Genomic DNA, 112,506 nt, shown 5'->3' on the forward strand with positions numbered 1-112,506 from the left:
CTGCACCAGGCGCAGCAGCACCAGCAGCGCCGGAGCCAGCAGGCCGATGTCGTGGTAGGTGGGCAGCAGGCCCACGGCCATGGTCGACAGACCCATCAGGAACATGCACAGCAGCAGTACGTTCTTGCGACCGCGGGTGTCACCCCAGTGGCCGAGCACGAAGGCGCCGACCGGGCGGGCCAGGTAGCCGACACCGTAGGTGGCCAGCGAGGCGATGATGGCCATTTTCGGGTCGGTATTGGGGAAGAAGATCTGCGGGAAAATCAACGCCGCAGCCTGGGCGTAGATGAAAAAGTCGTAGTACTCGAGTGCCGAGCCGATCCATCCGCTGGCGGTCGCCTTTTTGGCTTGAGAGCTGGAGTGGGCCATCGTTGTCTCCGTTGTTCTTGTTGGTTACCGCACGGCTGGCAGCGTTCGCGAGGCGACGATGAGGCCAGAGGGTGCGATCGATATCGGGAGTAGGGGGCGTTGCTAAATGGCGAGCAATCGCAAACGGGGCGTGCGAAGGGAGAACGAGCGAGCAGGTGCGGATCGCAAGGCGACTGGAGTGTGCATAGGTCGGTACCCGGTTTATTGAACTTATTATGTGGTGACGCTGGGCGCTTCGGCGCAGGTTCCGTCGAGTGACCTTCTGGGCAGAATCGGGTCGTCGGTGTGCCTGCGTCTGGGGTTCATAGTTGCCCACGGGTTGGCATTTGATCAATTCGCCAAAACCGGTTTTGTTCGGTAATCGAACGCAAAACTAACCATTTCGTACAAACTGATTGCTGACAGGACTTTACCTGCGAATAATTGATCGTGCCAGAAACCTGTTCGGGGTTTCGGCATCGTCGTCCTCCGCGCAGGCCCCGCGCCGCGCTCCAATAACAAGGTACTCCAGCATGCAGCGTTCGATAGCCACCGTGTCCTTGAGCGGCACCCTGCCGGAAAAGCTCGAAGCCATCGCCGCCGCCGGTTTTGACGGCGTTGAGATCTTCGAGAACGATCTGCTCTATTACGCCGGTAGCCCCCGCGAAGTTCGGCAGATGTGCGCCGATTTAGGAATAGCCATCACGCTGTTCCAGCCTTTCCGTGATTTCGAAGGCTGCCGCCGTGACCGACTGCAGAAGAACATCGACCGGGCCGAGCGCAAATTCGACCTGATGCAAGAGCTGGGCACCGACCTGGTGCTGGTGTGCAGCAACGTCCAGGCCGATGCCCTGGGTGAAGAGCAGCTGCTGGTGGATGACCTGCGCCTGCTGGCCGAGCATGCTGGCAAGCGCGGCCTGCGCATCGGCTACGAAGCCCTGGCGTGGGGCCGCCATGTGAACACCTACCAGCAGGTCTGGAACCTGGTGCGTCAGGCCGACCACCCGGCGCTGGGCGTGATCCTCGACAGCTTCCACACCCTGTCGCTCAAGGGCGACCCGGCGGCGATTCGCGATATTCCTGGCGACAAGATCTTCTTCGTGCAGATGGCCGATGCGCCGATCCTGGCCATGGATGTGCTGGAGTGGAGCCGCCATTTCCGCTGCTTCCCGGGGCAGGGCGAAATGGACCTGGCGGGCTTCCTTGCACCGATTCTGGCCACCGGCTATCGCGGCCCCTTGTCGCTGGAGATTTTCAACGACGGTTTCCGCGCAGCGCCACCCCGGCAGAATGCCGCCGATGGCCTGCGTTCGCTGCTGTACCTCGAAGAACAGACTCGCCTGCGCCTGGAGCAAGAGGCCACGCCCATCGAACCAGGCGTGCTGTTCGCGCCGCCAGCGGCCAGCGCCTACGACGGTGTGGAGTTCCTTGAGTTCGCGGTGGACGAGGCCGTCGGTGCGCGCCTGGGCGGCTGGCTCAAGCGCCTGGGCTTCGCCGAGGCTGGTCAGCACCGCAGCAAGGACGTGCGCCTGCTGCGCCAGGGCGATATCAACATCGTGCTGAACGCCGAGCCGTACTCGTTCGGCCACAACTTCTTCGAGGCCCATGGCCCATCGCTGTGCGCCACGGCACTGCGGGTCAAGGACCAGCAGGCGGCGCTGCAGCGAGCCACGGACTTCCGCGGCCAACCGTTCCGCGGCCTGGTCGGCCCTAACGAATGCGAAGTGCCGGCAGTGCGCGCGCCGGATGGCAGCCTGATCTACCTGGTGGAGCAGGGGCGTGAAGGTCGTTCGCTTTACGACACCGACTTCTCCCTGGACCCCAACGCCACCGCCAGCGGTGGCCTGCGCCGCATCGACCACATGGCCTTGGCCCTGCCGGCCGAGTCGCTGGACAGCTGGGTGCTGTTCTACAAGAGCCTGTTCGATTTCGCCGCCGATGACGAAGTGGTGTTGCCCGACCCCTATGGCCTGGTAAAGAGCCGCGCCCTGCGCAGCCAGTGCGGTAACTTGCGTCTGCCGCTGAACATTTCGGAAAACCGCAACACTGCCATCGCCCATGCGCTGTCCAGCTATCGTGGCTCGGGTGTGCACCACATCGCCTTCGATTGTGATGACATCTTCCGCGAAGTAGCCAGGGCCAAGGAGGCTGGCGTGCCACTGCTGGAGATTCCGCTGAACTACTACGACGACCTGGCGGCGCGCTTCGATTTCGATGACGAGTTCCTCAGCGAGCTGGCGTACTACAACGTGCTGTACGACCGCGATGCCCAGGGCGGCGAGCTGTTCCACGTCTATACCGAGGCATTCGAGGAGCGCTTCTTCTTCGAAATCATCCAGCGCAAGGGCGGCTATGCCGGTTATGGCGCGGCCAACGTCGCGGTGCGTCTGGCGGCGATGGCCAAGCGACGCAGCGGCGCGGCGCGCAAGCCGGTGTTGTAAGCGAGGCGGGAGCAGGCTTTAGGGTTTGTAGGGCTTGTGAGATCGAGCGCCGCCCGCGCGGCGCATCGCGAGCAAGGCTCGCTCCTACGTTTGTTTACGGCCAATAACACCTGTGAGAGGCGCGCGCGACCGCCTTGTGTGTACGACTCGATATCAAGCCATGCGCCAAGGCGTTCGCGCGCAAATTTCACAGGCATAACTGGCCCGAAACAAACGTAGGAGCGAGCCTTGCTCGCGATGCGCCGCGCGGGCGGCGCTCGATCTCACAGGCACCACAACCCCCGCGACGCTACCCGACCAACAGCGTGCTTCCCTGTATCGCCGAGGTCACGGATAATCCCCTCATTCCAATAAACAGCCTGTGAGTGGGTATGAGTGATTCCGTAGTCAGCCTCGGCCAGCCTGAGATCGAAGGGGTGCGCAAAACGCGCAAGAACAACCCCGAGAAAACGCGCGAGGACATCCTCCAGGCCGCGATCAACGAATTCGTCCAGCAAGGGCTGGCTGGCGCACGGGTCGATGCCATCGCCGAGCGTACGGCCACCTCCAAACGCATGATCTACTACTACTTCGGCAGCAAGGAGCAGCTGTACGTCGAGTGTCTGATCAAGCTCTACGGTGACATCCGCAAGACCGAACAAAGCCTGGACCTGGAATCGCTGCCGGTGGAGCAGGCGATCCAGCGCCTGGCCGAGTTCACTTTCGACCACCACGACCGCAACGTCGATTTCGTGCGCATGGTCTGCACCGAGAACATCCACTACGGCGAGTATGTCAAGAAGACCCCGGTCATCCGCGAGATGAGCAGCCTGGTGCTGCAGGCGCTTAGCCGGACCTTGCAGCGTGGCGTGGAAGAGGGCGTGTTCCGCCCCGGCATCGAAGTCATCGACCTGCACATGCTGATGAGCTCGTTCTGCTTCTACCGCGTGTCGAACCGCCATACCTTCGGCGACATCTTCCAGATCGACTTCTCCGACGACAGCGTCAAGCAGCGCCACAAGGCGATGATCTGCGACGTAGTGATGCGCTACATCCGCGCCTGATCGCCGGTCATTCCCCCAGCCGTTGCTCGCGCGACGGCGGGTAGCCGAAGTAGGCGGCATAGCACTTGCTGAAGTGCGACACCGAGACGAAACCGCAGGCCACCGCCACCTCCATCACCGACAGGTCGGAGTATTGCAGCAGGCGGCGGCTCTTGGTGATGCGCAGCTCCATGTAATAGCGCCGGGGCGAGGTGCCCAACTGTGCCTGGAACAGCCGGTCGATCTGCCGCCGCGAGCGCCCGCTGTAGGTGGCCAACTGATCGAGGCTGAGGGTTTCTTCCAGGTTGTTTTCCATCAGCTCGACGATAGTGCGCAGGTGCAGGCTCATGGACTTCTTCGCCCCCGGCCCGACCTGGCGGTAGCGGGCCCCCGAGAACGACAGAATTTCCTCGACGCCTTCGGCCAGGGCGTCCCCATACAGCCTGCGCACCAGGCCGAGCATCAGTTCCATTGCGCCATTGGGGCTGGCGGCGCTGAGACGGTCGCGGTCGAGGGTGAAGCTGGCGGGGGTGATGCGCGTTTGCGGGCTGCGCTCGGACAGGCTGGCGCGTTGCTCGGGGTGAATGCTGCAGCCATAGTCGTCGAGCACCCCGGCACGGCCGAGGAACCAGGCGCCGTTCCACAGGCCGCCCAAGGCCATGCCATGGGCGGCGCAGTCGTCCAGCATACGGTCGAGCTCGGGGTACTTCAGGGGGGTGCGCAGGCCGCCGCACACCAGCAGCAGATCCAGGCCCTTGAGCTCTTCGGCAGCCAGCTTGGTGGCCACCAGTTCCAGGCCCAGGTCGCTCAGTACGCGGTCGCCACTGAGCGACAGCGGGGTGAAACTGAAGCTGTCCGCGCGCAACAGGTTGGCCGTGACCAGGACATCCATGGCCACGGTGAAGCTGGCCATGGAGAAGTGCTCGAGCAGGACGAAGTCGACCCGGTAGGGCGCCTGTGCGCTCTCGCCGGCGGATTTGAGCCGCAGCATGTTGCTGGTGCTGGTCTTCTTGCTGAACTGACGTGGCGTGGGCACTCTGAACTCCGCTTCCTGGCTGGTTCGCAGAGTGTGGCGGCAGCCCGAGCGAAAGACAATCTCCGGGGTGCCGGTGTCGTATTCGAGGTCGCGTTGAGGCAACTGGGCTATGCTGGCGTACCTGATACGGAGACCCCCGATGAAATACGCTGTCGCATTGCTGCTGAGTCTGTTGCCGTTCATGGCCAACGCGTTGCAAACGGGCGAAACGCTGGCGCCCTGGACGTTGCTCGATCAGTACGACCAGGTCGGCAGTCTGGAGGCCAGTACCCGCATTCTGCTGGTTGCCCGTGACATGGACGGCGCCAAGCTGGTCAAAGCGGCGCTCGCCGACCAGCCCAAGGGCTACCTCGAAGCCCGCGGTGCATTGTTCGTTGCCGATATTCAGCGCATGCCGGCCATCATCAGCAAGCTGTTCGCCGTTCCCGCCATGCGTGACTACAGCTACCGGGTGATGCTGGACCGTGAAGGGCGGGTGGTCAGCCATTATCCGGCTGAAGATGGCAAGGTGTTGTGGTTGCAGCTGGAGCGGGGCGCGTTGGTGCGCCAGCAGCTGTTCGACGATGCGCAGGCGCTCAAGGCTGCACTGGAGCAGGCGCCACACCGCTGACCGGAGTCGCTGAGGGCATCAGCTGTCCTTGTGGCGCTGATGCCCTGTAGGGCGTTATGGAATGTAGAACTTGATGGCACCGTCCAGCTTGTTGACCATCAGGCTGCCTTCGAACTCGATGTGCTTGAGCACGTCGGCTTCCTCGAGTTTGCTTTTGATCTGATTGCGAATGTCGTGTTTTGCTTCACGGGCCTTGTCATCGATTGAGGTCGACGTCAGCTTCACTTCGCCAAGCAGCGTGGTCTCGATGTCTCCGGTCGTTTTCCAGCCCATGTCGTTTCGCAGGATGCGGCGGGCTTTATCCGCCGAAGCCACGTGCTGTTCCCTGGCCGTGTCGAGGGGGCGGACGGTGTAGGTGAGTTGAAATTTGTGACTCATGGTATTTCCTTTTCTGTGGATACTGGCCTCCATGCCGGGTTTTGCAATCTAACCGCCAGGTAGCAAAACTGAAACCAACGTGGTGTTCAGTCCATTTCGGTCGACGTAGGAATGCACCCACAGCACCCTTCGTTACGCGTTAAACTTTCTGCTTTTTAGAGCCTGCCCCATGCTGCCCATCGAACTGCTGGAAACCACGCCGGACCAGGCCGAACTGCTGCGCAATCTGTATCAGTTCTATGCCTATGAGTCTTCTGACTGGGAGCAGGAAGACGTCGAGGTGGACGGGCGCTTCTATATCCACGAAGAGCACCTGCAACGCTACTGGCACTCCCCCGGCTGGGGCGCAAGCCTGGTATTGGTGGACGGTTTCATCGCCGGTTTCGTGCTGGTCGAGCGCAGTGAAGTGCCCGGGATCGATGCCCTGGAACTGGCCGACCTGTTCATTCTGAAAAAATATCGCCGCCAGGGTGTTGCCCGGGCAGTCGCGCAGCAGTTCCTGTGCCGCCCTGGTGACTGGCTACTGCGCTGCCATGCTCAAGACCCCCAGGCCGTGGCGTTCTGCAGGGCGCTGGCAGACACCTTGCCGCGTCCGGTGCAACTGATTGACCTGGACGATGATCCGGATCTGCTCAACTTCTGGGTAACGTCTGCCCGGCACTGACTGCAGCGCCATGTAACGTGCAAGCACGTTGCAGCAAAATTTTGTGACCTACTTCACAAAAATCATGCAATTGGCATAATGCCATCACCCCTTCACAAGACGTGGCCGTTCTCGAAGCCGGCTGCCTATCGTGCCCCTCGCAGGTTCAGGTAAATCTCATGTCGCTAGTCGCAAGTTCCGACATTATGTACCGGCTGTTGATCCAGAGCGTGGTGGATTACGCCATCTACCTGCTTACCCCCGATGGGGTCGTCGCCAACTGGAACCCCGGAGCCCAGCGGGCCAAGGGCTATATTGCCGACGAGATTGTCGGCCAGCACTACTCGCTGTTCTACAAGGACAGCGAACGTAGTGCCGGTTTGCCCGAGCAGAACCTCGAACAGGCGCGGCGCACGGGGCGTTTCGAGGAAGTCGGTGTGCGCCTGCGCAAGGACGGCACGGCCTTTCACGCCCATGTGGTGATCGATGCGGTGTACGACGATAACGGCCAACTGGTGGGCTTTGCCAAGGTGACCCGCGACATCACCGAGCGTCGTCAGCAGGAGCTGGAACTGCTCAAGGCCAAAGAGCTGGCCGAACAGTACAGCCAGGAGATGACCAACCTGTCGCAGTTCCTCGACTCGGTCATTTCCAACATTCCCGCCAGCGTCATCGTCCAGGATCTGGAAAGCCAGCGTATCCTGCTGGCCAACCAGCAGGCCGAGCGCCTGTTTGGTGGTCGTGATGCGAGCATGATCGGTCAGTTGCCGGGTGAGTGCCTGACCCCAGTCGCCGCCGAGTACCTGGAACAGCAGCTCAGTCGCGGCGCCCGCAGTGCCAAGGGCTTTGCCGCCGAAACCCGGGTCGACACCGCTTGTGGCCCGCGCACCCTGCGCAGCCGTTCGCTGCTCTGCCAGAACCGCGAGGGCCAGGCCGACTATGTGCTGTTCGTGGCTGAAGACGCCACCGAGGAACTGGCCGCCCACGCGCAGATTCACCATATGGCCCACCATGACGCGCTCACCGGGTTGCCAAACCGCACCTTGTTCCACGAGCGCCTCAAGCAGGCGCTGGTGCGTGGCGACGACAACAGCAAGCTGACCGCCGCCCTGTGTCTGGACCTGGACAACTTCAAGAACATCAATGACTCGCTTGGCCATGCCTTCGGCGACAAATTGCTGCGGGCCTTGGGCAAGCGCCTGCGTCGTGAACTACGTGAGCACGACACCTTGGCCCGTCTGGGCGGCGATGAATTTGCCGTGGTCCTGACTGGCCTGGAAAGTCGCGACGGTGCCTGTCACACCGCCCAGCGCCTGATCGATGCGATCAGCCCGCCGTTCCAGATCGAAGGCCACCAGTTCTCAGTGGGGGTCAGCATCGGCGTGGCAATTGCCCCGGAAGACAGCGACCAAGCCGAACAGCTGCTCGGCTATTCCGACATGGCCTTGTACGAAGCCAAGCGCAACGGGCGCAATCGCTACGAGTGCTTCAGCGTTGAAATGGATGTAGCAGCACGCCAGCGCCGCCTGGTCGAGACCGACCTGCGCACGGCGTTGCACCTGGGGCAGTTGCACCTGCACTACCAGCCGGTGGTCGACCAGCAGACCAGCAATATCACCGGCTACGAAGCGCTGCTGCGCTGGGAGCACCCGACCCGGGGCATGGTCATGCCCATGGACTTCATCCCCATCGCCGAGGAAACCGGGTTGATTCACGAGCTCGGCACCCGTGCGCTGAACCTGGCGTGCCAGGAGGCAGCCAGCTGGGAAAGCGAGCAGACAGTGTCGGTCAACCTGTCGCCGGTGCAGTTCAAGAATGCCAACCTGGTCCAGACCGTGGCCCTGGCGCTGGCCGACTCGGGTTTATCGCCCCAGCGTCTGGAGCTGGAAATCACCGAGTCGGTGCTTTTGGGCAACAGTGACGAGAACGTGCGTACCCTGCGGGCGCTGAAGGACCTGGGGGTATCGATTTCCCTGGACGATTTCGGCACCGGTTATTCGTCGTTGGGCTATCTGCGTTCGTTCCCGTTCGACCGCATCAAGATCGACAAGTCCTTCGTCCATGACATGTGCGAAAGCCGCGAGGCGATGTCGATCATCCGGGCCATTACCGAGCTGTCCAACAGCCTGATGATCAAGACCACCGCCGAAGGTGTGGAGTCGGAAGAGCAGATGCGCCGCTTGGCGGCCGAGGGGTGTTCGCACTTCCAGGGTTACCTTTACGGCCGCCCCGCGCCGGCGAGCGAGCGCTTGAAGCAGGTGGGCTGAAGGTTGGCGCGCCGCTTACGTTGAGGGGGCAATTGTCTTGTATTGCCGCTACTGGCCTCATCGCCGGCAAGCCGGCTCCCACAGGTAGTGCGCTGGTCTCAAGGCCGGCGCGGTCCATGTGGGAGCAACTGTCTTGAGTTGCCTGTACCGGCCCTATCGCCGGCAAGCCGGCTCCCACAGGTAGTGCGGTGTTCTCAAGGCCGGTGCGGTCCATTTGGGAGCCGGCTTGCCGGCGATGAGGTTTCAGCTATTCCACAGCGGAGCGAAATCAGGGCTGACCACCCGCTGATCTTTCGGCAACGATGCGATCAAGGCACGGTCCTGATCATCCAGGCGCACGTCCAGTGCCGCCAGGTTGGCCAGCTGGTTCTCGCGGCTGCTGGCCTTGGGAATCACCGCCACGCCATCCTGGTCCAGCAGCCACTTCAGTGCGACCTGGCTCGGCAGCACGCCATGCTTGGCGGCGATATCGCGAATGGCCTGTTGTTCAGCTGCTCGCCCTCGGGCCAGCGGTGTGTAGGCAGTCAGCAGCAGGTCGTGCTGGCGCGCATAGTCGAGCAGCGGCTGCTGGCCGAGCAGCACGTGGTATTCCACCTGGATCGCCGACAGCGGCGCCCCCAGTTCCTCGATCACCTGGCGCAGCAGCCCTAGCGGGAAGTTGGCAACGCCGATGCTGCGTGCCTTGCCCTCATCGCGCAGGGCGACCAGGGTGTCGATGCTGCGGGCCAGGTCCATGCCCTTGGCGGGCCAGTGGATATGAAACAGGTCGACCTGCTCGGTGCCCAGAACACGCAGGCTGTCTTCCAGCGATTGGCGCATGGCCTTGGGTTCGAGCTTGTCCCACCACACCTTGGTAGTCAGGTGGATGGCCTCACGCGGCACGTCGCTCTCGCGCAGGGCCTGGCCGACGGCGGCTTCGTTGTCGTAAGCGGTGGCGGTGTCGATGTGGCGATAACCCAACTCCAGGGCCTGACGGACCGCCGTGGTGCATTCGGCGCCGGTCATCGGCCAGGTGCCCAGGCCGATGCAGGGCAGGTCCAGGCCGTTGCGGGTGGTGAGCCTATGCATGAGAACTCCTTGTAGGGGGAAAGGAACGGGCATTGATGGTGCGCGTCTCACACACCGCGGGCCATGTGCCCAAGGCAAAAAGTGGTCGATCAGCGAACGGAATCCACAACGCTTCGAAAGTGAAGGGCAATTGATCTTCCTTAAGTTGTCGTATCTCTTCTAGAATTCGTGCTGTCGCACCTGCCTTCACCCTGGCGCAACATTCAGCTGCGCCGCCATCGAGAACGCCATGAGTTCCAGCACACCGCTGTCCGGAGTCAACCAACCACTACGCGGCATCGCCCTGGTGGTGGTGGCGACGTTTCTGTTTGCCAGCCACGATGCCCTGTCCAAGTTTCTCGGTGGTATTTACCCGATCATCATGGTGGTCTGGGCACGTTATGTGGTGCACACCTTGCTGATGGCCGGGATCTTCCTGCCCAAGTCCGGCCTCAACGTGCTGCGCACCCGGCGTCCGGTGCTGCAGACGCTGCGCGCGCTGAGCCTGCTCAGCACCAGCCTGCTGTTCACCACTGGCCTGCAATACCTGCCGCTGGCCGAGGCGACTGCGGTCAACTTCCTCGCGCCGGTGCTGGTCACGGCGTTGTCGGCGCCGCTGCTCAAGGAGCGGGTAACGACAGGGCAGTGGGTGGCGGTGGTGCTGGGGTTCATCGGCGTACTGGTGGTGGTGCACCCGGGTGGCGCGATGTTCACCCCCGCGATTCTGTACCCCTTCGGCTCGGCGTTGGGCTTTTGCTTCTACCAGCTGCTGACGCGCATCCTCGCGGCCCATGACAGCCCGACCACCAGCAATTTCTACGCGGGGTTGTGCAACACCTTGGTGATGACGGCGCTGGTGCCATTCTTCTGGGAGCTGCCGCGTTGGGATCATGCATTGCTGATGCTGGCGCTGGGCGGCTTCGGCATGAGCGCGCATTTGCTGCTGACCCAGGCGTTCCGCCATGCGGCCCCGGCGCTGCTGGCACCGTTCAGCTACTGCCAGATCGTGTTCGCCGGGTTGTTGGGGTTGCTGATCTACCGGCAAGTGCCGGACAGTGCCAGCCTGCTCGGGATTGCCATCATCTGCCTGAGCGGTTTGGGGGCGGCGTGGATGCAGCGCAGGAAGTGAATGCCTGCAGGGCCCTATCGCCGGCTTGCCGGCGATGAGGGCTTCACGCACGGCCACCCAGCAAGGTGCTCAACGACGCGTCGAAATCGCGCAGGGCATCAGCCTGCACCGCCTGTTCATCCTCGGCAACCCGCGCCACATCGCCAAGCGCCTTGTGCGCCCGGCCTTCGGCCCGGCCGATATAGGTCAACTGGTCATCGAAGAAACGTGCCACAACCCGGCTTTCGATATCTGCGCTGGCTAGCCGGCTTTCGCTGTCCAGCAGCACGATGATGTCCGGATGATCGGCCAGCAATGTGTCCAGATCATCGTAGAACGTGACTTCGGCAAACTGCTGAGCCAGCGATTTGGCCAACCAGTCGTAGGCTTGGCTGCCGCTGTTCAGGGAGGCGACCGGAATACTGCGGTTCTGCGCGGGCGCGGCGTGCTCGTTGCGATGGCGTTGCAGGTAGTCGAGCGTCGAGCTGCTATCGCGCCCCAGCAACACCGCGACGTGTTGCCCTGGTGCCAGCGCCACGCTGGAAATGGCGGTGGCGGAATAGAAGTGCCCGTAAGGCAGGGCGTCCTGGTTGGCCGCCGGTGCCGCGCAGCCGCCGAGGGCTGCGAACAGGGCAAGCAGGGCTGCGATCATGCCGGTTTTCATTGGGGAGGCCTCGTCAATGAGTCAATGCCGCCATCTTCCGCCTGCTCCGCCAAAGGCGGAACTCGATGGTATTCATGGTGGCTATCGACGAGGTCGATGAATCAGCCTGGGTCGGCCATGAACTGCATAATCCGCTCGCGCAGCCAGCGCTCGGCCGGGTCGTTGTCCTGGGCGCCACTCCAGACCATCGACAGCTCCGCCTCGGTGACCTCGAATGGCGCGGGGTCGGCACGCAGGCTGCCATCGTCGGCCAGGGCACAGGCGGCGTAGTCCGGCACCGTGGCGATCAGTTCGGTATTGCGCAACAAGGCGCGCAGGCTGCCGAACTGCGGCACCGCCAATACCACCTTGCGGCAGCGGCCGATGCGGGCCAGGTCCAGGTCGATGTTGCCGCTCATGTCGCCCGAGAACGACACCATCACATGGGGGCGGGCGCAGTATTCGTCCAGGGTCAGCGGGCCGGGGCGGTCGTCGGCGCGCAGCACCCGCACGCCGATGTCGCGCAGCTTGCGGCGCTTGGCCGTGGCCGGCAGGTCGGTGGTGTAGCTCACACCCACGGAAATCTCGCCGCTGGCCAGCAACGCCGGCATCAGCAGGAAGTTGGCCCGGCGCACCACCACGCTGATCTCGGGGGCTTCTTCGCGCAGGGCCTGAAGCAGGAGGGGGAACAGGCCAAACTCGGCGTCGTCCGACAGGCCCAGGCGAAACACGTTGCAGCTGTTGGCCGGGTCGAATTCCCGCGCCCGGCTGATCGCGGCGGAAATCACGTCCATGGCCGGACCCAGTTCGGCAAAAATCTGCATCGCCCGCGGCGTCGGCTCCATGGCCCGGCCGTTGCGGATCAGCAGCGGGTCGTCGAACAGTTCGCGCAGGCGGGCGAGGGCGGCGCTGACGGTGGACTGGGTAATGAACAGCTTTTCGCCCACGCGAGTCAGGTTACGTTCGATCATCAGGGCTTCGAACAGCACTAGCAGGTTCATGTCGACGCGGCGTAGGTCGTTGCGGTTCATGGGCTTGGGCTCTTTGTGGGGGGATGTATTGAAGCACGGTAACGGCCCGTGTGCCTTGTATGAATGTGCCAGGGCTGTCAGCAGGAAAAGGCATACGCTGACGCTATCACCTCGCAATAGTCACTCTATTAGAAGTCTGCCCAAGCTCGACTAGTCTTGTCCCTGGCCCCGCGAATTGTGCGTGCGGGCGGCGTGTCAGCACCTGCGTGCAAGATCGCGCCGCAGCGCCGTGGCAGGTTCGCAAGCCCCGCGTCGGCACGAGACCGACCCGACCTGATGAGGGTAGGCATGAGCCCCTGTGCTCAGCTGAAAGAACACCTGGCATAGACCGGAAATCTGGATAACCGACCCAAAGGTAACAGCAGATGTCGAACGAATCGAAATGCCCGTTCCATCAAACCGCAGGTGGCGGCACCACCAACCGTGACTGGTGGCCTGACCAGCTCAACCTCAGGATTCTCCACCAACATTCTTCGAAGTCCGACCCGATGGACACCGGCTTCGACTACGCCAAGGCGTTCAAGAGCCTGGACTTCCAGGCGCTGAAGAAAGACCTGACCGCCTTGATGACTGACTCCCAGGACTGGTGGCCCGCCGACTTCGGCCACTACGGCCCGCTGTTCATCCGCATGGCCTGGCACAGCGCCGGCACCTACCGGATCGGTGACGGCCGTGGTGGTGCGGGCTCTGGCCAGCAGCGTTTCGCCCCGCTCAACAGCTGGCCGGACAACGTCAGCCTGGACAAGGCCCGGCGCCTGCTGTGGCCGATCAAGCAGAAGTACGGCAACAAGATTTCCTGGGCCGACCTGATCGTGCTTACCGGCAACGTCGCGCTTGAGTCCATGGGCTTCAAGACCTTCGGTTTCTCTGGCGGGCGTGCCGATGTCTGGGAGCCGGACGAGGATGTGTACTGGGGCTCGGAAAAGGTCTGGCTCGGTGGCGATACCCGCTATGGCAAGGCCCAGCCTCCCGGCAAAGGCGACCTGGTAGCCGAACCGGCCAAGCGCCCCGAGGAAGAAAGCCGCACCCTGGCCGGCGAGCGTAACCTGGAAAACCCGCTGGCCGCCGTGCAGATGGGCCTGATCTACGTGAACCCGGAAGGCCCGGAGGGCAACCCCGACCCAGTGGCTTCGGGCGTAGACATCCGTGAAACCTTTGGCCGTATGGCCATGAACGATGAAGAAACCGTGGCGCTGATCGCGGGCGGCCACGCCTTTGGCAAGACCCATGGCGCCGGCCCGGCCGACAACGTCGGCCCCGAGCCTGAAGCGGCGGGCCTGGAGCTGCAGGGTCTGGGCTGGGCCAACAAGTTCGGCACCGGCAAGGGGGGTGATGCCATCACCAGCGGCCTGGAGGTGATCTGGACCTCGACCCCAACCAAGTGGAGCAACGAGTACCTCAACAACCTGTTCAACTTCGAATGGGAACTGACCAAGAGCCCGGCCGGTGCCCACCAGTGGCGGCCGAAAGAAGGCAAGGGGGCGGGCACCGTGCCGGATGCCCATGACCCGGCCAAGCGCCATGCGCCGTCCATGCTCACCTCTGACCTGGCGCTGCGTTTCGACCCGATCTACGAGCCGATTGCCCGTCGCTTCAAGGACAACCCTGACCAACTGGCCGACGCCTTCGCCCGCGCCTGGTACAAGTTGATCCACCGCGACATGGGGCCGCTGGCCCGCTACCTGGGCCCGGAAATGCCCAACGAGGAGCTGCTGTGGCAAGACCCGCTACCCAAGGTCGACCACCCGCTGGTGGGCGAGCAGGACATCGCGGCGCTCAAGGCCAAGGTGCTGGCGTCTGGCCTCAGTGTCGCTGAACTGGTCGGCGCCGCCTGGGCTTCGGCCTCGACCTTCCGCGGTTCGGACAAGCGTGGTGGCGCCAACGGCGCTCGCCTGCGTCTGGCGCCACAAAAGGACTGGGCTGCCAACCAGGGTGTAGGCAAAGTGCTTGCGGCGCTGGAAAAGATCCAAAGCGAGTTCAACAGCGGCGGTAAAAAGGTCTCGCTGGCCGACCTGATCGTGCTGGCCGGCAACGCGGCCGTGGAAAAGGCCGCCAAGGACGCCGGGCACAACGTCAGCGTGCCGTTCCACCCGGGGCGCACCGATGCCAGCCAGGCGCAGACTGATGTCGACTCGTTCGCCGTGCTGGAGCCGTTGGCTGATGGTTTCCGCAACTTCACCAAGGCCCGCTACAGCGTCAAGGCCGAGAAGCTGCTGCTGGACAAGGCGCAGTTGCTGACCCTGACCGCGCCGGAGCTGACCGTGCTGATCGGTGGTCTGCGTGTACTGGGGGCCAACCACGGCGGGGCCAAACACGGGGTGTTCACCGACAAGCCCGGCACCCTGAGCAATGACTTCTTCCGCAACCTGCTGGACATGGGCGTGGAGTGGAAGTCCACCTCGGCCGACAACGAAGCCTTCGAGGGCCGCGATCGCAAGACCGGCCAAGTGAAGTGGACCGGCACCCGGGTCGACCTGGTGTTTGGCTCCCATGCCCAATTGCGCGCACTAAGCGAGGTGTATGGCAGCAGCGATGGCAACGGCAAGTTCGTCAACGATTTCGTGGCGGCTTGGGCCAAAGTGATGGAACTCGACCGCTTCGATCTGCGCAGCTGAGTTTGGAACATAGGACCATAACCCTTAAATCAGCACTATGAAGTGCCTTGGATCGCCCTCCGGTTCGCAACTTCGACCGGAGGGCATCCATTATCTGCCCCGCCTGGAAACAGCATGCTTTGCCCATGACCAAACTGCCCTGAAGTACCTCGTCGGAAACGCCGCTACCCCGCATCAGACGTATGCAGTATTTACATTGACGATGCGCTATCATGCGGCGCTTTTTGCGTGCGCATCTGACCGCTGAGTTCAGTTTGTTCTATTGACGTTTATTGGGGGCGTGGGCGGCTTTGTATGGTCGCGACGTCATGGAAGGCTTCAGGGAAGTTTGCTCTCTGCGTGTAACTAGGTGGTGTGTGTGGGGCCGATCAAGCTGTATTGGTGTCGCGGTAGCGGGCGCAAAGACCCGAACCGTCAGAATTTTGGGGATTACCTGTCTGCAGATATTGTGGAGTTTGTTTCCGGCAAGAAAGTCGAACACGCTCCGGTGAAGTCCGCCGAGCTAATTGCGATTGGCAGCGTGTTGGGGCGCGAGAAGAAGGCCAAAATCTGGGGCTTTCCGCGCAAGCTGCATATCTGGGGTGCAGGCACCGCAGATTCGCAAGACCTGTTCTCGAGCCGGCACTACTATCATGCGGTTCGCGGGAAGAAATGCGCATCCCGCATTCAAGGTTCCGACCGCCAGCCCGTCCTGGGCGACCCAGGCCTGCTTTCCTCTTCACTGGTCAACAGGCCATTACAGAAGAACGCGCGCATCGGCATCATTCCTCATATCAATCATCGTGCTTCTCCCACTATCAAGGCGCTATTGCAGCGTCTGCCGGGTTCGAAGGTCATTGATGTCTATTCGCCGGTAAAGCAAGTGCTGTCGGAGATCGCCGCCTGTGAGTTTGTACTGTCTACCAGCCTTCACGGGCTGATCGTTGCAGATTCCTATGGCGTGCCCAATCAATGGATGGTCATGGAACGAAATGCCAACTGGGAGTTCAAGTTCCAGGACTACTACTCGGCATTTGGCATCCATGACCCGGCACCGGTAACAGCCGATCAGATCCTGCAAAACCCCACCTGGTCTGTAGAAGCCTGTATTGGCGATTATCTGCGTCCTGGCCTTGGCGATATTCAGGAGAACCTGATCAAGGCATTCCCTGCGCTGTAACCCTTCATTCGACAAGCCGACGCGCTCGGGCGCCGGCTTGTCGAGGGGCAATGGGTGGCCATAACGCCAATTCCAGGTCGGATAGATACAAAAGCGTCCTCGTGCGTTCTGTTGCAATGCTTCTCAGGCGGCCGGCCTGAACAGCGTGCTCACAACGACAAGGAACACCGACCATGCAAATGCCCAAGACCCTGAAGATTCGTAATGGCGAAAAAGTCCAGCCGACTTTCTCTGCCCAGGAATATGCCGCTCGCCATGCCCGTCTGCGCGCCTACATGGCCGAGCACGACATCGAAGCCGCTATCTTCACCTCGTATCACAACGTCAACTACTACAGCGACTTCCTGTATTGCTCCTTTGGTCGTCCTTATGCGCTGGTGATCACCCAGGACAAGGTGGTGTCGATCAGCGCCAACATCGACGGTGGCCAACCCTGGCGCCGCACCGTGGGCACCGACAACATCGTCTACACCGACTGGCAGCGCGACAACTTCTTCGTCGCCATCCAGCAGGCCCTGCCGCTGGCGTCGCGCATCGGTGTGGAGTACGACCACCTCAACCTGCAGAACCACGCCAAGCTCGCCGCCTGCTACCCCAAGGCCGAATTGCTGGACATCGGTGCCCCGTGCATGCGCATGCGCATGATCAAGTCCGCCGAGGAGCAGGCCCTGATCCGTCATGGCGCGCGGGTGGCCGATATCGGTGGTGCAGCGGTTGTCGAGGCGTTGCGTGACCAGGTGCCGGAGTACGAAGTGGCATTGCACGCCACCCAGGCCATGGTTCGCGAGATCGCCAGAAGCTTCCCGGACGCTGAATTGATGGACACCTGGACCTGGTTCCAGTCCGGGCTCAACACCGACGGTGCCCATAACCCGGTCACCAGCCGCAAGGTCAACAAGGGCGATATCCTCAGCCTCAACTGCTTCCCGATGATCGCCGGCTACTACACGGCGCTGGAGCGCACACTGTTCCTCGACCACTGCCCGGACGATTACCTGCGCCTCTGGGAGGCCAACGTGGAAGTGCACGAGGCGGGGCTGAAGCTGGTACGCCCTGGCATGCGCTGCTGCGACATTGCCCGCGAGTTGAACGAGATTTTCCTGCGCCATGACCTGCTGCAGTACCGCACCTTCGGCTATGGCCACTCCTTCGGTACCCTCAGCCACTACTACGGCCGCGAAGCCGGGCTGGAGCTGCGCGAGGACATCGACACGGTGCTGGAGCCGGGGATGGTGGTGTCGATCGAGCCGATGATCATGTTGCCGGAAGGACGGCCGGGGGCGGGCGGGTATCGCGAGCACGACATTCTCATCGTCAATGACAGCGGTGCCGAGAACATCACCAAGTTCCCGTATGGGCCGGAGCACAACATCATTCGCAAGTAAGGATCGGTGCCGGCCTCATCGCCGGCAAGCCGGCTCCCACAAGGGCTCTACCGCCCATGAGATCAATGTGGGAGCCGGCTTGCCGGCGATGCGCCCGAGGCATACAACAAGAAAACAACTGAATGACCATTAGACCCTGCCTCCAATTAGAAGAATCAGAGGGTACCCGTCATGTCCAGCACCACCCTGAATGCATCCACCCTCGACTCCGCCAGCCAGAGCGCCGAGCGCCAGGCCTTGCGCAAGGCCGCCCGTGCCAGCTTCATGGGCAACTTCGTCGAGTGGTTCGACTATGCCGCCTACGGCTACCTGGCCACCATCATTGCCGCGACCTTCTTCCCGCAGACCGACAAGACCACCGGCCTGTTGGCGACCTTCGCGGTGTTTGCCCTGTCATTCCTGGTTCGCCCGTTGGGCGGCATGGTCTGGGGGCATTTTGGTGACCGCCACGGGCGGCGCAACGCGCTATCGTTGTCGATCCTGATCATGTCGGTGTCGACCTTCTGTATCGGCCTGCTGCCGAGCTATGGGCAAATCGGCCTGTGGGCGCCTTGCCTGCTGCTGCTCATCCGTCTGGTACAAGGTTTTTCCGCCTCGGGCGAGTATGCCGGGGCCTCGGCCTTCCTGGCCGAATACGCGCCACCTGGGCGACGCGGTTTGTACACCAGCATCGTGCCGGCCAGTACTGCGGCAGGGCTGTTGTTCGGTGCAACCTTCGTGGCGGTGCTACACGAAGTACTCAGCACCGAAGACCTGCACAGCTGGGGCTGGCGCCTGCCGTTTCTGCTGGCCGCGCCGTTCGGCCTGGTGGGCCGCTACATCCGCATGAGTCTGCAGGACACGCCCAAGTTCCTGGAAATGGAGCAACGCCTGGAAAGCAAAGCCTGCATGACTCCGGCGCCGATCCGCGAACTGCTGTCTCTACACCGCCGTAGCCTGGCAATCGGCATCGGCGTGACCTGCCTGAATGCGGTGGCGTTCTACCTGCTGCTCAGTTACATGCCCACCTACCTGTCTGCCGAAATGGGCATGAGCGAGCGTGATTCGTTCATCGCCTCGACCGTGTCGCTGGCCACCTACATTGGCCTGATTTTCCTGATGGGGCGTTTGTCCGACCATTTCGGCCGCAAGACCATGCTGGTAGTGGCCTCGCTGTTGTTCCTCGGCCTCACGGTGCCGCTGTTCAAGCTGCTCGATGGCCAGCCGCTGCTGGTGATCCTGGCGATTCAGATTCTGTTCGGGGCAATGCTGGCGATGAATGACGGAACGCTGCCGTGCCTGCTGGCGGAAATCTTCCCGACCCGGGTGCGCTTCAGCGGCTTTGCCCTGTGCTTCAACGTGGCTAATGCGCTGTTCGGCGGCACCGCACCGTTCATTGCCACCTGGTTGATTCAGCTGACGGGCAGCAAGTTGGCGCCGGCGGGGTACTTGCTGGCTGCGGCGCTGGTGGCCTTGCTGGCGATGCTGATGTGCCGTGAGACGGCGCATACAGCCTTGAAGGACTGAGTCGTCGATACGGGCCTCATCGCCGGCAAGCCGGCTCCTGCACGGGCAAAAGTGGCCCTGTGGGAGCCGGCTTGCCGGCGATGAGGCTGTCAGTGCAACGAAGCCTGCCGCCGCTCGCCCAGCGGCGACAAGCCAAAGAACCGGCTGTAGCTCTTGGAAAAATGCGCCGGCGAACTGAACCCGCAGGCCAAGGCCACCTCGCGCACCTGCACATCGCTGCGCAGCAACAACTCCCGCGCCCGCGACAAGCGCAGCTCCAGGTAGTACTGGCTGGGCGTGCGCTGCAGGTGTTTGTGGAACAGGCGCTCCAGCTGGCGCACGGTCACCTCGTTGAGGCTGGCCAGCTCTTCCAGGCCCAGTGGCTCTTCCAAGTTGGCCTCCATGATCGCCACCACCTGGCTGAGCTTGGGTTGGGCGCTACCCAGCAAGGTGCGCAGAGGCACCCGCTGACGTTCCCGTTCGCCGCGTACCCGGTCGCACAGCAGCAGTTCGGCGGCCTTGGCGGCGATGTCCTGGCCACCGGTTTCGCGGGCCACCAGCTGCAGCATCATGTCCATGGCCGCCACCCCGCCCGAGCAGGTATAACGGTCGCGGTCGAGCTCGAACAGCTGGCTGGAGATGACGATGCCGGGAAACTGCTCCTGCAGCGTCTGCAGGTCTTCCCAGTGAATGGTGCAGCGGTAGCCTTTGAGCAGGTCGGCTCGGGCCAGCAGATAGCTGCCGGTACAAATCCCTCCCAACGGCAGGCGTTGACGGGCCAATTGGCGCAGCCAGTCGATGAGCGGGCGATTGCTTTCACGTTCTCGGTCGATCGGGTTTGCACCCACCACGAACAAGGCATCCAGCGCCGGGCTGCTGGCGATGCTATGGTCAGGCAACACGCGCATGCCATTACTGGCCATCACCGGCGCATCGCTGGCAGCGATCAGCACGGTGCGGAACAAGGTACGGCGGGCCGCCAGGTTGGCCATGCGCAAGGTTTCCACCGCCGAGGCCAGGCCGATGGTGGTGAAGTTCGGCAGGACCAGAAAACCGAAGGTCTTGGCCGTGGGCTGCGTACTGAATGTTGAAGCGGGGTGGACCATTGCGATCTTCCTGTGCAAGCTGAGGCGTAGTTCGTCAGGGGCAGTGAAAAATCGAAGCCTCGCGTGTTTCTTGTAGTTATGGGTCGTTGCCCGGTTGATCTTACACCCGGGGTGCAGCGGCCAGGAATGGACCTGATTGCAGACAGAAGGTGAACGTTGGTGAACCCCGAATCCATGCTGGCGGCACTGCCAGGTTTCGTCATGCCCGCCGAGTCGATCCAGGTGCTGCCCGATGCCGCGGCCTATAGGGCCTGCTTGCTCGAGCACATCAAGGCGGCGACCCGGCGCATCGTCATCGTCGCCTTGTACTTGCAGGAGGACGAAGCCGGGCAGGAGGTGCTCGACGCGCTGTACCAGGCCAAGGCCGCGCGCCCTGGGCTGGAAATCGTCATCGTGGTCGACTGGTTCCGCGCCCGGCGCGGTCTGCTGGGGGCTGGGCGCCAGCCTGGTAACGCCGCGTGGTACCAGGCCCAGCGTCAGTTGCGTGGGCTGGACGTGGTGATCCACGGCGTTCCGGTGCAAACCCGCGAGCTGTTCGGCGTGTTGCACCTCAAAGGCAGCATCATCGACGATTGCGTGATCTACACAGGTGCCAGCCTGAACAACGTCTACCTGCACCGTTTCGACCGCTACCGGCTGGACCGTTACCACCTGTTCCACTCGCCGGCGCTGGCCGATGCCATGGTCGACCTGGTCCGGCGCCTGCTGCACCATACCGCCACGCCGCGCCTGGACCTGCCAGCCCCGCCTGCCAACCGTGGCTTGCGTGCCGACATTCGGCGCCTGCGCGCACGCTTGCGGCGTATGGCCTATGACGTAACGGCCGGCCAGCAGGGGGAGGGGGTGCGGGTGATACCGCTGCTCGGCGTCGGGCGCGGCAACCTGCTGAATCGGGCGCTGTGTGCGCTGATGGCAGCCGCCCGCTCGCAGATCATCATCAGCACACCGTACTTCAACCCGCCACGGGTACTGATGCGCGAGATCGACCATGCGCTGGACCGCGGCGTGCGTATCGAGCTGATCGTCGGCCACCGCACGGCCAACGACTTCTACATCGCCCCCGGTGAGCCGTTCAGCGCCAGCGGTGCCTTGCCGTACCTGTACGAAGACAACCTGCGCGCCTTTGCCCGGCGTCGCCATGCCGCGATTGCCAGTGGCCAGCTGGTGGTGCGGGTGTGGAACGACCCTGGGCATACCTTCCACGCCAAAGGGCTGTGGATCGACCAGCGCTACTCGCTGCTGACCGGCAACAACCTCAACCCGCGCGGGTTCAACCTGGACCTGGAAAACGGCTTGCTGATCGATGACCCCCAGGGCCAATGGCTCACACCTCGGGAAGCGGAGCTCGAAGGCATCCGCCGCCATGCACCCAGGATCGCCTCGGCGACCGAACTGGGCATCCAGGCCGAACATCCCAAAGAAGTGCGCAAATTTTTGCGCAGGCTGCGCTACAGTCGATTGGAGCCATTGATCAAGCGCGTGCTGTAAGGGCGGGCGAACGTCCGGGTTAACATCGATGGGGTGCATATCCAAATGAGTGTGCACCCCTCTGAAAAGTCATGACAAGCGCTTACAATCAGCGGTTTTCACGTTAACCAGACAGGCCAATCCGTATCATGGCGCTTGATCCACCTACGATGCTGACCATTTCCATCGCCCTGGCAGCGGCTGCTGCCTTGTACCTGGCGATCGAGTGGCGCAGCGTCCGTGAACCTTCGTTGCTTTTCTGGAGCGCGGGTTTCGCCACCATCACCATCGGCTCCACCTTGGCCTTGCTGCGCGGAATCGGCCTGTTGCTGATCGGGATCTGGTTCGCCAACGGCTTGCTGGTGGTCGCCCACTGGTTCTTCCTGGCGGGTGTGTTGCGCTTCACCCAGGCGAAGTTGTCCAGGGCGTGGTTGCTGATCGTACTGGTGTGGTTTGCCTTGTTGCTGTTGCCGGTGGGGCCGCAGTGGTCGAAGGTCATGTTGATGGTCAACTCGTTGCTGGTGGCGCTGCTGACGCTCCGGGCCAGCTTCCTGTTGCGACCGCATGGCAAGTCGTTGAGCGTTGGCGCGGTGCAGTTGCGTTATGTGCTGCTCATCCATGGGCTGTTCTATGTCGCCAAGGCCGTCATCGCGATAACCCCGGGTACGCTGATCGATCTGGCCACCTTTGGCGGTTTGATCATTCAGATTTCCCTGGTCGAGGGAGCGATGGCGATCATGCTGATCGCCTTGTCGATGACCGGCACCGTGCGTTACCGACGCGAGGAACGCATCGCCAGGCTGGCCGCACGCGACCCGCTTACAGCCCTGTACAACCGCCGGGCCCTGGAAGTGCGCGCACCTCACCTGTTCAAGGAGGTCAGCACGGCCCGACCAGGGGCCTTGCTGTTGATCGATATCGACAACTTCAAACTGGTCAACGACCTGCATGGCCATGGTGCTGGCGACCGCCTGCTGGTCAGCCTCAGCGAGATGATTCGCGCATTGCTGCCAGAGCGCTCGCTCGCCGCTCGGTTGGGGGGCGATGAGTTCGTGATCCTGCTCAGCGATGCAAGCCGTGAGCGGGTGGAGGCACTGGGTGGCCGGTTGCGTGAGCAGTTTCAGCAGGGGGCGGCGCAGACCCTACCGACACCGCAGGCGGTGACCTTGAGCATCGGCGCCAACCTGTTCGACCAGCCGCCGGCCAGTTTGGCCGCGCTGCTCGAACAGGGGGATATGGCGTTGTATCAGTCCAAGCGGGGTGGGCGTGACAGCATTCGGTTGGTCGACCGGACGGTGGAAAGCCCGGTCGGCTAGCGGAGCGCGGGTCACTTGAATTCGACGGGGCCGCTTCGCGGCCCATCGCAGCGGTTCGGCGCTCCGACTACGCCAGCTCCCACGGGGTCTGCCATGAAGGTCTGGACGGCCGCCAAGGGTTGGGTCGATGTGGGTAGTCCATTCCGTGGGAGCTGGCGTAGCCTGCGATGGGCTGCATAGCAGCCCCCGCTGTTTGTCAGGCCACGACCTGATAGCACGGCACATAGGCCGCGCCGCCGGGCAGTTTCATCCGGTGCTGGTCGACGAAGGCCTGCAACAGACGGCCCAAGGGGTCCATCACTGTGCGATCGCCACGAATCTGGTACGGCCCGTGCTCCTCAATCAGGCGGATGCCCTTGTCCTTGACGTTGCCGGCCACGATCCCGGAAAACGCCCGGCGCAGATTGGCGGCCAGCTCATGGGGCGGTAGATCCCGGCGCAGCTCCAGGTCTGCCATGTTCTGGTGGGTGGGGTCGAACGGGCGCTGGAAGCTTTCCTCGATCTTCAGCAACCAGTTGAAGTGGAAGGCGTCGTTGCGCTCGCGGCGGAACTGCTTCACCTCCTTGAGGCCTTCGACCATGTGCCGGGCCACCTCGGCCGGGTCGTCGATGATGATCTCGTACAGGCTGTGGGCGGCCTCGCCCAGGGTCGAACCGACGAACTGGTGTAGCTGCTGCAAGTAGGGCTCGGCACTGCGCGGGCCGGTGAGAATGACCGGGAAGGGCAGGTCCTTGTTGTCTGGGTGCATGAGGATACCCAGCAGATACAGGAACTCTTCGGCCGTGCCCGCGCCGCCTGGGAAGATGATGATGCCGTGGCCGACACGGACGAAGGCTTCCAGGCGCTTCTCGATGTCCGGCAGAATCACCAGTTCGTTGACGATCGGGTTGGGCGCCTCGGCGGCGATGATGCCTGGCTCGGTCAGCCCCAGGTAGCGGCTGCCGTGCATGCGTTGTTTGGCGTGGGCAATGGTGGCGCCCTTCATCGGGCCCTTCATCACGCCCGGCCCGCAGCCGGTGCAGACGTCCAGCTTGCGCAGGCCCAGCTCGTGGCCGACCTTCTTGGTGTACTGGTATTCCTCGCTGCTGATCGAGTGACCGCCCCAGCACACCACCATCTTCGGCTCCACGCCCGGGCGCAGGGTGCGCGCGTTGCGCAGCAGGTGGAAGACGTAGTCGGTGATACCCTGGGAGCTTTCCAGGTCGATGCGCTGGCTGGCCAGTTCGCTTTCGGTGTAGACGATATCGCGCAGGGCGCTGAACAGCATTTCACGGGTGCTGGCGATCATTTCGCCATCGACGAAGGCGTCGGCCGGGGCATTGAGCAGCTCCAGGCGTACGCCGCGATCTTGTTGATGAATGCGGACCTCGAAGTCCTGATAGGCCTCGAGGATGGTCTTGGCATTGTCGACATGGGCGCCGGTGTTGAGGATGGCCAGGGCGCACTGGCGGAACAGGGTGTAGAGGCTACCGGTACCGACTTCACTCAGTTGTTGGACTTCACGTTGCGACAGCGTTTCCAGGCTGCCTTTGGGGCTGACGGATGCATTGATGACATGGCGTTGGGGCATCTAAGTCTTTCCTGTGCAGGTAAAACATCCTTCTTTGACAACACCATACCGACAAATTTGCCTGGCAACGAGAGGGGTTAAAAAAATCTTGAATCGGCGTTGGCCCTTTCGCGGGTAAACCCGCTCCCACAGGTTGTGGGAGCGGGTTTACCCGCGAAGGGGCGAAGTTGCTCCGAATCATCACCCCAACAGCTTTTGCACCCCCAGGGTAATCGCCAGCCCACCCCCAACCAGCCACAGGTTGAGAATCGCCCCGGTGGCCAGCGCCCGTGGCCCGGCCTGGCGGATCTGGCTGAAGCGAGTCTCCATGCCCAAGGCGGTCATGGCCATGGTCAGGGCGAAGGTGTCGAGGCTGTTGACTGCCTGGGTCAGCCCGCTCGGCAGTACCTGCAGCGAATTCACCAGCACCAGCGCCAGGAAACCGAAGGCGAACCAAGGCATGGCGATGCGTCCATTGCCCTGAGCCTGGCCGGGTTGGCGCGAGCGGCTGATCCACACGCCCACCACCAGCAGCACCGGTACCAGCAGCATGACCCGGGTCATCTTGACGATGGTGGCGATGTGCGTGGCCTCTGGGCTGATGTTGCTGGCCGCGCCAACCACCTGGGCGACTTCATGAATGGTGCCGCCCAGGAACAGGCCCGCGCCGAGGGTATCCAACGGAATCCAGCCGGCGTTGATCGCCAGTGGGTAGAGGAACATCGACAGGGTGCCGAACAGCACAACGCTGCCGACGGCCATGGCGCTCTTGTGCGGGGCGCTGCGCAGTGCCGATTCGAACGCCAGCACGGCGGCGGCGCCGCAGATCGCACTGCCGGCGGCGGTGAGCAGCGCGGTGTCGCGGTCCAGCTTGAGCAGCTTCATGCCGCACCACAGGCCGATCAGCAGCGTGCTGACGACAATCAGCAGCGACACCGTCAGCCCCGACCAGCCCACTTCGGCGATTTCCTGCAGGCTGACCCGCAAGCCAAAGAACGCCACGGCGATACGCAGCAACTGGCGGGCGGAGAAATTGATACCTGCCGCCCAGCTGTCCGGCACGCCGTGGCGCAGCGCGTTGCCATAAAGGGCACCGGCAACGATACCGACGATCAGTGGGCTGATACCCAGGTTGGCAATGGCAGGCAGCGCCGCCAGTTGGGTGACGGCGAGCGCGAACAGCGCGACGAACAGGATGCCATTGAGCCGCCCTCGGGTAGAGAGGGTAGGGGCAAAGGCAGGGTGGGACGGAACCGTGGCCATGTGAGTCCTCCGGAGAAAGTGTTTCGACAAGGACTACGTTAATCTGGTTATAAGCTTATAAAAAATCGTAATTTAGGATGGAAAATATCCGAATAGCTGATATTTTTCAATCATGACCCCAGAACAACTGATAACGTTCGCCACCGTTGCCGAGCACGGCAACATCAGCCATGCGGCCCAGGCCCTGCACTTGTCTCAGCCGGCGGTGTCCGGTCAACTCAAGCTGCTGCAGGAAGCGTTCGGCGAGCCGCTGTACCAACGCGCCGGCCGTGGTGTGCGGCTGACGGCGGCGGGCGAGCAATTGCTGGCCCACGCCGAGCGCCTGCGCGAAACCTTCCGCCAGGCCCAGGCGCTACGCGAGGCCATGCGCGGCCTGGAGCGGGGCACTTTGCGCATCGGTGCCAGCACCACACCGGCCAGTTATCTGCTGCCGTACCTGCTTGCCGACTTTCATGCGCGTTTCCCCGAGGTGGTGGTCACCACCACCAATGGCAACACCGCGGAAATCGTCGCGGCCCTGGATGGCGTCGACATCGCCCTGATCGAAGGGCCTCCAGGCCAGGAGTTGCCTCTGGGCACCAGCGTGACCGCCTGGCGCGAAGACGAAATCGTTGCCATCGTGCCGAGCGGCCATCCGTTGGCTGATGCCGACGAGCAACAGCACCTGGCAGCGCTCGGGGCCTATCCGCTGGTGCTGCGCGAGAGCGGTTCGGGTGTGCGGCAGATGGTCGAGCGGGCGTTTGCCCGTGACGGCGTGGCGATGCGTGTGGCGCTGGAGATCGCCGGGGTGGAAGGGGTCAAGGAGGCGGTGCGGGCGGGGATGGGCATCGGTTTCGTGTCGGCGATGTCGATTCGGCATGAAGATGGGGCCTTGCGCAGGCTGCGAATTGCCCCGCAGCCCTTGGTCAGGCGCTTTTCGATCCTTTTGCCCCATGCCGCCACGCCGTCGCGGGCGGCGGCGCGGTTCATGGAGTTGTGCCTGGGGCAACCGCAGCAAGGTTGACCACGGAGCACAACCGGCCGCCTGTCGCTCATGAACTGCCGATAGACGACCCTTCATGCAAGGATGACCAATTCGGGATAGCCGCCCAAAAACGCCGCGCCTAGCATTGCGCCTGTAGTTTCGACCATAACAACAACGTGCTACCCGTCTTGCGCAGCAGGGTGGCCTTCCCGCAAATACTGCCTCATACAACAGGTATAAAAAATGAGCGTATCAACTTGCGGCAGTTCCTCATCGGAACTGCGCCGTGGAACCCTGGGCGTCGCCATGATCGTCTTTTTCGTGATTTCCGCAGCCAGCCCGCTGAGCGTGCTGGCGGGTGGCTTTCCGATCGGCATCATGCTGGGTAATGGTGCTGGCACGCCGGCCTTGCTGATCGGCGCCTTGCTGGTGCTGCTGTGCTTTGCCGTGGGCTATACCCGCATGGCGCGGCACGTGACCCATGCGGGTGGCTTCTATGCCTTGATTTCCAGCGGCCTAGGCGGCCTGGCCGGGGGCGCGGCCGGGATGCTGGCCATGGTCGCCTACAACGTGCTGCAAGCTGGCATCTACGGGCTGTTCGGCGTCGTGGTCGCGGGCAACCTTGAGGCGGCGGTGGGGGTGCAGATTCCGTGGTGGGTTGGTTCAGGGGCCGCCCTGGCGCTGATTGCGCTGCTGGGCTATCGCAACATCGACCTGTCGGCCAAGTTGCTGTCGGTGGTGGTGATCTGTGAGTACCTGGTGGTGCTGGTGCTGGACATCGCGATCATTTCCAGCGGCGGTGCCCACGGCGTCAGCGCCGAATCGTTCACCACCCAGCATGTCACCAGCGGCAACCCGTCGATCGGCCTGCTGTTCTGCTTCGCCGCCTTCATCGGCTTCGAGGCTTCGACCTTGTATGGCGAGGAAGCCAAGAACCCGAAACGCACGATTCCCCTGGCCACTTACATTTCGGTGCTGCTGATCGGTGGCTTCTATACCGTGTCGGTGTGGGCGATGGTGGTCGGTGCCGGTGCCGACGATATCGTCGGGCGCCTGGCGGCCATGGAAGACCCCACCACCTTCCTGTATGCCCTGAGCGACCAGTACGTCGGCAGCGGCCTGACCCTGGCGGTGCGGGCGTTGTTCGTGGTCAGCATGTTCGCAGGTCTGCTGGCGTTCCATAACGCTGCGGCACGCTACTTCTTCGCCATCGGCCGCGATGGCCTGCTGCCGGGCAAACTGGGCACCACCCATGCGCGGCACCAGAGCCCGCACCTGGGCTCGGGCCTGCAGTCGCTGATTGCCGTGAGCATCCTGGCGGTGTTCGCCATCAGTGGCGCAGACCCTGTGCTGCAACTGTTCTCCTGGTTCACCAACCTGGCCACGCTGTGCCTGATCCTGCTGATGGCGTTGACCTCGCTGGCAGTCATCGGCTTCTTCAAGGCCAACCCTGATCTGGCCACCAGCCGCTTGCAGTGCCTGATTATGCCGGCGCTGTCGGGCATTGCCCTGCTGGTGATCGGTTTGACCGCGATGGTCCACTTCGATGTGCTGACCGGCGCCAGCAGCGCCATCTCGATTGCCTTGTGGTCGGTCATCCCGGTGGCGGCGATCAGCGGCGTACTGCTTGCACTGCGCCTTCGCAGCGTGGCACCAGGCCGGTTCATGGCCCTGGGGCGCTCTGCCGTTTGAGGCCAGTTGGCGTGGGCCAGTGAAATTCAGTGAGTGAAGCCATGTGCCGGGGAAACCCGGCACAGTGCATTGTGGCGTTTGCCACTGCCATGGAGTTGGCGCAAAGCTTGCTGTGAAGTCGTGATGATTGTTTCCGAAGTGAGCGTGACCAAGATGTTTGCCCAGCAGTCGACTTTCGATGATGTAGATGTGCATGCCAGATCCATCGTGGGGTGGCAGCAAACCTATGATCAGTTGAGTACCGGGCATGCCCGCACCACCCTGCAACATTTGACGGCAGAGCGGTTCCAGATATTTCGCGAAACCCTCGACAAACGCGTGGTCCAGCGCGGCGCTGCGCCGCCTGGGCGGTTGTGCCTGGGGTTGCCGATCTGCAGCGCCGAGCCGGGCGTGTTTCAAGGGAAACGCGTCAATGGCGAAAGTGTCACCGTTCTTCACGGCGGCCAGGAGTTTTTCGTGCAGGCGGCAGAAGGCATGGACCTGCTGGCCATCGCGGTGGATGTCACTCGTCTGGAAGATTTCGCCAACCGGGAGTTTACCGATACCGAACTGCGCCAGTTGTCCAAGGTGACCCGGCTGAACGTTTCACCGCAGTTCGCGGCCAGCGTGCGCAAGCAAATGGAGAGTCTGCTGGGGGCTGTACTGGCGGGTGACCCGTTGGCAGAAGCGCCCTTGGAAGACCTGGTGTTCGAGTCCATGCTGGTGCTGCTGGACCGGGTGTTCGAGCGCAAGGTGGACAACAGCGTCAATTCCAACGTCAGCGCGTACCTGGTCAGGCAGAGCCAGGACCTGGCCATGGCTTGCCAGGACGAGCCGCTGACCGTGCTCGATATCTGCCGGCTGCTCAATGTCAGCCGCAGCACCTTGCAGCGCAGCTTCCAGAACATTACCGGGTTGCGTCCGGTCGAGTACCTGCGGGCGGTACGCCTGAATGCGGCACGGCGCCGGCTGCGTGAGACGGCAACCGCCGACCTTACCGTGGCACGGGTGGCCAGTGACCTGGGCTTTACCCACCTGGGGCACTTTTCGGGGGCTTACAAGACGTTGTTTGGAGAGCACCCGTCGCAAACGCCGCGGGTGGGGCGGTAGGGCCTGGCTTGAGGGTGATGGGAGGACGAAAATCGAGCGCCGCCCGCGCGGCGCATCGCGAGCAAGGCTCGCTCCTACGTTTGTTTACGGCCAATAACGTCTATGACAGGCGCGCGCGACCGCCTTGTTTGTTCGACCTGATATCCCGTCGTGCACCAAAGCGGTCGCGCGCATTTCCCACAGGCATAACTGGCCCGAAACAAACGTAGGAGCGAGCCTTGCTCGCGATGCGCCGCGCGGGCGGCGCTCGATCTCCGAGGCGCTCCAAGACTCAAGCCAACCTCATCATTAAGCAAATCGCTCGAAGCGGTAAGGCGCCGGGTCAATCAGCGGGGCATCCCCATTGACCAGGTCAGCCGCCAGCTGCCCAGCCGCTGGCGAAGTCCCGAAGCCATGCCCGGAGAACCCGGTGGCCAGTGTCAGCCCAGGCATCTGTGCAACACGGCCGATGACAGGGTTGGAGTCGGGCGTTACATCGATGGTCCCGGCCCAGGCCTGCTCGATCTCTGCCCCCTGGAACACCGGCCAGGCGGCACGCAGGTTGCGCAGGGCTTCTTCGTTGAGCGAGTGGTTCACTTCCGGGTCCAGGGTGCGAATACGCTCGAACGGTGTCTTGCCGTTGGTCTTCCAGCGTCGCGCCAAGGCCAGGTCCTTGAAGAAAGCCTTGCCGAACGAGACGCGCAAGTAGTCGCGCTGGGCCTTGATCGCCGGCAGATACTGCATGCCCAGCAGTGCATGATCGAGGGTCAGCCGGGCATCCAGTGCCCCGCGCTGGGTCACGATGAAGCCGCCGTCCTTTTGCTTGCGGAACGAAAAGTCCGGTGCGCCCACGGCGATATCGGTCGGCCCATCCATCGGCCGGGTGCGCAGCACCGAGCAGGTGAGCGGCAAGGTTGGCAAGGCAATACCGTGGTTGCCCAACAAGCGGCGCGACCACATCCCGCCCGCCAGCAGCACCTGTTCACAGCGCACTTCACCTTTTTCGGTGGCGACGCCGCTGACACGGCCTGCGGCAGTGAGCAGCGAACGCACCGCGCAGTTCTCCACGATGACCACGCCTTTGGCCATCGCCGCCTGGGCGATCGCGCTGGCCGCCAGTGTCGGTTCGGCGCGGGCATCCGACGGGGTGTAGATGCCACCCGCCCATTGCCCTTGGCCACCCGGCACCATGGCGGCGATTTCCTTGGCGCTGAGCAGTCGCGAGTCCAATGACAACGCCTGCACCGAGTTGAGCCAGCCTTCATGCATGCTCATCTGCGCGTCATTGCGGGCGACGAACATGATGCCTGCCTGACGATAGCCAACGTCCTTGCCAACCCGTTGCGGCATCTGCTGCCACAGGCGATCGGCTGCCAGGGCCATGGGAATGTCATGGGCATGGCGGCTGGTCTTGCGCACCCAGCCAAGGTTGCGCGACGACTGCTCACCGGCGATGCGGCCTTTTTCCAGTACCACGACCGGTACGTTGCGCTCCGCCAGGGTCAGGGCAGCGGTCAGGCCAATGATCCCTCCACCAATGATCACCACGGTGGTGGCGGAGGGGAACTCAAGGGAGGTCTGCACAGGCTCTATACGGGGCGACATGGCTAAAGGCTCGACGAAAAATGATGACAGTGACGGCAACGCGGTGCTGCAGCGTGGTTATTGCGCCAGGTTGATCCGGGTGACTTCGGCACGCGAGGCGCCACGGAAGGCGGTGACCTCCAGCTCGACCTTGTACACCGTGGAACCCAGCGGCGGGCAGGTCACGGTGCTGGCAGGGTCGATGCCTCGGAACTTCTCGCCGACCAGGGTCATGACCGTGGCCACGTCCGCCGGGTTCTGGATGAACACGCGCGAGCACACCACGTCGGCGAGGCAGGCATCGACGGCGGCCAGGGCCGCCTCGATGTTGGCGAACACCTGAAGCGTCTGCTCGCTGACGTCTTCGGAAATTTCCTTGGTCTGCGGGTTGCGTCCTGCGGTGTTGGACACGTGTATCCAGTCACCAACCGCCACCAGGCGCGAGTAGCTGCCCAGTTCTTCGTACTTGTTGCCGGTCTTGAGTTTCACGATCTGCGTCATTGCGGATTACCTGAAGGGTGAGGGGAGGGGGAATCAGCGAAGCTCAGGAGTTTCCCAGAGGTTCAGTTTCACGCCGATGCCAAGCTCCAGCGCCTTGCGGTAGACCACCGTGCCCCATGCCACGTCTTCGACGGGCATGCCGCCCACCGACATGATGATGATTTCCTCATCGTTGAGGCGGCCCGGGGCATCGCCGGCGATGATCTTGCCGATGTCTTCAATTTGCTCGGGCTGCAGGGTGCCTTCGGCGAGCATGTCCATGAAGCGCACGCCAACCAGCGGCACGTACTTGTGTGCAGGCTTGGGCAGTTCTTCGTACCAGGCGTGGTAGAGGCCGGTGTTGTCGAGCACTTTGCGCACTTCGGCGTGTTCCATGCCTTCATCGATGTTGCAGCCGGCGGGCATCGCCAGGAATGCGCCGGGCTTGACCCACTCGCGCTTCACCAGCGGGTAGCTCTGCGGGTCGCCGGTTTCGCCCGAGGTGCAGTAGGTGACCAGGTCCGAACCGCGCACCACGGCCTCGATGCTATCGGCCACTTCGATGGTGGTGATCTGCGGGTAGGTCGCCTTGACCCATTCGATGAAGTTCTCAAGGCTTTGCGGGCTGCGGCCCTTGAGCTTGAGGGTGTCGATTTGCGGGCAGGCGGCAATGAACGCGGCCAGGGTGGTCTTGCCCATCACCCCTGGGCCGAGCAGGCCGACCACCTTGGAGTCCTTGCGCGCCAGGTGCCGCGCACCCACACCCGGGATTGCGCCGGTGCGGTACGCCGACAGCAGGTTGGCCGACATGTGCGCCAGCGGGGCGCCGGTGTCCGCATCGCTGAGGGTGAGCATCAGGATCGAGCGCGGCAGGCCCTTTTCGCGGTTGGCGATGTTGGAGCCATACCACTTCACCCCGGCGGTGCAGAAGTTGCCGCCCAGGTAGGCCGGCATCGCCATCATGCGGCGGTCGGCGGTGGGCTTGGGCATGTTGGGAAACGGCGACGACTCGGGGAAGGTCACCATGGCCCCGTGGGAATCGTTGTTGGGGCCGGCCATGCGGTAGTCGCCCGAGTACAGCAGGCCGAACATTTCTTCCATGGTGTTCACGCAGGCCAGCATGTCGGTGACACCGGCGCGGATCATGTCTTGTTCGGAAAGGTAGATGAAGTCGATTCTTGTATTTGTTGTCATGGCTTTTCTCGATGTATCGATGGGGCGTTATCGATGGGCCGGGCCCCTGGAGCAGGCGGCACCATTGGGATGAGGCCGATGGTAGGCAGGCCGCTGGGTGGCGGCTATCCCATATTGGTCACTGTTGGTGGCGCGGCGATCGAGACGGACGAGACGCAGGATTCAGGCGTTTTCGTGGCGGTCGGCAGGGTTGATTTTTGCGATCAGCGCCAGGCAGTGCTGGATGATCGGGGTCAGGTCGCCCTGGCGGCGGCTGAGGATGATTGGGCTGACGGCGCTGGTGTCGAGCAGCCCGGCGTAGTGGATATCGGTGCGGTGCTGTTGCTGCACCGAGGCCGGGACCAGCGTCACACCCAAGCCTGCGGCCACTAGCCCGATGGCCGTCTGTAGCTCGTTGGCCCATTGGCTGACCTTGAGGCTCATGCCGTGGTGAGCGAACAGCGCCAGCACGTGGTCGGCATAGCTGGGGCGCGGGTTGGCGGGGTAGAGGATGAACGGCTCCTGGGCCAGTTCGGCGAGTGCCAGTTGCCGGCCAGCCAACGGGTGGCCCTGCGGTAGTACCGCCACCAACGGGTCTTCGCGCAGCACCTGCTGACAGATGGCGGGGTCGTCGATACGGATACGCCCGAAGGCAATGTCGATGCGGCCACTTTTCAGGGCGTCGACCTGCTGCAGCGTGGTCATTTCAGTCAGGCCCAGCTCCAGCGCGCTGTCGCTGCGCAGCTCGCGGATCAGCTCGGGCAGCACGGCGTACAGGGTCGATGGGGCAAAGCCGATGCGTAGCCACTGGCGTTTGTTCTGACCGATGCGCCGGGTGTTGTCGCTGATGCTCTCCAACTGTTCGAGCAAGGTGCAGGTCTGCTCATAGAAGAAGCGCCCCGCCTCGGTCAGGCGCAACGGCCGTTCGCGGTGTATCAGCAAGGTTCCGAGCTGTTCCTCGAGCTGGCCGATTTGCCGGCTCAGCGGTGGCTGGGCCATGTGCAGCAGTTCGGCGGCGCGGGTGAAGTTCAGCGTTTCGGCCAGCACCTTGAAGTAGCGAAGGTGGCGAAGCTCCATCAGACCTCCTGGGTATGGTGGGAGATTCAATTGATATTGGACGCTCGGAGCGTCTCGCGCAATGCTTGAAAAATCAAGTAAATGCTGTGTTTGATTTTGCCCCTAGCGGCCTGAAATGACGGGACTCCGAGACATGACCAACGCTGTGATTGAACGCCTGGATGCGCTGATCGTCGACCTGCCGACCATCCGCCCGCACAAGCTGGCCATGCACACCATGCAGCAACAAACCCTGGTGATCCTGCGCCTGCGTTGCAGCGACGGCGTGGAAGGCATCGGCGAGGCCACCACCATCGGCGGCCTGGCGTACGGCTATGAAAGCCCGGAAGGCATCAAGGCCAACATCGACGCGCACCTGGCGCCGGCGCTGATCGGCATGGCCGCTGACAACATCAACGCCGCCATGCTCAAGCTCGACAAGCTGGCCAAGGGCAACACCTTCGCCAAGTCCGGCATCGAAAGCGCCTTGCTCGATGCCCAGGGCAAACGCCTGGGCCTGCCAGTGAGCGAACTGCTGGGCGGGCGCGTACGCGACAGCCTGGAAGTGGCCTGGACCCTGGCCAGCGGCGACACCGCCCGTGATATCGCCGAAGCCGAGCACATGCTGGAGATTCGCCGCCACCGGGTGTTCAAGCTCAAAATCGGCGCCAACCCGCTGGAGCAGGACCTCAAGCATGTGGTGGCGATCAAGCGCGAGCTGGGCGAGCGCGCCAGCGTGCGGGTCGATGTGAACCAGTACTGGGACGAGTCCCAGGCCATTCGCGCCTGTCAGATTCTCGGCGACAACGGCATCGACCTGATCGAACAGCCGATTTCGCGCATCAACCGCGGAGGGCAAATCCGCCTGAACCAGCGCAGCCCGGCACCGATCATGGCCGACGAGTCCATTGAAAGCGTCGAAGACGCCTTCAGCCTGGCCGCCGACGGTGCCGCCACCATCTTCGCCCTGAAAATCGCCAAGAACGGCGGCCCCCGCGCCGTGCTGCGCACCGCGCAGATCGCCGAAGCCGCCGGCATCGCCCTGTACGGCGGGACCATGCTCGAAGGCTCGATCGGCACCCTGGCCTCGGCCCACGCCTTCCTCACCCTGCGCCAGCTGACCTGGGGCACCGAGCTGTTCGGGCCGCTGCTGCTGACCGAGGAAATCGTCAACGAACCGCCGCAATACCACGACTTCCAGCTGCACGTGCCACGCACCCCTGGCCTGGGCCTGAGCCTGGACGAACAACGCCTGGCGCGCTTCGCCCGCCGATGAGGCATTTGCAGGATGAACACACAACCTGTGGGAGCAACTGCCTTGCTCAAAAATGAAAGATTGCACGATTCCTGTGGGAGCGGGTTCACCCGCGAACACCGGCGCAGCCGGTGCCATACACCGCGTTGCCTGCTTCGCGGCTGAAGCCGCTCCCACAACGATTTCAACAGACTCGAGGAGCCCCCCATGCTGTTCCACGTAAAGATGACCGTAAAACTGCCGGTCGACATGGACCCGGCCAAGGCCGCGCAACTGAAGGCCGACGAAAAGGAACTGGCCCAGCGCCTGCAGCGCGAGGGCACCTGGCGCCACCTGTGGCGCATCGCCGGGCACTACGCCAACTACAGCGTGTTCGACGTGCCCAGCGTCGAGGCGCTGCACGACACCCTGATGCAACTGCCGCTGTTCCCCTACATGGACATCGAGGTCGACGGCCTGTGCCGCCACCCCTCGTCGATCCACGCCGACGACCGCTAAGCAACGTTGCGCCTGCGGCACTACCTGACAACAACAATTCGAGGTAAACCCGATGACCGTGAAAATCTCCCACACTGCTGATGTGCAAGCGTTCTTCGACACCGTTGCAGGCCTTGGCAACGAGCAGGGCAGCCCGCGTTTCAAGCAGATCATCCTGCGCATATTGCAAGACACCGCCCGCCTGATCGAAGACCTGGAAATCAGCGAGAACGAATTCTGGAAGGCCGTGGACTACCTCAACCGCCTGGGCGGGCGCAACGAGGCAGGGTTGTTGGTGGCGGGCCTGGGCATCGAGCACTTCATCGACCTGCTGCAAGACGCCAAGGATGAGCAGGCCGGCCTCGTCGGCGGCACGCCACGCACCATCGAAGGGCCGTTGTACGTGGCCGGTGCCCCGCTGGCACAGGGTGAGGCACGCATGGACGACGGTACCGACCCCGGCACCGTGATGTTCCTGACCGGGCGGGTCTTCGATGCCGAGGGCCAGCCGCTGGCCGGCGCCACTGTGGACCTCTGGCACGCCAACACCCAGGGCACCTATTCGTACTTCGACTCGACCCAGTCGGAATTCAACCTGCGTCGGCGCATCGTTACCGATGCCGAAGGCCGCTACCGCGCGCGCACCATCGTGCCGTCCGGCTATGGTTGCGACCCGCAGGGGCCGACCCAGGAATGCCTTAACCAGCTGGGCCGCCACGGCCAGCGCCCAGCGCACGTGCACTTCTTCATCTCGGCACCGGGCTATCGCCACCTGACCACGCAGATCAACTTCGCTGGCGACAAGTACCTGTGGGATGACTTTGCCTACGCCACCCGCGATGGCCTGGTGGGTGAGCTCAAGTTCGTCACCGATGCCGCTGCTGCGCGTGATCGTGGCGTGCAGGGCGATACCTTCGCCGACCTCGAATTCGACTTCCACTTGCAGGCGGCCAAGCAACCTGCGCTGGAAACCCGCAGCGACCGTCCACGCGCACTGCAGGACGCGTGATCTGACTTTACCGATGGCGCCTGCGGCATGTCGCTGGCGCCAATCCTGTTGTGCTTCACCTCCAGCACTCTGCAAGCCATTCCAATAACAAAAAAGGCTCAGCCCATGCGCACAACCCCGTTTTCTCCGGTGTCCATTCCTCCCTGTTTCTGACAGGCCACTGCCTTTTATCTGAACTCCCTGCTCGCCCCGGCATGGCGCTGTCTGCCCGGTCGGCAAACGGGCGGGTCAACTCCAGGCTGTCCCTGACAAGGAACACGGGCATATGACTACACTCGCCAAACCGCACGCCACCGAGCAACACAGCAAGCGCTACCTCTATGAGTGGTACGTGGTCTTGCTGTTCATGGTCGCGTATATCTTTTCGTTCGTGGACCGGCAGATCCTTGCGCTGATGATCGAGCCGATCAAAGCCGACCTGCAACTGAGCGACACCGAGTTCAGCCTTCTGCACGGGCTGGCGTTCTCGTTGTTCTATGCCTTCATGGGCATGCCGATCGCCTACCTGGCCGATCGTTTCTCGCGTCCCAGGATCATTGCCCTGGGCGTGGTCTTCTGGAGTTTCGCCACGGCGGCCTGTGGCTTCAGCAAGAACTTCCTGCACATGTTCCTGGCCCGCATCGGCGTGGGGGTGGGCGAGGCGGCGCTGTCGCCATCGGCCTATTCCATGTTCAGCGACCTGTTCCCCAAGGAAAAGCTCGGCAGGGCGGTTGGGGTGTACTCGATCGGCTCGTTCGTCGGCGGCGGTATCGCGTTTCTGGTCGGCGGCTATGTGATTGCCATGCTCAAGGGCTCGGCGACCATCGAGGTCGCATTGCTCGGTTCGATGAAAGCCTGGCAATTGGCGTTCCTGATCGTCGGGCTGCCGGGGGTGTTGGTGGGCCTGCTGATCTGGCTGACCGTGCGTAACCCCGAGCGCAAGGGCGCGCAGCTCGATGAGCACGGCAATGTGCGCAAGGTCGCGTTGACCGACGGCTTGCGTTTCATTGCCCGCCACCGGGCGACCTTCAGCTGCCACTACCTGGGCTTCTCGTTCTACGCCATGGCGCTGTTCTGCATGATGAGTTGGACGCCTGCCTTGTACATCCGCAAGTTCGGCATGAGCCCCGAGCAGGCTGGTTTCATGCTCGGCAGCATTCTGCTGCTGGCCAATACCACAGGCGTGCTGTTTGGCGGCTGGCTGACCGACCATCTGGCCAAGCGCGGCTACACCGATGCCGCAATGCGCACTGGCGTGATCGGCGCTGTGGGGATGCTGGTGCCGGCGGTGCTGTACTCGCAGGTCGACCAGCTGTGGCTATCAGTGACGCTGCTGATCCCGGCGATGTTCTTCGCCTCGTTCCCCATGCCGGCCTCCACGGCCGCCATGCAGATTCTCTCGCCTAACCAGGTACGCGCCCAGGTGTCGTCGGTGTTCCTGCTGATCAGCAACTTGCTGGGGCTGGGCTTGGGGACGACCTTGGTGGCGCTGTTGACCGACCGTTATTTCGGCTCGCCGCTGGCCGTGGGGCAATCGATGTCGATCATCAGTTGCGTCGCCTCGCTGCTGGCCATCGTGTTGTTACTCAAAGGCTGCAGCTGCTTCCGGCAGAGTATGCAGCGTGAATACCCGGCAGTGCCCTAGGTTTTGTACGAAAAGTGCCTGCGCAGCGATCATGCTGCGTTGAAAACAGGCTCGGAATGCTCATTGACAACCAGTCAACTGCGCTTCCTCGCCTGTTTTCGCCTTGCCTGATCGCCGCTCGGCTACTTTTCGTACAAACCCTGACAGGAAGATACAGATGAATGTGACGATTCTCGGTGGTGGTCATGGCTGCTACGCGGCTGCAATCGACATGGCCGAACGCGGCCATGCCACTCGACTTTGGCGGCGCGATGGCGCGGCACTGGTCACGCTGCAGGCGATTGGCAGCCTCACGATCAAGGACTACCGCGGCACCCGCAAGGTGGCGGTAAGTGGCGGCGAGGGTGGGCTGCAGTTGGTACCGAACTTGAAGCAGGCGCTGGAGGGTGCACGGCTGATCGTCATCCCCCTGCCGTCGACCAGCCATGAAGCATTGGCCAAGGAAGTCGCCCCGTTGCTGGTGGATGGCCAGGTGGTGTTCCTGCCGCCCGGCACCCTCGGCAGCCTGGTGTTTGCCAAGGCGATGCAGGCCTGTGGCAACACCGCCCAGGTGGCCTTCGCCGAAACCGGTACCTTGCCGTACCTGGTGCGCAAGCACGGTGCAAGCGATGTGGTCATCAGTGCCTACGCCACCCGGCTGCCGACCGGCGTGTTGCCGACCCGGCTGGCCGGCCATGCCTTCGCCGTGCTGCGCCAGGCCTACCCCAGCGTGGAGCCGATCGAGGATGCCTTGAGCGCGGCACTGATGAACGCAGGGCCGATCATTCATCCGCCGCTGATTCTGATGAACGCCGGCCCTCTAGAGCATTTCGACAGCTGGGACATCCACAACGAGGGCACCCAGCCCTCGATCCGCCGGGTGACCAATGCGCTGGATGGCGAGCGCATGGCCGTGCGCGAGGCGTTGGGCTACCAGGCGCCGCATTTCCCGCTGGCCGACCATTACAACGGCGAGGAGGGCGAGGAGTGGATGTACGGCCGTGGCGCCCACGGCAAGCTCACCGACAGTGGCGACTGGCGGGAAAAGATCGACCTGGGCACCCATCGCTACATGCTTGAGGACACCCGCCTCGGGTTGTCGCTGCTGGTCTCGATCGCCCGATGGGCCGCTGTGCCGACACCGGTTGCCGAAGGCCTGCTGGCGCTGGCCACGGCGGCTACTGGCCGTGACCTCTACGCCGAGGGGCGAACTCTTGAGCAGCTGGGCATTGCGGGCTTGAGCCGGGCGCAAATGCAACGCCTGCTGAGTGACGGGCTGCTAACGGCTTACTGCAATGGAGAGAATGCCGCTGGCAGGTAGACCACTGAGTTCATTTTTTGCAGCTGTGGCGCCTGGCGTGAGGTTTGTGGTGGTGCGCAAATCGAGCGCCGCCCGCGCGGCGCATCGCAGCGGTTCGGCGCCCCGACTTCGCCAGCTCCCACATCTGTTTCGGGCCAGTAACGCCTGTGACAGGCGCGCTCGACCCCTTGTTTGTTCGACGCGATATCGAGCCATGCGCTAAAGGGGGCGCGCGCGAAATTCACAGGAGTAATTGGCCCGAAACAGATGTGGGAGCTGGCGAAGTCGGGGCGCCGAACCGCTGCGATGCGCCGCGCGGGCGGCGCTCGATTTCATAGCCGCTGCACCTCTCGCGCCAAGCCCCCACCAGCCCCAACACACTTCCCAAGCGCAAAAAAGCCCGGACCTTCCCCGCACGGCAAGGCCCAGGCAAAAACCTGCACTAACGAAACTCGCTTACCAGAACTTCCAGGTGTAGGAGGTGATCACCCGCAGTTCGTCGTAGTCATTGCCGTACTTCTGCCAGGTGCGCATGTCCTTCACCTCGAAGCCCAGGCCATTGAGCGGGCCGCTCTGGATCACGTACGAAAGCATGATGTCGCGCTCGCTTTCCTGCTCCCTGGCCAGCCCCGCACCGCGGTCGATGTCGCTGCCCTTGATGTAGCGGGTGAACAGGCGCAGGCCCGGCACACCCAAGGCCGCGAAGTTGTAGCCGTAACGCACCGACCAGCTGCGCTCGTCCGGGCGAATGAACGGCAGGCTGGCCCAGTTGGGCAGGTACAGCTGTGGTACGTAGCCGTTGAGGGTCGGGAACACGGTGTCGCCGGTCATGCGCTGGTAGCTGGCGCCGACCATGTGCCCGGCTTTCTCCAGCGTGACCAGGCCGCTGTAGGCGCGGTTGTCGACGGCGCCGCTGCGCGCACTGCCGTCTTCGCGGTTGTTGAAATAGCCGATGTCGGTCTTCAGCGTATAGCCATCGCCAAAGGTGAAGCTGTGTTTGACGCCGCCATAGTCCTGTTTGTAGATGTCGTTGAGCACGCCATGGAAGTAGCTGGCTTGCAGCGCAGGGGTGACGGCGTAGGTGGCGCCGACGAAATCCAGGCCTTCGCTGTCCAGGCTGTCGGAGGTGCCGAAGCGGTACAGGCGCTCATGGTTGGAGGACTCACGGGTGACGATCGACCAGAAGCGTCCGCCGACCAGGGTCAGGCGGTCGATATCGCGGGATTCGATCACCGCCCCTTGGTACAGGGTATCGAGCAAGCGGCTAGGGTCGTTGGAGGCGACCGGGTAGTTGGGCCGCTGATCGCCGACTTTCACCAAGGTCTTGGCGTACTTGAGCTTCAGGGTCGCACCGGCTCGGCTGTAATCGTTGGCCGCTTGTTGCGCGTGCTGGCTGAAGGGGAGGGATCCGTCGTTGCCGCTGGCATCCAGGCGCAACCCATACTGCCCATTGACGTCCAGGCCAACCGCAACAGGGGTGTCGGTGAAGCCGGACTCGAACTGCAGGTCGAAACCCTGTGACCAGTTGCCGACCTTGGAAACCGGCGCGCCGGGGTTGGTGAAATCACGGTTGAGGTAAAGGTTTCGCAGGTTGACCGAGAGGTGGCTGTCATCCCACACCTCGGCAATGCAGTTCAGCGGAGAAAAAGCGGCGACAGACAGGCAGAGTGACGCAGCACGCGACGGCCATTTGGGTTCCATTGGGGCATCCTGGAAATGTGATCAGTACAAGGCACCGGCAGTCGAGAACGGGCAGGAGCAAGCCGCGGGTCTTGGCCCGCTTGTCTGTCACAGGTGTTTTTGTTGTTGTGGGGGACAGGCTAAAGGGGGTAGGAGAGGGGCTCAATGACAGGGGTGGTCAATGTTGTTGCGGTTTACGCAACGGGTGTTGATCGTGCGGCCCCTTCGCGGGTAAACCCGCTCCCACAAGGTCTGAGTCATGCCCAGGTTCGACGGCAAGCAGGGTCCTGTGGGAGCGGGTTTACCCGCGAAGGGGCCGCAACCGTCACAAAGCCTGGCGCATCGCCTTGGCCATCTCGGTGGCCAACTCCCTGCTCAGCTCATCCAGCACCCGCCCGCGCCGGGTGACGATCTGCACATCGGTAGCCTGCATGGCCTCACAATCGACAGCGATGGCCTTGAGCGTCCCGCCCTTGAGTTCCTCGATGACCGGCAGCTCCGCCAGCAAGGTGGCGCCAAGCCCGGAGCGGACGAAGTCGAGGATCACCGCCAGCGAGTTGGACGTCAGCGTCGGTGTGATGCTGTGCGGCTGGTCCTTGCACGCCGCATCGATCAGCTCACGCACCCTGAAGTTGGCACCAGGCAGCACCAGCGACTCGCGCAGCACTTCCTCAAGGGTGACCTTGCTCCTGCCAGCCAGCCGGTTGTCGCGGTGCACGATCAGGCGCAAGGGCTGGGCCAGGCTGAACAGCCGAGTCAGGCGGGCGTTAGGGCTTGGTGCGAATACCACGCCCAGGTGCGCCTCGTCCGCCATTACCATGCGCTCTACCTCGGCAGACGGTGCGCTGATGATCTCGGCCTTGTGCTCACCATGGGCACGCAACCAGGCCTGCAACGTGTGGATAGCACGAGCGCCGAGCAGGCCTTCGCCGATGGCGATCACCGTCGAGGCGGCTTGCCGGCTGCGCAACTCGTCGAGCCTTGCGACCAACGCCGCGTGCTGGCTGATCCGCTGCACGTAGTACTCGACGGCCGCCTCGCCTGCGGCGGTGAGGCTGATACGGTGGGTGCCTTGCCTGACCAACTCAATGTCGAGCTCTTCTTCCAGCCGGGCGATCTGCCGGCTGACCGATGAGGTGGCCACGCCCAGTGCCTCGGCGGCGGCGCGCATCGAGCCTTTCTCATTGCTCAAGTACAGATAGCGCAAGCGGTGGTCCTGCAGGTCTATCTGGCGCGGGTTCTTGCTGGGCATGGAAGCGGCCTCGTCACAACGCGGGGTGGGCAAGCTGGAGGCATCCTACACCAGGTTCTGGCCCTGAATGTGACTGGCCGAACGTGGTCGGTTTTTAGCATCCAACTCATTTTTTTTAGCTGTAATTTTACAGCTGCTTAGAAATTTTTGCGCTTTACGTCGGTTAGATAGCACTTCGAGAAAATCAATAAATTCTATTTAAATCAGTATTTTGCAATCAAAACGAGAATTTTTCCTGTTTTTTGTTACCGAGAAATCCAGATTTATAGCGTGAAATTTCAATTGACAATTCACGTAATAAATCGCAGATTTTCTCCATCGGCACCAAAACAAGAGAGACAGATCATGCCGCCCGATCCAGCCCGCCTCACCGGTAGTTGGTACTTGCCCATGGGCAGTCCAGCCGCGTCCCCACCGCTTCTCGGTGGCGTCGATTTTCCCTAGGGAATCGGCATTCCTTACTGCCCAGCAATTCCCCCAAAAAGTACACCCGTGCCTGAGACGGAGAATGTCTATGGATTCGCTTTGCCTGCAAACAGCCCCAGGGTCTTCACTTGCCCACGGCCCGGCCTTCGAGGCCCTGCTCGACGGTATTCGTGAGCGAGCCCGCCTTGGCGAGTTCGACCGCCAGCGCCACATTTCCCGCGATGTGATCGATGCCTTCAAGGCCCATGGCGTGTATCGCGCCCTGGTACCCAGCCGTTTCGGCGGGCTTGAGTGCTCGCCGGGCGAGTTCTGCGAAATGATCGAGCGCATTTCCCATGCCGATGGCTCGGCGGGCTGGGTCGCAAGCTTCGGCATGAGCCCGGTCTACCTGGCGGCGTTGCCGCTGGACACCGTCGCCAGCCTGTACCGCAACGACCCCAACACGGTGTTTGCCGGCGGCATCTTCCCGCCGCAACCGGCCGAAGTGGTGGCCGGCGGCTTCAAGGTCAATGGCCGCTGGAAGTACTCCAGCGGCTCGATGGGCGCCGACATCGTTGGCGTCGGTATCGCCCCGCGCAATGGCGACAAACTGGACCTGCCACGCCTGGCAGTGATGCCGCGCAGCCAGGCACGTGTCGAGGAAACCTGGGACACCGTGGGCCTGCTGGGCACCGGCAGCCACGACCTGGTGGTCGAGAACGTGGTGGTGGGCGAGGAGTGGACCTTCGTGCGCGGCGGCCAGCCGAACCTGGACGAACCCTTCTTCCGCTATCCGTCGCTGTCGTTCGCCACCCAGGTGCTGTCGGTGGTCGGCCTGGGTGTGGCCCGCGCCGCGCTGGACGAATTGTCGGGCATGGCCAGCGGCCGTATCTCGGTCACCGGCGCCCCGGCGTTGGCCGACCGCCCGCTGGCCCAGGTCGATGTGGCCAAGTCGGAGGCCGCGCTGCGTTCGGCCCGGGCTTTTTTCTACGAATCCATCGAGCAGGCCTGGGGCCATGTGCTGGCCGGCGACCCGGTGCCCGCCGAGGTGGTCAACTTGCTGCGCCTGTCTTCGACCCACGCATCGCGTATCGCCGCCGAGGTGGCGCGCAGTGCGCAGATGCTTTCGGGCATGACCGGCATCTACAACGAAAGCCCGCTGGCACGTTGCGTCAACGACGCCCAGGTGGTCACCCAGCACGCCTTCATGGGTGATGTGACCTACCAGAACGCCGGCGCCATGTTCTTTGGTAAGCAGCCCCTTCCGGGCTACCTGTAACTCTCGGGATAACTGTCATGAGCGATAAGAAAGCCTTGCGCGTGCTGTTCTGCATGGGCATCAACCAGAACTTTTTCGATGCCCCGCGTGAAGAGCAGCTCGATGTGTGGGCGGCATTCAGCGAAATGTGGAACGGCATCCATGACCTGCCAGGCGTGCACGTGCTGGGCAACATGGACGACGACAAAAGCATGGTCGGGCCGTCGGACGGCTTCCCCTGGACCACCTACCTGCTGGCCGACGTGCCCGACATCGAGACCGTGCACGCCGCCTGCAACCTGTTCCGCACCAGTGCCGTGGGCACCGGCCCGTACAAGCTGTGGCGCTACGCCAAGGTCGAGGCCCGCGTCGGCCGCGAGCTGATCATCCAGCGCGCCTGAACCCTACCCAACACCGAGAACTGCCAGCCATTGCAGCTGGCATGGAGAATCCCGTGAGCAACCTGATTCCCGCCGTAAACCTCGCGGTCGACCCTGCCGAACTGGTGCAGCCAGACCGCGTCCACACCTCGCTCTACACCGACCCGGCGCTGTTCGATGCCGAGCTTGAAAAGATCTTCCACAGCACCTGGGTGTGGGTCGCCCACGAGAGCGAAATCGCCGAGTCGGGCCACTACAAGACCACCTACATCGGCAAGCAGCCGGTGATCGTGGTGCGCGACCGCAAGAAAGACGTGCACGTACTGCTCAACCGCTGCCGCCATCGCGGCGCCACCGTCTGCGAGCACAAGAAGGGCAAGACCAACAGCTTCGTCTGCCCGTACCACGGCTGGGGCTATGCCCTGGACGGCTCGCTGCGCGGCATCCCGCACCCGGAAAGCTACGGCGACTGCCTCGACAAGGCCGAACTGCCGCTGGTGAGCCTGCGTACCGAAAGCTACGCCGGCATGATCTTCGCCACCTTCAAGGACGACATCGAGCCCTTGGTGGACTTCCTTGGCCCGGCCAGGAAATGGATGGACCTGTTCATGAAGCAGGGCGCCGGCTACGGCATCAAGGTACCGGGTGAGCACCGTTTCCGCTTCCCCGGCAACTGGAAGATCCAGCTGGAAAACACCACCGACGCCTACCACTTCCCGCTGGTGCACAAGAGCTTCCTGTCTTCGGTCGACGAACAGACCCTTGAGCTGTTCGATTTCGTCAAAGGCCCCGGCTACGTCGAAGACCTGGGCAACGGCCACAGCGTCATGGTGATGATCCCGGAGCTGGTCGACCTGGAAGCCGATCTCGACAAGCCGATCCCCGAGCGTTTCGAGGCGCTGGCCGCCGAGTTGCGTGACGAAGGTATCGACGAGCAGCAGGTGCGGCGCATCGTGCGTGCCGTCGGTGGTACCGGTTTCAACCTCAACCTGTTCCCCAACGTGGCCTGTTCGATGGCGTTCTTCCGCGTGCTGCAGCCGATCTCGGTGACCGAGACCGAAATCCACCATTCGGTGATCACCATGGACGGTGGCCCGGCTGCGGCCAACCGCTACCGCCTGCGCCTGCACGAGCACTTCCAGGGCCCGATGGGCTTCGGCACCCCGGACGATTCCGAGGCCTGGGAGCGCGTGCAGAAGGGCGCCAACGCCGGTGAGAACCTGTGGATCATGCTCAACCGCGGCCTGCCCGGCGAGCAAGCCAGTGAAGATGGCCTGGTCAGCGACGTGAGTGCCGAAACCGGCATGCGCGCGGCGTACCAGCAGTGGAAAAAGATGATGTCGGCCTGAGTGTGGAGAACCCTATGAACCTGCAACTGCTGCAAGAAGTGACCGCTTTCATCTGGCAGGAAGGCGACATGCTCGACCACGGCGAATACGACGCCTGGCTGAAACAGTGGACTCCGAAAGGGACCTACATCATCCCGATCAACCCCAGGGAAACCGACTACGAGAACACCCTGAACTACGCCTATGACGACCACCACATGCGCCAGCTGCGCGTGCAGCGGCTGATCGGCGGCGAGTCGATTTCCACCAGCCCGCAGCCGCGCACGGTGCGCGCCATCTCGCGCATCCGCGTGCTGGCCGACGATGGCGTCAACGTCACCGTGCGCGCCGCGCAGAACGTGCGTGAGTTTCGCAAGGAAAGCCTCAAGCACTACACCGCCGACCTGACCTACGAGCTGGTGCGCGCCGAAGGCGGCTTCAAGATCCAGCGCAAGGTCATCAGCCTGATCAACAGCGACGATGCCCTCGCCGGTATCGGCTACATCCTCTGAAGGAGCACGGCATGAACCAGGTTGCATTGGTTACCGGCGCGGGGCAGGGACTTGGCCAGCGCTTCTGCGCAAGGCTGCTGGCCGCAGGCTTCGATGTCGTGGTCACTGACCGTGACCTGGGCGCCGCGCAGGCTGCGGCGGCAGCGCTGCAAGGGAAGGGCGGCAAGGCCCTGGCGGTCAAGCTCGATGTCGCCAGCAAGCAGGACTTCGAGCAGGCACTGGCCCAGGTACTGGAGCACTTCGGCGCGTTGCACGTGGTGGTCAACAACGCCGCCATCACCAAGACCACGCCGCTGATGCAGATCAGCCCGGAGGAGTTCGACGCAGTGGTCGGGCTCAACCTGCGCAGCGTGTTCCTGGGTTGCCAGGTGCTGGGTGCGCACATGGCCGAGGCCGGCTACGGGCGGATCATCAACATGGCCTCGCTGGCCGGGCAGAACGGCGGTACCGCCACTGGCGCGCACTACGCGGCGAGCAAAGGGGCGATCGTCACCCTGACCAAGATCTTCGCCAAGGAATTCGCCAGCCGTGGCGTCACGGTCAACGCCATCGCGCCGGGGCCGATCGATTCACCGGCCGTGCATGCGGCGGTGCCTGCCGAGCGCATGAATGGCCTGCTGGCCAACATCCCGGTGCAGCGCCTGGGCGATGCGCACTTTCTGGGCGACCTGATCGTGCAACTGGCGCGGCCCGAGGCCTACTTCACCACCGGGGCGACCTGGGACGTGAACGGCGGCCTGTTCATGCGTTGATCAATTTCCGGGGGCAGCCGATGCCCCCGACGTTTTACGGGGCTTTCGCCATGAATGAAGAATTGCTGAATGTAGTCGTGCGCAAGCGCGAAATCCAAGGGGACGACGTGGTCGTTCTCGACCTCGAACGTGTCGACGGTGAGTGGTTGCCAGCCTTCGATGCCGGCGCCCATGTCGACATCCATATCGCCGACGGGCTGGTGCGCCAGTACTCGCTGTGCGGCGACCCGGCCGACAGCTCGGTATACCGCCTGGGCGTACTCAAGGACCCGGCGTCGCGCGGCGGCTCGGTGGGCGTTCACGAAACCTTGCTGGAAGGCCGCGAGCTGCAGATCAGTGCACCGCGCAACCTGTTCCCGCTCGCCGCACAGGCCCAGCGCACCATCCTGCTGGGTGGCGGCATCGGCATCACGCCGATGATCGCCATGGCCCATGCCTTGAAGCAGCAAGGGGCAGATTTCGAGCTGCACTACTGTGGCCGCTCGCGCAGCCGCAGTGCCTTCCTCGACGAGCTGGCCAACGCCCCGTTCGCCGCCCAGGTGTTCACCCACTTCGACGACGAAGGCCCACAGCAGCGGCTCGACCTGGCCGCGGTGCTTGGCCATGGCAAAACCGGCACGCACATGTACACCTGCGGCCCGGCGGGCTTCATGGACTGGGTGATTGGCGGCGCGCGCCAGCAGGGTTATGCCGAGGACCACATCCACAAGGAATACTTCCAGGTGGAGGTGGACGCCAGTGGCGACAGCTTCGAAGTGGTCGCCGCACGCAGCAACAAGACCGTTCAGGTAGCCGAGGGGCAGACCATCCTCGACGCCCTGGCCCAGGTCGGGATCAAGATCGAGATTTCCTGCGAGCAGGGTGTCTGCGGTACCTGCCTGTGCGATGTGCTCGAAGGCGAACCAGACCACCGTGACGTGTACCTGACTGACGAAGAAAAGGCCGCCAACGACCAGATCCTGGTGTGTTGCTCGCGGGCCAAATCCAACAAGCTCGTGCTGGACATCTGAGGAGAATGACCATGGTTGACGTAACCCGTTTTCGCGACGCAATGGCCATGCTCGGTGGCGCTGTTTCGGTCATCACCACCGACGGTGTCGCCGGCCGTTTCGGCTTCACGGCCTCGGCGGTGTGCAGCGTGACCGACTCGCCGCCCACGCTGCTGGTGTGCATGAACCGCGCCTCGCATTCCAATGCCCAGTTCAAGGCCAACGGCGCGCTGTGCGTGAACGTGCTGGCCGGCACCCATCGCGAGCTGTCGGGGGCCTTCGCCAACAAGCACCTGAACATGGACGAGCGCTTCGCCACCGCGCAATGGGGTGTGCTGGAAAGCGGTGCACCGGTGATGGACGAGGCGCTGGTCAACTTCGACTGTCGCATCGCCCAGGTGCACGAGGTGGGTTCGCACAGCATCTTCTACTGCGAGATCCAGGACATTCGCCTGGGTGGCGCCGACGACGGGCTGGTGTACTTCAACCGTGCCTACCACCGCGTCTGCGAAACCTCGAAGGCTTGCTGAACCGGCACCTGTGCCTGGTCTTTTGCCCAGTCGCTCCACTGGGCTTTTTTCCGGCGCCGGCTCAGAGCGTTTCGAGGTTATGGAAAACCACTTCGAGCATGCGGTTCAAGCGCTGCACCTGAGCTTCGGTCAGGCCCTTGAAACTGCGCTGGAACAGCTCGCGGGTGACTTCCTGCATGCGCTCGATGGCCTCCAGGCCCAGGGGCGTGATGCGGACTTGGGTCACACGGCCATCTTCGGGGCTGGGGGCGGTATCGACCAGGCCATCGTCCTTCATGCGATAGACGATCTTGGTGATGGTCGAGAGCTTGGCGATGGCATGGGTGGAGATTTCGGAAATGCTCGATTCACCGTTCTCGTTGAGGATCCACAGCACGCGCCAGCGCGGTACATCGAGGTCGATCTTCTTGAGCAGCCGTTCCATGTTCTGGGTATAGCGGCCGTGCACCCGGGCCAGCCAGTAAAAGGGGAAATCTTCCTTGCGAAATTCGTCGCTGGCCGGGTCGTGATGGCTGTGGCCAGTCTTCTTGAGGTTGCTCATCGATTCACTACTTGTGCAGAAATAGTCGCGCCATCATAGACGTTTCAGCCGATTTAGCCACCCGTTGATGAGCATGGCGCGCAAGAGCAACCCGTATTTTCCAGTGTTTCTATTTAGTGGAACGTTCAGTTGATATTTCACGTTAACAATTACAATTTCCGTGGCCGGCCAAGTGCCAGGCTGCAAGCGTAGAAGGGGCTGCAAGCATGACCATCATCATTCAAACCCTCGACCTGGGCGGCAACGGCCCTCGGGTGGCAATCAAGGACACCATCGACGTCGCTGGCACCCCAACCCGTGCGTCCAGCCGCGCCCTGCAGGATGCGCCACTGGCCGAGCGACATGCGCAGGTGGTCGGCAACCTGCTGGCGAGCGGAGCGCGCCTTACCGCCAAGGTCAGCCTGCATGAACTGGCCTTTGGCACCACCGGCATCAACCACTACACCGGCACGGCGGCCAACCCGCATTTCCCCGGGCGCATTCCGGGCGGTTCTTCCAGCGGTTCGGCCGCTGCGGTGGCTGCCGGGCTGGCGGATTTCAGCCTGGGTACCGATACCGGCGGTTCGGTGCGTATCCCGGCCTGCTGTTGTGGTGTGTTCGGCTTCAAGCCCACCTTCGGGCGGGTCAGCCGTGAAGGCGTCATGCCCGCACGCACCAGCCTGGACTGCGTCGGGCCATTCGCCGCGAGCTTGCCGATGCTGGTGCGGGCGATGGCGATGATCGACCCAAGCTTCGTGCCGGCGCAGGTACCTGCCAGCGCGCGGGTGGGGGTGCTGCGCGTGACCGCCGAGGCAGCCATCCAGAAAGTGGTGCACGCTAACCTGGTCGCCAGCGGGCTGACCTTGGGCAATGTCGAGTTCAAGCATTTCGGCGCGGCTTATGAAGCCGGCATGGTGGTGATCAACCGCGAAACCCACGACGGCTGCGGGCACCTGTTGGCCACCGACAACGTCGGTGCCGATATCGCTGGCCGACTGGCCGCTGCCGGGCAGACCAGTGACAGCGCCCTGGCCGAGGCCGAAGCGGTGCGCCAACGCTTCACCGCCGAGGTCGACCAGGCGCTTGGCCTTTACGACGTGCTGGCGTTGCCGACCATGCCGGACTTCCCGCTGCGCCTCGAAGACGCGGCAGACACCCGTGCGGTGCTGGGCATGACCTCGCTGGTGCGGCCGTTCAACTTGTCCGGGCACCCGGCGTTGACCATTCCGCTGGGCAGCGAGTGCGGGCTGCCGGTGGGCCTGCAACTGATCGGTGCCAAGGGCGCCGACGAGAAAGTGCTGGCGGTCGCCGAGCGTCTGCTGCTCAACATCCACTCGGCGCGGGTTGCCTGAGTGCGCCACTCCTACCGATCACGAGGTGCTGCATGACCGAACTATCAACCCTGCAGGCGCGCCTGCACGCGTTTGAAAGCCAGCAAGCGATCCGGGTTTGCATCAACCGCTACATGGAACTGTGTGACCAGCTGGATGCCGACACGCCGCTGGACGAGCTGGCCCGGCTGTTCACCGAAGAGGCGCTGTGGGAGGGCAAGGGTGCCAAGTATGCTGAGAGTTTTGGTGGCTACCGGGGCCGTGAAGCGATTCGGGCGATGTTCGCCACCTACATGAAAACGCCCGCGCACTTTGCGTTGAATGTGCACTTCCTGACCAGTGAGGTCATTGAAGTGGACGGTGACGAAGGGTTGGGGCGCTGGGTGATGCTGCAGACCAGCACCTTCGCCGATGGCGCTTCGCATTTGAATGCCGCGCGCCTGACCGTGCGCTTCGCGGTGGAGGAAGGCCAGTGGCGAATGGCGCATTTCCAGACCGAGAACCTGTTCAGCCGCCCGGTCAGTGCCTGGAATGACAGCGCGCCGTTGCCGGTGCCTGAGAAGGCTCGTTAGGGGTTCCTGAAGAAGGCCTGGCTTGAGTTTTTCAGGGGGCGTAAATCGAGCGCCGCCCGCGCGGCGCATCGCGAGCAAGGCTCGCTCCTACGTTTGTTTATGGCCAGTAACGCCTGTGGCAGGCGCGCGCGACCGCCTTGTGTTGACGACGCAATATCGCGCCATGCGCAAAGAGCGGTCGCGCGAAAATCTCACAGGAATAATTGGCCTGAAACAAACGTAGGAGCGAGCCTTGCTCGCGATGCGCCGCGCGGGCGGCGCTCGATCTCGAAAGCGCCGAAGATATCACGGCGAACCCATAAAGCCTCAGACCAGCTTGAACCCCCCAACCAATGCCTTCAATGAAACGCTTTCTGCCTGCAACGCCTGGCAGGCCTGCAGGGTGTCCTGCAGGTTCGCCATGGTGGCCTGGTTGAGCGCTTTCATTTCGTGAATTTCCCGGTTGAGCGCCTCGATGACCGTGGTCTGCTCCTCGGTCGCGGCGGCTACCGAGAGGTTCATGCTGTCCATGGCGCTGATACCGACCTGGATATGCTGCAGCTTGAGCTCAGCCTGGTCGGTGATGAGCACGCCTTTTTCGGTGGAGTCCAGGCTTTGTGCCATGGTCGTGACCGAGTTGCCGGCATGGGCCTGCAACTGTTCGATCAGGTCGTGGATCTGCGCGGTCGAACGCTGAGTGCTGTGCGCCAGGTTGCGCACCTCGTCGGCAACCACGGCAAAGCCGCGACCCGCTTCACCAGCTCGGGCCGCTTCGATGGCGGCGTTGAGCGCCAGCAGGTTGGTCTGCTCCGAAACGCTGCGGATCACATCGAGAATTTGCCCGATATCGCAGGTCTTGCCATTGAGCACTTGCAACGTGCTGCTGGACTGGTCGATGGCGAGGGAGAGCTCGCGCATCGCACGTTGCGCATTGGCCACTTCCTGGCTGCCTTGTTCTACCAAGGTGCGGGTCTGGCCGGCCTGGTCCGCTGCCGAGGCGGCGTTGCGGGCGATGTCCTGGGCTGCCGAACCCAACTGGCCGACGGCGGCGGCGACACCCTCGGTACGTTCCTGTTGCCGGTTGGCATCGTCCATCGTGTCCTGCGATACCGCCACCACACGACAAGCTGTGGCGTCCAGCGCCTGGGCACTGGCGGCAACCTGGGCAATCGAGCCCTGGATGCGCGCCACGAAGCGGTTGAACGCACCGGCCAGTTGGCCGATCTCGTCGTGGCTGTTCACCTCAAGGCGGCTGGTAAGGTCGCCTTCGCCAGCGGCGATGCCCTGCATCATGCGGGTCAGCGAGCGCAGGTGGCGCGTCGAGCGCCAGGCCGCCCAGCCCATCAGCAGCATGCCGGCTGCCGCGCAGCCTGCGCCAAGGGTAAGTGCGGTGGTGCGGTCCTGCAGGCCTTGGGCTTGCAGCTTGGCGTGCAGCGCGTCGGTCGGCGCGCGCAGCACTGCCCGGGGGACACTGATGGATATTCCCCAGGCATCGGCACCGGGGATGGGCGCGAAAGGTTTCACCAGGTGTTCGGTGTCGGCGCTCGATGGCGCTGCAGTCTTGCCTTCGCGCAAGGCGTCGAGCACCGGCTGGCGGGCGTCACCTTGCAGTGTCTTGCCCAGCATCGTGGTGGCTTGGCTGTTTGCCGCGAACACGCCGCCATGGCTGAAGATCGCGATGCTGCCCTGACCATCGAACAGCTGCCGGCTGCTGGCAGTGGCGTCCTGCTGCAGCTTGGCAAGGCCGATGTCCATGCCCAGCACGCCCAGCAGCCGATCGCCATCCATCAGCGGCAAGGTCACGCTGCTGACCAACTGGCCGCTGCCTTCGCTGTCCAGGTAGGGTTCCAGCACGCAGCTCTGCCGGCTTTGCCGTGAGCAGGTGAAGAACGCGTTGTAGGGTTGGCCGCTAGGCCCGGGGCGGGTATCGGCCAGCAACTGCTCGTTGCCGATCATGGGGGTCATGGTGTTGCCGTCGTGCACCATGGTCATGGAGAAGCGACCGCGCTCATTGCTGCCCAACGCGCTTTGGCCGGCGAAGTCGCGGTCTGCGCCAGGCAGTGCGTCAGGCTCGAAGATCACGAACATGCCCAGCAACCTGGGCTCGGCCGCCAGCGCCTGCTTGAGCAAGTCAAGGATGCGCTGGCGAAGTTCACGCGGGGAGATCTGGCCGGTCACCGCTTCCTCCCGCAGATAGGCCATCTGCCTGGCGACGCCCTGCCCATGCTGGTAGGTCTCGGTGAAGGTGGCGCGGGCGTGCTCGGCTTCCAGGCCTGCTTGCAGTTCAAGGCCGTGGGCGTAGGCCTGGGCCAGCGATGCCTCGCTCGATAGCCTGGCTTGCTGGCTGCTGCGCGAAGATTGGGTCAGGGACAGGCTTACCAGCAGGGCGGTGATGACCAGCATGCAGGCGCCTGCGAGCAATGTGAGCCTGGTGCGCAGGCTGACGGATGAAAGTTTCATGAAGGTCTCGCTAGGGGGCGGGGCGGTGTGCAGGCACGCGCCCACACACCGTGAGCGATTCAGAACATGGTGACGAAGGCGATCTGGCTGTACACGTTGGTGTCGTTGTTGCCCAGTTGCAGGCCACCGTCTTCGGCGCTGCGGTCCGGGCGATAGAAGCCCACCAGCGGCACCACGATCAGGTGTTCGTTGACTGTCCACTCGGCGTACAGGTCCAGCTCGCGACCGTCGGTGTTGCCCAGGTTGCGGTTGATGGTGTCGAAGTTGTAGTACAGCGCACCCAGGTTCAGGTTGTCGGTGGGGCTGACCACCAGGCCGACCTTCTGCACGCGCGAGTTGGTGTTGAACGGGCCGGCATAGTTGCCGGCAACCTCACCCTGGAACCAGGTGCCCAGGCCGCGGCTCATGCCGAAGAACAACGGGTCGAACTGCTCGGAGAAGCGGCTGTAGCGGTAGCTGATGTTGGGCTTCCAGGCGACGTCGGCGAAGGTCCAGCCCGCTTCGAGGTACCAGGCGTCTTCGGTGGCGCTGTGGGGTTTGTTCTGCTTGGCGTATTCACCGGACAAGAACAGGTTCTCTACCCCGGCGTTGCCCTGGGCGCGCAGGCTGTAGGTTTTCATCCCGTCACGTTCGAGCTGCTGCTCGGAGGCGTACTTTTCGTCGACGTGGGTGGTGTTGATGTAGGTAAGGCCAACGGTACCCGCATCGGCAACGTGCTCGAGGGTGCCGACGTGCATCTCGGTATTGGCCTGGGCGCGGTTGTCCGATTTCAGCCACATCAGGTCACCGCGCCAGCCGGTGCTGCCGCCCAGGCGCAGGATCGCGGTTTTCTCGAAGCTTTTGCGTGCCGCCAGGTAGTAGGCACCGCCACGGTTGAACTGGCCATCGGCGAGGCCGTGGCCGACGTTGAGCGAGTCGCCCTGAAGCAGGAAACCGTCACCCACGGCTGCGGTCTGGCGGCCGAACGACAGGTCGACGCCGTCCTCGCCCAGAACGGGGAACAGGTTGCCCGACTTCCAGCCCAGGTAGGCGTCTTCGATCTTGGTGGTGCGCTCACTGCCATCGCTGAAGCCTGCCGCGTCGCCATCGCCCCAGGTGCCGGAGCTGAGCAGGGCGAAGGCACCGTACGTCGAGCCGGCACCGCCCAGGCGCTGGTCGCCGCTCAGGCCATATTTGACATAGCCCTCGCGCCACGAAACCGAACCGGGTTCGGTTCGCCCGATGGCGTAGCTTTCCTGGCTGTGGAAGGCACCGAACATCGCCTCCAGGTTGGCGTTGAGGTGGCTGTCGTCGTCACCGTAAAGCTCAAGGGCCTTGGCGGGCAGAGCCGTGCCCGCCAGTATCGAGGCCAGGGTGAGGGTAAACAGGCGCGTGTGCATGCATGGCTTCCTTTGTTATTGGAGTGGCAGAAGGTGCAAAAACCTGCCGTGATGATGAAGGAAGCGCTGCCGGGGGTTCTTTTCCTGGCTGCCAGATCTGTTTGGGCCCGTGACAACCCGACAGCCAGGCAGCCGCCACTCAGTTCGCGTGGCGCTTGCGGTACTCGCCAGGGCTCATGCCGAAGCGCGCCTTGAACGCGGTGCTGAAGTAACTGGAGTCGGAAAAGCCCCACGCATAGCCCAACGACGACACCTTCTGGTCCAAGGCCGGGTTGCGCAGGCTTTCGGCGCAGAAATCCAGTCGGCGATTGCGGATGTACTGGGCGATGACCTGTTCGCGCTTGGCGAAGATCCGATACAGGCTGCGCATGGAAACGCCGACTTCCCTGGCGATGGCGTCAGGCGTGAGGTTTTCGCAGGTGATGTTCTGATCGATGATGTTCAGCGCCTTCTGGTACAGGCGTTCATGGCTGCCAGGCAGCGCATCCTGGGCGATTTCGGGGCGCAGCAGGGCGATCAGGGCATCGAGTACCGCGTGGCTTTCCGACACGGCCAACTGCTCGAACTGACTGGCTTCGCGCATCATCTGGCCGCCGATCATGGCCAGTGGCGAATGGGCGCGAATATGCCTGGCGCAGGCCACCGACATGCCCCGGGTGCCGCTGTGCACCTGGCTGCGCGGCAAGATCATCGACAGTTGGCGCGAGCGTTGGTGGAAGTGCATGTCGAGCGGCTTGCTCGCGTCGATCAGGGTGAGGTCACCGGCCTGCATTTCCAGGCGTGCGCCCTGATGGTCGATGCGCGAACTGCCGGCCATCTGCAGCACGGCGTAGTAGTTGTCCGCGCCGCTTGCGCGGATCTCCTGCGGGCCGCGGTACAGGTTGACCTGGTTCATTTCGACGATGCTCAAGGAGATCAGGCCGACCTGGCGTTTTTCCAGGTGGCCGTCGAATTTCAGGTCGAGCGTGCGCCCGTTGAAGTGGCCGCAGGCTTCATTGACCTGATGCAGCCATGACTGGAAACGTTCATCGCAGAGGTGGAGTTGATGGTTCATGAAGGCCTCGGTACACGGATGCAGGGTACAGGTCGCTAGGGCGACTCTTTTGCGTATAAATCACTTGAATATTCAAGCAAAAATCACGCCTGGCTCCAACGCAATACCTACTCATTACTCTCTAACATTCTAATAAATAAGGTTTTATTTTTATCTTCGCAAAGAGCCTCCCAGGCTTGGTCAATCGCAGAAAACGCCAAGAGTGCTCCAAACGGTAGCGCTGTCGAGCAGGGGTGTTTCCTGACGAGGCAACCCTGGGTTCGGGCGCATATGGGGAAGGTTGGTTTTGCCTGCATGACATTCTGTTGAGGCTCCCTGTCAAAACGCTGCACGGCTCTGGTGCGCGAAGCGGTGCCGGTCGAGTATCTGCGCGATACGTTCATCCACTGCCTTGCGCACACCGGTTCACCTCAGGAGCTCCCGCAATGACTGATATCCAGCTACTGCCCGCGGTCGTCGACTTTCTGGCCAGGCCCCATGGGCATTTCATCGATGGGCAATACCGCAGCGGGGATTCAGACAGGCTCATCGACGTCTACAACCCCTCCACCGGTCAGGTGGTCAGCCGCTTCCATGACGCCAGCGCGGCCGACGTCGACAGCGCGGTGCAGGGCGCCAGGCGCGCGTTCAAAGGTGCCTGGGCCGAGGTGTCGCCGTATGAGAAGGGCGTGATCCTCAACCGCCTGGCCGACCTGATCGAGGCCAACGGCGAGGAGCTGGCCCAGCTGGAGACCTTGTGCTCGGGCAAGTCGATCAATCTCTCCCGTGGCCTGGAAATCGCCCAGAGCGTGGTGTTCCTGCGCTACTTCGCCGGTTGGGCAACCAAGATCACCGGGCAGACCATGACGCCGTCGCTGCCGTCGTTCAATGGCGAGCGTTACACCGCGTTCACCCTGCGCGAGCCGGTGGGTGTGGTGGCGGGGATCGTGCCGTGGAATTTCTCGGTGATGATTGGTATCTGGAAGATCGCCTCGGCGCTGGTGACGGGCTGCACCATCGTGGTCAAGCCCAGCGAGTTCACGCCATTGACCCTGCTGCGCATCGCCGAGCTGGCAGTGCAGGCGGGGGTGCCAGCGGGCGCGTTCAACGTGGTGAACGGCACTGGCCGGGCAGGGCAGGCGTTGATCGATCACTGCGATGTGGCCAAGGTCGCCTTCACCGGTTCCGTGCCGACCGGCATCGCGGTGGGCAAGGCGGCCATGGCGGCCAACCTGACCCGCGCCACGCTGGAGCTTGGGGGCAAAAACCCGGCGGCACTGCTGGCCGATGTCGATGTGGACGCGGCGGTGGCGGGCATCCTGCAAACGGCGTATGTGCACCAGGGCCAGGTCTGCGCCTCGCCCGAGCGCTTGTACGTTCACCGCTCCAAGGTCGAGGCTTTCACCCAGAAGCTGGCCGCTGCGCTGCAGCAGTTGAAGATCGGCTCGGCGCTGGACCAGGACGCACAGTTCGGGCCGCTGGCCAACCAGGCGCACCTGCAGAAGATCCTCGGTTACTTCGAGCGTGCGCGCAGCAACAACACGGTGGTGTGTGGTGCCCGCCAGGTCGAGCGCCCAGGTTACTTCGTCGAGCCCACGGTGATCCTGGCCAATGGCGCCGATGACCCGTTGCTGCACGAGGAAACCTTCGGGCCGATCGTGTGCGTGCTGCCCTTCGACGATGAAGAGCAGCTGGTCACACTGATGAACGACAGCCCCTTCGGCCTTACCGCGAGTATCTGGACCAACGACCTGTCGAAGGCATTTCGGCTGATCCCGCAGATCGAGGCTGGTACGGTATGGGTAAACATGCATACCTTCCTCGACCCGGCGGTGCCGTTCGGCGGCAGCAAGGCCTCGGGCGTGGGGCGTGAGTTCGGCAGTGCGTTCATCGACGACTACACCGAACTCAAGTCGGTAATGATCCGCTTCTGAGGATACCGTTCACGCGCGCCAGTCAGTGCGCGCAGCGGCTGGTATCGCCCTTGTCGGCTGGCGCCTTGCGCCAGGCGGCAAGGATGGTCGCCAGCACGATCAGGCCGGCACCGGCGGCCATGCGCAGGGTCGGCTGTTCAGCGAACAGCCACCAGGCACCCAGAATCGCATACACCGGCTCCAGTGCGATGATCATCCCGGCGGTGCGGGCTTCCAGGCCTTCCAGGCTCTTGACGAACAAAAACTGCGAAAGCCCGGTGCAGAACACGCCCAGCAGCGCCAGGTTGACCCAGTCGCTGCCGCCCAGGCTGGTGCTGGCCAGGTGGGTGAAGGCGAACGGCGAGACCAGCGCGGCTACCACCACGTTCTGCCAGAAGGCCACCTGCATGGCGTTCATGCTCGATGCCCGGCGGCGGTTGGCGACGGTCAGCAGGGCGAAGGCCAGGCCGGAACCCAGGCCCCAAAGCAGGCCGATGGTGCCTTTGTCGAGCAGGTCGAAGGTGGGCACCACCAGCACCAGGCCGGTGGAGACCATCAGCAGCAACAGCCCTTGAACGGCGCCAATGCGCTGGCCGAACACACCACGCTCAATCAGCGCAATGAAGGCCGGGAAGCTGGCGAAGCCCAGGGTGGCCACAGCTACGCCACCGACTTTGACCGCCACGAAGAAGGTCACCCAGTGGGCAGCCAGCAAGCCGCCAGTCAGGCCGAGGATCGGCAGGTTGCGCAGGGTCAGGGCGTCGAGCAGGCGCGTGCCTTTGAGCCCGGCGACAAAGCCCAGGGCGATGAAGGCGAAGGTGGCGCGGCCAAAGGTGATGATGCTGGCGTCAGCCTCGATCAGGTGGCCGAGGATGCCGGTCAGGCCGAACAGCACCGCGGCGATGTGGGCAACGAGCAGGGCATTACGGTGGCCGGTGGCAGCACCGGCTACGGGGATTGATGTCGCGATCATGGCAGTCAAATTCTTCACAAATGCGCAGGCAAGCACTCCCGACTGGCGCGGCGCAGGTCTCTAATACTGGGAGTTTTATCGTTATGAGCCCGGACGAACTGCCCGGTGCAAAAGGGCGCCACAGCGTTGGAATTGTGAAGCGAGGCTGCTTACTCGCGAGTACCACACCCACCAGCCCACGGCGCGGGGCTGGCAGGTGTGTGTATTATTTTTGTAGACAGAGTTGCGAAGCCGATTGCGGGCGACGCGTACTTGTCAGATCGCGACATCGTTCGTTGCCAGACTGCGCCGCGTCACTCGTCACCGTAGTTCATGATCGACAGCAGGCGGATAGGGACTTGCACCAGTTGCTCCGGCCCGTGCGGCGTCTCGCCATCGAAGGTCAGGCTGTCACCGGCCTGCATGTGATAGAGCTGGTTGCCGTGGCGGTACACCAGTTCACCTTCCAGTAAATGCAGAAACTCCGTGCCCGGGTGGGCGAAGGTCGGAAACTCCTCGCTGGCGTCGTCCATGGTCACCATGTAAGCCTCGAAATTCTTCTTCGGCCCCCTGGCGTGATTGAGCAAGTGGTAGGTGTGGCCCTTCTCGGTGCCACGACGCACCACCTCCAGTCCTTCACCAGCCTTGACCAGCAGGGCGTTGCCATCGGGCTGGTCATATTGGCTGAACAGCTTGGCCATGGGCATGCCCAGCACGTCGCACAGGCGGCTGAGGGTATCCAGGCTGGTGGACACCTGGGCGTTTTCGATCTTGCTCAGCATGCCTTGGCTGATTCCGGCGATTCGCGCCACATCGGCAAGTTTCAGGGATTGAGCCTGGCGCTGACGCTTGATCTGCAGGCCCAGGTATTGCTCAAGGCGTAGGCGGGGTTCGGTTTCGGTCGACATCAGGTTTCCTTTAAAACGCTGCACGGTTTCAGTTCAGGAATAAAGATTTCGCACTGAGAAAGTGCAAAAGACGACTGCACTGGCCGGCTCTTTCCTCGTATGAAAACAAGTTTCCCATATATATAGAAGAAAAACTGCTCTGGGTGATGGGGTGGTTTGACCGGCCTCATCGCCGGCAGGCCGGCTCCCACAGGGCGTATGGCGCTCTTTGGGGAGGTGGCCTGCCGGCGATAGGGCGGCTGCGGGCAAAAAGTTGGCAAGGCTGTTGCATTCCTATGAGGAAAGTAAGTTTCCCGTGCGGAATTACATGCAGGTCCACCATGCCTTGCCCCTTACCCAGGAGTGTTCAACCCATGTTGCCAGCAGAAACCCAGCGCACCCTAGACCAACACGGCATCAAGTACGTGCTGGCGCAGTTCGTCGATATCCATGGTTCGGCGAAAACCAAATCGGTGCCGGTATCGGGCCTGAAGATGGTGGCCGAGGAGGGCGCCGGTTTCGCCGGTTTCGCCATCTGCGGCATGGGCATGGAGCCCCATGGCCCGGACTTCATGGCCCGTGGCGACCTGTCCACGCTGATCCCGGTGCCATGGCAGCCAGGCTACGGCCGCGTGGTGTGCATCGGTCACGTCAACGGCCAACCCTGGCCCTACGACAGCCGCTACGTGCTGCAACAGCAGGTGCAGCGCCTGGCCGACAAAGGCTGGACCCTGAACACCGGCCTTGAGCCTGAGTTCAGCCTGTTCCGCCGCGACGAAAGCGGCAAGCTGCAATTGGTGGACGCCTCGGACAACCTCGACAAGCCTTGCTACGACTACAAGGGCCTGTCCCGTTCGCGACTGTTCCTCGAGCGCCTGACCGAGGCCCTGCAACCGGTGGGCTTCGACATCTACCAGATCGACCACGAAGACGCCAACGGCCAGTTCGAGATCAACTACACCTACTCCGACGCCATGGAGTCGGCCGACCGCTTCACCTTCTTCCGCATGGCCGCCGGCGAGATCGCCAACGATCTGGGGATGATCTGCTCGTTCATGCCCAAGCCCGACCCCAAGCGCGCCGGCAATGGCATGCACTTCCACCTGTCGCTGGCCAGCAGCACCAACAAGAACCTGTTCCATGACCCGTCCGACAGCAGCGGCATGGGCTTGTCGAAACTGGCCTACCACTTCGCCGCCGGCCTGTTGGCCCACGGCCCGGCGCTGTGTGCCTTCGCCGCGCCCACGGTCAACTCCTACAAGCGCCTGGTAGTGGGGCGTTCGCTGTCCGGCGCCACCTGGGCCCCGGCCTTCGTCGCCTATGGCGCCAACAACCGCTCGGCGATGGTACGCATCCCCTACGGGCGCCTGGAATTCCGCCTGCCGGACGCAGGTTGCAACCCTTACCTGGTCACCGCCGCGATCATCGCTGCCGGCCTGGACGGCATCGACCGCCAGCTGGAACCGGGCGAGATGTGCAACGAGAACCTCTACAACTTGAGCCTCGAAGAAATCGCTGCCCGTGGCATCAAGACCTTGCCGCAGTCGCTCAAGGAAGCCGCCGACGCCCTGGAGGCCGACCCGTTGTTCCGCGAAGTGCTGGGCGCCGAGATCGTCGATGAGTTCATCAAGCTCAAGCGCATGGAGTGGGTGGAGTACTGCCGCCACGTCTCCGACTGGGAAATCCAGCGTTACACCGAGTTCTTCTGACCGCCCCCAATCCCCTGGGCGGCCAGCGCGAGAGCGGCTGCCCACTGCCTAGTAAGGAGCATCACCATGTGTGGAATCGTAGGTCTGTACCTGAAAAAGCCTGAGCTGGAGGCCCAGCTCGGCAAACTGTTCGAACCCATGCTCGAAGCCATGACCGACCGTGGCCCAGACAGCGCAGGCTTTGCCATCTACGGCGATGAAGTCGCCGATGGCTGGGTCAAACTGACCTTGCAGGCAACGGATATCAGCTACCCCTGGACAACCCTGATGGGCCAACTGGAAGGGCGCCTGGGCTGCTCGCTGGACTGGTTCCAGAATGCCAGTGCCGCCGTACTGAAAGTGCACACCAGCGAGGCCGCCGCCCGCCAAGCCCTGAGCGAATTGGCACCTGAGGTGCGCATCATGAGCGCCGGGCAGAGCATCGAAATCCTCAAGGGCATGGGCCTGCCAGCGGAAATTTCCAGCCGCTTCGGCCTGGCCGGCATGAAGGGCAGCCACATCATTGGCCATACCCGCATGGCCACCGAGAGCGCGGTAACCATGGAAGGCAGCCACCCGTTCTCCACCGGTGCCGACCTGTGCCTGGTGCACAACGGCTCGCTGTCGAACCACTTCCGCCTGCGCCAGGAACTCAAGCGCGAAGGCATCAGCTTTGAAACCGACAACGACACCGAAGTGGCCGCCGGCTACCTGACCTGGCGCCTGCAGCAGGGCGACACCCTGGCCCAGGCCCTGGATGGCGCGCTGGAGGATCTGGACGGTTTCTTCACCTTCGCCATCGGCACCCGCAACGGCTTTGCCGTGATCCGCGACCCGATCGCCTGCAAGCCAGCGGTGCTGGCCGAGACCGACGACTACGTGGCCATGGCCTCGGAGTACCAGGCCCTGGCCAGCCTGCCGGGCATCGAAAAGGCCAAGGTCTGGGAGCCGGCGCCGGCCACCCTGTACGTCTGGGAACGCGAAAGCGCCTGACCCACTCACCGAACACTGGAGCACTTCATGAAGACCATCGACCTTTCCAGCGCCTCGGTGCGCGAACTCAACCAGGCCTTGCACGGCGAAGTGCAGGACCGTGAATGGCGGGTCAGCCACCCGGACGGCAAGCACAACCTGGCCGTGGGCATCAACCAGGCCGTCTCCGTCGATATCGACGGCCACGCCGGCTACTACTGCGCCGGCATGAACCAGAAGGCCAGCGTCACCGTGCACGGCAACGTCGGCGTGGGCGTGGCCGAGAACATGATGTCCGGCTCGGTACGGGTCAAGGGCAGTGCTTCCCAGGCCGCCGGCGCCACCGCCCATGGCGGGCTGCTGGTGATCGAGGGCGACGCCGGTGCGCGTTGCGGCATTTCCATGAAGGGCGTGGACATCGTCGTCGGCGGCAGCATCGGCCACATGAGCTGCTTCATGGGCCAGGCCGGACGCCTGGTGGTGTGTGGCGATGCCGGCGATGCGCTGGGCGACTCGCTGTACGAGGTGCGTATCTACGTCAAAGGCTCGGTGCAGTCGCTGGGTTCGGACTGCATCGAAAAAGAGATGCGCGCCGAGCACCTGCAAGAGCTGCAAGAGTTGCTGAACAAAGCCGGGCTCGACCACAAGGCCGCCGATTTCAAGCGCTACGGCTCGGCCCGTCAGCTGTACAACTTCAAAGTCGACAACGCCAGCGCGTACTGATCCAGGAGCACACCCATGAGCGAGCAAAACACCCCGGTACTGCGTGAGTCGGCCACCTTCGATCGCCTGACCATCCAGGAAATCCAGCGCGCCGCCGAAACCGGCATCTACGACATTCGTGGCGGTGGCACCAAGCGCCGCGTGCCGCACTTCGACGACCTGCTGTTGCTGGGCGCCAGCGTGTCGCGTTACCCGCTGGAAGGCTACCGCGAAAAATGCGGCACCGACGTGGTGCTGGGCACCCGTTTCGCCAAGAAGCCGATCCACCTGAAAATCCCGGTGACCATTGCCGGCATGAGCTTTGGCGCGTTGTCGGCCAACGCCAAGGAAGCCCTGGGCCGTGGTGCCACCATCGCCGGCACCAGCACCACCACCGGCGACGGCGGCATGACCCCGGAAGAGCGCGGCCAGTCGCAGCACCTGGTGTACCAGTACCTGCCGTCGCGCTATGGCATGAACCCCGATGACCTGCGCAAGGCCGATGCCATCGAGATCGTCCTCGGGCAGGGCGCCAAGCCCGGCGGTGGCGGCATGCTGCTGGGCATGAAAGTGACCGAGCGAGTGGCCGGCATGCGCACCTTGCCGATTGGCGTTGACCAACGCAGCGCCTGCCGCCACCCGGACTGGACCGGCCCGGACGACCTGGCCATCAAGATTGCCGAACTGCGCGAGATCACCGATTGGGAAAAACCAATCTACGTGAAGATCGGTGCCAGCCGCCCGTACTACGACGTCAAGCTGGCAGTGAAGGCCGGCGCCGACGTGATCGTGCTCGACGGCATGCAAGGTGGTACCGCGGCGACCCAGGAAGTGTTCATCGAACACGTCGGCATTCCAATCCTGCCGGCCATTCCACAGGCGGTGCAGGCGCTGCAGGAAATGGGCATGCACCGCAAGGTCCAGCTGATCGTGTCCGGTGGCATTCGCAACGGTGCCGACGTGGCCAAGGCCATGGCCCTGGGCGCCGATGCCGTGGCCATCGGTACCGCCGCGCTGATCGCCCTGGGCGACAACCACCCGCGCCTGGATGCAGAGCTCAAGAAGATTGGCTCGGCCGCTGGCTTCTACGACGACTGGCAGAACGGCCGTGACCCGGCGGGCATTACCACCCAGGACCCGGAACTGGCCAAGCGCCTGAACCCGGAAGAAGCAGGCCGTCGTCTGGCCAACTACCTGCGGGTGCTGGTGCTGGAGGCGCAAACCATGGCCCGTGCCTGTGGCAAGTCGCACCTGCACAACCTCGACCCCGAGGACCTGGTGGCGCTGACCGTGGAAGCGGCGGCCATGGCACGGGTGCCGCTGGCGGGTACCGCGTGGGTGCCGGGGCAGGCGCAGTATTGATCACCCTGTAGTGGTTGTACTGGCCTCATCGCCGGCAAGCCGGCTCCTACAGGGAGCGTGCAAAACCTGTAGGAGCCGGCTTGCCGGCGATTGGGCCAATGCAAAACCTAAATTGGCAACATCCGGTCCTGAATCACCTCTTTCATCACCAACGTCGAACTCAACCGCTTCACATTGGGAATGCTGGTCAGCTGCTCGTCATACAGCTTCTGAAACGCCGGCAAATCCTTGGCCACCACATGCAGCAGGTAGTCCGGGTCGCCGAACAGCCGCTGCGCCTCGACAATCTGCGGAATCTCGCCCACAGCAGCTTCAAAGTCCGCCACCGGCTGGCGGGTGACTTCGCGCAAGGTGACGAACACCAGCGCCGCAAAATTGAGCCCCACCGCAGCCGGCGCCAAGCGGGCGTGATAGCCCAGGATGGCGCCGCTTTCTTCCAGCGCTTTCAGGCGGCGGTGGCAGGGCGACAGGCTCAAACCCACCCGGTCGGCCAACTCGGTTACCGACAAGCGCCCGTCCTTTTGCAGTTCGGCAAGAATTTTGCGGTCTGTTCTATCCACTGGGAAGAATCTTCCAATATTTGAGGGTTGACGGGGAATATACGAAAGAAAATCCCCGGCGGGAATCCGTACGCTTTCTTCACCCCAAACAGTGTGGAAAGGATGATTCAAGTGGCTATCAGTGTACTGACGGCGTTCTGGGCCGTGTCGTTGCTGTTCGTGATTACCCCGGGGGCCGACTGGGCCTACGCCATATCGGCGGGGATGCGTGGGCGTTGGGTGATGCCGGCGGTGGCGGGAATGTTGTCGGGGCACTTCATGGCCACGCTGGTGGTGGCCGCGGGTGTCGGCACCTTGCTGGCAGGGCATCCCTTGGCCTTGATGCTGCTGACTTTGGCAGGCTGCATCTACCTGCTGTGGTTGGGCGGCAACCTGCTGCTGAGCCCGCCGGTGCCGCAATCGGGGCAAACCGGCATCGCCGATTCCGGCTCGCGCTGGGCGTTGAAGGGCTTTTGCGTCAGTGGCCTGAATCCCAAGGTGTTCCTGTTGTTCCTGGCCTTGTTGCCACAGTTCACCGACCCGCAATCGAGCTGGCCGGTGCCACTGCAGATCCTGCTGCTGGGGCTGGTGCACCTGTGCAGTTCGCTGGTGGTGTATTTGCTCGTGGGCTATGGCGCCAAGGCGGTGTTGAGCAGCCGTCCGGGGGCGGCCAGGATGGTTGGGCGGGTGTCAGGTGCAGTGATGATTCTGGTGGCGGTCGGCCTGATCGCCGGGCAGTTGAGTTGATATACACTTCGAGCTCACATGACCAAGGATGCGTCCGATGCCCGAAACCTCACACTTGATTGCCTTCGCCCTGATCGCGCTGGGCATGGTCCTGACCCCAGGCCCGAACATGATCTACCTGATCTCCCGCTCGATCTGCCAGGGCCGGGTGGCCGGGCTGATCTCCCTGGGCGGTGTCGCACTGGGCTTCGTCTTCTACATGCTCTGCGCTGCACTGGGCATTACCGCCTTGCTCATGGCCGTGCCTTTTGCCTATGACGCGCTGCGCATCGGTGGCGCGCTGTACCTGTTGTACCTGGCCTGGCAGGCGGTCAAACCCGGTGGCCGTTCGCCGTTCCAGGTACGCGACCTGCCGGCCGACAGCCCGCGCCGTTTGTTCGCCATGGGTTTCGTGACCAATCTGCTCAACCCGAAGATTGCGGTCATGTACCTGTCACTGATGCCGCAGTTCATTCAGCCGGGACATGGCAGCGTGCTGATGCAGTCACTGGTGCTGGGTTCGACACAGATTGTCATCAGCGTTGTGGTCAACGCGCTGATCGCGATCATGGCCGGTTCGATTGCCGTGTTTCTGGCGGGGCGGCCGTTGTGGCAGCAGGTTCAGCGCTGGCTGATGGGGACGGTGCTGGCGGGGCTGGCCGTGCGCATGTTGGCCGAAGGGCGCCGGTAATCGGTCGATACCGGCTCAGCGTATGAAGTGCACCTTGCCGGTATCGTCATTACCCATGTAAATCCCATACACCCCCGCCTGCCGCTCCAGGATGTAGCGCTCCAGAATCTGCCGAATCGCCGGGTAATAGATTTCATCCCACGGGATCTCGTCCGGCTCGAAGAACTTGTACGCCAGTGTCTCCGCCCCGAACTGCCCGGTTTCCTCGGTGGCGATGGCGCGGAAGATGATGTACACCTCGCTGATCTTCGGCACGCTGAAAATCGAGTAGGGCGAGACGATTTCGCCGCGCACGCCGCTTTCTTCCCACACCTCACGAAGCGCCGCCTGCTCGGTGGTTTCGCCGGCTTCCATGAAACCTGCCGGCAAGGTCCAGGTGCCTGGACGGGGAGGGATGGCGCGCTGGCACAGCAGGTACTTGCCGTCGCGCTCGATGATGCAGCCGGCGATGATCTTCGGGTTGATGTAATGCACGTAGCCACAACCAGGGCAGTGCAGGCGCTCGTGGGTGTCGCCGGTGGGAACGCCCCGGGCCAGTTCTGTGGTGCAGTGCGGGCAGTAGCGCGGGGCGGTGGGCATGGTCAGCGGCCTATGCGAGGTTCCTTCAGGGCCAAAGGCTCGACGATGTCGCGCACCTTGGTGTTGTCATCCTGCTTCTGGCGCAGGTAGTCCAGGGCCACCTTGGCGGCGGCGCGGACGTGATCGACCGAGGCCTGGTGGGCCACCAGCGGGTCGCCGCTCTTGATCGCCTCGACGATTTTTTCCATTTCACGGTTGCTGGCGCCGCGACGGTTCTCTTGCGAGACCGAAGTGGCGCGCAGGTAGCTGATGCGGGCCTGCAACTGGCGCAGCTGTTGCGCTGCCACCTGGTTGCCGGAACCTTCCAGCAGCACGTCGTAGAAGCCTTGCACCGACTCCAGCACCTGCTGCAGTTCACCTTCTTCAAGAGCTTCGCGGTTGACCTCGAGGGCGCGTTCCAGGGCGCGGATGTCCTTGGCCTTGGCGTTGAGGGTGAACAGCTGGACGATCAGGCCTTCGAGCACGCAGCGCAGCTCGTAGATGTCACGGGCGTCTTCCAGGGTGATGATGGCCACGCGCGGGCCCTTGGCGTCGGCGAACTCCACCAGGCCTTCGGATTCCAGGTGGCGCAGGGCTTCGCGCACCGAAGTGCGGCTGACCCCGAGGCGGTCGCAGAGGTCACGTTCCACCAGGCGGTCGCCCGGCAGCAGGTGGAAGTTCATGATCGCGCCGCGCAGCTTGTCGAGCACGATTTCGCGCAGAGTAACGGGGTTGCGGTTGACCTTGAAGCTGTCGTCGAGTGGCTGGCGTTTCATCAGGTGCGCTCTTTATGAGGCTGTTGCGCCAACATCGCGGAGTGCCTTGAACCGTGGCACTCCTTGCAGTGGTTCGAACAGCCCGTTGTTAACGGGTTGACTCCGCATCGGCTTCGGCGAACGCTTCACGGGCCAGGCGGAAACTGTCCACCGCCGCAGGCACGCCGCAATAAATGCCAACTTGGAGCAGGATCTCGCGAATCTGTTCACGGCTCAGGCCGTTGCGCAATGCGCCGCGGATATGCAACTTGAGCTCGTGGGGCCGGTTGAGCGCGGAAATCATGGCCAAGTTTATCATGCTGCGCTCTTTGAGCGACAAGCCCTCGCGGCCCCAGACGTGGCCCCAGCAGTACTCGGTGACCAGCTCTTGCAAAGGCTTGGTGAACTCGTCGGCGTTCTGGATGGAACGGTTGACGTAGTCCTCGCCCAGCACCTGGGTGCGTATCTGCAGGCCTTTTTCGTACTTTTCGTTGCTCATGTGCCGGTGCTCCAGCATTGATGAATAAAAATGGGGGCCGCAACCGAAGGTGAGGGGGTAGCGCGGCCCCCTGAAATCGGGGACCGCTTTGCGGTCCATCGCAGGCTTCGCCAGCTCCTACAGGGGTGCATGAATGCCGTGGGAGCTGGCGGAGCCTGCGATGGGCCGCAAAGCGGCCCCAGTGCTATCAACCCAACGGCGGCAATGCCCCCAGCTTGCCCTTGTGATACACCATCGGCGTCACCGGCTGCTCGGGCAGCACCAGGTTCTTCACCGCGCCGACGATGATCGCGTGGTCGCCGCCGTCGTACTCGCGCCACAGTTCGCACTCGATGATCGCCGTGGCCTTGCTCAGCAACGGGTTACCCAGCTCGCTCAGGTGCCAGTCGATGCCCTTGGCCTTGTCCTTGCCCTTGCCGGCGAAGGCATAGGCCTCGGCGGTCTGGTCCGCCGACAGCAGGTGGATTGCGAACTGCTTGCTGTCACGCAGGATCGGGTAGGTGTCGGAGGCGTAGTTGGGGCAGAACAGCACCAGTGCCGGGTCGATCGACAGCGCGCTGAACGCGCTGGCGGTGATGCCGACGATGGCGCCGTCGGCGTCCAGGGTGGTGACCACCGTGACGCCGGACGGGAAGGAGCCCATCACGTCTTTGTAGATGCCAGGTTCGATCATCTCGTGTTACCTCTTAGCGCATCACGAATGGGTCGGGCATCGGCGCGGTGGACAGGTTGATCCACACGGTCTTCAGCTCGGTATAGGCCAGCACCGAATCGATGCCGCTCTCACGGCCGTAGCCGCTGTTCTTGAAGCCACCGATCGGCGCCATGGCCGACACGGCGCGGTAGGTGTTGACCCAGATGATGCCGGAACGCACGTCGCGGGCTAGGCGATGGGCGCGGCCCAGGTCGCGGGTCCAGATGCCGGCCGCCAGGCCGAACTGCGAGTCGTTGGCGATTGCCAGGGCCTCTTCCTCGGTCTTGAAGCGGATTACCGCGGCGACCGGGCCGAACACTTCTTCCTGCATGATGGTCATCGAGTTGCTGTCGCACTCGAACAGGGTCGGTTCGTAGAACCAGCCGTCACCTTCAACTTCGGCACGCTTGCCACCCATGTGCAACTTGGCGCCTTCGGCTTTGGCCGCAGCCACCAGGCCTTCGACCACGGCCAGTTGCTGGGCGGTGGCCATCGGGCCCATTTCGCTGGCGTCGTCTTGCGGGTTGCCGATGCGAATACGCTTGGCGCGGGCGATCAGGCGCTCGACGAATTCGTCGAAGATCTCGTCCTGCACCAGCAGGCGCGAGCCTGCCACGCAGCTTTGCCCGGAGGCGGCGTAGATGCCGGCCACGGCGCCGTTGATGGCGCTGTCCAGGTCGGCGTCGGCGAAGATGATGTTCGGCGACTTGCCACCCAGCTCCAGCGACAGCTTGGCGAAGTTCTCGGCGCTGCTGCGCACCACATGGCGTGCGGTGGCGGCGCCGCCGGTGAAGGCGATCTTGCGCACCAGCGGGTGGCGGGTAAGTGCCGCGCCGGTGCTTGGGCCAAAGCCTGTGACCACGTTGACCACACCCGCCGGGAAGCCGGCTTCAAGCGCCAGGCGAGCCAGCTCGAGAATGGTCGCCGAAGCGTGCTCGGACGGCTTGAGCACGATGGTGTTGCCGGCGGCCAGGGCCGGGGCCAGTTTGATGGCGGTCAGGTACAGCGGGCTGTTCCACGGGATGATCCCGGCCACCACGCCGATGGGCTCGTGCACGGTGTAGGCGAACAGGTCGGGCTTGTCCAGCGGCAGGGTGCCGCCTTCGAGCTTGTCAGCCAGGCCTGCGGTGTAGTGGAAGAACTCCGGCAGGTAGCCGACCTGGCCACGGGTTTCGCGGATCAGCTTGCCGTTGTCACGGCTCTCCAGCTGGGCGAGGTGTTCTTTGTTTTCGGCAATCAGGTCGCCGAGGCGGCGCAGCAATTTGCCCCGGGCGGTGGCGGTGAGGCCGCGCCAGGCTTTGCTGTCGAAGGCGCGCTGGGCGGCCTGCACGGCCAGTTCGACATCGGCTTCATCGGCGTCGGGCAGTTGCGCCCAGGCCTTGGCGGTGGCCGGGTCGAGGCTGTCGAAGGTCTTGCCGCTCTGGGCATCGAGCCATTGGCCGTCGATGCACATCTGGAAACGAACGAGGGTCATGCAACAATCCCCTTGGCGGATTCGGTAAGGGTGCGGGCTTGCGCGAGGAAGTCCAGCAGCATCTTGTTGACTTCACGGGGCGCTTCAACCGGCATCATATGCCGTTGTTCGGCGAGCACCACGCTTTGCGCGCCGGGAATGCGCGCGGCGAGCTGGCGGGTCATGGCCGGGGTGGAGCCCGCGTCGAGTTCACCGGTGGCGATCAGCGTCGGCACCTGGATACTGCCCAGGTCGTCTGCGCGATACATGTCCTGGGTGGCGAACAGCGCGTAAGTGGTGTGATAGCCCTGCGGGTCGTTGCTCGCCAGCACTTGGCGGATGGCGGCGACCTGCGCGGGGTTGGCGGCTTTGTATTCGCGGCTGAACCAGCGGTCGAGCGCGGCGTCGACGTTGGCGTCCGGGCCGAGCTCCGCAGCCTGGGCGGCACGGGCGATGACGCCGGCGCTCTGCTCGGGGGTGCGGTTGAACACGCTGTTGAGCACCACCAGCGCGGCTAGGCGCTGCGGGTGGTTGAGGGCGAAGGCGCGAGCCACCAGGCCGCCCATGGAGAAGCCGATCACGGTGGCTTGGGGAATCTGCAGATGGTCGAGCAGTTCGGCCAGTTGGGCGGCGTAGCCTTCCAGGCCGATGTCGGTGGCGGGCAGGGCGCTCTGGCCGTGGCCGAGCATGTCATAGGCGATGACACGGTAGTCGTTGGCCAGGCCCACGAATTGCCCGCCCCACATTTCTTTGTTCAGGCCCACGCCGTGGATCAGCACCACGGGTTGGCCCTGGCCTTGAACCAGGTAGCTGGTCCCGGCCGGTGTACGTTCAGCGACAGGCTGAATCATGGAGGGCGCTCCTTGAAGGTCGGGCGTGGCGCTTGCACGCAACGCCCCGGCCCGTCTGGTTGTTGTTATTGAGCGTTGGCTTTTTCGGCAGCCAGTTCTTCCAGGTCGATGTAGCGGTTGCCAATGCGTGGGTGCAGGCGGCCGCCATCGGAAGCACCCAGGACCACGACGATTTCATCGGCGCGCGGGGCGTCTTCGATCTGCATTTCCAGGGTGATGTAGTGCGAACGCAGGCCTTCGTCGTCCTTTTGCATCATCGGGATCTGGATCGAGGTGCCTGGGCCGCCGCGCTTGTTGGTGAAGCTCAGGTAGCTCTTGGCCTGCACGGCTTCGCGGTAGTGGTTGCCGAAGCGCAGGGTGTGGATCACGGCGGAGGCGTGCTCGATTTCGCCGTCGGCGCCGACCACGGCAGCCTTGCCGTAGGCTTCGATCTTGTCCGCACCGCCGATGGCGGCGGTCAGGCGCTCGACCATCAGTGCGCCCAGGTCGGAACAGTTGGCACGGATTTCCGGCTTCAGATCTTCAACGAAACCGCGACCGGCCCATGGGTTCTTGATCACGACGGCCAGGCCGACCATGGTCACCGGCTTGTCGGTGGCTTTGCCGCCTTCGATGCGGGTCTCTTCGGAGTAGGTGACGATCTTGCGGATTTCGAAACTCATGGGGGGCTCCTGGTGAGGGTTATCAGCTCTTGTTGTCTGATGGTATACCATAATATTTGTTGTGCAAGAGGTGCCTGAAAATTTCTCTGGTCAGGGGACGAAAGGTGGGCTGATGCATGTCTTGAGTGGTGGTCATGAGATCGAGCGCCGCCCGCGCGGCGCATCGCGAGCAAGGCTCGCTCCTACGTTTGTTACGGCCAATAACGCCTGTGACAGACGCGCGCGACCGCTTTGGCGCATGGCGCGATATCGAGTCGTACAAACAAGGCGGTCGCGCGCGTTTCCCACAGGCATAACTGGCCCGAAACAAACGTAGGAGCGAGCCTTGCTCGCGATGCGCCGCGCGGGCGGCGCTCGATCTCAACGCCACTGCAAATACCCCGGCGAACCCCAAAAAAATACCCGCTCACGCGGGCCTCAACGGCCCACGGGAGCGGGCTCATCCCGCAACAATTTCAGGCAATGGGAATTCAGGCGAACGCCGGCACCACTTCCTTGATGAACAGCTCGAGCGACTTCTTCTTCTCGGCGTGGGGCAGGCTGTTGTCGCACCAGAAGCTGAACTCGTCGACGCCCAGTTCCTGGTAGTACTTGATCCGCGCGATGATCTCTTCCGGCGTGCCGATCATGGTGTTCTTGCGAATGTTCTCCAGCTCGAACGCCGGCACTTCGGCGAACTTCGATTCCGGGCTTGGCTCAAGGAAACCGTTGACCGGGGTGGTCTTGTTGCCGAACCAGGCGTCGAACGTGCGGTAGAAGCGCGAAATGGCCTGGGCGCCGACCTTCCAGCCTTCAGGCTCCGACGGGCTGTGCACGTGGGTGTGACGCAACACCATCAGTTGCGGGCGTGGCACCTCGGGGTTGTTGTCCAGCGCTGCCTGGAACTTGTTCTTCAGGTCCAGCACTTCTTCGTCGCCCTTCATCAGCGGGGTGACCATGACGTTGCAGCCGTTGGCCACGGCGAAGTTGTGCGAGTCCGGGTCGCGGGCGGCGATCCACATCGGCGGCGTGGCGTTGAACGGTTTCGGCACGCTGGTGGAGGTGGGGAATTTGTAGACTTCGCCGTCATGGGCGTAGTCACCCTCCCACAGCTTACGCACCACCGGCACCATCTCGCGCAGTGCCTTGCCGCCATCAGTGGCCGGCATGCCACCCGCCATGCGGTCGAATTCGAACTGGTAGGCGCCACGGGCCAGGCCCACTTCCATGCGGCCATTGCTGATCACATCGAGCAGGGCGCATTCACCGGCCACGCGAATCGGGTTCCAGAACGGCGCGATGATGGTGCCGGCGCCCAGGCGGATCTTTTCGGTGCGCGCGGCGAGGTACGCCAGCAGCGGCATCGGGCTTGGCGAAATGGTGTATTCCATGGCGTGGTGTTCGCCGATCCACACGGTGCTGAAACCGCCGTTCTCGGCCATCAGGGTCAGTTCGGTCAGGTCTTCGAACAGCTGGCGGTGGCTGACCTGTTCATCCCAACGTTCCATGTGCACGAACAACGAAAATTTCATGGGGCTTTCCTCGGAGCTTTAAGGTGTCGCCTGGCGCGCCAGGCGTCATTAATGACGATAGGCGTCTCAGGCGAAGGCGGGCAGGCTGGCCATCTTGCCGCGGCAGTAGACCATCGGCCGTGGAGCCTCTTCGGGGACGATCAGGTTGTGCACCTTGCCGACCATGATGGCGTGGTCGCCACCTTCGTATTCACGCCACAGTTCGCATTCGATGACGGCGGTGGCGCCAGCCAGAATCGGGTTGCCCAGCTCGCTCAGGGTCCACTCGATACCGGCGGCCTTGTCCTTGCCTTTCTTGGCGAACGCGTAGGCTTCAGCCTGCTGCTCGCCGGAGAGCAGGTGGATGGCGAAACGCTTGTTGCGCATCAGCACGGGGTAGGAGTCGGAGCTGTAGTTGGGGCAGAACAGCACCAGCGGCGGGTCCATGGACAGGGACGAGAATGCGCTGGCAGTGAGGCCGACGATCGAGCCGTCGTCGTCCAGGGTGGTGATGACCGTGACGCCGGACGGGAAGGAGCCCAGGACGTTCTTGTAGACGGTTGCGTCGATCATGTCGTGTACCTCAGAAGGGCTGCGGTGGTCCGCGGTTTTTATCGTTGATGTGTCTGATGGTATACCGTAATACTCGATTTGCAAGCGGAATTTTGCAACGCGGCAAAATCACGATGAATGGCGCAAGGCCGCATGAACAGTGGGTTTGAGAAAAATCTAAAGGCTCAAGCCTGGTTGCTGAACCGGATCAGTTGAAGATTTTTAAGCCGCATCAGTGTTGTCAAAAGTTTGGAATACCATAATATGGTCCGCAGCTGAGAGGCCGCCCCGAGCGGTTTCCTTACAAAGATAAAAACGACCTTTCGAGCTGAAATCCTATGTCCCAACCGTCGTCGCAACACCAGTTTGTCGAGAATCACACGGTCGATTACGTTCCACCTGCCGAGCGCCATGGGAAGGCGCGTGACCTGTTCACCCTCTGGTTCAGTACCAACATCGCGCCACTGCCCATCGTTACCGGCGCCATGGTGGTCCAGGTGTTCCACCTGAACCTGGTGTGGGGGCTGTTCGCCATCGTGCTGGGTCATCTTCTGGGGGGCGTGGTACTCGCCCTGGCCTCTGCGCAGGGACCGCAGCTGGGCATTCCACAGATGGTCCAGAGCCGTGGCCAGTTTGGCCGTTACGGCGCCTTGCTGATCGTGTTCTTCACCGCGCTCATCTATGTCGGCTTCTTCATTTCCAACATCGTGCTGGCGGGCAAGTCGATCCACGGCATCGCCCCCGGCGTGCCGATGCCCACCGCCATCATCATCGGTGCCCTGAGCGCCACGGCCATTGGCGTGATCGGCTACCGCTTCATCCATACCCTTAACCGCATCGGTACCTGGGTGATGGGTTCGGCGTTGCTGGCAGGCTTCATCATGATGTTCGCCCAGGAACTGCCGGCCGACTTCTTCAGCCGCGGTGCGTTCAACCTGTCGGGCTTCGTTGCCACCGTTTCGCTGGGCACCATCTGGCAGATCAGCTTCTCGCCGTACACCTCCGACTATTCGCGCTACCTGCCCAAGGAAGTCGGTATCGCCAAGCCATTCTGGGCCACGTATTTCGGCGCCACCCTGGGCACCATCCTGTGCTTCAGCTTTGGTGCGGTGGCAGTGCTGTGCGTGCCAGAAGGCACCGATGCCATGGACGCGGTCAAACAAGCCACCGGCTGGTTGGGTCCGATTCTGATGGTGCTGTTCCTGCTCAACATCATCAGCCACAACGCGCTCAACTTGTATGGCGCTGTGCTGTCGATCGTCACCGCCATCCAGACCTTCGTCGCCCAGTGGACCCCAAGCATCAAGGTGCGGGTGATTCTGGCTGCGGTGATTCTGCTGAGCTGCGGCCTGGTAGCCTTGAATGCTTCGGCGGGCTTCATCGGCCAGTTCATCGGCCTGATCCTGGCGTTGCTGCTGGTACTGGTGCCGTGGGCCTCGATCAACCTGATCGACTTCTACCTGATCAAGAAGGGCCAGTACGACATCGCCTCGATCTTCCGCGCCGACGGCGGAATTTACGGGCGCGTCAACCACCACGCGATCATCGCCTACGCCTGCGGGATTCTGGTGCAGCTGCCGTTCGCCAACACGTCACTGTATGTCGGGCCGTACTCGAACATCGTCGAAGGGGCTGACCTGTCGTGGCTGTTCGGCTTGCTGGTGACGGTGCCGCTGTACTACTGCCTGGCGACCCGTGGCAAGGAAGAGAAAGCGGGGCGGGCTGTTGGTGTGAATGACTGACGCCACCGTCTAGATAGAGCGATGGCGCTGCCCGCAAAGGCAGCGCCATCGTTGTTTCAGGGGTACCGATTACAGCGCGTAGTGCTTGAGCTCCCGCGCAATGAGCATCCGCTGAATCTCGCTGGAGCCTTCGTAGATCTGCGTGATACGCGCATCGCGGTAATGCCGCTCTACCGGGTAGTCCTCCAGGTAGCCATAGCCGCCATGCACCTGGATCGCCATCGAGCACACCCGCTCGGCCATTTCCGAGGCGAACAGCTTGGCCTGGGAAGCCTCCGACAGGCACGGCTTGCCGGCGCTGCGCAGGCGTGCGGCATGCAGGATCAACAAGCGTGCGGCGTTGATCTGCACCTGCATGTCGGCCAGCAGATTGGCGATGCTCTGGTGCTCGTTGATCGGCTTGCCGAACTGCACGCGGTCGCGGGAATAGGCCAGGGCGGCCTCGAATGCGGCGCGGGCGATGCCTAAGGCTTGAGCAGCAATGCCAATGCGCCCGCCTTCCAGGTTCGACAGGGCGATGGCCAGGCCCTTGCCGCGCTCGCCGAGGATGTTGGCGGCCGGGATGCGGCAGTTGTCGAGGGTGACCGCGCAGGTGTCGGAGGCGCGGATGCCCATTTTGTGTTCGCTGCGATCCACCTTGAAGCCCGGGTTGTCGGTGGGCACCAAAAACGCCGACAGGCCTTTCTTGCCCAGCTCCGGGTCGGTCACCGCGAAGACGATGGCAAGCTTCGCCCGACGTGCGTTGCTGACGAACTGCTTGGCGCCGTTGATCACCCATTCGCCGTTCACCAGCTCGGCGCGGGTGCGCAGGTTGTGCGCTTCCGAGCCGGCTTGCGGCTCGGTCAGGCAGAAGCAGCCAATCACTTCGCCGCTGGCCAGGCGTGGCAGCCAGGCCTGCTGTTGCTCGGGCGTGCCATAGGCCAGCAGTGGGCCGCAGCCAACCGAGTTGTGGATGCTCATCATCGCCCCGGTGGCGCCGCAGCCGGCGGCGATTTCTTCGACGGCCAAGGCATAGGCGACATAGTCGGTGTAGCTGCCGCCGAAGTCCTCGGGCACCACCATGCCGAGCAGGCCCAGCTCGCCCATCTTCTTCACCACGCCGTCATCGATCCAGCCGGCCTTTTCCCAGGCCTGGGCGTGGGGTGCGATCTCGCCGCGGGCGAAGTCCCGGGCCATGTCGCGGATCATGATCTGCTCTTCGCTCAGTTCCAGGTCTTGCATGTGCGTACTCCCAGGCTCACAGGCCTTCGAAGAATTGGTCGACGCGCTGGCGGCTCAGCCCAGACAGGGTCGGCGGGTTCCAGCGTGGCTGTTTGTCCTTGTCGACGATCAGGGCGCGTACGCCTTCGATGATATCGCCGTGGGCGAACCATTGTCGGTCCAGATGCAGCTCCATGGCGAAGCAGTCTTCCAGCGCCAGGCGGCGACCACGGCGCAGCATCTCCAGGGTCACCGCCATGGCCAGCGGCGAGCGGCTTTCCAGCAGGTCGGCGGTTGTCATGGCCCATTGGCGGCTGTCACCGATGCTGACCGCACGCAGTTGCTCGATGATGGCTGGCAGGTCGGGCAGGGCGAAGTAGTGGTCGATGACCGGGCGCAGCTTTTCCAGCGGCGCGTCGTCCAGCACCTGGGTGCCGAGGGTGGCCAGCAGGTTCTGCAGGTCCTTGAGCGGGTACTCGCCGAAGCTGATGCGATCCAGGCCCTGGTCCAGGGTGGTCAGCGCGTCACTGGACAGGTACCAGTCGGCCAGCCCGCAGTAGAGCGCATCGGCGGCCTGGATCTGTACGCCGCTCACGCCCAGGTAGATACCCAGTTCACCGGGAATGCGTGGCAGGAAGTAGCTGCCGCCTACATCAGGGAAGTAACCGATGCCCACCTCGGGCATGCCTAAGCGGCTGCGCTCGGTGACGATGCGCAGGTCCGCGCCCTGGGCCAGGCCCATGCCGCCGCCGAGGGTAAAACCGTCCATCAATACCAGCACTGGTTTGCGGTAGCGATGGATGAGCTGGTCGAGGGCGTATTCCTCGACGAAGAAGTCTTCGTGCAGCGTGTCGCCGGCCTTGTAGCTGTCATGCAGCGACCGGATATCGCCACCGGCGCAGAAGCCCTTGGGGCCTTCGCCACGCAGCACCACGGCCTTGACCTGCGCATCGTCGGCCCAGCGGTCGAAGTGCTGGCGCAGGCTGCGCACCATGTCCAGGGTCAGGGCATTGAGGCCGGCAGGGCGGTTGAGGGTAAGGTGGCCAATCTGGTTGCGAACCTCGGCCAAGACATGATCCGTTGCCGAGATGTGAGCATGCGCGGTCATCGCGTTCTCCCTGCTTTGTTATTGATTTTCCAAGTGAAGTCTGGAGTGCGCTGGAGTGTCGCAGGATCGTGGCATGCGAATTTACCGTGCACAATCGGCAAATCTGCAGGGGTGTCCTGCATTTTTGCCTTATGCGCGCCTTCCGGACAGGTAATGCCACTTTAACGCGGTGTCGCGACCGGGCAAGCGTTGCCTGCCCGGATGTTCAACGGAGGGAGGGTCAGGCGGTTGCCAGTTCGGCTGGCAAGTGCTCGCGGCGAATGCTCGCCAGGGGAATGGCTACCAGCAACAAGGTCAGCACCACGGTCACCCCAATACCCCAAGCGGCCAGGCTGAAGCCGCCCAGCGAGATCAAGCCGCCGGAAATCGCCGGCCCCACGGCCAGGCCCAAGCTCAGGAAGCTGCTTGCCGCCGCGACGATACGGCCCTCGCGGTCAAGTGCGGCGGCCAGGCCGGTGAGGTAGCTAAGCGCATAGAAGTAGGTGATGCAGATGGTCATCACGCCGACGGTGTACATGGTCTTGGAATGCTCGCCCAGCACATAGCACAGGCTGGTCGCGCCGGTCAGCAGAATGGCCAGGATCACTGGGGTGCTGAGGCCGAAGCGCTTGCCGATCATGGCCGCCAGCAGCGGGCCGATCAGGCCGACGAAGGACTGGAACGACAGCAACACGCCCAACTCGTCACCGCTGTAGCCGACCATGGTGCCGATGCGCTCGACGAACGCCCAGCCCATGGTGTCGCGGGCCTGGAACACGAACATGGCCAGCATCATGCAGATGGCCGGCAGGCTCAGCAGCACATTGTTCGAGCCTTTGTGGGTCGCCAGTGTCACTTCGACCACCGGGGCGCGTTGCTCCATCACAGGAATCGCCAGCAGCATCACCGCCATGGTGGCGGCCATCGCGTAGTACAGGCCGGCCAGGCCAAACAGTGCCATGACCTTGGCGTAGCCGAGCATGACCACGATCATCAGCAGCACCGAGAGGATGTTCATGTGCCCGGCGATGCGGTCGGGCTGCTTGGCACTGGCCACACAGGCGTTACCACAGGCCAGCGCCAGGCCGGCACCGACCCCGGCCACGCAGCGCACGGCGCCCAGGGCATAGAGGTCGGTCATGTGGGCGCTGACCAGGTTGGCGGCTACCGCCAGCAGGGTGCCGCCCAGCGCCAGGGTACGGCGCGGAGCGCGGCCCATGAAGGGCGATACCAGCAGGGAGGCGAGCATGGTGAAGATGAACTCGGCCGACATCAGCAGCCCGGCCTGGGCTTCGTTCAGCTTGAGGTCATTGATGATCGCGCTGATCAGGAACGGTAGCGCCCAAAGGCCGAGCAGGCCCACGCCATAGGCGGAGGCTGCAGCGGAGAACACCAGACTCCAGCTTTCGGGCAAGGCATTGCGTATTGTTTTTTTCATCGGGGTGATCCCTGGTTGGCAAGCATGGCATTACAAAAAAGCGCGCCAGTATGGCGCGCTCGTGGGTTAAAGGCTTACTGCTGCAGACTTTCGTCGACAGGCGTACCGTCGTCGTACTGCGACAGCCAGGTGACCATCGCGTCGCGGTAACGGGTGAAACCCTTGTAATCGACCAGTTCCTGGTCCAGGTCGCGGATCACCCGGTGCATGCGTTTGGCCCACTGCGGCGCGGCCTCGGCCAGCTCCTTGAGGCTGACCAGGTAGGTGCGTACCGGGAACAGCACGGCGTTGCTGCGTGGCAGGCGGTGCAGTGGCTGCAACTCGATGCGCAGGTTGACCAAGTCGCCGGCGTTTTCCGCCGTCACGGTGGTGCGGTCCGGTGCCCAGTCCGGCAGGGTTTCGGCCGAGGTTTCCAGGCGCGGATTGACGGTGATCGACCAGTTGGTGCGGCGCACCGGGTGGCCGGGGCGCAGGCGCAGCAGGAACTTCAGTGCCCGCTGCAGAATGCCCATTTCATGCAGCTTCGGCACCGGGCCGTGGAACTCCATGAAGCTCATGCCCAGGTTGAAGCGCAGCGAGTAGTCGGCGCGCTGGGTGGCCATGCCGGCACCCATCACCAGGGTTTCGTCACGCTCTTCGAGCAGGATGAACTCGCCCTGGGCCTGACGGGTGATGTACTCCATCGGCTCCATCGGCAGGGTACTGGCGTCGCCGAAGGTGAAGGTCTGGTCGATCTGCAGTGGGCGGTTGACCCAGTGCCACTGGCTGCCGTTCTTCTCCAGGGTGAAATGCTCGGGGAAGTCCCGCGAGTAGGACTCCATCAGCAGCTCCAGCAGGTCCCACTGCGCTTCCATCATGTGCGGCAGCGCGGCGTAGTGAACGCCCGGCTGGCTGTCGAGGGTCTGGGCACGGTGGTGGCACTCGGAGATGTAGTGCTCATCGATGTCGAACTGGGCCCGCAGGGCGCCGTTGCCGAACGGTACATGGGGCTCGACGTTCATCGAGTACATGTACTGGTCTTCCGGGTACGGGAAGGGCAGGCGCAGGATAGCCTCGGGGCTGTTGCTGTAGGTGTAGTCGTCGGAATAGGTTTCGATCGGCTTGAACACGGTCATGGCTTTTGTTCTCGTCTCAGAGGTCTACGACCAGGCGGCTGCAGGTGGCGCGGGATACGCACGGCATGAATTTGCGTTTGCTCAGCTTGTCTTCCTCGCTGAGCCAGTCGTCGCGGTGGTCCAGTTCACCGTCGAGGTCCAGCACTTCGGTTTCGCAGTAGCCACAGGCACCGCCACGGCACAGGTAAGGCACCTTGTAGCCAGCCTGTTCGGCGGCTTCGAGCAGCGACTGGTCCGGCGGCACGTCGATGGTCACGCCCTGGCGGGCCAGGGTGACGCTGAACGGCTGGCCGGTGGAGCCTTGCTCGGTGAAGCGTTCGAAGTGAATGTGGCTGTCGGTCCAGCCCAGGGCGTGGGCGCTGTCGACGGTGTCGTCGATCATGCTGTCCGGGCCGCACACATAAACGTGGCTGCCCAGCGGGCGCTCGGTGAGGATGGTGCGGATGTCCATGCGCGCGTCCTGGCCTTGCACATACAGGTGCACACGGGCGCCATAGCGGGCTTGCAGCTCAAGGCCCAAGGCGGTGTGCTCCGGGCCACGCACGGCCAGGTGCAGCTCGAAGTCGGCCTGCTTGGTGTGCAGTTCCTCCATCTGCGAGTACACCGGGGTGATGCCCACGCCGCCGGCAATGAACACATGCTGGCGAGCATGCTTGGCCAGCGGGAACAGGTTGGCCGGCTGCAGAATCTGCAGCATGGCGCCTTCGGCCACGCAGTCATGCATATGGCGCGAGCCGCCACGGCCGTCTTCGACCCGGCGTACGGCGATCTGGTAGGCGCTGGAGTCGTAGGGCGAACCCATCAGCGAATAGGCGTTGCGGTGGGTCTTGTCACCGTCTTCCATCACCACCACCACGTGGCTGCCACCGGAGAAGGCCGGCAGGTGCTTGCCGCTCGGGTCCACCAGGGTGAAGCGCTTGATTTCCGGGGTGAGGGTCTCGACGCGCGCAACCTGCACGCTGAGGGTTCCGTTGTGGGTGTTCATGTATCGAGCTCCTCGGCAGGTGGCAGTTCGCCTGGCACTTCGCCGTCGGCCTTGATGCCCTGGAAGGCCGCCAGGCGGCGGGAATAGTGGTCGCGCACCACCAGGTTCAGCTGGCAGCCGGGGCAGGTGAACACGCGCTGGGTGACGTTCTCGGTGTAGGTGTCGCAGTGGGCGCACCACACGCGGCGCACCAAGGTGCCGCTGTGCTCGCGCAGCACTTCGTCGCGGTTCAGGTCCACCGCGTTGGCAGCTTGCATGGTGGTGCCGATGAAGCTTTCCGAACCGCTGATGTACAGGCGGGTGCCCATGTGCGCGGTGCCCAGCAGGCGGCGCAGGCCTTCGATCAGTGCGTGGTTGCTGTCGAACACTTGCAGGTCGCCGACCTGTTCGTCACGCAGTGCGGCCAGATGGTTGTGCCCGGAGAACGACTCGGTGGAATAGAGCAGGGTGCTGGCCTGGCGCTGGGCGGGCGTCATGTCGCCGATCAGGCGCAGCATGGCGGTGCCGCCGCTGCCTTGGCCAACGATCAGGTGGCGCAGGCCGCCTGCCATCGGTTGCAAGCGGTCGTAGACCGGACGGCTTTTGATGCCGGTGATAAGCATGGTGACTCACCTCGTTCAGGCGTGGCTGCGGCAGGAACTGCCTTAAGCCATATTACCTATTGTTTTATATGTATTATTGCGAATGAAAATGTCTGCCAGTCAGTTCGATTGGGACCGCTTTGCGGTCCATCGCAGGCTGCGCCAGCTCCTACAAATGAAGTGCATGCCTCTCAAACCGTGGGAGCTGGCGAAGCCTGCGATAGGCTGCAGAGCAGCCTCATCACACTCAATGCTTGAACATCACGTGGCGCACGCAGGTGTAGTCCTCCAGTCCATACATGGACATGTCCTTGCCATAACCGGACTGTTTCATGCCGCCATGGGGCATTTCGCTCACCAGCATGAAGTGGGTGTTGACCCAGGTGCAGCCGTATTGCAGGCGCGAAGCCAGGCGGGTGGCGCGGCCGACGTCGCGGGTCCACACCGACGAGGCCAGGCCGTAGTCGGAGTCGTTGGCATAGGCCAGGGCCTGGGCTTCGTCGCTGAACGGGGTGATGCTGACCACCGGGCCGAACACTTCGCGCTGGACGATCTCGTCGTCCTGACGCGCGTCGGCCAGCACGGTCGGCTCGAAGAAGTAACCGGGGCCAGGCACGCGGTTGCCGCCGGTGATGACGCGAATGTGCGGCTGGGCCTTGGCGCGCTCGACAAAACCTTCCACACGCTCCAGGTGGTCGCGGGTGATCAGTGGGCCCAGTTCGGTTTCCGGGTCGTCCTGCAAGCCATGACGAATGCTGCCTACGGCCTGGCCGAGCTTCTGCACGAATGCTTCATAGACGCCTTGCTGCACGTACAGGCGGCAAGCGGCGGTGCAGTCCTGGCCGGCGTTGTAGAAGCCAAAGGCGCGGATGCCTTCGACCGCGGCATCGATGTCGGCATCGTCAAAGATCAGTACCGGGGCCTTGCCACCCAGCTCCATGTGGGTGCGCTTCACGCTGCTGGCGGTGTTGGCGACGATGCGCGCGCCGGTGGCCACGGAGCCTGTCAGCGACACCAGGCGGACTTTGGGGTGGGTCACCAGCGGTTCGCCGACGCTCGGGCCCTTGCCGAACAGGATGTTCACCACACCAGCAGGGAACAGCTCATTGATGATTTCGGCCAGTTTCAGGGCGGTCAGCGGGGTTTGTTCGGACGGCTTGAGCACCACACAGTTGCCGGCCGCCAGGGCAGGGGCGAGCTTCCAGGCCACCATCATCAGCGGGTAGTTCCACGGTGCGATGGAGGCGATCACGCCCAGCGGGTCGCGGCGGATCATCGAGGTGTGGCCGGGCAGGTATTCGCCACCGGCCGAGCCGTTCATGCAGCGGCTGGCACCGGCAAAGAAGCGGAACACGTCGGCAACGGCCGGGATTTCGTCGTTAAGTGCGGCCTGGTAGGGCTTGCCGCAGTTCTGCGACTCCAGGTAGGCGAACACTTCGGCCTCGTCCTCGATGCGCTCGGCCAGCTTGAGCAGCAGCGCGGCGCGGTCCTTGGGCGGGGTTTGCGACCAGGCATCGAACGCCTGATCGGCTGCCTGGACGGCAGCATCCACCTGGGCGCTGCTGGCTTCGTTGAGGGTGATCAGCACCTCGCCCAGGGAAGGGTTGTACACAGCATGGCTGGCGCCCTCACCGGCGATCAGCTGGCCGTTGATCAGTAGATTCGTTTGCATGGCGGTTCCCTTGAGGGGTTTTATCGTTGTGGTACAAGCCGTAAACATATGAAAACATATCTTAATGTTTGATGTTTGCCAACCGCCTTGGCGATAATAGGTCGTCCACCCCAGGAAAACGGGTGAGCAGAGGCGTGCAGCGACCGTATCAGCCACCGCCCAATCTCTATAAGATACGGAACTGAACGTTTAACCCGATGCCTCAGGGCCTGGTTGAACACACTGAATAGGGAGAGTCAATTGAGTGCCCTGAATACTGCCCGCAGCACCGCGTTCATTCGCCTGCGCCAGGAAGGCCGTACCGACGAAGTGGCGCGGCGGCTGGTGGAGGCCATCGAATTGGGGCTGTTCACCGAAGGCCAACAACTGCCCAGCGAAAGCGAGCTGGCACTGCAATTGGGCGTGGCCACCGTCACCCTGCGCGAAGCGCTGGTCGTTTTGCGCCAGCGCGGGCTGATCGAAACCCGTCGCGGGCGCAATGGCGGTAGCTTCGTCTGTGCGCCGGTGGAATTGCCCGAGCCGCTGTTGCTCAGCCGCCTGCGTGAAATGAGCGGCCCCGACCTGCGCGACCTTGGCGATGAGCAGATGGCGATTTCCGGCACTGCCGCGCGCCTTGCCGCCCAGCGCAGCTCCCGCGAACAGCAGGCGCGTATCGCCCAGCATATCGAGTCGCTCAAGCAGGCCACCACACGGCTGGCCAGGCACCGCGCCGATGCGCGCTTCCATATCGAAGTGGCGGCGGCGGCTCAGTCGTTGCGCCTGACCCACGCCGAGATGCGCCTGCAGTCGGAAGTCGGCGAGCTGCTATGGATGGAGGCTGCTGGCGGCGGCGAGGTCAGCGTGATCGAGCAGGAGCACCGGGCGATTCTCGACGCCCTGGTCAACGGTGATGCGGTACTGGCCGGTGCGCTGGCCGAGGCCCATGTCAGTCGCGGTATCAAGCGCCTGATGGCGCTGCGTCTGGAACTGCTGGCCGGTGGCGAAGGCCAGGCCTGAATCGGCGCCAAGACGCCTTGATAAAAACAACGTACAAAAATACCTGCGTGAGGAAATGCCATGTCTACCGCGATCGATAGCGACCCTCTGATGCTGTGTGCCCAGCAGCTCAACAGCACGGTGGGCACCATCTTCGGCCAGGTGCGGCAACTGGTGGATGTCGCGGTCGAGCAGTGGACGCGGGTGCTGGCCGAAGGCCGCCAGCCGGCGTCCAAGGACCTGGCCTTGCTGCGCCCGGCCATCGACGAGCAGCTGTTGGCCACCGGTGCGTTCGGCTGTGGCGGCGGGGTGATTGTCGAGCCCGGTTGCCTGGCTGACCGCGAGATGCATCTGGAATGGTGGTACCTGGCCGACGGCGGCAAGACCCTGCCGCTGCGCCCGAACTTCGACCGGCGCCGGGAAAATTTCTACGACTACACCAACATGCCTTGGTACGCGCGCCCGCGCGACTCGCTCAACAGCAGCGTGGAGGGCCCTTACGTGGACCTCTACGGCACCAACATGTACGTGTTGACGTTCACCATGCCGATCATCGTCGAAGGGCGCTTCATTGGCGTTGCCGGGCTCGACCTGTCGCTGCACAACCTCGAGAAGATGCTGGTGTGCAGCCTGATGCGCCTGGATAACGAAGCTGTGTTGATCAGCGCCGATGGCCGCATCATCGCTGCCAATACCGCCAATTGGATGGTCGGCGACCTCGCTCCGAAACTGCTCGACCCCACCCCGTTGAACGGCGTGCGCCTGGTGCTGGAAGAACCCGAGGCCGGCTGGTCGTTGATCCGCTTGCCATCACCACGGCGTTGAGCGGCCGGGCATCGTTAACCTGAGCGTAACGATCACGCGCCCAGCTTGATTGATCGGGCAGCTGGCCCGGCCCTACTGTGCCTCCACGACAGCGAACCGTGGAGTCACCCATGACCACAACAACGAATCCACCGCCGCAATGGTCGCGGCGGCGCGCCGAAAAGCAGCGCCGTCTCGACCGGGTCCGGCACCTCGCCGACGGCGTGGTGTTGCCCACCGAGCGGATCGTCGAGGCCCTGGAACTGCTGATCGCCCCTGGCGACCGGGTGGTGCTCGAAGGCAATAACCAGAAGCAGGCCGACTTTCTCTCGCGCTCGCTGGCCAAGGCCGACCCCGAGCGCTTGCATGACCTGCACATGATCATGCCCAGCGTCAGCCGAGCCGAGCACCTGGACCTGTTCGAACGCGGCATCGCCCGCAAGCTCGACTTCTCCTTCGCCGGCCCCCAGAGCCTGCGCATTGGCCAACTGCTGGAAGACGGCCTGCTGGAAGTCGGCGCCATTCACACCTACATCGAGCTGTACTCGCGGCTGCTGGTCGACCTGATACCCAACGTCACCCTGGTCGCCGGCTTCATGGCCGACCGCGAGGGCAACCTCTACACCGGCCCCAGCACCGAGGACACGCCAGCGCTGGTCGAGCCGGCAGCGTTCAGCGACGGCATCGTCATCGCCCAGGTCAACCAGTTGGTGGAGCGCACCAACGAGCTGCCTCGGGTCGATATTCCGGCGTCCTGGGTCGACTTCGTGGTGGTCGCCGACAAGCCGTTCTACATCGAACCACTGTTCACCCGCGACCCGCGCCACATCAAGCCGGTACACGTGCTGATGGCGATGATGGCCATTCGCGGCATCTACGAGAAGCACCAGGTGCAGTCGCTCAACCACGGTATCGGTTTCAATACCGCCGCCATCGAGCTGATTCTGCCGACCTACGGCGAGTCCCTGGGGCTGAAAGGCAAGATTTGCCGCAACTGGACGCTCAACCCGCACCCGACCCTGATCCCTGCCATCGAAACCGGCTGGGTCGAAAGCGTGCACTGCTTCGGCACCGAACTGGGCATGGAGGACTACATCGCCCAGCGCCCGGACGTGTTCTTCACCGGCCGCGACGGTTCGCTGCGTTCCAACCGCATGATGTGCCAACTGGCCGGGCAGTACGCGGTGGACCTGTTCATCGGCGCCACCTTGCAGGTCGACGGCGACGGCCATTCGTCCACCGTGACCCGTGGCCGCCTGGCCGGTTTCGGCGGTGCGCCGAACATGGGCCACGACCCACGGGGCCGGCGCCATGCCACCCCGGCCTGGCTCGACATGACCGTGCCCGAAACCCTGCTCGAACGTGGCCGCAAGCTGGTGGTGCAGATGGTCGAAACCTACCAGGAGGGCGGCAAACCCACCTTCGTCGAGACCCTCGATGCGGTCGACGTCGCGAAGAAAGCCGGCATGCCCCTGGCACCGGTGATGATCTACGGCGACGACGTCACTCACTTGCTGACCGAAGAAGGCATTGCCTACCTGTACAAGGCGCGCAGCCTTGAAGAACGTCAGCAAATGATCGCTGCCGTGGCCGGGGTCACCGCCATCGGCCTGCGCCACGACCCCAAGGACACCCTGCGCCTGCGCCAGCAAGGCCTGGTGGCCTTGCCCGAAGACCTTGGCATTCGCCGCACCGACGCCAGCCGTGAACTGCTCGCCGCACGCAGCATCGCTGACCTGGTGGAATGGTCCGGTGGTTTGTACAACCCGCCTGCACGGTTCAGGAGCTGGTGATGGATACTTTGAATCTGCAACCGGATTGGCCTCATCACAGCTCCATGGGCTATGGCATCCCTGTGGGAGCGGGCTTGCCCGCGAAGAGGCCCGCACGGGCACCCTCCATCCTCCTGGCCGACCACCTCGCCGACCTGGCCGTGGAAGCCCTGATCGACGAAGCCGACCTGTCGCCCAAACCCGGCCTGGTGGACCGCCGCAGCAGCGGCGCCCACAGCGACATGAGCCTGAGCCTGATGCACGCCTCGGCGCTGGCACTGTGGCCATGCCTGCGGCAGATGGCCGAAGCCGCCCAGGCCCATGGCGAAATCGGTCAGCCATTGCGTGCCACCCTTGGCCGGCTGGGACGCGAAGGTGAAACCGCGATGCTCGCCACCACCGGGGGCGTGAATACCCATCGCGGCGCGATCTGGGCCCTCGGGCTGTTGGTGGCGGCCCGCGCACTGGGGCAGGGTGGCCCAAGCGCTGTAGCCGCCCGCGCCGGACGTATCGCGCTGATCGACGACCCTGCAGCCATCGTCCAAGACAGCCACGGCACCCAGGTGCAGCGCCGCTATGGCACAGGCGGTGCCCGCGAACAGGCGCAATTGGGCTTCCCCGCGGTCATCGACCATGGCCTGCCACAACTGCAGCGAAGCCGCGCCACCGGGGCGACTGAAACCCATGCCCGGCTGGACGCCTTGCTGGCGATCATGGCCGCGCTAAGCGATACCTGCGTGCTCTGGCGCGCCGGCCCACAAGGCCTGGCGACGGTCCAGCAAGGTGCCCGCGCCGTGCTCGATGCCGGCGGCAGCGCCACCCTGGACGGGCGCCGACAACTGCGCCAGCTGGATGCCCGACTGCTGCAACTGAACGCCTCACCAGGTGGTGCCGCCGACCTGTTGGCCGCCTGCCTGTTCCTAGATTCTGCCGGGAGCCTGTGACATGGAGACCCTGACCTTTCAATTTTCCGCCGCCGAGCCTGGCCGTGGCCGCACCCTGGTGGGCTGCGTGAGCTCCGGCGACCTGGAGGTGCTGATCGAGCCGGGCACCGCCGGGCGCCTGGATATCCAGGTGGTGACATCGGTCGATGGCAGCGGCCCCCGTTGGTCGCAACTGTTCAAGCGCCTGTTCGAGGGCCGCACATTGCCGGCGGTGAAGATCGACATTCACGATTTCGGCGCCACCCCCGGTGTGGTGCGGCTGCGTCTGGAACAAGGTTTCGAGGAGATTGCCCATGACTGACATCGACCGCTTGCTGCACAGCCGCAGCTTCGTCGAGCTGGCTGCCCGTCAGCGCGCCCGCGCCTTGCTCGACCCAGGTACCTTCCGTGAACTGCTCGGCCCGTTCGACCGGCTGATGTCGCCCTGGCTGGCGCGCCAGGGCATCGTGCCCCAGGCCGACGACGGCGTGGTGATCGGCAAAGGTCGTCTGAACGGGCGTAACGCGGTGATCGCGGCCATCGAGGGTGGATTCCAGGGCGGCAGCATGGGCGAGGTGGGTGGCGCCAAGATCGCCGGGGCGCTGGAGTTGGCCATCGAGGACAACCGCAACGGCATCCCCACCTGCGCGGTGCTGTTGCTGGAAACCGGTGGTGTCCGTCTGCAGGAGGCCAACCTGGGGTTGGCAGCCATCGCCGAGATCCAATCCGCCATTGTCGAACTGCGCATGTACCAACCCGTGATTGGCGTGATAGCAGGTTCGGTCGGCTGCTTTGGCGGCATGTCCATTGCCGCTGGCTTGTGCAGCCATTTGCTGGTCACCCGCGAGGCACGGCTGGGGCTCAATGGCCCCCAGGTGATCGAGCAAGAGGCCGGCATCGAGGAGTACGACGCCAAGGACCGTCCCTTCATCTGGAGCCTGACCGGTGGCGAACAACGCCACGCCAGCGGGCTGGTGGATGCCTACGTTGCCGATGATGTCGATGGCATCCGCCAGCAGCTGCATCAGTTGCTCGACACGCCGCCAGCCGACCGCGCCAGCCGCCATGCCTGGTTCCACGAACGCCTGTCGCGCTTGGGCGGCGATTGCCCGCAACTGGATGCCGCCGCCGTACGTGCCCTCTACCAAGGAGAACGCTCATGAACCGCGCACTGAACTGGTTGCCGGGCTTGGCCGGTGGCGAAGCCTTGCCGGGCTACCCCGCGTCGATCCAGGTGGTCGATGGTGAACTGGATAACCGCCTGGCGCGTTTCATCGCCGTGGTGCCCGACGCCGACAATCCGTTTCCCCGGGCACGTTCGGGCGAGGTCGGGTTGCTTGAGGGCTGGGGCCTGGCCAAAGCGGTGAGTGAAGCGGTAGAGGCGGATCGCGACGGTGAAAAGCGCGCCATCGTGGCGGTCATCGACGTACCGAGCCAGGCCTATGGCCGTCGTGAAGAGGCGCTGGGCATCCACCAGGCTCTGGCGGGTGCAGTGCAGGCCTATGCCCAGGCGCGCCTGGCCGGCCACCCGGTGATTGGCCTGCTGGTCGGCAAGGCCATGTCCGGTGCGTTTCTGGCCCACGGCTACCAGGCCCAGCGGCTGATCGCCCTGGAGGACGACGGCGTGATGGTCCATGCCATGGGCAAGGCGGCCGCAGCGCGCATTACCTTGCGCAGTGTCGAGGCGCTGGAAGCCCTGGCCGCCGAAGTGCCGCCGATGGCCTATGACCTGGCCAGCTACGCCTCTCTTGGCCTGCTGTGGCGGCGTCTGCGGGTGGACAACGCCCAGGCCCCGAGTGCTGCGGACCTGGCCCTGGTGCGCAATTGCCTGGCTGAGGCCGTGCACGATATTGGCAGCTCCACGTCGCTGGCGTCGCGCCTGCAGGGCGAACACCGCAGAGCTTCGCGCGAGGTTCGCGAACAGCTACGCCGCCAGTGGCAGGAGGCCTGACATGACTGCCCCGCGCCCGCACGACCTGCTCTGGGGCATGACCCCGGACGACCTGCCTGATGCCGCCCCTGCCTGGGCGCATCAGGTGTTGGCCGCCGGCCAGCCGGTGGTGGTGCGCCGGGCATGCTGCCCGGACGGGTGGGTGGCCGTGGGCGTTCGTGGGCAGGGGCGTGCGCAACGGCTTGGCGTGCAGATGCGTCTGGACAAGGTCCTGCGACAACTGAGCCCACAGGCGTTGCGTTGGCAAGGCGACAGCCCTTGGCCGGCGCTGCAGGCCCTGGCGTCGGTGGCCCCGGTGCTGAACGCCAGCGGGCTGCCTTGGGGGCCAACCGGGGGCGTGGGTTACCAGCTTGCCACCGGTTGCAACGTGCTGCACCTGGCCAGCGATCTGGACCTGGTGATGCATACGCCGCAGCCTTTGACCCGGGCGAAGGCGCGTGAGTGGCTGGACATTCTGGACTGCGCACCTTGCCGTATCGACCTGCAACTGGAGACGCCGACGGGTGCCGTCGCCTTGCGCGAATGGGCGGGGGGGGCACGCCGTGTTCTGCTCAAGTCAGCCACTGGCGCGCGCCTGGTCATCGACCCCTGGAGTGTCCTGGAGTGTGCAGCGTGAGCAGCCTGTTCGCATTCCCAGGCCAGGGCGCCCAGCAGGCAGGCATGCTGCAGCGCTTACCTGATGGCAGCGGCCTGTTGCTGGAAGAGGCCAGCGATACCTTGGGCGAGCAGGTGCTGAAACTGGACAATCCCGTCGCCCTGCAATCCACTCGGGCCGTGCAGCTGTGCCTGCTGCTGGCCGGGGTGGCCTGGGCGCGCTGGTTGATGCAGCGCAGCCCGGCGCCTGACTATGTGGCTGGGCTGTCGATCGGGGCTTACCCCGCCGCCGTCATAGCCGATGCGCTGGACCTGCCCGATGCCGTACGCCTGGTGGCCCTGCGCGGCGAGCTGATGCAACGGGCGTATCCGCAAGGGTACGGCATGACCGCCCTCAGCGGCCTGGACCTGGCCAGTGTCGAGCGTTTGCTGGCAGAGGTGGGTGGCGAGGTGTTCCTGGCCAACCTCAACAGCGACAACCAGATCGTCATCGCCGGCAGTGATGCGGCGATGGCGCAAGTGGCTGCCAGGGCGCGCAGCCAAGGGCAGGGCGTGGCACGTCGGTTGGCTGTCAGCGTGCCGTCCCATTGCGCGCTGCTCGACGAACCGGCGCAGGCGCTGGCCGAGGCCTTCGCCGAGGTGACAGTGCGCCGCCCACGTATCACTTACCTGAGCGGCACCAGCGCGAGGCCGATCTTCGACCCGCAGCGCCTGCGCGACGACCTGGCCGGCAACATGGCGCGGGTGGTGAATTGGCGTGCTACGTTGCGCAACGCCTATGAGCGCGGTGTGCGCCTGCACCTGGAGCTGCCGCCGGGCAACGTGCTCAGCGGCCTGGCGCGGCCGGTGTTCGAACAGGGCAGGGTGCTGGCGGTCGAGTCCACCCGCTGGGATACCGTCGACGCGCTGTTGCGCCAGGAGGTGGCTCACGACCGATGATGACCGTGGTGGCCGCATCGCCGGCAAGCCGGCTCCCACAGGTATGGCATTGAACTCTAGATCTGCGCGGTCCATGTGGGAGCCGGCTTGCCGGCGATGAGGCCGGAACAGGCAAGGCAAGAAAGCGTTATCGAAGAACAACAACAAGCAACTTCGACACAAGCTGAGGACAACAACAATGATCATCTATGGTGTGGCTCTGCTGGCGGTATGCACGCTGGCCGGCGTTATCGTCGGCGACTTCCTGGGCGTGCTGCTGGGCGTCAAATCCAATGTGGGCGGGGTCGGCATCGCCATGATCCTGCTGATCTGCGCACGGCTGTACATGCACCGTAATGGCGGCATGAGCAAGGAGTGCGAGTTCGGTGTCGGTTTCTGGGGCGCCATGTACATCCCGGTGGTGGTGGCCATGGCCGCGCAACAGAACGTGGTCACCGCCCTGCATGGCGGGCCCGTGGCACTGTTGGCCGCCGTCGGCGCGGTGCTGGTGTGCGGCCTGACCATCGCTGTGATCAGCCGTAGCCACCGTGGTGAACCTTTGCCCGCGCCTGACGCGGACCTTGCAACCAACGCGCAGGCTGCCCCTGCAGGAGGTCGTTGATCATGTGGCCAATCATTGATAACGCTCTGGAGCACAACGGCCTGATCACCGCCTTCGCGGTGGTCGGCGGGATCATGTGGTTGTCGGTGTTGCTGTCCAAATACCTGACCTTCGGCCGGGTGCACGGCTCGGCCATCGCCATCGTCATCGGCCTGGTGCTGGCCTGGGTCGGTGGCACCGTGACCGGCGGGCAGAAAGGCCTGGCTGACATGGCGCTGTTCTCGGGCATCGGCCTGATGGGCGGGGCCATGTTGCGCGACTTCGCCATTGTCGCCACGGCGTTCGAGGTGCAGGCCACCGAAGCGCGCAAGGCTGGCATGATCGGGGCGATCGCGCTGCTGCTTGGCACCGTGCTGCCGTTCATTGTCGGCGCGGCGGTGGCTTATGCCTTCGGTTACCGCGATGCGGTGAGCATGACCACCATCGGTGCCGGTGCGGTGACCTACATTGTCGGACCAGTGACTGGCGCGGCGTTGGGCGCCAGTTCGGATGTGGTGGCGTTGTCGATTGCCACAGGGTTGATCAAGGCGATTCTGGTGATGGTGTTCACCCCGGTGTCGGCGCGCCTGCTGGCGCTGGACAACCCGCGCTCGGCCATGGTGTTCGGCGGGCTGGCGGGGACGGTATCGGGAGTGACGGCAGGGTTGGCAGCGACGGATCGGCGGCTGGTGCCCTATGGCGCTCTGACGGCGACCTTCCACACTGGGCTGGGGTGCTTGATGGGGCCTTCGATTCTGTACTTCTGTGTGCGGGGGTTGGTGGGCTAGGCATCTGCGGCTGCTATGCAGCCGATCGCCGGCAAGCCGGCTCCCACATGGAGCGCGCATGCCTTGAGGTCACAGCAGTACCTGTAGGAGCCGGCTTGCCGGCGATGAGGCCGGTACCGGCAACAAAAGGCAGTTGCCTCCCACAGTTAAAGCGGTGATCTCGAGGTCGACGCAGCCCATGTGGGAGCCGGCTTGCCGGCGATGAAGGCCACTCAGATTTCCCGGCTGTACATCCGGCATTCCGCCAGCAACGCCAACAAGTTCGGCTCCCGCTCGCGGGCCTTCAGAAACACCACGCCAATATGCTGCTGCAGCCGATAACGCGGCTGCAGCGGCACCAGCCGCACGCGGTTTTCGTACACCGCCGCGATCCGCCCCGGCAGCAGGGCAAACCCCACGCCCGAGCTGACCATGCTCAGCAGGGTGAAGATATCGTTCACCTGCATCGCCACCTTCGGCTCGAACCCCGCCTGCTGGAACACCCGCGCACCATCGCGGTGGGTGGCGAAGCCTTGGGTCAGGGTGATGAAGGTGGAGTCGGCCAGGTCGGCCAGGTCGACTTCGGCCTGCCCGGCGAACGGCGAGTCGGTGGGTACCGCCAGGAAGATATCGTCCGAGAACAGCGGCAACTGCTCGCAGGCCGGGTCGTTGACGCTGTCGTCCAGCGACACCAGGATCGCATCCAGTTCGTGGTTCTTCAGCCGTTGCAGCAGGTCGACGTTCGAGCCCAGGGTCAGGTCGATGTTCAGCTCGCTGCGCCGAAGCTTCAGGCCCATCACCAGCTTGGGCACGGTCTTGACCGTCAGCGAATACAGCGCGCCAAGGCGAAAACGCTCGGCATAGAAGCCCGCCGCTTCGCGGGTCTGGCGCACCATTTGTTCGGCGTCCTGAATCAGCTGGCGCGCTTTTTTCTCCAGCACATAGGCGCTTTCCAGCGGAATCAGCTGACGGCCTTCGTGCTTGAACAACGGGCAACGCAGGGCGCTTTCCAGCGAATGGATCGCCCGGTGCACGCTCACCGCGCTGGTGGACAGCTCGGCGGCGGCGCGCCCGAGGTTGCCGCTGCGCATGAAGGCGAGGAAGGTTTCGAGCTTCTTGAGGGTCAGTTCTTCGTCGATGAGCATGGAATGGCCCGCTGGCGAGGGAGACTGATCTTGCCACAAGCGCAGCGGGTTTGGTTCAGGTCAGGCGCGTTGTACCTTGCCGGCTTGCTCGTGCTGCTGCACCAGCGCCTTGATACGCGGAATCAGCTCCTGTCCGTACTCCACGGCATCGCGCAACTGGTCAAAGCCACGGAACAGGAAGGTGGTCACGCCCAGCTCGTAGTAGGCCAGCGCGGCCTCGGCCACCTGGTCGGCCGTGCCCACCAGCGAGGTGGAGTTGCCAGCACCGCCACCCAGCGCGGCGATCTCGGTCCACAGGCGGGTGTCGTGCACCTTGCGCTGGCTGGCCAGTTGCACCAGGCGTTCGGAGCCGACGTTGCTCTTGCCGAAGTTCTTCTCGCGGCGGTTGCCCTGGCGAATGCCGATGCGCTGCTGGGCATCGGCGAGGATGCGTTCGGCGCGTGCCCAGGCCTCTGTCTCGGTGCCACCCAAGATCGGCCGCAGCGACAGGCTGAAGCGGATCTGGTGTTCGCGACCATGGCGTGCGGCGGCCTTGCGCACCCGGGCGATGCGCTCGCGCACCTGCTCCAGCGGCTCGCCCCACATCATGTAGACGTCCGCATGCTTGGCCGCGACTTCGATCGCCGCGTCGGAAGCGCCCGAGAAGTAGATTGGCAACTGGTTCACCGGCTTGACCAACGTCAGGTTGTCTTCGACCCGGTAATGCTCGCCCTGGTGGTCGAACGGCTCGGTTTGCGTCCAGGTGTTGCGCATCACCTGCAGGTATTCGTCGGTGCGGGCGTAACGGGCGTCCTTGTCGAGGAAATCGCCGTCGCGCTGCAGGTCGCCGCTGTCGCCGCCGGTAATGACGTTGATCGAGGCGCGGCCGCGGCTGAGCTGGTCAAGGGTGGCAAGCTGACGGGCGGCGAAGGTGGGGGCCTGGAACCCTGGGCGATGGGCCACCAGCAGGCCGATGCGTTCGGTCAGCGCGGCCACGTAGCTGGCCAGAATCAGCGAGTCGGGGGCGCTGGTGTTGACCGCCAGCAGCGCTTTGTCGAAACCACCATATTCCTGGGCCTGGGAAAAGGCCTTGATGAATTCGAGGTCGACCAGCGGGCCGCGTGGTGCCTGTGATTCGCTTCCTTCCTGGGGGCCGATTAGGCCGATGAATTCGAGACTCATGAAACAGAACTCCTTGTCGTGTTGGGCTCAGGCTACTGCCGGCTGGGTGCGGCGCAGGGTGTTGCGGTTGCCGGGCACGCTCAGGCCGAAGTTGTCGCGCAGGGTGCTGCCTGGGTATTCGCGACGCGCCAGGCCGCGTGCTTGCAGCACCGGCACCACGTGTTCGGTGAAGTACTGCAGGCCGTCGGGCAGCAGCGAGTTGATGATGAAACCGTCGGCGGCACCGTTTTCAAACCAGTGCTGCAGGGCATCGGCGACCTGCTCGGGGGTGCCGGTGAAGTCGCGGCGCGGGCGCGAGAAGCGCAGCGCCAGTTGGCGCAGGGTCAGGCCTTCATCGCGGGCCAGTTGCTTGAGCTGGTCCGAGGTGCCCTTGTGGCTGTCGTTGCCCAGGGTGCCCAGGTCGGGGAAGGGCGCGTCCAGGTCGTGCTGGCTGAAGTCGTAGTCGTTGAACGGGCGGCCCAGGGCGACCAGGGCGTCCTCGATGCTCACCAGGTCCACGGCTTGCTGGTAGCGTTGCTCGACCTCCTGGGCATCGCGGCCGACGATGGGGCGGATGCCGGGCAGGATGAACAGCTGCTCGGGGTCGCGGCCATGGCGGGTGGCGCGCTGCTTGAGGTCCTGGTAATAGGCGCGGGCATCGTCGAAGCTTTCCGGGCTGACGAAGATCGCGTCGGCGTTCTGCGCGGCGAAGTTGCGTCCGTCCTCCGACACGCCTGCCTGGAATATCAGCGGCTGGCCCTGGGGCGAGCGCTGGATGTTCAACGGTCCCTTGACCTTGAAGAACTCGCCCTGGTGGCCGAGGGTGTGCAGCTTGGCCGGGTCGAAGAACTCGCCGGTCTGCTTGTTGCGGGTGAAGGCGTCATCTTCCCACGAGTCCCACAGCCCTTTGACCACCTCGACGTGTTCGCGGGCGATGCGATAGCGCACAGCATGTGGCGGGTGCTCGGCCTTGCCGAAGTTGTCAGCGGTGCCCGATAGCCACGAGGTAACCACGTTCCAGCCGGCCCGCCCGCCGCTGATCAGGTCCAGCGAGGCGAACTGGCGCGCCACCTGGAACGGCTCGGTGTAGCTGACCGTGACCGTGGCCACCAGGCCGATGTGCTCGGTGACGGCGGCCAGCGCCGAGAGAATCGTCAGCGGCTCGAAGCGGTTGAGATAGTGCGGGCTGGAACGGGTGTGGATGTGCAGGCTGTCGGCGATGAAGGCGAAGTCAAACTTCGCCGCCTCGGCCAGTTGTGCCTGATGTTTGTAGAAACCGAAGTTGACGCTGGCATCGGCCAGTGCCTCGGGATGACGCCATTCGCCCCAGCCGTGGCCGACACCATGGATCATGGCGCCCAGGTGGATTTGTCGTGTGCTCATGGGAATACCTGTGGGTTGTGCTGCAAGTGGAATCGACGCAGCCATGCGCCACCGGCCACTGAGGTGGTGGTGAAGCAGGGAAGGTCGTAATAGAGGGTCATGCGCGCAAGGCTCCTGGCGTGGTCGTTGTGGACGGCCTCCGCCAGGAAAGGGGTCGGTCTGGAGTGACCTTAGCGGGTGTGAGGTGGGGTTGTGAAAGGCTTTGTGGTTCTATGCTAATTATGTTTATTGTTAATAAAAAAATATTTAGAAAATGCGTAATTATGATTTTATGATCGGCGCCGCTTTGCGCCTCACCAGCACACATCCAAGTCATGTGCTGATCCTGTGGGGGAACTGTCTTGTGGTGCTTGTACTGGCCTCATCGCCGGCAAGCCGGCTCCCACATGGACTGCGCTGACCTTCAGATCACTGCCGTACCTGTGGGAGCTGGCTGAAACTGTCCAACTTTTTTGGGGCAGTCCAGGTACTGCAGTGATCTGAAGGTCCGCGCGGTCCATGTGGGAGCTGGCGCCAGCCTGCGATGGGCCGCAAAGCGGCCCCGACAACCCTGAATTATCAGGCCGCAGTGGCATTGCGCCGCCCCGCAATCGCCGCAATCAGCTCACGGGTGTAATCACTCGCCGGTCGCTCGAACACCTGCGCCACCGCCCCTTGCTCCACCACGCGTCCCTGGCGCAGCACCAACACGTGGTCGGCCATATTCGCCACCACCGCCAGGTCGTGGGACACCAGCACATAGGCAATCCCCAGCTCCCGCTGCAGCTCATCCAGCAGGGCAAGTATCTGTGCTTGCACCGAAACATCCAGCGCACTGACCGGTTCGTCGAGCAACAGCAAATCCGGTTGCAGCGCCAAGGCCCTGGCAATCGCCACCCGCTGACGCTGTCCGCCCGACAGCTCCCGTGGCAGCCGGTCGAGGTATTCCACCGGCAGATGCACTCGTGCGATCAACGCGCGCGCCGCCTGCTCCAGCTCGGCACCTTTGAGCAGGCCGAACGAGACCAGCGGCTCGACGATGCTGTCGAACACCGTGAAGCGCGGGTCGAGCGCGGCGAAGGGGTTCTGCTGCACCAACTGCACGCGCCGACGCAGCGGCCGGAAGGCACGCCAGCCAAATCCGGTGACATCTTGCCCGTCGAACAGCACCTGCCCCTGGCTGGGCGCTTCCAGCCCCAGCGCGATACGCAATGCGGTGCTCTTGCCTGAGCCAGACTCACCCACGATGGCCAGCGTCTGGCCAGGGTACACATGCAGGCTCAGGCCTTGCAGGGCCGTGAACCGTTCGGCCTGGCCTTTGACGCGAGGCAGCGTGAAGTCTTTGCCGACGTTGTTAAGGCTCAGAATCGGCGGTGTGTTCGGTGAAGGCCTGAAGGGCCGTCTGACCCGCGTGGCGAATGCCGGCGCTGCAGCCAGCAGGGCTTGGGTGTACGGATGTTGCGGCGCCTGCACGATCTGCCCAGGCGGGCCTTGCTCGACCAGTTCGCCGTGCTTCATCACCAGCAAGCGGTCGGCGCGTTCGGTGGCCATGCCCAGGTCGTGGGTGATGATCAGCAGCGAAATGCCGCGTTCGGCCACCAGCCGCTGCAAGTGGTCGAGAATCTTGCGCTGCACCGTCACATCCAGGGCGCTGGTGGGTTCGTCGGCGATGATCAGCCGGGGGTTGCCGGCCAGGGCAATGGCGATCAGCACCCGCTGGCGCATGCCACCCGACAGCTCGTGGGGGTACTGGCGCGCGCGCTGTGCCGGGTTGTCCAGGCCGACCTGGGCCAGTAGCTCCAGCACATCGGCGTCCACGCCCGGGTAGCGGCGCCCGTGTGCCAGGGTCAGCGCTTCGCCGATCTGTTGGCCAATGCGCAGGGTCGGGTTGAGGCTGACCATGGGGTCCTGCGGTACCAGGCCGAGTGTGCGGCCACGCAATTGGCGCTTCTGCCGCTCGCTGGCCCGCGCTACGTCGACACCCTCGACCCACAGCTGGCCGGCGTCGATGTGTGCGCCGCCGGGCAACAGCCCCAACAGGGCATTGGCCAAGGTCGATTTGCCCGAGCCGGACTCGCCGACAATGGCCACGGTTTCGCCTTGGCTCAGGGTGAACGAGAGGTGTTTGACGGCCTGGGTGATGTGGCCGCTGGTGCGGTAGCTGACGCTGAGATCGCGCACGGCGATCAAAGGCTGGTCGCTCATCAAAGATGCTCCTCGAAGCTGCGGGCGAGATGGTTCAGGCTGAACACCACCGCGACCACGAACAGGCCGGGTAGCAGCGAAACCCAAGGGGCGGTCACCAGAAAATGCCGGCCGTTGGCGATCAGCGTGCCCCATTCCGCAGCTGGCGGGGCCGCGCCGAAGCCGAGAAAGCTCAGGCCGGCGGTGGCCAGGATCGCGGCGCCGAAGTCCAGGGTGGCCAGCACTGCAACTGGGCCCCAGGCGTTGGGCAACACATGCCGCAGCAAGGTGCGGCCCCAACTGGCACCGCCCAGGCGTGCAGCCTCGACATAGGGCAGGGTTTTCACCCGCAGCACTTCGGCGCGGGTGGTGCGGGCAAAGCCGGGGATGATGCCCACGCCGACAGCCAGCGCCACCGGCACGGTGCCAAACCCGATGGCTGTGACAATCGCCAGTGCCAGCAGCAGGCCAGGCAGTGCCAGCAACACATCGATGACGCGCATGATCGCAGCGTCCAGGCGTCCACCGGCAAAGCCGGCCAGCACGCCCAGGCTCAAACCGCCGGCCAGGGCAATGCCCACTGCCAGCAGGGCCGCCTGCACCGACAGGCTGGCGCCGTAGACCACGCGGGTATACAGGTCGCGGCCCAGCTCGTCGGTGCCGAACCAATGCACGGCGTTGGGTGCGGTGAGTTTGTCGGTGGGTGAGGTGGCGTAGGGGTCGAAGCTGGTCAGCCACTGCGGTAGCAGGGCTGCCGTCAGGGCGAAGGCCACTATCAGCAACGCCAGGCTGAAGCCGCGGCGGTACAGCAACGGCTTGATCTGCGCACTCAGGCGTTGCAGGTGAGTGCGACGCTTCCACGGCGTTGGGGTTGCCAGCGCGGTATACAAGCGAGTGTCGGCGGTCATGTCAGGTCACCTTCGCAGTGTGGGTAATGCGCGGGTCGAGGTAGGGGTAGAGCAGGTCGACGATCAGGTTGACCAGCACGAAGGCCGCCGCCGACACAGCGACGATGGCCAATACCACTGGGATGTCCTGGCGCAGCACGGCCTCCTGGGCCAGGCGGCCGACACCGTTGCGCGAGAAGATGGTCTCCACCAGCACGGCGCCGGACACGGTGTTGCCCACCTGCAACCCGACCAGGGTCAGGATCGGCAAGGCGGCGTTGCGCAGGGCATGGCGCGCCTGCACCTGGCCCCGGCTCAGCCCCTTGGCGTAGGCGGTGACGATGTAAGGTTCTTGCCAGACGCCCTGGAAGCCCCGTTGCAGCACTTGGGCATACACCGCGGCGCTGGGGATGGCCAGGGTGATGGCCGGCAGCACCAGGCTGTCAAAGCCCTGGCTGCCGGTGGCGGGGAACCAGCCCAGGCCAAAGGCGAACACCTGGATCAGCAGCAGGCCCATCCAGAACACCGGCACCGAAAAGCCCAGTGACGGCAAGCGGGCCAAGGCCACTTTCAGCGGGCGCCATTGCAGGTAGGCGGTCAAATAAGCCAGGCCGATGCCGCCCAGCAGCGACAGGGCGATGGCCAGGCCCGCCAGCGACAGGGTCTGTGGCAGGCGCTCGGCCAGCAGTTCGGCCACCGGTCGGTTGAGCGACAGCGACTGGCCCAGGTCGCCGTGCAAGGCGCGCCAGAGCAGGTCGAAATACTGCTCGAAGATGCCCTTGTCCAGCCCGTAGTAGGCCCGCGCCTTGGCCAGGTCTTCTGGCGACAGGCCGTCGGCCTCCATGCCCGAGGCACTGAGCATGATCGCCAGGGTGTCGCCGGGCAGCAGGTAGAGAATGAAATAGGTGATGCTGTAGGCGCCCCAGAGCACCAGCAGCGCCTGGCCGACCCGGCCGATCAGGTAGCGCTTCATGGCTGCGTCACCTGGATATCGCTGAGGAAGGCAAAGCCCTCGGCGGTCCAGCGGAAGTCCTTGACCCGCGGCGCGGTGGCCGCCTGCCAGACCCGTTCATACAGCGGAAACGCCGAAGCCTCGTCGACCAGCAGGTCCTGCAGCTGGCCGTAGGCCTTGGCGCGTTGTGCATCCTGGGTGGCGGTGATGCCGCTGTCGAACAGTGCCTGGGCCTGCGCCAGGGTGTGTGGCTCGTAAGTGTTGGTGGCGACGGTGGCGCTGTTGGCGGTGCGTGGGTCGAGGATGGTCTGCAGGATGATCGGGTCGGCACGGGTCATGTAGGTGGAGGTCAGGTCGTAATTGCCCGAAGCATTGCCGGCCACCCACTCGGCGCGGGTCAGGACGTTGAGCTTGAGGTCGATGCCCACCTTGCGCAACTGGTCCTGCACCAGCACGTCACCTGCGGATTCGGCAGGGGTGAGGTTGTAGCGCAGGGTCAGGCGCTTGCCGTCCTTGTGCCGGTAACCATCGTCGCCCTTGTGCCAGCCTGCGGCATCGAGCAGGCGTTCGGAGCCTTGCGGGTCGTAGGCCAGCTTGTCGGCCTGTGGTTTGAAGAACGGCGTGGTGACGTCGTACACCCCGCTGACCACCGGGAACTCGCCGTTGTACACCGTATGCGCGTAGCTCTTGCGGTCGATCGCCTTTTGCAGCGCCAGGCGCACTTGGCGATCGGATAGCAGCCGGTCGTTGCGCGTGTTGGGGTAGAGGTTCAGGGCAGGGCCAGGCAGCGAACGGCTCTGGATGGCCGCGCCCTTGGACTGGAACAGCTTCAGGTCAACCTCGGAAAACGGGTTGCGTGGCCAGAGAATGTCGGCCTTGCCTTGCAGGAACAGGCCGTTGCGCACGCTTTCTTCGGGGATGTAGCTGATGTCCACGGCGTCCAGGTGGGCGGCACCTGGGTTTTTCACGTTGGCCGAGGCCCAGGCGTAGTCGGCACGCTTGACCAGGCGGGCGCCGACTTCGGGGGTGTAGTGTTCCAGCACGAAGGGGCCGGTGCCGATGATCTTGCCGAGCGAGCGTTCCTTGGCGGTGAGTTTGTAGGAGGCGGGGGCGAGAATGGCCAGGTTGGTGGTCGACGTGGCCTGCAGGAAACCGGCGTTGGGGCGCGACAGCACCAGGCGCACGGTGAAGTCGTCGACCACTTCGGCATGGTCGAAGCCGGCCAGGTAGGTGGCGCCGAAGGTGGCGGGCAATTGGGTGGCGAAGGCTTTGTTGCTGTCGAACGCGGCTTTCACGGCATTGGCGTCGAAGCGCTCGCCATTGCTGAAGGTGACGTCCTGGCGCAGGTGGAAGGTGTAGGTCAGGGCATCGTCGCTGACTTCCCAGCTTTTCGCCAGCCAAGGAATGATGCGGCCCGAGTCGGGGTCCTGGTCGGTCAGCGACTCGGCGACGTTGCGCAGCAGCACGCGGTGTTCCAGCCAATAGACCTGGAATGGGTCGACGCTGACCAGGGTGGTGTTGTCGCCCCAGAAGGCGATGCTGAGGGTTTTGCTGGCGGTGTTTTCCGGGGATGGCGAGCAGGCGGCCAGGGTCAGGGCGCAGGCGGCCAGCAGGCTTTTGGCGAGGCGGCGTGGGGGCATGGGGTGGTCCTTGGTGGGTAGAGTGGCTGTACCGGCCTCATCGCCGGCAAGCCGGCTCCCACAGGTTCTGCACACTCCCTGTGGGAGCCGGCTTGCCGGCGATGAGGCCAGTCGAATCAGAGCTGGTAATCACGCCCTTCACGGTCCAGTTGCCGAATCAACGCATCCCAGTGCCGTTGGATGCCCTCGCCAAGCCCGTCGGAAAACCGCTTGGACTGTTCATGCACCTTGGCAATCGCCGCTGGCGATGCATGAAGCAACTGGTCATTGCCCCCCGCCTGCGCCGCCACCTGGATGTTGCAGGCCCGCTCCAGCCCATGCAGCTCGCGGAAGGCATGCTCGACGCTGATGCCGCCCGTCAGCAGCCCGTGGTTGCGTAGAATCAGGATGTTGCTGGGGCCCAGGTTGGCCACCAGCCGTTCTTGCTCGTCCAGGTCCAAAGCCACGCCTTCGTAGTCGTGGTAAACAACCCGGCTGTAGTAGGCCAGGGCGTGCTGGGAAATCGGCAGCAAGCCGTCGCGCTGGGCTGATACTGCGGCGCCGTCTCGGGTGTGGGTGTGCAGCACCGCCTTGAGGTCCGGGCGGGCGCGGTGGATGGCGCTGTGAATCACGTAGCCGGCCTGGTTGATGCCCAGGCCCAGCGGGTCGTCGATAATCGTGCCGTCGACATCCACCTTCACCAGGTTGGATGCGGTGATTTCATCGAACAGCAGGCCAAAGGCGTTGATCAGGAAGTGCTCGTCCGGCCCAGGCACCCGGGCCGAGAAATGGGTGTAGATATGGTCGGTCCAGCGGAACAGTGCCGCCAGCCGGTAGGCGGCGGCGAGCTTGACCCGCACCTCCCATTCTTCGGCGCTGACCCGCTGGCGCACGCTGCTTTCGTTGGGGGATACCACAGACAATGAACTCATGATGCTCTCCAGAAATAAGGGTCAATAGCCGCGCTGGGTGTCGACCAGGTTGCGCAGCACGAGCTGCTCGCGGTAACGGGCGAAGTTGTCGAGGAAGGCTTCGAGGAAGGCCGGGTAGCCGTCTTCGGAAATCGCCGAGGTGTGCGGCGACAGGAACACTCGGGGGTGGTGGTACAGCGGATGTCCGGCGGGCAGGGGCTCCGGGTCGGTGACATCGAGGCTGGCGCGCGCGATCAGGCCGCTGTCCAGTGCTGTAAGCAGCGCCTGCTGGTCGAGCAAGCCGCCCCGGGCGATGTTGATCAGGTGCAGTCCGGGTTTGGCGTGGGCCAGCACGGAGTGGTCGATCAGGCCACGGGTGGCGGGCGTGAGCGGGGCGGCCAGCACCAGGTGGTCGCTGTTGGCGAACAGCTGGTGCAGGTTTTCGACGCGCTCGACGCCTGGTACTTCGGCAATCGCCTGGCCAGGACGGCTCAGGGCCAACACCCGCATGCCCAATGCGCTGGCCTTGCGCGCCAGGCTCTGGCCAATACTGCCGAAGCCGAAGATGCCCAGGGTGCGGCCACGCACGGGCGCCAGCGCGGTCAGGCGCCAGTCGGCATCCTTCACCCACAGCCCCGGCAGTTGCTTGGCAGCGGCGAACACCAGGGCCAGGGCGAACTCGGCCACCTGTTCGGCATTGGCCCCCTTGCCGCTGGTGACGGGTGGCCCCTGGAAGACCCAGTCGGGGTAGAAGTCGATGCCCGAGGACACCAGTTGTACCCAGCGCAGCGACCCAGGCCACCCCGGCGGCGGTGCGTCGACGCGGTTACCGCGGACGTTAATCGGGCGAACGATGAACACATCGGCGGGCACGTCCAGTTGCAGCTGGTTGGGCGCGATGTCGACCACTTCATGGTCGGGCAGGTGCTCGCGCAGGTACTGGTTGGCTTGGGCGTCGAGCTGGCTGGCAATGATCGAGTGGCTCATGCTGCCACCTGCGCCAGCGCATTGCGCCCGGTCTGGCCGAGGACCACATCGTCCTGCGGGGTATGAATACGGCTGCACAGCACGTCGCGGTAATGCCGCTCCAGCGGGTTGCGCCGCGAGAGCCCGGGGTTGCCGGCGGCTTCGATGGCCAGCTCCACGGCCTGGATGGCATGGCTGCTGACCAGGTGCTTGAGCTGCCCGGCATGGTGCGGTTCGATCAGCCCGGCCACGGCCGAGTCGAGCAGGTTGCGGTTGGCGAACAGCAAGGTATCGATGCGCCCAACCACTTCCTGGAAGCGCGGCAGGCTGGCCAGTGGCGCACCAAGGTTGGAGGGCGCGCGCTGGTTGAGGAACTGCACCAGCCAGTCGCGGGCGGCCTGGGCCACGCCGTCGTACAGCGCCGGCAGCAGCACCGACATCCACAGCAGGGCGGTGCCGTCGAGTTCCGGGCGCGGCGCGCTGGCGGGGCTGACGCTGACGGCATGGTCGAGGGGAATCAGCACATCGTCGAAGCGCACCTCGTGGCTGCAGGTGGCGCGCATGCCCAGATGGTCCCAGTCCTCAATGATGCTGATGCCTGGCGTGTCCTTGTGCACCAGGTAGCCGCCGACCAGCGGGTCGTGGTCGTCGCTGCGGGCCCACACCAGGTACCAGGTCAGGCCATGGCTGCCGGTGGAGTAGATCTTGCGACCAGACAGTCGCCAGCCCTCGGCGGTACGCCGTGCCACCGTGGCGGGCAGGCCGCCACGGGCGGGGGTGCCCAGCTCGGGTTCGACCCGGAAGGCATTGATCAGTGCGCCGTTGTCCACGGCATCGCGGGCCAGCTGCAGGCGCAGGTGCTCGGGCCAGCGCGTTTCGTCCTGAAGACGGAAGTGTTGCAAGTACTGCATCACCAGAATCAGCGCGGTGGACGGGTCGCCCTTGCCGACGGCGGCGACGACCCGACGTGCCGTGGCCAGGTCGGCGCCGCCGCCGCCCAGGTGGCGGGGCACGGTCAGGCTCAGCAGGCCGTGCTGGTGCAGTAGCTTGAAGTTGTCGTGGGGGAACTCGGCGCTGCGATCGTAGCGCTCGGCATTGGCGGCCAAGGCCTGGGTCAGTTCGGCGAGGGTGCTGTCGGACGGGGGGTGACTCATGGGGGCATTCATCCCTGGAATACGGTGGGTTGCTAAGACCGTATTCGTATGGATGAAGGCTGTAAAAGTCTTTTTTGTTCTATGCTAATTATTTGTTTTAAGAATTAAATTGTTTTTATGTTATGCGTTATTTGCATTTAGTGATCTTGCTCGAAGCCCACCCGCTCGCGTGGTCCTCGTGGGAGCTGGCGCTAGCCTGCGATGGGCCGCATGGCGGCCCCAGTGTGGGTGCTCACCCAGCTTGCAGCCGACTGCCCGCAATCTCTCCAAACAACTCCACCGGCTCCTGCAGATTCCCCAGATACCGCGGATGGAACAGCCACAAATCCACCTGTGGCTTGAAGTCGGTCACATTGACCACCTCCAGCGCATCGCGATGACGGCTGCCCTGCAACAGCGGCTCAGGCACCAGCCCCAACCCTTGGCCATTGGCAACCAGGCCCAATTGCAGCTCGGTGCCGAAGGTCTCCAGGTTGATCGACAGGCTCAACCCCTGTTCGCTCAGCGCCCGTTGCAGCCCGGCGCGAAAGCCACAGCCGTCGGGGTTGAGCACCCAGCCACGGGTGTAGCAGTCCTTGAGCTTGTAGCTGCGCTTGCTGGCGCTGCCCTTGGCGGCCACCACCCGTAGCGGCATGCGGGCGATCGATTGGCTGGCGATGCCCTCGGGGAAGATCTTGCCCGGCGGGAACAGCGCCGCGGCAGCGTCGAGTTCGCCGTTTTCCATGCGCGCAATCAGGCTGCTGCCCCAGCCACTGGTGACCTGGGTGCGCAGCTGCGGGTAGGTGTCGCGGATCTGTGCCAAGGCATCGAGCAAAACCACATCGCCGAGGGTCTGCGGCACGCCCAGACGCAAGGTGCCGGACGGCGCGCCGTCGTTGGCCACCAGCTCGCGCAACGAGTCGATCTCGCGCAAGATCGCTTTGCACTGCTCGTATACCCGCAGCCCCATGGGCGTCGGCTTGAGCGGTTTGGTATTGCGGTCGAGCAGGGTGGCGCCCAGGTCTTCCTCGAAGTTCTGCACACGGCGCGTGATGGCCGGTTGGGTCAGTTGCAGGGCCTCGGCGGCAAGGTTGGTCGACTGGCAACGGATGACCGCCACGAAGGCGTCCATGTCATCGATTTTCATATTCGGCGCTCACATATTGAGACGGTAGGACATGCCTTCAGAGCATAATCCCCATGGCGCCGATTGTCACAGCGACTTCATCTGCCTCAGGCGCTTTCGCGGGCCACCAGCTGACACTGCAGCAGGTTAAGGCGCGGCACCTCGCCGTCGTGCTCGACCGCCCCCAGGTGCTGCAACACCCGCAGCGCCGCGACCTCGCCGATTTCCCGCGAGGGCGGGCGCAAGGTGGTCAGGCTGGGCATCAGCATGTCGGCGAAGGCGTAGTCGCCAAAGCCCATGATCGCCATGTCTTCGGGCAGGCGCAGGCCGGCGCGCTGGCCCGCAAGCAGCGCACCTGCGGCCAGGTTGTCGTTGGCGAAGATGATCGCCTCGGGTCGCGGCGTTCGGCGCATCAGTGCCTCCATGGCCTGCTTGCCAGCCTCGAACGGGGCGCAGTCGGCCGAAGGCACGAACACCCAAGGTTCGAGCCCGACTTCGCGCAGTGCCTGGCTGTAGCCGTCACGCCGCTCCAGGGCGCTCAGGTCGCCAGCGGCGCTGTTCTGCACGAAGGCAATGCGCCGGTGGCCTTTGCCCAGCAGGTAGCGGCAGGCCTGCAGGCCCACTTGATGGTGGAGGAAGCCGACCTGCAACGGGGCGCGTTCGGGGCAGTAGTCCCAGATTTCCACCACGGGCACTTCGGCGTCGGCCAGCATCTTCTCGGTGGCCGGGCTGTGGAAGCGGCTGGTCACCACCAAGGCCGCCGGCGACCAGCCGAGGAAGGCGCGCACGGCGCTTTCTTCCTGTTCCTCGCTGAAATAACTGGAGGCCAGCAACAGCTGATAGCCGTGGCGGCTGAGGGTATCGCTGAAGGCCTGGATAGTCTGGGCGAAGATCGGCCCGGAAATGTTCGGGATGACCATGCCGACGATACGCCCGCGTGCCGAGGCCAGGCCGCCGGCCACCAGGTTCGGCACATAGCCCAGCGCCTGTACCGCCGCCTGGATGCGCTCGCGCAGGGGCGGGGAGACCTGCTCGGGCTGGTTGAAGTAGCGCGACACGCTGATGGCCGACACATTCGCTGCCCGTGCCACCTCGGCGAGGGTGACGCGGCCGGCGCCACGACGCTTGCGGGGCGGTTCCTTGGCTTGGCTCACAGGGTTGCCTCATGGAGAAATGGCGCGATGTTAGCGCTAACCGGCAGCGTGCTGGCAAATAACTATCGTGCATATAAATCTTATTTTTTATTATTTGACCTGCTAAGCGGCACGCTCTGATACTTGCTCATGTTAGCGCTAACAAGCGCTGCTGTTGGCAAGCGCCTGCCACTCGCACGAGCGAGACCAGACACCCACAGCAACACCCGTGTCGGCCCATTATTCGTGGGCCTGGTCTGGTCCCTAAGGCAGTGAGCATCATGCAGACAAGCCGTATTCCGTATCCCTCCAGTCAACTGGCCGTGGCCGTGCTGCTGGCCGCCATCGGCCAGGGCGCCCTGGCCAGCGAGTCGACCGCAGTGGCCGACGCACCGCAGGCCACCGCGCTGAGCGCCGTGACCGTCACCGCCACCCGCCGCGAATCCACCCTTCAGGAAGTCCCGGTGGCGGTGTCGGTGGTCGACGGCGAGCAACTTGAGCGCGACAACCGAAACAACGTGGCCAGCATCGTGCAGCAGGTGCCCACCCTCAACTACCGCGCCGGCGCCTCGAACAAGGACACCTCGCTGTTCATCCGCGGGGTAGGCACCATCTCGACTTCGCCCGGTGTGGAGCCTACCGTCGCCACGGTGGTCGATGGCGTGGTGTTCGGTCGCCCCGGCCAGTCCACCCTCGACCTGCTGGACCTCGAACGCATCGAGGTGTTGCGCGGCCCCCAGGGCACGTTGTTCGGCAAGAACGCCTCGGCCGGGGTGTTGAACATCGTCAGCAAGGCGGTTCCCGAGCAGACCCAAGGCTATGTGGACTATTCGCACTTCGGCGGCGGCGACGAGAACCGCCTGCGCTTTGGCATCGGCGGGCGCCTGAGCGAACAGCTCAAGGGCTCGCTGAGCACCCTGTGGGGCGACTACGACGGCAATGTCGAAAACGTTGTCAACGGCCATGACGTGAACGGTTACGAGCGCAAGGGCGCGCGCGGCAAGCTTGAATTCGAGCCCAGTGACGACCTGCGCCTGACCTTGATCGCCGACTACATGAAAGGCGAGGACACCCTGCCCAGCGGTGTGGTCACCCAGGCCAGCACGGCCATCGCCAACCAGTTGCGTCCGGTGACGGTCAGCGCCCACAAACGCGACATCAACAGCGATTTCAAAACCCATGTCGAAGACGAGAACCAGGGCCTGTCCGCCCAGCTCGACTGGCAGCTGGGCGATTACACCCTGACCTCGATCAGCGCCTGGCGCGGCTGGGACAACACCCAGTACCAGGACGGCGACCGCCGCGCCTTGCTGCCGCTGACCGCCTCCCATGACAAGGGCACGGTGGACTATGACCAGTACAGCCAGGAGTTCCGCCTGACCTCGCCCAAGGGGCAGTTCAACGAGTACGTGCTCGGTGCCTTCTACATGCATGGTACCTCCAACGAGACCTACCAGCGCTTGTCGGTGAACGGCGGGGTGGCCAACAGCGGCCGGGCCGACTACTCCACCACCAACGACAGCGTCGCGTTGTTCGGCGAAAACACCTTCAATTTCACCGACGATTTCCGCGCGATCTTCGGCCTGCGCTGGACCCACGACGACCTCGACTACGACCACCGCCGCGTCTCTACCTCGGCGACCGCCGTCACCGGCATCCAGCCCTCGACCGCAAGCAGCGGTTCGGTGGACGAGGACGGCTGGAGTGGCCGCACCGGCTTGCAGTACGACTTCAACGACAACCTCACCGGCTACGTGACCTATTCACGCGGCTACAAGGGCCCGGCCTACAACGTGTTCTTCAACATGCAGCCGCGCGATACCGAGGCGTTGAAGCCGGAAACCTCCGATGCTTACGAGGTGGGCCTGAAGGGCACGGCGCTGGACAACCGGTTGATGGCCAACCTGGCGGTGTTCCACACCGACTACGACAACTACCAGGCCAACTTCTTCGACACCGTGGCCAACCAGGTGGTGACCCGCCTGGTCAACGCCGGCAAGGTCAAGACCCAGGGCGTCGAGCTGGACGCCAGCTTCCAGGCCACCCGCCGGCTCAAGCTGTCTGCCGCGGCGGCCTACACCAAGGCCCGGGTCGACCATTTCAACTGCCCGGCCGGAGCCGCCGCCAGCTGCGATATCGACGGTGGCCGCTTGCCGTTCACGCCGGATTGGAAGACCTACGTACGAGCCGACTATGTGATCCCGCTGGACAACGGCCTGGATGTCGAGTTGTCCAGCGACTACAGCTGGCAGGACTCGGTGCAGTTCAGCCTCGACCAGAACCCCGACACCGTGCAGGGCGCCTACGGCATCTGGAACGCCAGCATCGCCCTGGCCGATTACAACGATGGATGGCGTGTGGCGCTGCTGGGCAAGAACCTGGGCGACAAGTCCTATGCACAGATGCTGGCCAGTGGCGGGGACTACATCTACCGGGCGGTACCGCGGGATGACGGGCGCTACTTCGGCGTGCAGTTGCGCAAGGACTTCTGACCCAAGGGCCGCACGGCGGCCCGAGTCTAACCTTCAAAGGAGATGAACATGAGTCGCCAACTGAGCCTCGGTGCCTTTCTCATGGCCACCGGGCACCACGTCGCCGCCTGGCGTCACCCGGATGTACCCGCCGACCCGCTGGACTTCGCCAGCTACCGCCGCGCTGCGCAGGTCGCCGAGGCCGCCTGCTTCGACGCGCTGTTCGTTGCTGACAGTGTGGCCGCGCCCAACGACCCCCTGGCCAGTCACAGCGCCCGCTCGGTGTACTTCGAACCCCTGACCCTGCTGTCGGCCCTGAGTGCGGTGACCGAGCGCATCGGCCTGGTCGCCACCGCCACCACGAGCTACAACGAGCCCTACCACGTGGCGCGCAAGTTTGCCTCGCTGGACCACTTGTCCGGCGGGCGCGCCGGCTGGAACCTGGTCACCTCCGACGCCGCCGCCGAGGCCGGCAATTTTGGCCGTCAGGCGCATATTGCGCATGCCGAACGCTATGCCCGTGCCCGTGAATTCCAACAGGTGGTGCAGGGCCTGTGGGACAGCTGGGCGGACGATGCCTTCGTGCGTGACAAAGCCGCAGGCCTGTTCCATCGGCCCGAGGGGGTGCGCAGCCTCGACCATCTAGGTGAGCATTTTCGGGTCAAAGGGCCGTTGAACGTCGCACGCTCACCTCAGGGAAGGCCGGTGCTGGTGCAGGCTGGCTCTTCCGAGACGGGCCGTGAGTTGGCGGCCGAGACGGCCGAGGTGGTGTTTACCGCCCAGCCGAGTCTGGCCCGTGCCCAGGCCTTCTACGCCGACCTCAAGGGGCGCCTGGCACGTTACGGTCGTGATGAGGATTCATTGAAAGTCATGCCCGGCGTGTTCGTGGTGGTCGGGCGCACTACGCAAGAGGCCCAGGACAAGTTCGAGCAGTTCCAGGCGCTGGTCGACCCGCGCGTGGGCGTTGCCTTGCTGGGCCGCATGCTGGGCAACTTCGACCTCTCGGGCTACCCGCTGGATGGCCCGCTGCCGGAACTGCCGACCACCGAGGATGGCCAGCGCAGCCGCCAGCTATTGCTTACCGAGCTTGCCGGAAACGAGCAACTGACCCTGGCCCAGCTAGGCCGGCGGATTGCTGGTGGGCGAGGGCACTACAGCCTGGTCGGCACCCCTGAACAGATCGCTGACGAGCTGCAAGCCTGGTTCGAAGGGCGCGCCGCCGACGGATTCAACGTGCTGGTGCCGCACCTGCCCCAGGGCCTGGAAGAGTTTGCCAGCCAGGTGGTGCCCGAACTGCAGCGCCGTGGCCTGTTCCGCCGCCATTACCAGGGACGCACCTTGCGCGAGCACCTGGGCCTGCAGCGGCCCGCCAACCCATTCTTTGCCGACCGAGGTCAACCATGAGTTACATCGCCCACCCCGAGCGCTATTCGCGCATGCCTTATCGTCGTGTCGGCCGCAGCGGCCTGGTGCTGCCAGCGCTGTCGCTGGGCCTGTGGCACAACTTCGGCGATACCACCCCCATCGAAACTCAGCGTGCCTTGCTGCGCACGGCTTTCGATGCCGGCATCAACCATTTCGACCTGGCCAACAATTACGGCCCGCCCTATGGCAGCGCCGAGACCAACTTCGGCCGCCTGCTGCGCGAGGACCTGCGCAGTTACCGCGACGAGCTGATCATTTCCAGCAAGGCCGGTTGGGACATGTGGCCTGGCCCTTACGGGCAGGGCGGCAGCTCGCGCAAATACCTGATTTCAAGCCTTGACCAAAGCCTCGGGCGCCTGGGCCTGGACTATGTCGATATCTTCTATTCGCACCGTTTCGACGCGCAGACGCCGCTGGAGGAGACCGCCATCGCACTGGCCGACATCGTGCGCCAGGGCAAGGCGTTGTACATCGGCATTTCCTCGTATTCGGCAGGCAAGACCCGTGAGATCGCCGCGCTGCTGGCTGAGTTGAAGGTGCCGCTGCTGATCCATCAGCCTTCGTACAACCTGTTCAACCGCTGGATCGAGCGCGACCTGCTGGACACCACCGACGACGTAGGTGCCGGGGTAATCGTGTTTACCGCGCTTGCCCAAGGGTTGCTCAGCGACAAGTACCTGAACGGCATTCCGGCTGACGCCCGCGTCAACCGGGCCGGCGGCGCTTCGTTGCGCCCGGAGCACCTGTCGCAGGCCAACCTTGATCGCGCTCGGGCCCTCAACGAGATCGCCCGTGGCCGCGGCCAGAGCCTGGCCCAGCTGGCCTTGGCCTGGACCTTGCGCGACTCGCGTGTCAGTTCGGCGCTGATCGGTGCCAGCCGGCCCGAGCAGATCCTCGAGAATGTCGCGGCACTCGACAATCTGGCATTCAGCGCCGAAGAACTGGCGCAGATCGACCGGTACGCCGTGGAAGGCGGAATCAACCTCTGGGAAAAACCCTCGACCGACTGGAAGGAGTGACCGATGACCGTGTTACGTCTTG

102 protein-coding genes and 1 pseudogene (2 of these 103 cut by a window edge) are annotated in these 112,506 nt (G+C 63.8%); 52 read left to right on the forward strand and 51 right to left on the reverse strand.

What is annotated here, in order from left to right; genetic code table 11:
- Positions 1–369: the 5' end (the start) of an MFS transporter gene (locus PspTeo4_RS05420; protein WP_322362715.1), read on the reverse strand. It extends 1,005 nt beyond the left edge of the window; 369 of the gene's 1,374 nt are visible here — the first part of the coding sequence; its start codon is at positions 367–369; its stop codon lies off the left edge, out of view.
- 512 nt (positions 370–881) lie between these two features.
- Here PspTeo4_RS05420 and quiC point away from each other — a divergent pair.
- Both quiC and PspTeo4_RS05430 read left to right on the forward strand, forming a co-directional pair.
- Positions 882–2,789: a 3-dehydroshikimate dehydratase QuiC gene (quiC, locus tag PspTeo4_RS05425; RefSeq protein WP_322362716.1), complete on the forward strand. Its 1,908-nt coding sequence runs from the start codon at positions 882–884 to the stop codon at positions 2,787–2,789.
- Between the two features lie 371 nt (positions 2,790–3,160).
- Positions 3,161–3,832, forward strand: coding sequence for a TetR/AcrR family transcriptional regulator (locus PspTeo4_RS05430; protein WP_322362717.1), 672 nt, complete (start codon positions 3,161–3,163; stop codon positions 3,830–3,832).
- Between the two features lie 7 nt (positions 3,833–3,839).
- Here PspTeo4_RS05430 and PspTeo4_RS05435 read toward each other — a convergent pair whose 3' ends face one another.
- The gene (locus PspTeo4_RS05435) at positions 3,840–4,847 is read right to left on the reverse strand and encodes a GlxA family transcriptional regulator (protein ID WP_322362718.1); all 1,008 of its coding nucleotides are present in this window, start codon (positions 4,845–4,847) and stop codon (positions 3,840–3,842) included.
- A gap of 139 nt (positions 4,848–4,986) precedes the next feature.
- On the opposite strand from PspTeo4_RS05435, the gene PspTeo4_RS05440 reads away from it, so the two are divergent.
- A complete protein-coding gene (locus PspTeo4_RS05440; protein ID WP_322362719.1) occupies positions 4,987–5,457 on the forward strand; it encodes an FAD/FMN-containing dehydrogenase in 471 nt (156 codons plus the stop codon).
- Between the two features lie 54 nt (positions 5,458–5,511).
- On the opposite strand, the gene PspTeo4_RS05445 is transcribed toward PspTeo4_RS05440, so the two are convergent.
- Positions 5,512–5,835, reverse strand: a complete 324-nt coding sequence (locus tag PspTeo4_RS05445; RefSeq protein WP_322362720.1) for a hypothetical protein — start codon at positions 5,833–5,835, stop codon at positions 5,512–5,514.
- Between the two features lie 169 nt (positions 5,836–6,004).
- Here PspTeo4_RS05445 and PspTeo4_RS05450 point away from each other — a divergent pair, with 169 nt between their 5' ends.
- Both PspTeo4_RS05450 and PspTeo4_RS05455 read left to right on the forward strand, forming a co-directional pair.
- Entirely contained in the window at positions 6,005–6,499 is a 495-nt protein-coding gene (locus PspTeo4_RS05450; protein ID WP_322362721.1) for a GNAT family N-acetyltransferase, read from the forward strand.
- A gap of 158 nt (positions 6,500–6,657) precedes the next feature.
- Positions 6,658–8,745: a putative bifunctional diguanylate cyclase/phosphodiesterase gene (locus tag PspTeo4_RS05455; protein WP_322362722.1), complete on the forward strand. Its 2,088-nt coding sequence runs from the start codon at positions 6,658–6,660 to the stop codon at positions 8,743–8,745.
- A 243-nt stretch (positions 8,746–8,988) separates the two neighbouring features.
- Here the strand turns inward: PspTeo4_RS05455 and PspTeo4_RS05460 are convergent, their stop codons facing one another.
- On the reverse strand, positions 8,989–9,813 hold the full coding sequence (locus PspTeo4_RS05460; protein WP_322362723.1) for an aldo/keto reductase: 825 nt from the start codon (positions 9,811–9,813) through the stop codon (positions 8,989–8,991).
- 229 nt (positions 9,814–10,042) lie between these two features.
- On the opposite strand from PspTeo4_RS05460, the gene PspTeo4_RS05465 reads away from it, so the two are divergent.
- Positions 10,043–10,921 (forward strand): DMT family transporter, encoded by an 879-nt coding sequence (locus PspTeo4_RS05465; protein ID WP_322362724.1) that lies wholly within the window; start codon positions 10,043–10,045, stop codon positions 10,919–10,921.
- A 43-nt stretch (positions 10,922–10,964) separates the two neighbouring features.
- On the opposite strand, the gene PspTeo4_RS05470 is transcribed toward PspTeo4_RS05465, so the two are convergent.
- Together PspTeo4_RS05470 and PspTeo4_RS05475 are read right to left on the reverse strand one after the other, a co-directional pair.
- Entirely contained in the window at positions 10,965–11,552 is a 588-nt protein-coding gene (locus tag PspTeo4_RS05470) for a hypothetical protein (RefSeq protein ID WP_322362725.1), read from the reverse strand.
- Positions 11,553–11,665: 113 nt separating this feature from the next.
- A complete protein-coding gene (locus PspTeo4_RS05475; protein WP_322362726.1) occupies positions 11,666–12,574 on the reverse strand; it encodes a LysR family transcriptional regulator in 909 nt (302 codons plus the stop codon).
- Positions 12,575–12,939: 365 nt separating this feature from the next.
- Between PspTeo4_RS05475 and katG the strand changes: the two genes are divergently transcribed.
- The 4 genes from katG to PspTeo4_RS05495 all read left to right on the forward strand — a co-directional run bounded on the left by katG (position 12,940) and on the right by PspTeo4_RS05495 (position 19,239).
- Positions 12,940–15,189 carry a catalase/peroxidase HPI gene (gene katG, locus PspTeo4_RS05480; RefSeq protein ID WP_322362727.1) on the forward strand — a complete coding sequence of 750 codons (2,250 nt, stop codon included), beginning with the start codon at positions 12,940–12,942 and terminating at the stop codon, positions 15,187–15,189.
- A 358-nt stretch (positions 15,190–15,547) separates the two neighbouring features.
- The gene (locus PspTeo4_RS05485; RefSeq protein ID WP_322362728.1) at positions 15,548–16,348 is read left to right on the forward strand and encodes a polysaccharide pyruvyl transferase family protein; all 801 of its coding nucleotides are present in this window, start codon (positions 15,548–15,550) and stop codon (positions 16,346–16,348) included.
- 173 nt (positions 16,349–16,521) lie between these two features.
- The gene (locus PspTeo4_RS05490) at positions 16,522–17,733 is read left to right on the forward strand and encodes a M24 family metallopeptidase (protein ID WP_322362729.1); all 1,212 of its coding nucleotides are present in this window, start codon (positions 16,522–16,524) and stop codon (positions 17,731–17,733) included.
- A gap of 171 nt (positions 17,734–17,904) precedes the next feature.
- The gene (locus PspTeo4_RS05495) at positions 17,905–19,239 is read left to right on the forward strand and encodes an MFS transporter (protein WP_322362730.1); all 1,335 of its coding nucleotides are present in this window, start codon (positions 17,905–17,907) and stop codon (positions 19,237–19,239) included.
- An 89-nt stretch (positions 19,240–19,328) separates the two neighbouring features.
- Here PspTeo4_RS05495 and PspTeo4_RS05500 read toward each other — a convergent pair whose 3' ends face one another.
- Positions 19,329–20,324 (reverse strand): GlxA family transcriptional regulator, encoded by a 996-nt coding sequence (locus tag PspTeo4_RS05500; RefSeq protein ID WP_322362731.1) that lies wholly within the window; start codon positions 20,322–20,324, stop codon positions 19,329–19,331.
- A gap of 159 nt (positions 20,325–20,483) precedes the next feature.
- Here PspTeo4_RS05500 and pssA point away from each other — a divergent pair, with 159 nt between their 5' ends.
- Together pssA and PspTeo4_RS05510 are read left to right on the forward strand one after the other, a co-directional pair.
- Positions 20,484–21,812 carry a CDP-diacylglycerol--serine O-phosphatidyltransferase gene (gene pssA, locus PspTeo4_RS05505; protein ID WP_322362732.1) on the forward strand — a complete coding sequence of 443 codons (1,329 nt, stop codon included), beginning with the start codon at positions 20,484–20,486 and terminating at the stop codon, positions 21,810–21,812.
- Positions 21,813–21,940: 128 nt separating this feature from the next.
- The gene (locus PspTeo4_RS05510; protein WP_322362733.1) at positions 21,941–23,107 is read left to right on the forward strand and encodes a GGDEF domain-containing protein; all 1,167 of its coding nucleotides are present in this window, start codon (positions 21,941–21,943) and stop codon (positions 23,105–23,107) included.
- Between the two features lie 196 nt (positions 23,108–23,303).
- Here the strand turns inward: PspTeo4_RS05510 and ppnN are convergent, their stop codons facing one another.
- Both ppnN and PspTeo4_RS05520 read right to left on the reverse strand, forming a co-directional pair.
- Complete coding sequence (ppnN, locus tag PspTeo4_RS05515) at positions 23,304–24,677, reverse strand: nucleotide 5'-monophosphate nucleosidase PpnN (RefSeq protein ID WP_322362734.1); 1,374 nt, start codon at positions 24,675–24,677, stop codon at positions 23,304–23,306.
- Between the two features lie 180 nt (positions 24,678–24,857).
- Positions 24,858–25,919, reverse strand: a complete 1,062-nt coding sequence (locus PspTeo4_RS05520; protein ID WP_322362735.1) for a YeiH family protein — start codon at positions 25,917–25,919, stop codon at positions 24,858–24,860.
- 112 nt (positions 25,920–26,031) lie between these two features.
- On the opposite strand from PspTeo4_RS05520, the gene PspTeo4_RS05525 reads away from it, so the two are divergent.
- The 3 genes from PspTeo4_RS05525 (at position 26,032) to PspTeo4_RS05535 (ending at position 29,664) form a co-directional block, all read left to right on the forward strand.
- Positions 26,032–26,922: a LysR family transcriptional regulator gene (locus PspTeo4_RS05525; RefSeq protein WP_322362736.1), complete on the forward strand. Its 891-nt coding sequence runs from the start codon at positions 26,032–26,034 to the stop codon at positions 26,920–26,922.
- Positions 26,923–27,126: 204 nt separating this feature from the next.
- Positions 27,127–28,575, forward strand: coding sequence for an APC family permease (locus PspTeo4_RS05530; RefSeq protein ID WP_322362737.1), 1,449 nt, complete (start codon positions 27,127–27,129; stop codon positions 28,573–28,575).
- Positions 28,576–28,698: 123 nt separating this feature from the next.
- Complete coding sequence (locus PspTeo4_RS05535) at positions 28,699–29,664, forward strand: helix-turn-helix domain-containing protein (RefSeq protein ID WP_322362738.1); 966 nt, start codon at positions 28,699–28,701, stop codon at positions 29,662–29,664.
- Positions 29,665–29,952: 288 nt separating this feature from the next.
- Here PspTeo4_RS05535 and PspTeo4_RS05540 read toward each other — a convergent pair whose 3' ends face one another.
- The 4 genes from PspTeo4_RS05540 to PspTeo4_RS05555 all read right to left on the reverse strand — a co-directional run bounded on the left by PspTeo4_RS05540 (position 29,953) and on the right by PspTeo4_RS05555 (position 33,957).
- Positions 29,953–31,248, reverse strand: coding sequence for an FAD-binding oxidoreductase (locus PspTeo4_RS05540; protein WP_322362739.1), 1,296 nt, complete (start codon positions 31,246–31,248; stop codon positions 29,953–29,955).
- A gap of 57 nt (positions 31,249–31,305) precedes the next feature.
- The gene (locus tag PspTeo4_RS05545; protein WP_322362740.1) at positions 31,306–31,728 is read right to left on the reverse strand and encodes a Rid family hydrolase; all 423 of its coding nucleotides are present in this window, start codon (positions 31,726–31,728) and stop codon (positions 31,306–31,308) included.
- A gap of 33 nt (positions 31,729–31,761) precedes the next feature.
- On the reverse strand, positions 31,762–32,901 hold the full coding sequence (locus PspTeo4_RS05550) for a tyramine oxidase subunit B (protein WP_322362741.1): 1,140 nt from the start codon (positions 32,899–32,901) through the stop codon (positions 31,762–31,764).
- A 162-nt stretch (positions 32,902–33,063) separates the two neighbouring features.
- Positions 33,064–33,957, reverse strand: a complete 894-nt coding sequence (locus PspTeo4_RS05555) for a LysR family transcriptional regulator (RefSeq protein ID WP_322362742.1) — start codon at positions 33,955–33,957, stop codon at positions 33,064–33,066.
- Between the two features lie 133 nt (positions 33,958–34,090).
- Here PspTeo4_RS05555 and PspTeo4_RS05560 point away from each other — a divergent pair, with 133 nt between their 5' ends.
- The 5 genes from PspTeo4_RS05560 (at position 34,091) to PspTeo4_RS05580 (ending at position 39,601) form a co-directional block, all read left to right on the forward strand.
- Positions 34,091–35,212 (forward strand): muconate cycloisomerase family protein, encoded by a 1,122-nt coding sequence (locus PspTeo4_RS05560; protein ID WP_322362743.1) that lies wholly within the window; start codon positions 34,091–34,093, stop codon positions 35,210–35,212.
- A gap of 186 nt (positions 35,213–35,398) precedes the next feature.
- Positions 35,399–35,689, forward strand: coding sequence for a muconolactone Delta-isomerase (gene catC / locus PspTeo4_RS05565; protein ID WP_008092782.1), 291 nt, complete (start codon positions 35,399–35,401; stop codon positions 35,687–35,689).
- A gap of 52 nt (positions 35,690–35,741) precedes the next feature.
- Entirely contained in the window at positions 35,742–36,677 is a 936-nt protein-coding gene (gene catA, locus PspTeo4_RS05570) for a catechol 1,2-dioxygenase (RefSeq protein ID WP_322362744.1), read from the forward strand.
- A gap of 265 nt (positions 36,678–36,942) precedes the next feature.
- Complete coding sequence (locus tag PspTeo4_RS05575) at positions 36,943–38,301, forward strand: MFS transporter (RefSeq protein WP_322362745.1); 1,359 nt, start codon at positions 36,943–36,945, stop codon at positions 38,299–38,301.
- Between the two features lie 157 nt (positions 38,302–38,458).
- Entirely contained in the window at positions 38,459–39,601 is a 1,143-nt protein-coding gene (locus PspTeo4_RS05580) for an NAD/NADP-dependent octopine/nopaline dehydrogenase family protein (protein ID WP_322362746.1), read from the forward strand.
- Positions 39,602–40,036: 435 nt separating this feature from the next.
- Here PspTeo4_RS05580 and PspTeo4_RS05585 read toward each other — a convergent pair whose 3' ends face one another.
- Positions 40,037–41,281: an OprD family porin gene (locus tag PspTeo4_RS05585; protein WP_322362747.1), complete on the reverse strand. Its 1,245-nt coding sequence runs from the start codon at positions 41,279–41,281 to the stop codon at positions 40,037–40,039.
- A 304-nt stretch (positions 41,282–41,585) separates the two neighbouring features.
- Positions 41,586–42,512: a LysR family transcriptional regulator gene (locus PspTeo4_RS05590; protein WP_322362748.1), complete on the reverse strand. Its 927-nt coding sequence runs from the start codon at positions 42,510–42,512 to the stop codon at positions 41,586–41,588.
- A 514-nt stretch (positions 42,513–43,026) separates the two neighbouring features.
- Here PspTeo4_RS05590 and iacA point away from each other — a divergent pair.
- The 7 genes from iacA to PspTeo4_RS05625 are packed head-to-tail and all read left to right on the forward strand — an operon-like array spanning position 43,027 to position 48,666.
- The gene (gene iacA / locus PspTeo4_RS05595; protein WP_322362749.1) at positions 43,027–44,196 is read left to right on the forward strand and encodes an indole-3-acetate monooxygenase; all 1,170 of its coding nucleotides are present in this window, start codon (positions 43,027–43,029) and stop codon (positions 44,194–44,196) included.
- 17 nt (positions 44,197–44,213) lie between these two features.
- Positions 44,214–44,576 (forward strand): IacB protein, encoded by a 363-nt coding sequence (locus PspTeo4_RS05600; RefSeq protein WP_322362750.1) that lies wholly within the window; start codon positions 44,214–44,216, stop codon positions 44,574–44,576.
- A gap of 53 nt (positions 44,577–44,629) precedes the next feature.
- A complete protein-coding gene (locus tag PspTeo4_RS05605; protein ID WP_322362751.1) occupies positions 44,630–45,904 on the forward strand; it encodes an aromatic ring-hydroxylating dioxygenase subunit alpha in 1,275 nt (424 codons plus the stop codon).
- 14 nt (positions 45,905–45,918) lie between these two features.
- Entirely contained in the window at positions 45,919–46,395 is a 477-nt protein-coding gene (locus tag PspTeo4_RS05610; protein WP_322362752.1) for an aromatic-ring-hydroxylating dioxygenase subunit beta, read from the forward strand.
- A gap of 11 nt (positions 46,396–46,406) precedes the next feature.
- Positions 46,407–47,147, forward strand: coding sequence for an SDR family NAD(P)-dependent oxidoreductase (locus tag PspTeo4_RS05615; protein WP_322362753.1), 741 nt, complete (start codon positions 46,407–46,409; stop codon positions 47,145–47,147).
- A gap of 50 nt (positions 47,148–47,197) precedes the next feature.
- Complete coding sequence (locus PspTeo4_RS05620; RefSeq protein WP_322362754.1) at positions 47,198–48,157, forward strand: PDR/VanB family oxidoreductase; 960 nt, start codon at positions 47,198–47,200, stop codon at positions 48,155–48,157.
- A gap of 11 nt (positions 48,158–48,168) precedes the next feature.
- On the forward strand, positions 48,169–48,666 hold the full coding sequence (locus PspTeo4_RS05625; RefSeq protein ID WP_322362755.1) for a flavin reductase: 498 nt from the start codon (positions 48,169–48,171) through the stop codon (positions 48,664–48,666).
- Positions 48,667–48,727: 61 nt separating this feature from the next.
- Here PspTeo4_RS05625 and PspTeo4_RS05630 read toward each other — a convergent pair whose 3' ends face one another.
- A complete protein-coding gene (locus PspTeo4_RS05630) occupies positions 48,728–49,207 on the reverse strand; it encodes a MarR family transcriptional regulator (protein ID WP_322362756.1) in 480 nt (159 codons plus the stop codon).
- A 206-nt stretch (positions 49,208–49,413) separates the two neighbouring features.
- On the opposite strand from PspTeo4_RS05630, the gene PspTeo4_RS05635 reads away from it, so the two are divergent.
- Entirely contained in the window at positions 49,414–50,538 is a 1,125-nt protein-coding gene (locus PspTeo4_RS05635) for an amidase (protein ID WP_322362757.1), read from the forward strand.
- A gap of 32 nt (positions 50,539–50,570) precedes the next feature.
- Complete coding sequence (locus tag PspTeo4_RS05640; protein ID WP_322362758.1) at positions 50,571–51,089, forward strand: nuclear transport factor 2 family protein; 519 nt, start codon at positions 50,571–50,573, stop codon at positions 51,087–51,089.
- 306 nt (positions 51,090–51,395) lie between these two features.
- Here the strand turns inward: PspTeo4_RS05640 and PspTeo4_RS29775 are convergent, their stop codons facing one another.
- The 4 genes and pseudogenes from PspTeo4_RS29775 to feaR form a co-directional block, all read right to left on the reverse strand.
- Entirely contained in the window at positions 51,396–52,163 is a 768-nt protein-coding gene (locus tag PspTeo4_RS29775) for a methyl-accepting chemotaxis protein (RefSeq protein WP_416196941.1), read from the reverse strand.
- A 93-nt stretch (positions 52,164–52,256) separates the two neighbouring features.
- A pseudogene (locus PspTeo4_RS29780) lies at positions 52,257–53,528 on the reverse strand (HAMP domain-containing protein); the annotation flags it as partial.
- A gap of 59 nt (positions 53,529–53,587) precedes the next feature.
- On the reverse strand, positions 53,588–54,907 hold the full coding sequence (locus tag PspTeo4_RS05650; protein WP_322362760.1) for a hypothetical protein: 1,320 nt from the start codon (positions 54,905–54,907) through the stop codon (positions 53,588–53,590).
- A gap of 139 nt (positions 54,908–55,046) precedes the next feature.
- Positions 55,047–55,961 (reverse strand): transcriptional regulator FeaR, encoded by a 915-nt coding sequence (gene feaR, locus PspTeo4_RS05655; protein ID WP_322362761.1) that lies wholly within the window; start codon positions 55,959–55,961, stop codon positions 55,047–55,049.
- A gap of 425 nt (positions 55,962–56,386) precedes the next feature.
- On the opposite strand from feaR, the gene PspTeo4_RS05660 reads away from it, so the two are divergent.
- Positions 56,387–57,874 carry an aldehyde dehydrogenase family protein gene (locus tag PspTeo4_RS05660; RefSeq protein WP_322362762.1) on the forward strand — a complete coding sequence of 496 codons (1,488 nt, stop codon included), beginning with the start codon at positions 56,387–56,389 and terminating at the stop codon, positions 57,872–57,874.
- Between the two features lie 22 nt (positions 57,875–57,896).
- Here PspTeo4_RS05660 and PspTeo4_RS05665 read toward each other — a convergent pair whose 3' ends face one another.
- Both PspTeo4_RS05665 and PspTeo4_RS05670 read right to left on the reverse strand, forming a co-directional pair.
- Positions 57,897–58,826, reverse strand: coding sequence for a DMT family transporter (locus PspTeo4_RS05665; RefSeq protein ID WP_322362763.1), 930 nt, complete (start codon positions 58,824–58,826; stop codon positions 57,897–57,899).
- Positions 58,827–59,119: 293 nt separating this feature from the next.
- Positions 59,120–59,713 carry a helix-turn-helix domain-containing protein gene (locus tag PspTeo4_RS05670; protein ID WP_322362764.1) on the reverse strand — a complete coding sequence of 198 codons (594 nt, stop codon included), beginning with the start codon at positions 59,711–59,713 and terminating at the stop codon, positions 59,120–59,122.
- Positions 59,714–60,066: 353 nt separating this feature from the next.
- Between PspTeo4_RS05670 and glnT the strand changes: the two genes are divergently transcribed.
- From glnT to PspTeo4_RS05690, 4 genes are all read left to right on the forward strand, one after another.
- Positions 60,067–61,401 (forward strand): type III glutamate--ammonia ligase, encoded by a 1,335-nt coding sequence (gene glnT / locus PspTeo4_RS05675; protein WP_322362765.1) that lies wholly within the window; start codon positions 60,067–60,069, stop codon positions 61,399–61,401.
- A gap of 66 nt (positions 61,402–61,467) precedes the next feature.
- Positions 61,468–62,373, forward strand: a complete 906-nt coding sequence (locus tag PspTeo4_RS05680) for a glutamine amidotransferase family protein (RefSeq protein ID WP_322362766.1) — start codon at positions 61,468–61,470, stop codon at positions 62,371–62,373.
- A gap of 27 nt (positions 62,374–62,400) precedes the next feature.
- Positions 62,401–63,075 carry a protein glxC gene (locus PspTeo4_RS05685; protein ID WP_322362767.1) on the forward strand — a complete coding sequence of 225 codons (675 nt, stop codon included), beginning with the start codon at positions 62,401–62,403 and terminating at the stop codon, positions 63,073–63,075.
- A gap of 15 nt (positions 63,076–63,090) precedes the next feature.
- The gene (locus PspTeo4_RS05690; RefSeq protein ID WP_322362768.1) at positions 63,091–64,416 is read left to right on the forward strand and encodes an FMN-binding glutamate synthase family protein; all 1,326 of its coding nucleotides are present in this window, start codon (positions 63,091–63,093) and stop codon (positions 64,414–64,416) included.
- A 107-nt stretch (positions 64,417–64,523) separates the two neighbouring features.
- Here the strand turns inward: PspTeo4_RS05690 and PspTeo4_RS05695 are convergent, their stop codons facing one another.
- Positions 64,524–64,976 carry an Lrp/AsnC family transcriptional regulator gene (locus PspTeo4_RS05695; protein WP_322362769.1) on the reverse strand — a complete coding sequence of 151 codons (453 nt, stop codon included), beginning with the start codon at positions 64,974–64,976 and terminating at the stop codon, positions 64,524–64,526.
- 111 nt (positions 64,977–65,087) lie between these two features.
- Between PspTeo4_RS05695 and PspTeo4_RS05700 the strand changes: the two genes are divergently transcribed.
- Positions 65,088–65,702: a LysE family translocator gene (locus tag PspTeo4_RS05700; protein ID WP_322362770.1), complete on the forward strand. Its 615-nt coding sequence runs from the start codon at positions 65,088–65,090 to the stop codon at positions 65,700–65,702.
- Between the two features lie 37 nt (positions 65,703–65,739).
- On the forward strand, positions 65,740–66,372 hold the full coding sequence (locus PspTeo4_RS05705; RefSeq protein WP_322362771.1) for a LysE family translocator: 633 nt from the start codon (positions 65,740–65,742) through the stop codon (positions 66,370–66,372).
- A 15-nt stretch (positions 66,373–66,387) separates the two neighbouring features.
- Here the strand turns inward: PspTeo4_RS05705 and PspTeo4_RS05710 are convergent, their stop codons facing one another.
- The 9 genes from PspTeo4_RS05710 to PspTeo4_RS05750 form a co-directional block, all read right to left on the reverse strand.
- On the reverse strand, positions 66,388–66,951 hold the full coding sequence (locus tag PspTeo4_RS05710) for an NUDIX hydrolase (RefSeq protein ID WP_322362772.1): 564 nt from the start codon (positions 66,949–66,951) through the stop codon (positions 66,388–66,390).
- 2 nt (positions 66,952–66,953) lie between these two features.
- Entirely contained in the window at positions 66,954–67,706 is a 753-nt protein-coding gene (locus PspTeo4_RS05715; RefSeq protein WP_322362773.1) for a GntR family transcriptional regulator, read from the reverse strand.
- A gap of 88 nt (positions 67,707–67,794) precedes the next feature.
- Positions 67,795–68,184: a carboxymuconolactone decarboxylase family protein gene (locus PspTeo4_RS05720; RefSeq protein WP_016499260.1), complete on the reverse strand. Its 390-nt coding sequence runs from the start codon at positions 68,182–68,184 to the stop codon at positions 67,795–67,797.
- A gap of 187 nt (positions 68,185–68,371) precedes the next feature.
- A complete protein-coding gene (locus tag PspTeo4_RS05725) occupies positions 68,372–68,857 on the reverse strand; it encodes a flavin reductase family protein (RefSeq protein WP_322362774.1) in 486 nt (161 codons plus the stop codon).
- Between the two features lie 13 nt (positions 68,858–68,870).
- Complete coding sequence (locus PspTeo4_RS05730) at positions 68,871–70,352, reverse strand: aldehyde dehydrogenase (protein ID WP_322362775.1); 1,482 nt, start codon at positions 70,350–70,352, stop codon at positions 68,871–68,873.
- A complete protein-coding gene (locus PspTeo4_RS05735) occupies positions 70,349–71,182 on the reverse strand; it encodes an alpha/beta fold hydrolase (RefSeq protein ID WP_322362776.1) in 834 nt (277 codons plus the stop codon). Before PspTeo4_RS05735 ends, PspTeo4_RS05730 begins: the two co-directional genes overlap by 4 nt.
- A 65-nt stretch (positions 71,183–71,247) precedes the next feature.
- Positions 71,248–71,844, reverse strand: a complete 597-nt coding sequence (locus PspTeo4_RS05740; protein WP_003258678.1) for an amino acid synthesis family protein — start codon at positions 71,842–71,844, stop codon at positions 71,248–71,250.
- 470 nt (positions 71,845–72,314) lie between these two features.
- Positions 72,315–73,355: an LLM class flavin-dependent oxidoreductase gene (locus PspTeo4_RS05745; RefSeq protein ID WP_322362777.1), complete on the reverse strand. Its 1,041-nt coding sequence runs from the start codon at positions 73,353–73,355 to the stop codon at positions 72,315–72,317.
- 66 nt (positions 73,356–73,421) lie between these two features.
- On the reverse strand, positions 73,422–73,907 hold the full coding sequence (locus PspTeo4_RS05750) for a flavin reductase family protein (protein WP_322362778.1): 486 nt from the start codon (positions 73,905–73,907) through the stop codon (positions 73,422–73,424).
- 317 nt (positions 73,908–74,224) lie between these two features.
- On the opposite strand from PspTeo4_RS05750, the gene PspTeo4_RS05755 reads away from it, so the two are divergent.
- Positions 74,225–75,628 carry a purine-cytosine permease family protein gene (locus PspTeo4_RS05755; RefSeq protein WP_322362779.1) on the forward strand — a complete coding sequence of 468 codons (1,404 nt, stop codon included), beginning with the start codon at positions 74,225–74,227 and terminating at the stop codon, positions 75,626–75,628.
- 69 nt (positions 75,629–75,697) lie between these two features.
- Here PspTeo4_RS05755 and PspTeo4_RS05760 read toward each other — a convergent pair whose 3' ends face one another.
- The 7 genes from PspTeo4_RS05760 to PspTeo4_RS05790 form a co-directional block, all read right to left on the reverse strand.
- Positions 75,698–76,849, reverse strand: coding sequence for an acyl-CoA dehydrogenase family protein (locus tag PspTeo4_RS05760; RefSeq protein ID WP_322362780.1), 1,152 nt, complete (start codon positions 76,847–76,849; stop codon positions 75,698–75,700).
- A gap of 16 nt (positions 76,850–76,865) precedes the next feature.
- Positions 76,866–77,936, reverse strand: a complete 1,071-nt coding sequence (locus PspTeo4_RS05765) for an enoyl-CoA hydratase/isomerase family protein (protein ID WP_322362781.1) — start codon at positions 77,934–77,936, stop codon at positions 76,866–76,868.
- 220 nt (positions 77,937–78,156) lie between these two features.
- Complete coding sequence (locus PspTeo4_RS05770; RefSeq protein ID WP_322362782.1) at positions 78,157–79,353, reverse strand: MFS transporter; 1,197 nt, start codon at positions 79,351–79,353, stop codon at positions 78,157–78,159.
- A 74-nt stretch (positions 79,354–79,427) separates the two neighbouring features.
- A complete protein-coding gene (locus tag PspTeo4_RS05775; protein ID WP_322362783.1) occupies positions 79,428–80,468 on the reverse strand; it encodes a DUF3445 domain-containing protein in 1,041 nt (346 codons plus the stop codon).
- A gap of 16 nt (positions 80,469–80,484) precedes the next feature.
- Complete coding sequence (locus PspTeo4_RS05780) at positions 80,485–81,453, reverse strand: PDR/VanB family oxidoreductase (RefSeq protein ID WP_322362784.1); 969 nt, start codon at positions 81,451–81,453, stop codon at positions 80,485–80,487.
- On the reverse strand, positions 81,450–82,055 hold the full coding sequence (locus PspTeo4_RS05785) for a dimethylamine monooxygenase subunit DmmA family protein (RefSeq protein ID WP_322362785.1): 606 nt from the start codon (positions 82,053–82,055) through the stop codon (positions 81,450–81,452). Before PspTeo4_RS05785 ends, PspTeo4_RS05780 begins: the two co-directional genes overlap by 4 nt.
- Positions 82,056–82,281: 226 nt before the next feature.
- Complete coding sequence (locus PspTeo4_RS05790; protein ID WP_322362786.1) at positions 82,282–83,706, reverse strand: gamma-aminobutyraldehyde dehydrogenase; 1,425 nt, start codon at positions 83,704–83,706, stop codon at positions 82,282–82,284.
- A 240-nt stretch (positions 83,707–83,946) separates the two neighbouring features.
- Here PspTeo4_RS05790 and PspTeo4_RS05795 point away from each other — a divergent pair, with 240 nt between their 5' ends.
- The 11 genes from PspTeo4_RS05795 (at position 83,947) to madM (ending at position 93,032) form a co-directional block, all read left to right on the forward strand.
- A complete protein-coding gene (locus PspTeo4_RS05795) occupies positions 83,947–84,702 on the forward strand; it encodes a FadR/GntR family transcriptional regulator (protein ID WP_322362787.1) in 756 nt (251 codons plus the stop codon).
- A 60-nt stretch (positions 84,703–84,762) separates the two neighbouring features.
- On the forward strand, positions 84,763–85,506 hold the full coding sequence (locus tag PspTeo4_RS05800) for a cache domain-containing protein (RefSeq protein ID WP_322362788.1): 744 nt from the start codon (positions 84,763–84,765) through the stop codon (positions 85,504–85,506).
- 110 nt (positions 85,507–85,616) lie between these two features.
- A complete protein-coding gene (gene mdcA, locus PspTeo4_RS05805; RefSeq protein WP_322362789.1) occupies positions 85,617–87,278 on the forward strand; it encodes a malonate decarboxylase subunit alpha in 1,662 nt (553 codons plus the stop codon).
- A complete protein-coding gene (locus PspTeo4_RS05810; protein ID WP_322362790.1) occupies positions 87,278–88,201 on the forward strand; it encodes a triphosphoribosyl-dephospho-CoA synthase in 924 nt (307 codons plus the stop codon). The genes mdcA and PspTeo4_RS05810 overlap by 1 nt, the downstream gene beginning before the upstream one ends.
- Position 88,202: 1 nt before the next feature.
- Positions 88,203–88,502 carry a malonate decarboxylase subunit delta gene (locus PspTeo4_RS05815; protein ID WP_322362791.1) on the forward strand — a complete coding sequence of 100 codons (300 nt, stop codon included), beginning with the start codon at positions 88,203–88,205 and terminating at the stop codon, positions 88,500–88,502.
- Positions 88,495–89,343 carry a biotin-independent malonate decarboxylase subunit beta gene (locus PspTeo4_RS05820; protein WP_322362792.1) on the forward strand — a complete coding sequence of 283 codons (849 nt, stop codon included), beginning with the start codon at positions 88,495–88,497 and terminating at the stop codon, positions 89,341–89,343. Before PspTeo4_RS05815 ends, PspTeo4_RS05820 begins: the two co-directional genes overlap by 8 nt.
- Entirely contained in the window at positions 89,340–90,131 is a 792-nt protein-coding gene (gene mdcE, locus PspTeo4_RS05825; RefSeq protein ID WP_322362793.1) for a biotin-independent malonate decarboxylase subunit gamma, read from the forward strand. Before PspTeo4_RS05820 ends, mdcE begins: the two co-directional genes overlap by 4 nt.
- Before the next feature lies 1 nt (position 90,132).
- On the forward strand, positions 90,133–90,747 hold the full coding sequence (locus PspTeo4_RS05830) for a malonate decarboxylase holo-ACP synthase (RefSeq protein ID WP_322362794.1): 615 nt from the start codon (positions 90,133–90,135) through the stop codon (positions 90,745–90,747).
- Entirely contained in the window at positions 90,744–91,664 is a 921-nt protein-coding gene (gene mdcH, locus PspTeo4_RS05835; RefSeq protein ID WP_322362795.1) for a malonate decarboxylase subunit epsilon, read from the forward strand. Before PspTeo4_RS05830 ends, mdcH begins: the two co-directional genes overlap by 4 nt.
- Before the next feature lie 178 nt (positions 91,665–91,842).
- Positions 91,843–92,265, forward strand: a complete 423-nt coding sequence (madL, locus tag PspTeo4_RS05840; protein WP_322362796.1) for a malonate transporter subunit MadL — start codon at positions 91,843–91,845, stop codon at positions 92,263–92,265.
- Between the two features lie 2 nt (positions 92,266–92,267).
- Positions 92,268–93,032, forward strand: a complete 765-nt coding sequence (gene madM / locus PspTeo4_RS05845) for a malonate transporter subunit MadM (RefSeq protein ID WP_322362797.1) — start codon at positions 92,268–92,270, stop codon at positions 93,030–93,032.
- Positions 93,033–93,244: 212 nt separating this feature from the next.
- Here the strand turns inward: madM and PspTeo4_RS05850 are convergent, their stop codons facing one another.
- From PspTeo4_RS05850 to PspTeo4_RS05905, 12 genes are all read right to left on the reverse strand, one after another.
- Complete coding sequence (locus PspTeo4_RS05850; protein ID WP_322362798.1) at positions 93,245–94,156, reverse strand: LysR substrate-binding domain-containing protein; 912 nt, start codon at positions 94,154–94,156, stop codon at positions 93,245–93,247.
- A 60-nt stretch (positions 94,157–94,216) separates the two neighbouring features.
- Positions 94,217–95,317, reverse strand: coding sequence for an LLM class flavin-dependent oxidoreductase (locus PspTeo4_RS05855; RefSeq protein ID WP_322362799.1), 1,101 nt, complete (start codon positions 95,315–95,317; stop codon positions 94,217–94,219).
- A gap of 27 nt (positions 95,318–95,344) precedes the next feature.
- Positions 95,345–96,679, reverse strand: coding sequence for an LLM class flavin-dependent oxidoreductase (locus PspTeo4_RS05860; protein ID WP_322362800.1), 1,335 nt, complete (start codon positions 96,677–96,679; stop codon positions 95,345–95,347).
- 558 nt (positions 96,680–97,237) lie between these two features.
- A complete protein-coding gene (locus tag PspTeo4_RS05865; protein WP_322362801.1) occupies positions 97,238–98,863 on the reverse strand; it encodes an ABC transporter ATP-binding protein in 1,626 nt (541 codons plus the stop codon).
- Positions 98,863–99,750 carry an ABC transporter permease gene (locus PspTeo4_RS05870; protein ID WP_322362802.1) on the reverse strand — a complete coding sequence of 296 codons (888 nt, stop codon included), beginning with the start codon at positions 99,748–99,750 and terminating at the stop codon, positions 98,863–98,865. Before PspTeo4_RS05870 ends, PspTeo4_RS05865 begins: the two co-directional genes overlap by 1 nt.
- A gap of 1 nt (position 99,751) precedes the next feature.
- Entirely contained in the window at positions 99,752–100,702 is a 951-nt protein-coding gene (locus PspTeo4_RS05875; RefSeq protein ID WP_322362803.1) for an ABC transporter permease, read from the reverse strand.
- Positions 100,699–102,321 carry an ABC transporter substrate-binding protein gene (locus PspTeo4_RS05880; protein ID WP_322362804.1) on the reverse strand — a complete coding sequence of 541 codons (1,623 nt, stop codon included), beginning with the start codon at positions 102,319–102,321 and terminating at the stop codon, positions 100,699–100,701. Before PspTeo4_RS05880 ends, PspTeo4_RS05875 begins: the two co-directional genes overlap by 4 nt.
- A 116-nt stretch (positions 102,322–102,437) precedes the next feature.
- Positions 102,438–103,232 (reverse strand): class II aldolase/adducin family protein, encoded by a 795-nt coding sequence (locus PspTeo4_RS05885; protein ID WP_322362805.1) that lies wholly within the window; start codon positions 103,230–103,232, stop codon positions 102,438–102,440.
- A 21-nt stretch (positions 103,233–103,253) separates the two neighbouring features.
- Entirely contained in the window at positions 103,254–104,198 is a 945-nt protein-coding gene (locus PspTeo4_RS05890; protein WP_322362806.1) for a D-isomer specific 2-hydroxyacid dehydrogenase family protein, read from the reverse strand.
- Positions 104,195–105,331, reverse strand: a complete 1,137-nt coding sequence (locus PspTeo4_RS05895) for an acyl-CoA dehydrogenase family protein (protein WP_322362807.1) — start codon at positions 105,329–105,331, stop codon at positions 104,195–104,197. Before PspTeo4_RS05895 ends, PspTeo4_RS05890 begins: the two co-directional genes overlap by 4 nt.
- A gap of 232 nt (positions 105,332–105,563) precedes the next feature.
- Entirely contained in the window at positions 105,564–106,457 is an 894-nt protein-coding gene (locus tag PspTeo4_RS05900; RefSeq protein ID WP_322362808.1) for a LysR family transcriptional regulator, read from the reverse strand.
- Between the two features lie 86 nt (positions 106,458–106,543).
- Complete coding sequence (locus tag PspTeo4_RS05905; RefSeq protein WP_322362809.1) at positions 106,544–107,590, reverse strand: LacI family DNA-binding transcriptional regulator; 1,047 nt, start codon at positions 107,588–107,590, stop codon at positions 106,544–106,546.
- 260 nt (positions 107,591–107,850) lie between these two features.
- Between PspTeo4_RS05905 and PspTeo4_RS05910 the strand changes: the two genes are divergently transcribed.
- The 4 genes in view from PspTeo4_RS05910 to PspTeo4_RS05925 are tightly spaced (at most 48 nt apart) and all read left to right on the forward strand, a layout consistent with a single transcriptional unit that may run on beyond the window.
- Positions 107,851–110,061, forward strand: a complete 2,211-nt coding sequence (locus PspTeo4_RS05910; RefSeq protein ID WP_322362810.1) for a TonB-dependent receptor — start codon at positions 107,851–107,853, stop codon at positions 110,059–110,061.
- Positions 110,062–110,109: 48 nt separating this feature from the next.
- A complete protein-coding gene (locus tag PspTeo4_RS05915; RefSeq protein ID WP_322362811.1) occupies positions 110,110–111,444 on the forward strand; it encodes an LLM class flavin-dependent oxidoreductase in 1,335 nt (444 codons plus the stop codon).
- Complete coding sequence (gene mgrA, locus PspTeo4_RS05920; protein WP_322362812.1) at positions 111,441–112,484, forward strand: L-glyceraldehyde 3-phosphate reductase; 1,044 nt, start codon at positions 111,441–111,443, stop codon at positions 112,482–112,484. The genes PspTeo4_RS05915 and mgrA overlap by 4 nt, the downstream gene beginning before the upstream one ends.
- Positions 112,485–112,487: 3 nt before the next feature.
- A protein-coding gene (locus PspTeo4_RS05925) for an aliphatic sulfonate ABC transporter substrate-binding protein (RefSeq protein ID WP_322362813.1) crosses the window boundary here: on the forward strand, positions 112,488–112,506 show its start. Its footprint extends 911 nt past the window's final position; 19 of the gene's 930 nt are visible here — the first part of the coding sequence; it begins with the start codon at positions 112,488–112,490; its stop codon lies beyond the right edge, outside the window.

This window comes from Pseudomonas sp. Teo4, from assembly GCF_034387475.1.
Classification (GTDB): domain Bacteria; phylum Pseudomonadota; class Gammaproteobacteria; order Pseudomonadales; family Pseudomonadaceae; genus Aquipseudomonas.

Excerpts from the sequence above, each read along its gene's own strand:
- PspTeo4_RS05620 (WP_322362754.1), top strand. The coding sequence starts at position 47,198 with ATGAATGAAGAATTGCTGAATGTAGTCGTGCGCAAGCGCGAAATCCAA.
- PspTeo4_RS05890 (WP_322362806.1), bottom strand. The coding sequence starts at position 104,198 with ATGAGCCACTCGATCATTGCCAGCCAGCTCGACGCCCAAGCCAACCAG.
- PspTeo4_RS05680 (WP_322362766.1), top strand. The coding sequence starts at position 61,468 with ATGTGTGGAATCGTAGGTCTGTACCTGAAAAAGCCTGAGCTGGAGGCC.
- PspTeo4_RS05610 (WP_322362752.1), top strand. The coding sequence starts at position 45,919 with ATGAACCTGCAACTGCTGCAAGAAGTGACCGCTTTCATCTGGCAGGAA.
- PspTeo4_RS05910 (WP_322362810.1), top strand. The coding sequence starts at position 107,851 with ATGCAGACAAGCCGTATTCCGTATCCCTCCAGTCAACTGGCCGTGGCC.
- PspTeo4_RS05780 (WP_322362784.1), bottom strand. The coding sequence starts at position 81,453 with ATGAACACCCACAACGGAACCCTCAGCGTGCAGGTTGCGCGCGTCGAG.
- PspTeo4_RS05630 (WP_322362756.1), bottom strand. The coding sequence starts at position 49,207 with ATGAGCAACCTCAAGAAGACTGGCCACAGCCATCACGACCCGGCCAGC.
- PspTeo4_RS05625 (WP_322362755.1), top strand. The coding sequence starts at position 48,169 with ATGGTTGACGTAACCCGTTTTCGCGACGCAATGGCCATGCTCGGTGGC.
- PspTeo4_RS05575 (WP_322362745.1), top strand. The coding sequence starts at position 36,943 with ATGACTACACTCGCCAAACCGCACGCCACCGAGCAACACAGCAAGCGC.
- PspTeo4_RS05850 (WP_322362798.1), bottom strand. The coding sequence starts at position 94,156 with ATGCTCATCGACGAAGAACTGACCCTCAAGAAGCTCGAAACCTTCCTC.
- PspTeo4_RS05830 (WP_322362794.1), top strand. The coding sequence starts at position 90,133 with ATGACTGCCCCGCGCCCGCACGACCTGCTCTGGGGCATGACCCCGGAC.
- PspTeo4_RS05860 (WP_322362800.1), bottom strand. The coding sequence starts at position 96,679 with ATGAGCACACGACAAATCCACCTGGGCGCCATGATCCATGGTGTCGGC.
- PspTeo4_RS05885 (WP_322362805.1), bottom strand. The coding sequence starts at position 103,232 with ATGAGTTCATTGTCTGTGGTATCCCCCAACGAAAGCAGCGTGCGCCAG.
- PspTeo4_RS05560 (WP_322362743.1), top strand. The coding sequence starts at position 34,091 with ATGACCAACGCTGTGATTGAACGCCTGGATGCGCTGATCGTCGACCTG.
- PspTeo4_RS05580 (WP_322362746.1), top strand. The coding sequence starts at position 38,459 with ATGAATGTGACGATTCTCGGTGGTGGTCATGGCTGCTACGCGGCTGCA.
- PspTeo4_RS05525 (WP_322362736.1), top strand. The coding sequence starts at position 26,032 with ATGACCCCAGAACAACTGATAACGTTCGCCACCGTTGCCGAGCACGGC.
- PspTeo4_RS05660 (WP_322362762.1), top strand. The coding sequence starts at position 56,387 with ATGACTGATATCCAGCTACTGCCCGCGGTCGTCGACTTTCTGGCCAGG.
- PspTeo4_RS05440 (WP_322362719.1), top strand. The coding sequence starts at position 4,987 with ATGAAATACGCTGTCGCATTGCTGCTGAGTCTGTTGCCGTTCATGGCC.
- PspTeo4_RS05720 (WP_016499260.1), bottom strand. The coding sequence starts at position 68,184 with ATGAGCAACGAAAAGTACGAAAAAGGCCTGCAGATACGCACCCAGGTG.
- PspTeo4_RS05755 (WP_322362779.1), top strand. The coding sequence starts at position 74,225 with ATGTCCCAACCGTCGTCGCAACACCAGTTTGTCGAGAATCACACGGTC.
- PspTeo4_RS05715 (WP_322362773.1), bottom strand. The coding sequence starts at position 67,706 with ATGAAACGCCAGCCACTCGACGACAGCTTCAAGGTCAACCGCAACCCC.
- PspTeo4_RS05535 (WP_322362738.1), top strand. The coding sequence starts at position 28,699 with ATGATTGTTTCCGAAGTGAGCGTGACCAAGATGTTTGCCCAGCAGTCG.
- PspTeo4_RS05815 (WP_322362791.1), top strand. The coding sequence starts at position 88,203 with ATGGAGACCCTGACCTTTCAATTTTCCGCCGCCGAGCCTGGCCGTGGC.
- PspTeo4_RS05725 (WP_322362774.1), bottom strand. The coding sequence starts at position 68,857 with ATGATCGAACCTGGCATCTACAAAGACGTGATGGGCTCCTTCCCGTCC.
- PspTeo4_RS05800 (WP_322362788.1), top strand. The coding sequence starts at position 84,763 with ATGTCTACCGCGATCGATAGCGACCCTCTGATGCTGTGTGCCCAGCAG.
- PspTeo4_RS05430 (WP_322362717.1), top strand. The coding sequence starts at position 3,161 with ATGAGTGATTCCGTAGTCAGCCTCGGCCAGCCTGAGATCGAAGGGGTG.
- glnT (WP_322362765.1), top strand. The coding sequence starts at position 60,067 with ATGTTGCCAGCAGAAACCCAGCGCACCCTAGACCAACACGGCATCAAG.
- PspTeo4_RS05855 (WP_322362799.1), bottom strand. The coding sequence starts at position 95,317 with ATGAGTCTCGAATTCATCGGCCTAATCGGCCCCCAGGAAGGAAGCGAA.
- PspTeo4_RS05460 (WP_322362723.1), bottom strand. The coding sequence starts at position 9,813 with ATGCATAGGCTCACCACCCGCAACGGCCTGGACCTGCCCTGCATCGGC.
- PspTeo4_RS05545 (WP_322362740.1), bottom strand. The coding sequence starts at position 31,728 with ATGACGCAGATCGTGAAACTCAAGACCGGCAACAAGTACGAAGAACTG.
- PspTeo4_RS05685 (WP_322362767.1), top strand. The coding sequence starts at position 62,401 with ATGAAGACCATCGACCTTTCCAGCGCCTCGGTGCGCGAACTCAACCAG.
- PspTeo4_RS05445 (WP_322362720.1), bottom strand. The coding sequence starts at position 5,835 with ATGAGTCACAAATTTCAACTCACCTACACCGTCCGCCCCCTCGACACG.
- PspTeo4_RS05530 (WP_322362737.1), top strand. The coding sequence starts at position 27,127 with ATGAGCGTATCAACTTGCGGCAGTTCCTCATCGGAACTGCGCCGTGGA.
- iacA (WP_322362749.1), top strand. The coding sequence starts at position 43,027 with ATGGATTCGCTTTGCCTGCAAACAGCCCCAGGGTCTTCACTTGCCCAC.
- catA (WP_322362744.1), top strand. The coding sequence starts at position 35,742 with ATGACCGTGAAAATCTCCCACACTGCTGATGTGCAAGCGTTCTTCGAC.
- PspTeo4_RS05520 (WP_322362735.1), bottom strand. The coding sequence starts at position 25,919 with ATGGCCACGGTTCCGTCCCACCCTGCCTTTGCCCCTACCCTCTCTACC.
- PspTeo4_RS29775 (WP_416196941.1), bottom strand. The coding sequence starts at position 52,163 with ATGGACGATGCCAACCGGCAACAGGAACGTACCGAGGGTGTCGCCGCC.
- PspTeo4_RS05820 (WP_322362792.1), top strand. The coding sequence starts at position 88,495 with ATGACTGACATCGACCGCTTGCTGCACAGCCGCAGCTTCGTCGAGCTG.
- PspTeo4_RS05540 (WP_322362739.1), bottom strand. The coding sequence starts at position 31,248 with ATGTCGCCCCGTATAGAGCCTGTGCAGACCTCCCTTGAGTTCCCCTCC.
- PspTeo4_RS05740 (WP_003258678.1), bottom strand. The coding sequence starts at position 71,844 with ATGAGTTTCGAAATCCGCAAGATCGTCACCTACTCCGAAGAGACCCGC.
- katG (WP_322362727.1), top strand. The coding sequence starts at position 12,940 with ATGTCGAACGAATCGAAATGCCCGTTCCATCAAACCGCAGGTGGCGGC.
- mdcE (WP_322362793.1), top strand. The coding sequence starts at position 89,340 with ATGAACCGCGCACTGAACTGGTTGCCGGGCTTGGCCGGTGGCGAAGCC.
- PspTeo4_RS05745 (WP_322362777.1), bottom strand. The coding sequence starts at position 73,355 with ATGAAATTTTCGTTGTTCGTGCACATGGAACGTTGGGATGAACAGGTC.
- PspTeo4_RS05750 (WP_322362778.1), bottom strand. The coding sequence starts at position 73,907 with ATGATCGACGCAACCGTCTACAAGAACGTCCTGGGCTCCTTCCCGTCC.
- PspTeo4_RS05915 (WP_322362811.1), top strand. The coding sequence starts at position 110,110 with ATGAGTCGCCAACTGAGCCTCGGTGCCTTTCTCATGGCCACCGGGCAC.
- ppnN (WP_322362734.1), bottom strand. The coding sequence starts at position 24,677 with ATGCCCCAACGCCATGTCATCAATGCATCCGTCAGCCCCAAAGGCAGC.
- PspTeo4_RS05585 (WP_322362747.1), bottom strand. The coding sequence starts at position 41,281 with ATGGAACCCAAATGGCCGTCGCGTGCTGCGTCACTCTGCCTGTCTGTC.
- PspTeo4_RS05600 (WP_322362750.1), top strand. The coding sequence starts at position 44,214 with ATGAGCGATAAGAAAGCCTTGCGCGTGCTGTTCTGCATGGGCATCAAC.
- PspTeo4_RS05670 (WP_322362764.1), bottom strand. The coding sequence starts at position 59,713 with ATGTCGACCGAAACCGAACCCCGCCTACGCCTTGAGCAATACCTGGGC.
- PspTeo4_RS05640 (WP_322362758.1), top strand. The coding sequence starts at position 50,571 with ATGACCGAACTATCAACCCTGCAGGCGCGCCTGCACGCGTTTGAAAGC.
- PspTeo4_RS05690 (WP_322362768.1), top strand. The coding sequence starts at position 63,091 with ATGAGCGAGCAAAACACCCCGGTACTGCGTGAGTCGGCCACCTTCGAT.
- PspTeo4_RS05650 (WP_322362760.1), bottom strand. The coding sequence starts at position 54,907 with ATGCACACGCGCCTGTTTACCCTCACCCTGGCCTCGATACTGGCGGGC.
- PspTeo4_RS05760 (WP_322362780.1), bottom strand. The coding sequence starts at position 76,849 with ATGCAAGACCTGGAACTGAGCGAAGAGCAGATCATGATCCGCGACATG.
- PspTeo4_RS05880 (WP_322362804.1), bottom strand. The coding sequence starts at position 102,321 with ATGCCCCCACGCCGCCTCGCCAAAAGCCTGCTGGCCGCCTGCGCCCTG.
- PspTeo4_RS05555 (WP_322362742.1), bottom strand. The coding sequence starts at position 33,957 with ATGGAGCTTCGCCACCTTCGCTACTTCAAGGTGCTGGCCGAAACGCTG.
- mdcA (WP_322362789.1), top strand. The coding sequence starts at position 85,617 with ATGACCACAACAACGAATCCACCGCCGCAATGGTCGCGGCGGCGCGCC.
- mgrA (WP_322362812.1), top strand. The coding sequence starts at position 111,441 with ATGAGTTACATCGCCCACCCCGAGCGCTATTCGCGCATGCCTTATCGT.
- madM (WP_322362797.1), top strand. The coding sequence starts at position 92,268 with ATGTGGCCAATCATTGATAACGCTCTGGAGCACAACGGCCTGATCACC.
- PspTeo4_RS05770 (WP_322362782.1), bottom strand. The coding sequence starts at position 79,353 with ATGAAAAAAACAATACGCAATGCCTTGCCCGAAAGCTGGAGTCTGGTG.
- PspTeo4_RS05455 (WP_322362722.1), top strand. The coding sequence starts at position 6,658 with ATGTCGCTAGTCGCAAGTTCCGACATTATGTACCGGCTGTTGATCCAG.
- PspTeo4_RS05765 (WP_322362781.1), bottom strand. The coding sequence starts at position 77,936 with ATGACCGCGCATGCTCACATCTCGGCAACGGATCATGTCTTGGCCGAG.
- PspTeo4_RS05900 (WP_322362808.1), bottom strand. The coding sequence starts at position 106,457 with ATGAAAATCGATGACATGGACGCCTTCGTGGCGGTCATCCGTTGCCAG.
- PspTeo4_RS05810 (WP_322362790.1), top strand. The coding sequence starts at position 87,278 with ATGGATACTTTGAATCTGCAACCGGATTGGCCTCATCACAGCTCCATG.
- PspTeo4_RS05490 (WP_322362729.1), top strand. The coding sequence starts at position 16,522 with ATGCAAATGCCCAAGACCCTGAAGATTCGTAATGGCGAAAAAGTCCAG.
- PspTeo4_RS05550 (WP_322362741.1), bottom strand. The coding sequence starts at position 32,901 with ATGACAACAAATACAAGAATCGACTTCATCTACCTTTCCGAACAAGAC.
- quiC (WP_322362716.1), top strand. The coding sequence starts at position 882 with ATGCAGCGTTCGATAGCCACCGTGTCCTTGAGCGGCACCCTGCCGGAA.
- PspTeo4_RS05790 (WP_322362786.1), bottom strand. The coding sequence starts at position 83,706 with ATGCAAACGAATCTACTGATCAACGGCCAGCTGATCGCCGGTGAGGGC.
- PspTeo4_RS05450 (WP_322362721.1), top strand. The coding sequence starts at position 6,005 with ATGCTGCCCATCGAACTGCTGGAAACCACGCCGGACCAGGCCGAACTG.
- PspTeo4_RS05710 (WP_322362772.1), bottom strand. The coding sequence starts at position 66,951 with ATGCCCACCGCCCCGCGCTACTGCCCGCACTGCACCACAGAACTGGCC.
- PspTeo4_RS05705 (WP_322362771.1), top strand. The coding sequence starts at position 65,740 with ATGCCCGAAACCTCACACTTGATTGCCTTCGCCCTGATCGCGCTGGGC.
- PspTeo4_RS05475 (WP_322362726.1), bottom strand. The coding sequence starts at position 12,574 with ATGAACCGCAACGACCTACGCCGCGTCGACATGAACCTGCTAGTGCTG.
- PspTeo4_RS05590 (WP_322362748.1), bottom strand. The coding sequence starts at position 42,512 with ATGCCCAGCAAGAACCCGCGCCAGATAGACCTGCAGGACCACCGCTTG.
- PspTeo4_RS05615 (WP_322362753.1), top strand. The coding sequence starts at position 46,407 with ATGAACCAGGTTGCATTGGTTACCGGCGCGGGGCAGGGACTTGGCCAG.
- PspTeo4_RS05635 (WP_322362757.1), top strand. The coding sequence starts at position 49,414 with ATGACCATCATCATTCAAACCCTCGACCTGGGCGGCAACGGCCCTCGG.
- PspTeo4_RS05495 (WP_322362730.1), top strand. The coding sequence starts at position 17,905 with ATGTCCAGCACCACCCTGAATGCATCCACCCTCGACTCCGCCAGCCAG.
- PspTeo4_RS05510 (WP_322362733.1), top strand. The coding sequence starts at position 21,941 with ATGGCGCTTGATCCACCTACGATGCTGACCATTTCCATCGCCCTGGCA.
- madL (WP_322362796.1), top strand. The coding sequence starts at position 91,843 with ATGATCATCTATGGTGTGGCTCTGCTGGCGGTATGCACGCTGGCCGGC.
- PspTeo4_RS05665 (WP_322362763.1), bottom strand. The coding sequence starts at position 58,826 with ATGATCGCGACATCAATCCCCGTAGCCGGTGCTGCCACCGGCCACCGT.
- PspTeo4_RS05730 (WP_322362775.1), bottom strand. The coding sequence starts at position 70,352 with ATGACCCTCGTTCGTTTCCAGATGTGCATCGACGGCCAATGGCTCGAT.
- catC (WP_008092782.1), top strand. The coding sequence starts at position 35,399 with ATGCTGTTCCACGTAAAGATGACCGTAAAACTGCCGGTCGACATGGAC.
- PspTeo4_RS05875 (WP_322362803.1), bottom strand. The coding sequence starts at position 100,702 with ATGAAGCGCTACCTGATCGGCCGGGTCGGCCAGGCGCTGCTGGTGCTC.
- PspTeo4_RS05785 (WP_322362785.1), bottom strand. The coding sequence starts at position 82,055 with ATGCTTATCACCGGCATCAAAAGCCGTCCGGTCTACGACCGCTTGCAA.
- feaR (WP_322362761.1), bottom strand. The coding sequence starts at position 55,961 with ATGAACCATCAACTCCACCTCTGCGATGAACGTTTCCAGTCATGGCTG.
- PspTeo4_RS05895 (WP_322362807.1), bottom strand. The coding sequence starts at position 105,331 with ATGAGTCACCCCCCGTCCGACAGCACCCTCGCCGAACTGACCCAGGCC.
- PspTeo4_RS05775 (WP_322362783.1), bottom strand. The coding sequence starts at position 80,468 with ATGACCGTGTTCAAGCCGATCGAAACCTATTCCGACGACTACACCTAC.
- PspTeo4_RS05470 (WP_322362725.1), bottom strand. The coding sequence starts at position 11,552 with ATGATCGCAGCCCTGCTTGCCCTGTTCGCAGCCCTCGGCGGCTGCGCG.
- PspTeo4_RS05870 (WP_322362802.1), bottom strand. The coding sequence starts at position 99,750 with ATGACCGCCGACACTCGCTTGTATACCGCGCTGGCAACCCCAACGCCG.
- PspTeo4_RS05500 (WP_322362731.1), bottom strand. The coding sequence starts at position 20,324 with ATGGTCCACCCCGCTTCAACATTCAGTACGCAGCCCACGGCCAAGACC.
- PspTeo4_RS05735 (WP_322362776.1), bottom strand. The coding sequence starts at position 71,182 with ATGATTCAGCCTGTCGCTGAACGTACACCGGCCGGGACCAGCTACCTG.
- PspTeo4_RS05865 (WP_322362801.1), bottom strand. The coding sequence starts at position 98,863 with ATGAGCGACCAGCCTTTGATCGCCGTGCGCGATCTCAGCGTCAGCTAC.
- PspTeo4_RS05465 (WP_322362724.1), top strand. The coding sequence starts at position 10,043 with ATGAGTTCCAGCACACCGCTGTCCGGAGTCAACCAACCACTACGCGGC.